Here is a 115,343-nt window from a genome sequence, read left to right as displayed (position 1 = left end):
TGAAAGCCGATCCTAAAGCCACCTACTACATTGGCGGCAGGGAGCGTACAGCCTTCATCCGTACGGATACCGATTTCGGGACGGCAGCCTTCCTTATTGACGATACGGAGGTTCAAAATCGCAATGCGTCTGTGTTCACGGTCAGTTCAGACCTTAAACCGTTTAAGCTGGAAACGATAAAGACCCTGAAGCGGAACCAGCAAAAAATCGAAGCGCTTCTGCCTGCTTCCTGTCTTATTACGGTTACCAATGCTAACGTGAAGCAATACATCCGGTTTGGCCTCAACCAAAATAATGGCTCTCCGCAGACCGATATTTTCGTCGTTGATAAAAATGGTAACGTCGATATGAACGCCCCGATCATCTGGGATTTTTCTCAAATTACCGACATTACGGCGCTTCCTATCGACGAGAAACCACTCACAATCACAGGAGGGCGTTTTACAACCATTGCTAATAAAGCCGAATCGAAGTACACCTATTATAATCGGAACATTGCCGTCAGACGGTCTAATGTGCTGGTTGACGGACTGCAACATGATATTAAGGGCGAAGAAGACCACGGTGCACCCTATGGCGGCTTCATCAACATCGGTGAATGCGCTTATGTGACGGTAAAAAATACCATTCTGACCGGCCACCGGACCTACAGCACGATTGGCGCGGCCGATAAGCCGGTTACCATGGGCACTTACGATCTATCTGTCAACCGGGCGCTGAATGTATCGTTCGTGAATTGCAGTCAGACCAACGACATCAACGATAATACGTACTGGGGTATTCTGGGGTCTAACTTCTGTAAAAACCTTCTTTACGATCAGTGTACTCTTTCTCGGTTTGATGCCCATCAGGGCGTTGCCAATGCCACCATTCGTAACTCGACGCTTGGGCACATGGGGATCAACGCTATTGGCAGCGGCCTTTTGCTGGTTGAGAATTCGACCATTCGTGGCCGAAGCGTTGTCAACCTGCGGCCCGACTATGGTAGTAGCTGGCAGGGAGAACTGGTTATCCGTAACTGTGTTTTCGTTCCAGCCGATGGCAAACCTATCAGTGCTGCGCTGATAAGCGGCTCCTATTCAGGTCAACATGATTTCGGTTACACCTGCTATATGCCCGAACGAATCACCCTTGAGAACCTCCGAATTGACGACTCCCGTCATCCGGAAACATATCAGGGACCGGCCATTTTCGCCAATTTCAATCCGCAACAGACGGACGCTTCTTATCAGGAAAAATTTCCATATGTTAAAACGAAAGAGGTTATCCTGAAAAACGTAACGACCGCCAGTGGCAAGCCATTACGTATCAGCGATAACCCGTTCATGTTTCGGGATGTGAAGGTTAACAGTGGCCAGTGAGCCTGTATAAGCCACGGAGGTTGGTGTTGTATTTTAATCCGGTCAAGAAAATCACCGCTTCACAACTTTACGCGTCAGTATTCGTCCGTCTACTTCGGCGCGGAGTACATAAACGCCCGGCGTCAGGCTGCCCATGCTGATAACCTGCTCATGCTGGCGGGTCATTCGATGAAACGTCAACTCATGAAGTTTACGGCCGTTGTTGTCCGTTAGCTGGAGTGTGGCAGTTGTTGGGTTGCTGGTCTGGATGACCACCTGCAAACGATCATCAACGGGATTTGGAAATGTAACGAGCCGGACGTTTATATCTTCATATTCCGTTGTCGCCGTCACCAGGCCCGTCGGCGATAGCCCTTCGGCTGCTGGTTCGTAAGGTGGAATAGTACCGGGCGTACCGGGAGTATCGTCAACAATTAGCGGTATTTCCTGCGTTGTCTGGCTGATCAGAATGCCGCGTCGGTACTCATTGATAGTTAAGGTTACGCTATAGTACCCCAGTTCAGTAGGGGCATCCCATATAAGTTCGCCCGTTCGGCTGTTGAGTTTGAAGGTGCCCCGGCGCGTTACATCGTTTGGATACTGGTAGGAGGTAACCGACTGAGCAGTACACGAAGCCTGCATAACACTGGTCTGCGCCTTTGACAGCCCATACACCAGACTATCGCCTTCGGGATCGGTAGCCGCCAGTGAAATCACTGCCCGGCGCCCAACGCCAACATGGAAGCCATTTTCGGGGTAACCCGGTGTGGGTGTCTGATTGACCAGGTTGGTCGATAAGACCGAAGTCAGGGTAAACAACTGCGCATCGGCATTTGTAATGTTTTTCACAATCGTCCGGTTGGAGAGTACGAGGGTTAGGGGATAAACGCCCGGCCCTGCATACGTATGAATGAGCGTATAGCTATTGATACTCGTTGTTTTATTCTCAATCAACACCCGGCTGGCGCGAAACGCTTTCACGGTACTGCCATCACCTAAACAGATTTCCAGAACATCGGCCTGATCGGCAGCCGGTTTTCCGCGAACTTCGTCCATATACAGTAGGGCTGAAATTCGGTAGGTTAGGGGTGAGCCTGTAATGGGAGTAGTCTGAATATAACCACCTAGTAAGTGGCTTGCCTGTGCGGTGGCTGAACCAACCAGTATCAGGCAGAGTAGGGTAATGGTTTTCATAACGGATTCAGGAGAAGGAGAACGTAACGAGATAACTTCAACTGGACAACTAACCATATGTCTATACCAGAACATTTCGTAAACGGTATTTTTTTGTACTTTTCGTCCATGCTGTATACGCCCGAACAAACTACTCAACTGCCTGCCGATGGCTTCCGTTACCTGCTCACTTCGGTCGAGAATCACGTGCTGACGATTACGCTGAACCGTCCCGAAAAAAAGAATGCCCTCCATCCACCCATGCTGGCCGAGTTGGCCTTTGTACTGGCTTATGCCAACCATACCGCCGATATTTGGCTCGTTGTGCTGGCCGCTGCGGGCGATACCTTTTGCGCCGGGATGGACCTGAAAAGTTTGTCATCGGGCAATACCGAAGCGGCATCGGTTCCCGCACCTGCGGGGCCGGTTCGGCTGGGGGAGTTGATGGCGGGTTTGCACAAGCCCACTGTTGCCCGTGTACAGGGACCGGTGTATGCCGGTGGTTTTCTGCTCGTGGGTGCCAGTACGTATGTGGTGGCAGTCGAGTCGGCAACGTTTAGTTTGCCGGAAGTGAAACGGGGGTTGTTTCCCTTTCAGGTACTGGCTATTCTGCTGGACATCATGCCCGCCCGCAAAGCACTCGATCTATGCCTTCGGGCAAAAACCCTGTCATCAGCCGAAGCCCTTACTCTTGGTCTGGTGACGGAGGTTATCCCTGTTGATGAGCTGGACAATGCCCTGGCCCGTCTGGTCGGCGAGCTTACTCAACTTTCACCCACGGCCATGCAGTTCGGATTACGAGCCTATCAGCAACTAAAAAACCTGCCGTCGAGTGAACAGCAGGCCTATTTATTCGACCAGTTTCAGCAACTTCAGCAAACGCCGGATGCTAAGGAAGGCATGGCCGCTTTTCTGGAAAAACGCAAGCCAAACTGGGGAGGTGTACCAAACAGCTTCTAGCTGTTCGTATTGCTTAAAAACAGCTGGAAGCTGTTTGGTGACTTATGGCTTTGGCAAATCCGGGCAGTTGTCTTTCCGACGGGTGTCGATAATACCCTGGATTTTCTAGTTGCCGCTGACTTTCACAAGCGTAAAGGCATTGACACCGCAGTGACTTTTCTGATCCTTCAGGTAGAAAACGTACGGTGTCCAGGCGGTGGCCAGCTCGGCATCGATTTTTATCTCCATACCCGACAGCCGCTCATCCAGCGTAAAGGCGGGATACTTAACGACCGAAGCCGCAAACTTGCCAATATCATCGGTTCGAACGGCAACATCCCCTTCTTTATTTTTGGCGATGGTCTGCAAGGAAGCGCCGGGCATAAACGTATTTTTTATCTGGGTTGAGTCCCCTTTTCGCATACCATCGAACATCATTTTAATGGTCGTTCGAACGGCAGCTTCGTCAGTGCTGGTCTGGGCGATGGCTGAAAAGCTGGCTAAAAGTAGAAGTAGTGTCTTCATAAGAAGGATAGGAACGCGGATGAAACGGATAGTAACCGGGCAGAGCGGATTCTTACTGATCCGTTCCGCCCGGTTACTATCCATTAAATATACTGATTAACGATCATTTCATACAGCTCCTGTTTGCCGCTGAGTTGTTTGGGCTCGCCATTGGTCATAGCATACTGGCGCAGGTCTTCCAGCGTTAACTCACCTTTTTCATAACGAGCCCCTTCGCCCGAATCGTAGCTGGCGTAGCGTTCGGCCCGAAGCTTCTTGTACTGCGACTTATCCAAAATAGCTTCGGCCGCGATGGCTGCCCGCGCGAAGGTATCCATACCACCAATGTGGGCGATGAAAATATCGTCCAGATCGGTTGAGTTCCGGCGCGTCTTGGCATCGAAGTTAACCCCGCCAGATTTAAGGCCACCCGCTTCCAGAATGACCAGCATGGCTTCCGTCAGTTCGTATACATCCACCGGAAACTGGTCGGTATCCCAGCCATTCTGGTAATCGCCCCGGTTGGCATCGATGCTGCCAAGCATATTATTATCAGCGGCAATCTGCAATTCGTGGGCAAACGTATGGTTGGCCAAGGTAGCGTGGTTGGTCTCGATATTCAACTCGAAATCATCTTGTAAGCCAAAGCGATTCAGGAAACCGACAACCGTAGCGGCATCGAAATCGTACTGGTGTTTGGTGGGCTCCATTGGTTTGGGCTCGATGTAGAACGAGCCTTTGAAACCCTGCTTACGGGCGTAATCGCGGCTTATTTGCAGAAACTTGCCCAGGTGCTCCTGCTCCCGTTTCATATTGGTGTTCAGCAGCGACATATACCCTTCCCGACCTCCCCAGAAGGTATAACCTGCACCACCAAGTTCGATGGTGGCATCGATGGCGTTTTTCACCTGCCAGCCACCGTGGGCGAGCACATGGAAATCCGGGTTGGTCGACGCTCCGTTCATGTACCGCTCATGCGAGAACAAGTTGGCCGTTCCCCAGAGCAATTTAACCCCACTGGCGGCCTGCTTTTGCTTGGCGTAGTCGACAATAGCCCGGAAATTCTTCTCGAATTCGCTGTTGGAATTGCCTTCGGGGGCCACATCTACATCGTGGAAGCAGTAATACTCCATGCCGATTTTAGTGATAAACTCAAAAGCGGCATCCATCTTATCATGGGCAGCGGCCAACGGGTCGGGGTTGGCATCCCAGGGAAAATGCTTGACACCCGGACCAAAGGGGTCTGCTCCGGTGCCGCAGAAGGTATGCCAGTAGGCCGTAGCAAACCGGAACAAATCCTTCATCGGTTTGCCCAGAATGAGCCGGTTGGCGTCGTAGAACTTGAAGGCTAGCGGATTATCTGATTCACGGCCTTCGTAGGCAATTGGTTTTTCTATAAACGGGAAATAGGTTTTCTCGCCGAGGGTCAATTTAACGTCAGACATATCAATTAGGATTGAGGTATTTAGGTGAAAGAAAAGGACGGCAAAGGCAGTTTCTCCTTATTCGGCTAATAAAGCCTTTGTACCCTGTCGAATATATCTGGAGTACGTGTTGAATTATTTCTATTCAATTGAATAAAAATACTATAAAATTTGATTTTGTTAGGTTCAAGCTTATATCTTTGCTGTTGTTAACTTAGTGCGTTAAGTTGTATGGAAAGAAATCTCCGCTGGTTGATCGTTTCGTTACTCTTTGTGGCTACAGGCCTAAGCTTTCTGGATCGGCAGGTGTTGTCTATTGCCATCATTAAAATTCAGCAGGAGTTTCACATTACAGACGTACAATATGGACTGATCAATACCAGTTTCCTGATCAGTTATGCCATCATGTTCACCCTGGGCGGCTGGCTGATCGATCGGGTAGGGGGTAAAACTGGACTGGCTATCTCGGTAGGAGTATGGTCGGTGGCCAATAGCCTGCACGCGGTAATGACCACTTTCTCGCAATTGCTGGCGTTCCGGTTTCTGCTGGGCATGGGCGAAGGTGGCTGTTTTCCGGGAGCTGCCTGGACAGTTTACCGGTGGTTCGATAAGGAAGAACGCGCCCTGGCGAACGGGATAGCCATTGGTGGTTCGGCCATTGGCGCTGTCATAGCCCCGCCATTAACTATCTGGTTATCCACAAATTATGGCTGGCGGGGTGGGTTCCTAATCCCCGGCCTGATTGGCATCGTCTGGGTGATTGTCTGGCTGCTAACGCCCTGGAAAAAAGAGAATCTGATTGCTGAGCAACCGCTGAGTTCTTCGGCCGGAAAAACGGTTTCCTTTCTGGCCTTGCTCAGGTTACGCCCGACTTGGGTGTTCATTCTGATTCGGTTTCTGCTCGATCCGGTCTTTTACTTCATGATGTTCTGGATTCCGAAATACCTGAGTTCAGCCCGGAATGTGTCGTTTGAAGCGATTGGAAAACTGTTCTGGATACCCTTTTTGGCCCTCGGCATCGCCAATATTCTGGGGGGCTGGTTTTCGGGACAGCTGATTGCTCACCAGTATTCGGTCAACAGAGCGCGTAAGACGGTCATGGGGATTGCAGCTGTATTAACGCTGGCTACCCCCGCCATCTCCTGGGTGTCGTCGGTGGAAGTTGCTGTTGGCCTGATGTCGGTTTTCATGTTTGCGCATGGATTCTGGATTACTAACTACATCACGTCTATCTCGGATATGTTTGGCCGAAAAGCAACGTCTACAGTCGTTGGGCTGTCGGGAACGGCTGGTGCTGTTTCTAGTTTATTGCTTAATCCTTTGATGGGGTTGGTTATTCAGCGGTATTCGTACACACCACTCTGGATTGCTTCAGGGTTGCTTTACCCACTAGCGTTTCTCTTGCTTATTGTGCTGATTCCCAAGATAAAAATGCTGGTTATTGGTGCCGAGAATGAATCTCTTGACTCCCCTTTGTCTGTGCAAACTCAATAAACCAGCGTTGACATGAGCGTTCCTGTGAGTGACTCTGTCAATACGGAAACAAGTAGTCAATCCAACTTAGTGCACTAACTAAACTGCACAAATACATAAACTCTAAATTATGCAGAACTTATCACCAAATGGAGTAGTCCAGCCCACTCAGGCCGTATTTGTCAAACGAAAACCAACGACCGCCCGAATCGGGGTGTTTGGCGTTGGTTACTTCAAATACTGGAGTCAGTTCGACGGTTTGCTGGATGATCTGCTGAAGAAACAGGCCGTTTTTATCGACAAAGTTGAATCGATGGGGGCCGTAGAAGTCGTCGACTTCGGGTTAATTGACGATGTCACGAAAGCTTATGAGCTTGTCCCGAAACTCAACGGGGCCAATCTGGACCTGATTTTCTGCGATATGCTGACCTATGCTACGTCCAGCACGTTCGGCATCATTATCAAAAGCGTCGACATTCCCATTGTGTTGGTGGCTCTTCAGCCCGACAAGGCCATGAATTACAGCCAGGCGTCGACTTATCTTCAGCTATACAATGACGATATCTGTTCGTTGCCGGAGTTTGCCGGGGTAGCGGTTCGAATGGGAAAAAAGGTGCCGCAGATGATTATCGGCACGTTGTACGACGACCCCGCTGCCGATGCCGAGATTGAGGAGTACTGCCGGATTGCTGCCGTACTGCACGATTTAAAGACGGCTAAGATCGGGCATATCGGACACCCCATCGAAGCCATGCTCGATATGCACTCCGACTCGACCATGCTGACGGCTCATTTCGGAGCCCACATCGTTCAGTGCGAAGCGCACGAAATCGTTACGCAGTACCAGCAGGCGACAGAGGCCGAAATCAATGCCGTTAAAGAGCGTATCCTGGCTTTTTTTGATACCCCCGACCCGGTCTCTGACCCGATCTCGGAGAAACTGCGGGACTCTGATCTGCACATTGCGGCTCAGGCGGCTGTAGCGCTCGAACGGTTCATTAAAGCCAAAAAGCTGGACGGGCTGGCCTATTACTACGATGGGCCAGATGGCAGCGACACGCGGGTTGTCATGTCGAACCTGATTGTCGGTAATTCACTGCTTCAGGGCGCGGGCTTTCCCATGTGTGGCGAATCGGATCTGAAAACCTGTATTGCCATGCTCATTATGGAACGGCTGGGTATTGGCGGCAGCTTCGCCGAGTTTCACCCGGTCGATTTCAGGGAGGATTTTGTGCTCGTTGGCCACGATGGGCCGCACAACATTGCCATTGCCGAAGGGCAGCCGGTGCTGCGGAGTCTGAAAAAATACCACGGCAAACCCGGCTTCGGCGCCGGTGTCGAATTCAAGATCAAGGAAGGCCCCATCACCATGCTTAGCATCAGCTCTACCTACGAGGGCAAGATGAAATTTGTCATTGCCGAAGGCGAATCTATTGCCGGGCCTATTCCACCAACGGGTAATACCAATACCCGGGGCTTTTTCAAACCCGACGTCCGGACGTTCCTCAAGCGCTGGATTCAGGAAGGGCCAACCCACCATTTTGCACTCGGCATCGGTCACCATGCCGAGTCGATCCGAAAGATTGCCGACTACCTCAAAATCGAATCCGTCATTATCAAGGATTAACAACTTATCACTTTTAAACTCTACCTCTTTCCCATGAATCACTTTTTATTCCATCGGCTTCGGCTCCTGGTCATTGGGAGTATGTTAAGCGTATTAACCATTGCCCATAGTGTGTCTGCCCAATCAGCTAAAGGGCTGGTGAGTGGTAAAATCACTGCCGATGAAGATGGCGAAGCCCTGGTTGGGGCCACCGTTACCGAGAAAGGAACCACCAATGGCACGACTACAGATGTGAACGGCACGTTCAAACTAAACGTATCGGCCAATGCGACCCTGGTCATCAGCTTTATCGGGTACGCCCCCCAGGAACTGCCCGTCGGTAACGGTAACGGCCAGCCGCGTACTAATTTGACCATCGCGCTGAAAACCGACCAGCAGCAGTTGCAGGACGTGGTTGTAGTGGGTTATGGTACCCAGCGTAAAAAAGACCTGACGGGCTCCATCGTCAACCTGACCAGCAAAGACCTGGTGCCGGTGCCCTCGGCAACGAGCGTCGACCAGATGATGCAGGGCAAAGTGGCGGGCGTACAGATCACCCAAACCTCGGGCGCGCCGGGCGGTAATGTCAACGTGATTATTCGGGGAATCAGCTCCATTACGGGCGGTAACTCACCGCTTTATGTTGTGGATGGATACGCTATTGGTACCGGCGGGGGCGGCTCGGATCTGAGCAGTTTTGGCGCCAACTCCTATACGGCCAGCGGGCTCGCCAGCAGCAGTTCGACCAACCGGATCAATCCGCTCAGCATCATCAACCCCGCCGATATTGAGTCGATTCAGGTGCTGAAGGATGCGTCGGCCACGGCTATTTACGGTTCACGGGGTTCTAACGGGGTTATTATTATAACCACTAAACGGGGCAAGCTCGGTAAACCCACCATTAGTTTCGAGCACTCGACGGGTATGCAGGAACTGGCCCGCAAAATGAAGCTGCTGACGCCCCGCCAGTATGCCGAATTTGTTGCCGAAGGGCGCGACAATGCCTGGGTATTTGGGGGCGGTAAAGCAACCGATCCAAATAGCGTTCGGAGCACAGCTACACAGGTGAAGCCCGAGTTTCGTAACCCCGGTCAGTTTGCCGATGCCGGTTACGGAACCGACTGGCAGGATGTGATCTTCCGGAAAGGGATGGTTCAGAATTACCAGTTGTCGGCCAGCGGTACGAGCCGGGACGTTAGCTATTACGTTTCCGGTGGCTTTTTCAACCAGAAAGGCATCATCATCGGGTCGGATTTCAACAAGTTTACCCTGCGCACCAACATTGATGCCCAACTTACCCCCCGGCTAAAGATCGGCGCGTCGTTTTCGGGTGCTCACTCATACGGTAATTTTGCCAGAGCGGAGGGCCACCTTCAATACCGAGGCCTGATTTCGGCGGCACTCGCCAGCGACCCGACCATCCCGGTCACCAATCCCGACGGCACGCCCTATTCCGAATTTTCCAGTCCAACGGGTATTCCAGTCGAAAATCCGTTGATCATTGCCGCCGAATTTTCGGATAAGCGCAACAACACCAACGTATTCACGAATAACTACCTGCAATTTGAACTGGCACCGGGGCTTGTCCTGAAAACGTCCATCGGGGTGAACTACTCCAATAACGTAACCCGACTGTGGAAGTCGTCGAAAGTAGGGCTGGCGACCAGCCGAACGGGTGCCGCTACTGCCGCATCGACCGAAGTCAAAAGCCTGAACTGGCTGAACGAAAACACCATTAACTACCGGCATAAGTTTGGCGGCAAACACGACATTGATGCGCTGGCAGGCTACACCATCCAGAAAAATTCGGACGAGGTTCTGCAGGCCGGAGCTACCGGCTTCTCGACCGATTATGTGCCTTTCCTGGCCGCAGGGACCGTTTCGACGGGAACGAACTACATTAGCGAATGGGCCATAATGTCGTGGCTGGCCAGGGTAAATTACACCTACAACGGTAAATATCTGCTTACGGCAACCATTCGGAAAGATGGCAGCTCGCGCTTTGGCTCGAAGAACCGGTGGGGAACGTTCCCGTCGATTTCGGCCGCCTACCGCCTGTCGGATGAACCCTTCATGAAGTCGGCCAGCTTCATCAGCGATTTAAAAATCAGGGCCAGTTATGGTATTTCGGGCAACAACCTGATACCCAACTATGCTACCCAGGGCTTGCTGGGCGTGGCCCGAACGGTGGCAAACGGCCAGATCGTATCGGGGATTATCCCGACCAGCTTAGCCAACGACGAACTGACTTGGGAGCAATCGGTACAGAGCAATGTGGGCGTCGATCTGTCGCTATTCCAAAACCGCCTGTCATTTACCGTTGATGCCTACCAGGCTTATAAAAAGAACCTGCTGCTCAACGTGACCCTTCCCTCGGCTTCGGGCTTTGGCAGTTCGGTGCAGAACATCGGTGAAGTAGAAAATAAGGGGATCGAACTAACGGTTAATTCGCAGAACATCGGTAAAGGGCCATTCCAGTGGAATACGGACTTTAACATTAGCTGGAACCGCAACAAAGTGCTGGCGCTCAATTCAAACGCAGCCCGCATCGTTACGTCCGATTACCAGGTGGCGCAGGTTGGCTACCCCATTTCCAGCTTCCGGCTGCTCAACATTCTGGGCGTTTTCCAGACCCAAGAGGAGGTCAACAACAGCCCGAAGCAAAACCCACGCGTGCAGCCGGGTGATTATAAGTACGAGGATGCCGACGGCAATGGCACCATCAACACGTCGGACAGAACCATTGTCGGCAATCCCTGGCCTCGGTTTACCTGGGGGCTGGGCAACCGCTTTACCTACAAAAATTTCGCCCTGAGCGTGAGCCTCAATGGCACCTACGGCAACCAGGTTTATTTTCAGGGGGGCGAGGTCAACCTGAACGGGGCCGGGGTGCAGAACCAACTGGCTGCTATGGCCGACCGCTGGAAGTCGCCGGAGAGTCCGGGTGCTGGCTTGTATTCGCGCGCCATCCGGAACGACTACGCTTTTGGGTTCAGTGCCGGAACGACCAAATACCTGTTCGACGGGTCTTTCACCCGCATTCGGGATGTCAATTTATCGTACACCTTTCCATCAACGGCGGTTAGCAAGCTGAAGCTTCAGGCCCTGTCGATCTATGCGGATGTCACGAACCTGTACACGTTTACGAAGTATCCGGGCTATGACCCGGAGGGGAGTACCGGGGGCGATAATCTGGCCAAAAGTGGCGTTGACTTCTTCTCGTATCCAAACCCACGGACCTACACCGTCGGCCTGCGCGTGACTTTCTAATCAGACCATCGATCAACTCCCATTAACTGTCATGAAAAAGCGAATACTGGCCATTCTAGCGGTAGCAGCCACATTATCATCCTGTCAGGATTTCCTGAACCTTAAACCTGCTTACCAGATCAGCGATCAGGGTTTTTACCAGAATCAAAATGATTTCGAGACGGCGCTGGTTGGTGTGTACAGCACCACGCGCGGCCTTTACAGCAGCAGTACCATCCAATACGTAGGCGACCTGACAACCGACAATGCCGAAATTCAGTGGTCGTCGCCCTCGGCCGATGAGATGCAACTTGACCAGAACGGCGTCACGGCAACGAATGCCTACGTGCGGTCGGTCTGGAACACTTGCCTGTACACCATCTCGCAGTCCAGCAACATTCTGAACCGGATTGATGCCGTCTCCTTCGACCCGACCGTCAAGAATCGGATTAAAGGTGAGGCCCAGTTTCTGCGGGCGTTCAGCTATTTCTATCTCGTGCGGATGTTCGGCAATGTTCCCATCGCCACACAAACGTTCACCAGCCCGGCGCAGGTGGCAGCCGCCGACCTAACGCTGAAGCCCAAAGAGGACGTATACAAACTGATCGTTTCGGACCTGACCAGCGCCGAAGCACTGCTGCCCGCTACGACCGTGACAGACAAAACCAGAGCATCGCAGATGACGGTAAAAACGTTGCTGGGCAAGGTTTATCTAACACAGAAAAGCTACGACCTGGCCGCTACGAAATTGAAGGAAGTCATTGACGCCAAGCAGTATTCGCTGGTCGCCGATTATAAAACGCTGTCGACCAACGGGAATACGAATCTGCCCGAAACGATTCTGGAAGTTGCTTACCTGTCCGGGCAAACGCTGGGCAACAACTACTCGGCGCTGTTTACCCCCGCCATTACGAGCATGGCCATTTTTCCCGGTAATGCACAGGGGGCAGGGCGCATCGTGCCGACGCTGGATCTTCTAAAAGCCTACGAAACGGGTGATGCCCGCAAGCCCGCGTCTGTAAGTGATTCGGTATCGTTGATTGGCGGTAAGAAATCATACAGCCGATACGGGTTAAAGTTTGTCGACTTTAAAGCGGTTGATCCGGGCGATGGCAGTGTCTCGTTTACTGTTCTTCGCTTTGCCGATGCGCTGCTGATGTATGCCGAAGCGCTGAACGAACAGGGTAAAACAGCCGATGCCCTCCCTTCTCTCAATCAGGTACGGCAACGGGCTAAACTGTCTGCTTTGTCGGGCCTCTCGCAGGCCGATTTACGGCTGGCACTGGAACAGGAACGGCGTGTCGAATTTCTGTACGAAGGCCATCGCTGGTTCGATCTGGTTCGAACGGGGCGGGCGCAAACGGTGCTGAATGCGCATTATGCGAGTCAGAAACTAAACTTTTCCGTGCAGGATTTCGAGTTGCTGTTTCCCATACCGCAAGCCGAGATCGACCTGAATCCAACGCTGAAGCAAAATCCGGGATATTGATCGTACCCATGGACCCGGCCAATGGGTACATCTTAACTTTTCATTCCATGCGTACTCAATTCCTGTCCTTTCTCTGCCTGTTAAGTCTGGCTTTGCTGGGCTTTACAACGACCGTCGACACGCCTAATCTGGACAACTCGACGCTGCGGGGTAAATCCTTTAACAATATTACCCTGGAGGCTTCACTCAAGCCGTTCAAGAAAAACGACAAGGCCTATATCCGTCAGGTAGCTACCGAGTTGTTCACACAGTGGTCGGCTCTGCTGAGGCATACAGACACGGTTTCTGTCATGCTCTGGACATCGGATGGGTCGGAGATTCTGGATTATAAGGGGAAGCTGGATCAGCCGCTGGAGTGGGCGCGCTACATTGGCAATCCCAATACGGAGCACGAGGTGGGATCGGGACCGAAAGAACTGTCGCTGCACGAACGCGCGTACCTTTACATGGAAAATCCGCCCGCTTTTACATATGGTGACTTGAAATTCATCATCCAGACGCTGAAGGAAACCGGCAAACGCATAACCGGGAAGCCGGTTCTGATTGGAGCCACATTTGATCCGGGGCCGGAGTTCGCCAAATCGGAGTTTAAGTACAAAAAACACCCTGAAATTCTGGGGGGTAATGCCATGGGCCACAAGACTATGGTTAGTTGTTACTCAACCCTGAACGCCGACGCCGAGGCCTATGCCGGATTTCCCAAAGGCATTCCGGCCAACACGCCTTTTGGTACGTTTCTGGGTCGGCAAAGTCAGCATTTTCTCACCGATCTGGGCTACGATTACATCTGGCTCAGTAATGGTTTCGGCTTTGGCGTGGAGGGCTGGTCATCTACCGGGGCCATCTTTAACGGCAAAGCATTTGCACCGGAAAAACTAGCGAACACCAAAGCCCTGATTGCCGGTTTCTGGAACTTGTTTCGCAAGGAATGCCCGACGTTTCAGATTCAAACCCGAGGTACGAACCTATCAACCGGGGCCGATCTGGCCCGCGATGGCGTTGATCTAAAGCAGATTTACAACGGTAAGTACAACATGCTTCCGCCCCCAAATTCGCCCTGGGCTGCGCTGGATGGGGATTTCGGGCTGGAGATGGTCGGCTATATGTCGCGGATGGCCGAGCTGCCCGACGAACGATACCTGTTCCGGTATTACACGCACGACCCCTGGTGGGTGAACAGCCCGTGGCTGGACCGCTACGGACAGGAACCCCACGATATTTACCTGCCTATGGCGGTGGCGCGTATCAACGCGAAGGGCGAAATTCGGCTGCCTACCCACCTGAATTTCCTGACGGCCGATAACTCGTACGGCGAAATGCCATCGCAGGTACCCGACGAAGTGACGCCCCACATTCTGAAAGCCCGGTACGATGCGCCTACGGCACCGGGGCCGCTGGTCTGGGTATATCCGTTCGATGAATACCACGACTGGGCGTATAAACAGCCCGATCGGCTCCCGGAAATCTACTACGGTGACTGGCTCATTCGACAGGCTATCAACAACGGATTTCCGCTAAACACGATTACCTCGACCGGCTCACTTCAAAAAATAGTAGCAAGCAAACCGGCGTACTTCAACGAGTCGATTCTGGTGTCTATTGTACCGGAAGCGGGTTCATCGCTCGAAAAAACGCTGATCGACTTTGTACAGCGTGGTGGTAAGCTTCTCGTCTACGGCCCCGCCGACCATGCCGGTGCCGCTTTTCTGACGCTGCTGAACCTCCAGAATACCAAATCTCTTGAGGGCGAGTTTCAGGTTAAGTCAAGAATTATGCTCGATGAACTGACAAAAAAATACCCGGACAAGCTGGTTCACAATGCCCTGTTTTCGGGTGGGGGCGTGGCAACACAGGTAAAGAACAGGGCCGATGCGGGTACAAATGTGCTGGCTCAACTTACCCAGGGAACGAGCCAGCGAGATGTGGTCTGGACGCGTGCAAAGCCCGAGTGGAAAGGCGGTAAAGTGGCGTACGTACGCGGCACCAATTCGAGCAAATTTACTGGCGGTAAACTCCTGACGCCCGATGACCCGGAGCAACTTTTTACCGGGCCGCTGCTGATGCGCTATGTGCTCAGCCAGTTTGGTCTCGACTACCGGGTTGACAAGCGTAACCCATCCGTCAAGAATCCCGTGCTCACTATTTCGCGGGGCAGCAACGGCTTTTTCTTTTCCGGCTATTGCCCAAATACTACCATCACCCACCGGTTCAAATTACCGCAGGGTGCACCCATCCTGACCGGCTACGAAACGGAACTGGCCAAAGGGTATTCGGTCTATTCGATGCCCAAAGCCTGGCACCGCGAAAGCCGGGTTTTTATCGACCAGCCCGAGGGTATTGTGTCTTGTCAGGAAATGACCTCGGGCGTAAAACACATGAAGCGGTGCATTCGCCTGACGGGCCTGAAAAACGCCACCGTCCGCATATACCCTAACGATGGGGTAAACGAGCAGAACCTGCATATGTACGCTAACTCAGGCTATCCGTGGAAAAAAGGACAAATCGCGTTTAAGCCCGGCGATCAGTCGTTTGGCAAACATTACGTAGTCGAAAACGTAACCGGCGATCTGGTAGCGTTCTGGTAATTGATTGCGGTTTACTGACAGTTTACATTCATTCACTAAAAACGAAGATGAAAACATACATCTGGCGGCTCTTGCTAATGTGGGCTGGGCTAACCAGTACTCTCGTTTCTTTTACCAGCAGGCCTGTTTTACGGCCGTGGGTACAAGCCAGCAGGGCTGATGAGCCAACTCAAATCCGCAATGTTATTTACGGACATAAATTCGGTACGGCGCTCACAATGGATGTTCTTAAACCGGCTAAACCCAATGGCATCGGTGTTATTTTTACCCTGAGCGGAGGGTGGCACTCGGACATCAGCATGATCGAAAAGCGCCGGAAGCATTTTCATTACTTCACCGACCGGGGCCAAACGGTATTCCTGATCATTCACAGTTCAGCCCCTAAATTTCAGGTGAGCGAAGTTGTTCAGGATGTTCACCGGGCCGTTCGGTTTATCCGGTTTCACGCGCTCGAGTATGGTGTTAATCCGAATCGGCTGGGGGTATCGGGTATGAGTTCCGGTGGGCACCTGTCGTTGTGCCTGGGTACAGGTGTTGGTTTGGATACAACGCAGAAAAGCCCGGCTGCCCGGCTCGATTCGGTCGATTTAGTTTCCAGTCGGGTGCAGGCAGTGGCCTGTTTTTTTCCACCAGCCGATTTGGCTAATTTTGGAAATCCGGGCCGCTTATTTGTAGAATGCGACACCGTTAGGCGGTACTGGCCTCAGTTTGGCATTGAAGGAAAATCGAGAGCAGAAAAATTGAGGTTGATGGCATCCTTATCTCCGTTTATGGCCATTACCCCGGATACCCCGCCCACCCTGATTTTACACGGTACAGCCGACCCAATCGTGCCGTTAGAGCAATCCGAACGGTTTATTGACAAACTTAAACGAACGGGTGTGCCCGCCCAACTGATCGTGCATCAGGGTGGTGGTCATGGCTGGGACGAAACCTGGGAGTCGGACCTGGGCGTGCTAGCCAGTTGGTTTGAAAAATATCTTCGGTAACTTACACAACCCGATGGCGCCCCGATTATGACTAAGTTTTTTTTCTTCTTCAGCTTACTGGCAGGACTCTCCTTCAATTCGAATGCCCAGTCGCCAGCCCTCGCCGATTCGGCCACTTATCTAGCGAACATCAAGCAGGAACTGACCGTACAGTGGCCCAAAAACCGGACTATCAATCTGGTGTTTCATGGGCATTCTGTACCCGCAGGCTTTTGGCATGATCATGAGGTGCATACGCTGGAATCGTACCCAAATCTGGTACTGGCTCAGTTGAAAAAGCAGTACCCATATGCGGTTATCAATGTGATCGTTACGGCCATTGGCGGAGAAAATGCCATAAAAGGACAAACCCGCTTTGAACAGGAGGTACTGGTGCATAAACCGGATGTGCTGTTCATCGACTATGCGTTGAACGACCGGTTTTCAGACATTGGCAAGGTGAAAGAAGCGTGGTCGAAGATGGTGGAAGCCGCCCTGGCCCGCAATGTAAAAGTTATACTGCTAACGCCCTCGCCCGACCAGCGGCTGAACATCCTGGATGCGGCTAATCCGCTGGAGCCGCACGTTCTGCAAATTCACCAACTGGCCAAACAGTACCATGTCGGTCTGGCAGACTCGTACACCCAGTTCAAGCGGGTAGCCAAAAACGGCGAACTGGCTAACTATATGTCGCACGTGAACCACCCGAACCGGGCTGGCCACGACCTGATTACCAGCGAAATTCTGAAGTGGTTTACGAAGTAATCGGGCTGGGGGGGCGGTAGTCGTGTTCCGGGCTGGCAATAACGGCAAACTTGTACTTGTCGCCGTGATAATACGACTGCTCTATTTCCACGACCTTATCGCCGGTGCAGATAACGGCACTGTCGAGCACGAAGACGGGCGTTGGCTTGCTGAGATCAAAATTAGTGGTGTTGGGCTCCAGAATTTTCACACCCAGCGTCTGCTGAACTTCGTCTATTTTCAGGTGATAGTTGCTTTCGTAAACTTTAAAATAGGAAACCTCTGTCGGTATCTTGTTAATTTTAGGACACAGCGTCAGGGAAATGTACTTGACCTCGTCTTTAATGAGCAGTTCATCCGCGTAGCGCAGCTGATGGATTTTCAGGGCAGGGCCTTCAATGATAAAATGGCGGCCGTTTATTTCTGACGAGATTCCATCCTGTAAAATTGTTTTCTCCAGCACAATATTTCTGGGCGTAAACCCCTCGGCAATCAGGCTGTCGTGAAAACCGCGCCGGGTGGCGTAGATAGAGCCAAGAGTACGCAGCAAATGGTGATCCTCCGTCCGGTTTAACACATACGTTCCTTTCCCTTTTATGCGTCGCGCCCAGCCTTTGGATTCAATTTCGAGGAGCGTCTTACGAGCGGTAGTGTTACTGATGTTGAACGTTTTTATAAGCTCATTTTCAGAAGGAATCTGGTCGCCCGGCAGGAGTTCACCCGTCTTTATTTTTTCAATAATGCTCTCGCTCAGCGCAATGAATTTCGCTTTTGGGGGATTGGCTAGAGCAGTTGCCTGTTTCTTTTCCATTCAATTGTGACAATAATGAGCTAGCAACTTCCAGCCAGGGCTGCAAGATGTGTCGCGTCAACAAGTTTCGTAAATATAACAGACTGGCTAATTGATCACTAGCTATGCCCTCGCGCGGCAAACGCTCCGAATAGGTAAGTGCCTCACTTTCTAGAACTGAACAGGCGTAGGGCATTGTAAATTGCCTGGTGGGCAATGGTGGCGTGGTCTTCCTCCGGCAGGTAATCGAAATAGACCCTTAGGGCCTTGTTCCTGCCCTTCTTTATTTTCTCTGCCAGCAAATTTGCGTCTACTTCCATCACACGGGGTATTGCCGTGGGCGTCAACCCCTCCTTGCCAACACCAATGTACACGTCGGTTTGTCGATTGTCCAAACGGGGGGGCGGGCTGGTTTCCAGGCTTAGCAACGAGCCGTTGTCCCACCATAAACTTGGACTGACAATGATATATCGGCTAAAGAGCGCAGGTTTTTTTAACAGTACTTCCGTAGCCAGTAAGCCCCCTAACGATTGGCCGATCAGAGTTGTGGCTGGACTGGTTTTGTAGTTTTTTTCGACATACGGCATTAGTTCGTTTTCCATAAATTGAATGAAGTTACCTGAATGGCCAGTCGTAGGGTATTTTTTTTTATCCGCGTCGATCGTGGTTGGAAACGTAAAATCCCGCCTGCGGTCAACCGTGGCAATGCCAACAATAATCGACTTCGGGGCCATATTGATCCACTCAAACGCCGTAAACTGATACAACCCCACTACGTGAATAAAATCTTCGTCTGCCGAGCCATCCAATAAATAAACGACGGGGTATTTTATCGTGTCTTTCGGGTTGTAGCCTGGTGGCAAATAGATATTTAACGTTCTTTTTTCATTGAGAATGCGGGAGGACACTTCAACGATTTCGCCCAAGATAAACAGCTTCTTATCAAGCGGTTGTCTTGCCTGTGGGACTTGTCCTGGTAAAGACAGACTAATAAGGATAAAATAAAAAAGCAGACTTATTTTATGAACCATGTTGGTACTACTTGGCGGTGTTGGGGTTGATACCTCAGGGAGTATCGTTGAAAACGATACTCCCTGAATGACTGTTAAATTAAAGCCTATTCTGTTAATTGAAGCATGAATTTACCGCCAAGCTAGTATGCGCCGGGGAAGTCGGTCCATTTTTGATCTAAGGTTAACTACAGCCTTGCTTTTTTGCTGGCCGTTGGGGTATAGATAGTTCGCCAAGAAAAGCAACCAGGAAACGACCGACCCATATGTATTCTTCTGTGTTCCGGCTTTGAACTGTCAGGCTCCGGTGGGGCTGGTCATTGAATAGTTCGCGTTAATTTAAGATAAGTTGCCTTTAGGAATTGAAGCGGGAATCTGGCATCAGCAAATATAGGCTACCGGTTAGAAACGTTCAGTTAGTACTCAACTATCCGGCTTATTACCATAACTTTTTTAGCGACAGTAGTATCTCGTCTGATGTAGAATTCAGACGTAGGGGTTTGTAAAATCTGGTGATTATTTGGCTTACCTGAGAGCTTGGAAGAGAGCCGTACTCAATGGATAGTTTCGCCATCGAGACGCCATAAATTAAGCAGCTTTAACCGATAACAGAGAGGAGGGTATATGTATAAAACTATATCAGTAAGAATGTATTGGCAACGTAACTGCCTCAAGCCAGTAGCGCCTGAATGTATAAAAACAGTTTAACCATTGATGATAACTGACTGGCTTAACAATATAGGAGGCAATACTAAATGTATAGGCTTGTTCGATATCTTTTCGGTCTTCAGAATTGCTCAGCACAACAACGGGAAGCTGCCGAAAAATAATGTGATTTTTCAGGGATTCCAGAAGTAAGAAACCATCTTCCCGACGAGGCAGGTACAAATCTGTAAGGATAAGCCTGGGTAATTCTTTTTCCGTCGATATACAGGTATTTAAATGATTAGTTACCTGAGATGTATTGTTCATCCACAAAGGTTCTACTTCCGGAAAGCACTGAGAGAGGGCGGAGCGAATAATGAGCCAATGGTCTGCATTATCTTCTATGACTAAAATAGGAATTCTGGGTACTTTGCGACGTCGTGTGCCAGGTAGCTTAGCCATAGATTATGTACGTATTGTTGAGCCAACTTTTTCAATCAAATATATCCAGAATAAGCCTTATTGTTTACGTTATACAGTCGTTTTATTATACCTTTTCTCATATACTTATCGTACGACAACGTACTTATTTGTAAGTATTCTTCCGAAAGAATTAGTGTGAGTAAGCGTGTGAAAAAGTGAGTACTTATAAATAAGGGAAGCTGACTAATTTTCTGACAGTCTTAAAAACAATTGCGCAGTGATTATCATTATTCTTAAGTATACAGGATTACGGCGATTAGTCAGTGAGCTATATACAAACTATAGGCGCGTAGTTACTAATAATGACGTGCTAATTCATACGGGTAAGGCCCTAATTTTTAAACGGGCTCGTCACCTTTATGTTCTGTTAATTGTAAAAATTGCTTGCCTGGCTTATCGCTGCGGAAGAAATAGTGGCTTTGTTAGTATTTTTTTTGACAATGCATAATATATAATTATTTAAAAGAGATGTTGTTGAGCGCATGTTCATCAGGACAAGGCGCTTTTTTGGGTAATTGATTTTCTGTTTTAAGTTTAAATTTTTCTTAAAATGCATCATAGCAGTTGTATCTAATTTGTTTCAATAGATTAATAGTTTGTTGCGATAGAAAAACGGTGTTTTGGTTCAACTTTACTTAAAAAGTAAGTGTAAGATAAGTCGAAACGTTTATATAGTCAGGCTGTTCGGGCTAATTTCCTGACGCGCATATAGTTACCTGAGACGGATATGACGCGGATACGTAACAGAACAGCAGATAGCATTTTTTACGAGTTGATCAGGGCTGGTTTAGCGAGGCTGGGCAGAGAGGCTGTCTGCAACCAGAAGCGGCAAACACGCTCAATCGTTTGTATGAATGTTAAATGATCATCCTGTAAAGAGATAACGGAGTTTGCCTGTCGTTTGTAGCCGTCGCTCACCAGCGTATCGGTAGGAACGACAAACAAAATGATGGGCAGCCGACACAAATAAGGATCGCCTTTGAGCCGTTGTAATGCCTGTAAGCGCTCCACGGTTGCTGTGCGGGCATCCAGCAAAATTACGGTTGGCAGCTCCTCGACAGAAACTCCGGCCAGATGATCGGGCAGGTGGTTACTATGATCAAACGTATGCAGTTGATACTGAGGCCAGCCCCGGGCAATTATCCTGGCCACGGGAGGTAGGCAGGGAAGATCATCCGTTATCAGCAAAATCGATTTTTGGGAAACGCTTTCTGAAGGGGCGGCTTTTGCCGGACTGGCCACGATGGAGACAACTGAGCTTGCTTTGTTACCGTCGGGTGCCAGACGGTGGTCCAGCGCTTCCGCCACTTCGTTCCAGCGTCGACGGCTGACCGGAAACGTGAGTCCACTCTCAAGCTGAATTTCGCCAGCCATTTTCTGGCGGGGCGGAGCGGTTAGTGTCCGGGCATAAATGGGGTTGATCAGTACACTCTTGTGCGTCCGAATAAAGCTGGGTAACTCATCCTGTAAATAGCTGATCGGTTTTGCTAACAGTTTTTTGTCGCCGTTACGGTAATAAATCCAGCAGTAATTATTCGCTCCTAACAAATGAGTAATAAGGTTTGGGTGCTCAAGGGCCGGTTTTATAACGCTCATGATAGAAGGTGGTGATTTAAGTTAGAGCTAGCAGTTGTCTTTACCAGAAAAGATCGATTTGAAGAGTATACGGTTTGTTCAACTCTACTGTTCTAAGTTCGCTTGAAATTTATCTAGTGAATTGATAGATTAATGAATGCCGGGCCTGCCTCTTCAGAAACAGACCCGGCAAAAGTTATGCGAGCATGCGGCTGTCAGGTCTTATCGGTCGTAATCGGTGGCTTGCGGATTGACGTTTGTCCAACCCGAAACCCAGTTTTCCGTACCAAAAGCTCCCCGATATGTTACCGGCGTAAAGAAAGGATCTGTCAGCTTATTACCCGTTACGGCACCCGTCAGGAGGGGTGAGCCCGTCTGTAATACGAAGGCCGGTGAGCTAAGGGTGAGGTTATTTGAATTAAGCAGCAGCGTGGCTATGTCCGATGTAGCCACAATCTGATTAGAACGTCCTGCTCCTGTGAAGTAGGCCGTGGCCTGCTCGGGGGTGTTCGATCCGGCACCCACTACAGGAGTTAACGAATTAGCAATAACGACACCTTTCAAATCCAGCGTTCCGCTCGTAATATTGGCCTGTGGCCCAACAGCGGCTCCTTCCAGATAAACCCCCACCGGAAAACCATATACCAACGAGTTATAGATTGAAACAGCAGTGTTCCGGCGCAGATAAATTCCCGCATTGTATAACCCGGTGGTAGGGGAGGTGCTGTAAGCGAAACTGCTGAAATTGGCGAAGGTTGGCGCTGTTTGGGTATAGCCGTTGATGGCCGTTACCGCGGTTACATCGCTGGTTTCGGCCGACTGGAAATTGTCGACTTCAAAGCTATTAGAGCCCGATGGGTCGCCCGTGCTCACGTCCCGCAGCGCCACGCCAAATTGTACATTGCCTACATAGCCCCAGTCGGCACTCCAGTCGTCGTCGAACGAGCGATATGCAAACAGGTTTTTCAATTTGGCCGTCCCGCCAAACCAGGCAAACGCGTCGCTGCCACTGTACGATACCTGCACATGGTCGATAACGGTATTGGTACCAACGCCGATTAAGGTCAGTCCACCGAGTCGGCTGGCAGGCGTGGTTGGCTGGGTAGCTCCGGCATACTCGATGCGTACATACTGCAGCGTTCCCGAGTTGTCGAAGGGTTCTCCATACGCTTCGACCGTACCCCGAATGCCGTTCGGGTAAGCTGCTGTGCGCGATTGGTTAACGGGCGATTTACCGATTAAAACAACGCCACCCCAGTCGCCGTAACCACGCTGACCGACCGCTTTTGACGAGGTAAACACGATGGGCTGCGTGGGTGTGCCGATGGCAATTAGCTGTGCCCGGCGCTCAACGATCAGCGCCCCCGGATACTTGGTGCCATTGGGGTCCATTTCGGGACCTGTTCCCTTAATGATCGTCCCCGGCTCAATTGTCAACTTGTAATCGGCCGGGATGTAGACCTGGCCCCTAAGCACGTAAATCGTATCTTTTTTCCAGGTCATATTGGCAAAAGTTGTTCCCCGTACTTCTTTCGTGGGTTTCAGGCCCGGAATGGCAACGGTAAACGTCCCGGCGCTCTGGGCCGTCTGGCCATTGGCCGTTACCGAAACGGGACCGTTAGCGGCTCCCGCTGGCACCACGATAACCAGTTTCGTTGGCGAGGCCGACACCACAGTGGCGGTAACGCCCCCGATGGTAATGGTGTTGCTGGCCGGGTCGGTGCTGAAGTTTGTTCCGGAAATGGCAATGGTGCTGCCTACCGGAGCCGTAGCCGGGTCGATAGAGGTAATGGCCGTAACGGCGGGTTGCGGGTCGGGGTCGACGGGGTCTTTTTTACAGGCCACAAAGGCCAGTGACAGGCTCAGCAGCAGGAGCAGTGCGGACAAAATTTGTTTTACATGTTTCATAACCGGTTATTAGTTGGGTAAGATGATGACTGTTTAGGACCGAAGCGTACATTCTAAAATGCGGTGGCCTTCGATTGCAATGGGTAATTCGCGGATGACCTGAACCCGGCCCGTTTCGATGAAATGTTCGATCTGATAATTGCTGCTCTCATCGATCACGTAGAAGTGCGGCACCACCGACCGGGTGAAGTTCCGGCTTGGGATGATGTCCTGGACCTGATACTTTTCCCGTACCGATTTCAGCACCTTGTGCTCCACGGTAGCGCTCAGGATATTACTTGGCTGCTTGGCCGTATCCCAGTCCAGCAGGTACCGAACCTTCGTTGTTTTGTCGTGGAACCAGATGGGCAGAAAGTAATCGGCAGTTTCGACAAATACGGGGTACTCTTTGTTCAACTGCGACAAGTAGCTCAGCACCCCGCTGGGAAAGACATTCACTTTTCGGTTCTGGTAGAAGATAAATCCCGCCAGCGCGATCATGTACAGGGGCAGAAACTTCACCCGGACCGCAACACGACCCGGCTGTAACGACCGGCGATCCAGAAAAAAGTAAATGGCATACACCAATTGATACACGACCAGTAAATGACTCGGCCATAAGTACCGGCTGATAAACACCGACCTGAAAAACAGAGACACGACTAGAGCGATGCCTACCGGAACCAGGTACAGAAAACCCGCCAGCAGGTAAAACGTAAACGCTCTGTCCGGTACAAGAAACTGAAACCGGGTAGTACGCCAACGCGGCAGGGCGATGTACGCCCATAGCCCCACAACGAGTACAAACCGCAGAATGGGCAAAATCTGAAAGACGGATTTCCGTTCGAGTGAGGCCGAAAGTGACGGAGCCAGTTCGCCCACAATCGTAAAAAATGAGAAAAACGTGGGCACCGGAATCCACGAATGGGGCTTACCTGCTTCGGTTTGAATGGCAAAGCTGGGATACCAGAGCAGGAGCCAGATGACCAGAATTACCACATGGCCCGCCACCACATAGGCATACCGTTTGTTTTTAGACCAGAGGAATAAACCGGCAAAAAAAGCACCCGATGCTGCTGCGTAAAACAGCCCGAAACTGTGGGTGAATACAAGGAATAGCCCCAGTACGAAAAAGGCAACCAGCAACTGCGCCCGGTCGGGGGAGGCAATGAGCTTGTGTAATACCATAAAATAACCGAGGCTGACAAGCAGAAAAAGCGAATAGCCGCGAATCTGGGTCGATAGTGTCAGATTCAGGTAAGTGAACGCAACAATAAAGCTGATGAGCAGGAAGTTTCTGACCGGTGTGCCAATAAGCTCCGTTGTGTAGCGGTAAAATAGGGCAAGTGTACCGGAAAAGAGCAATACCGAAACCGCCCGTAAAAACTGCGGGTTCTGACTGATGGCGTGTCCGATACACCAGTACAGGTTTGGGAAAATGGGCGGATTCTGGTCCATGTTACTCACCAGGGCATCATTCATATGCACGACAGACGGGTCTGAGATCAGGATATAGCTTAGTACTTCATCCATCCACAGCCATTTCTCCTTGAAAAACAACGAGACGATCAGGCTAATCGAGAAGATAAGCAGCAAGGCTATGCTCAATAAAATGATCTGTTTCCTGCGCTGATTCACCTTCGTAACGGGTTTTGACAGTGTTTTTTTGCCTGACCTGACGGGGCTTACCCTTTATAAGCCGGATCAACGCTCAGTTCCTGACGGGGCTTACCACTTATGATGGCGGTTTCCGGTTTTATGCAGTGCTTTTTGTAAAGCGATACGTACTGGTCAGCAACCTCCTCAATGGGGAAGCGCGTTTGCACAACCCGGACCGCATTGGCCGAGCACCGTTTGTAGAGTACCGGATCGGATAGGAGTTTGTCGACGGCCTCCACCAGCTCATCTACCTTCGTGACGTCGACCAGCAAACCACCATCTTCCACCACCCAAGCCACCGCCCCGCTGTCTTTCCCGGCCACAACAGGCACGCCAAAGCTCATGGCTTCAGCCAGTACCATGCCAAACGACTCTTCGAGGGAGGCATGCAGCAGAACGGTACTCTGAGCCACTTTGTCGAGTACGTCTGCGTAACGTGTTGACCCATGCAGCACCACATTAGGAATCTGATGTTCACGGCAGAAAGCGTCGGCATGTTCGCCGGGTTCGAAAGCCGTACCAAAAGCCCACAGGACCGCATCCGGGTGCCGCTGCTGAATACCTTTAAACGCCAGCAGGGCATTCTTGCTGTTTTTTCGGTCATCCCAGCCGTTCACCACCATGCTGATCGTAGGTACGTTCGATGGGGTTGAGCCTCGATTTTTTTTCGGCATCGGTACCGGGTTCGGCACTACGGCTACCGGCTCGGTTATCCATTGCTGTACGGTTCCGGCCATGTAGGGCGATACAGCTGTAAACCAGTGGCCCCGCTGAAACACGTACCGGGCGAGAAGCAAATGAAAAAAGCGATTCAGCGTACGGACATAGCCGAATATTATCCGGGCATTGTCGTGTATAGTGATGAGTGTGTTGGGGCTGTAGGACAGTCCGGCCAGCGCGTACTCATACGTCCAGTGGGCATGTACCACATCGGGTTTGTACTGCTTCAGCACAGCCACCATCTGGTTCCGCTCAAAGCGAAAGAAGTCGGCGGTTCGGCCGGGGCGCTTGCCATTGGGACGGAAGGTATGTTTGCGTTTCGGAACAATAACATACGTCAGTAATTGCTCTGTATACACAAACGGCGGTTCATCGTCCGAGAGCTGATCGTCCATAGTAATAGCCAGCACCTTATACCCCCGTGACAGGTATTCGTTAATAAGATTGCTGATCAAGGGAGCACCCGGCTGTCCTTTCGGGTACGAGCCGAGTTGTTGCCGGGCGGCTTCGGTCAGCAGGTCGTTTGTTGCAATAGAGCCCAGAATGCTGATGTACATTATTGTCGTTGAGTTATTGGTTAACTACTCCTGGTTTATGGCCATCACCATGCTTGCGGCCTGTCCCATCAGGGTGGTGTAGTATTTGCGGATGAGGTGAGAAACTTTTAACTCCCACCGTTGTCGTTGGGCAAACTGAAAGGCATTAAAGCCCATATCAATTCGCTGCTGCTCATTATGATACATCCAGGTAATTGCTTCAGCTAACCCCTGCGCCACTGTTTCTGGGCCTGTAACGGGCACTCGAATGCCCGTCGAATCGTCCACCAGTTCGGCCTGGCCGTGTAAATTCAGCGTTACCACCGGTAATGAGTAGCCCATGGCCTCCATTAACTGTGCGGGACCGGTGTCGCGCAGGCTCGTAAACAGAAAGGCATCGGCCTGGCGGTAGTATTCCTTCACCTGCTCATAGTTTACCTTGCCAACCCACGTAACCCGTTTGTCGAGGTTGTATTTCGCCATGTATTCATAGACATATTGCCCCATTTCGCCATCGCCGACAATGGTTAAGTGGATGGGCAGCCGAGGGTCCACTTTGCTCATGCCGTGCAGGGAAAGCTCAAGTGCTTTACGGGGCATCAGCCGCCCAACCCAAACCAGCTCCAGCGAATCATGAGCCGGGCGGTGGATGGGTTTCGACGGGATAAAGCTGGCTCCAACGCCCCCAAATTCTTTCTCAACACCCTGGGTTCGGCCCATCGAGGCAATCATCCGGCGGGTATCTTCATTCCAGGCCAGCACGTAGTCGGCCCGGCGAACCGACTGGTAACAGCCGGGATTGAAATGGAGCATGAGGTCACTTACCCACGATCGCATTTTCTCTTTCAGCCAATATGATTTGAAATAGTGGCGCATATTGGTGGGGGCTTCCTGACCACCGCCAACCGGTCCGTAGATAAAGGGTAGGCCGAGTTTATAGAGGTAGCTGCCAAGTTGCAGACTGGTATAACTGACATGATGCACCAGATCGAACTTGTGCGTCCGGGTTAGTCTCCGGGCCGATTGTAAAGCTGTCCATTGCCAGTAGAGATAATGAAAATACATACCCAGCAGACCGAACGAGTAAGCTTTGTCGGCCCAGCGGGGCAGCGTGACGAATTCAAAATGCAGGTTAGGGTAGTCGCACTGTCGGAGTTTCTGTTCAATTTCGGCTTTGCCAATGTCTCTGGTCAGGCACCATACCTGATACCCCTGCTGGCTAACCAGCGAGGAGTAGAACCAGCCGTTCCCCTCCTCCGACCCTCGGTCGGGAATGCAGGCATAAGCTGAGATAAGTACTTTTTTCATAACGTTCGTAAGGGAGTAAAGGCACTGTTGAAAAGGTAAAGGGCAACGGCTAGTGGATCATATTGGAGTTAGGGTTTGGTTTTCAGGAAATTGGCTAACTGTAAAGCGTGTGCAACAATGGTGAGGGTCGGGTTGGCGTGTCCACCGGTTGGAAACACCGACGACCCCGCCACATACAGGTTGTCTAAGCCGTATACTTTGGCATCTCTATCGACCACGCCCGTTTGCGGGTCGTCAGACATGCGCGTAGTACCGATGTGGTGCGAAGCTGAATTGAACGTTTGCATCCGTTCGCGCAGGTAGGTCCGCAAACCCGGCTCCGAGTACCGTATTTCGCCCAGTTCTTGCTCAATAAATGCCCTGACAAAAAGGGCATGTGTTTTCACAATCGACTCAATGTCGGCCTCCAGAAAGGCGAGCTGAACTTCGGCCCTCGGTATACCAAATGAGTCTTTCTGGGAGTCAGACAGGCGCACCCGGCTGGTTCGGTTGGGCGACTGTTCCGCCTGAAAATACAGCCCCCAAAATTCGTTTCGCCTGGAAGGGAGCAAATAGGGTAATCGGCGCTTCGCCATGCGTTTCAGCCCGAGCCTGATCAGATCCGGCACGTCCATAAGGCCGTTCCGGGCAATGTTGATAGTATGCTCCCGGAGGTCGGGCATCAACTGTTTAGCCTTGTTCATTGACCGATGAAACGAGCGCTGATTCAGAATAGACAGCACCGATTTGGCAATGAACCGGGAGGAGAACAGAACATCCCGATGACCGTTCTTCTGAATTGGGTGATACAAAAAGAAGATGGTATTCAGCAGTTTGTTTTTAGCCTGAACCGGCTCAGGGAACCACCAGCGCCGTCGGCAGTAAACACCGCCGGTATCCCGCTCGAAGTCGGCCATGAGTTTTTCCTTGTCGTGCAGTTTCAGTTCCGCATAGGTGCCGCTGATGTGTACCATGTAATACCGGCCTACATTATCGTGCTGATTGCCGAGGCCGTTGGGGAAGCGGTCGTTAGTAGAGGCCAGCAACAGACGAGCATTTTCAATTCCGCCCGTTGCCAGAACAAACTTCCGGGCCTGAACAGACAGCATCTTGTCCGTCATAGACACATCGACATGGCTGACACTATCGGTCGTTTCCTGTGTTTGCAGGCTAATGACGTGCGCATCAAGCAATACTTGAATGTTGGGGCTATTTTCCAGCTGTTTCTGGTACGCTTTGCCGAAATGGACGGGCGGACTCCAGCGCTCCAGCGGATAGGAAACCAGCTCATCGGAATCCAGTCCTTTCAGAATTTCCTGTCTGCTGTCTGGAAAGGCCTTTTGAGCATTGAACTCGAAACGGCCAATCTGGCACAGGTCGGCCGCCTGTTCGTAGTATGAATGCAGGTCGGCGTAGGCAAATGGCCATCCGCTATCAGGCACCCAGGACCGGGTCTTGAAATCGACCGGCTCAAAGGGCATACAGCGACCGCCCCAGGCCGACGAGGTGCCGCCAAACTGGCGTCGACGGTTTTCTTCCAGGGGTTCATGGGAGCCCCTTGGCGAAACACTGCCCCGGTATAAATCCTGGTTGGGGATGGTTTCGGACCAGCTGCCGCCCGTGAGCACAATGACCGAAAGCGGAGAGCCGTCGAAACTGAGGGCCATTGAAATAGCCGCCGGACCACTACCGATAATGCAGATATCAGCGTCGAGTGTGTGACCTGGCGGGAACGTATTTTTGGTAACGATCATGACAGGAGTTGGTTTAGTCTCGACAAATGGGGGCGCAGGGGCTCCACGTATCGCAGTGCATTGCTATTGTGCCGGAGGTGCGACGGATCGCTGGTGCCGAACAGGACACTGTCGGCTTTCTTCTCCGCCAGTACCGACGCAATCAAAAACTGGGGCAATGACATATCTGCCAGCCCATCTAACTGACGGATGGCATCGGCGCTTGTTGAAAATGATTCTTTCAGTGACTGGAAAGGGCGCAGTGTTTGGTTGGCAATCACCGGAATCTGGTGCGCCCGGCATAAGGCAAGAATAGACGATGTGCCGTTCTCCTGCCAGCAGGCAGACGTTTGCACCAGTTGCACCTGACCACTACGGATGCCTTCTTCCACCACGCGGTAATCGTTGGTCGACACGCCGGTGTACCGGGCCAGGCCCTGCTGCCGAATCTGCGCCAGCCCGTCCCAACTGTCGGCATCGGCAATGTCGGCCCAATCGGGTTCGTGCAGAAGCAGCGCATCGGCGGCATCGACCCGCAGGCGTTTGTTGCTTTTGCGGACGCTGTCGATCAGGTAGCCTGATGTGTAGTTCTTTTTGGCCCCCACACGCTGGATAATCTTCTTGCCGATCTGGTTCAGGGGCGACAGCCAGCCCGGTGTATGCACACGCGGAAGCCCGGCTTTGGTAACCACAAAAAAGGGAAGTCCCGTTGCGTTTACACTCTGGGCGATGAGCCGCTCGGCATCGCCGGAGCCATAAAAGTCGGCCGTATCAATCAGGTTAATGCCTCGTTCAGACGCAATGCGCAGGAGATCAACAAAATCGTGCGTTGCCAGTCTGCTTCCCAGCGATGCTGCCCTACTGGTTCCAATGCCTAATGGGGATAGTTGATCCAGGGTTATCATGATGAGAAGGGTTTGCGTGTGTAACGTTCTGAAAGGTTGGTGCGGGTAGATGGGCTAGCTTCGTTTGAGAGCCGCAGCGTAGGTAACTGGTTTAGGGAGAACGGACGGGTATATCTCGTCGATAAACACTCTGATCTTGGTTTCCCAGACCTGCGTCTGTGCGAAGGCATACCCCGCCTGTCCCATGGTCAGCCGCTCTGTTGGGTGATGGTACATCCACTCGATGGCGCGGGCCAGCTCAGCAACAACCTGCTCTTCGTCGGTGACTTTCACCCGGATACCTGTCGAATCGTCCACCAGTTCGGCCTGGCCATGCAAATCCAGCGTAACAACGGGCAGCGAATAAGCCATGGCTTCCAGCAACTGATGCGGGCAGGAGTCGCGCAGGCTCGTGAAGAAGAATACATCCGATTGCTCGTAGAATTCCTTTACTTCCTGATAGGACACGTGGCCTACCCAGTTTACCCGGTCGCGTACGTTGTATTGGTCGAGGTAATGCGGCACCTGTTCGGCCATTTCGCCTTTGCCGCCCACAATGGTGAGGGTTACAGGAATGGCCCGATCTACTTTCCCGAGCGCCTGAATTGTTAATTCAAGGGCTTTGCGGGGTAGCATGCGGCCAGTCCAGAGTAACTTCAGTTGATTGCCGGGGTAATGTTCGACTGCTTTGGTCGGCAGGAACGACGGACTAAGGCCGGCGTCCCAAATACGGTCGACGGGCCGGGTGGGGCGTAATTTCCGGGCCAGAGCAAAGGTGTCCATGTTAGTAACAACCAGCCGGTCGGCGGTGGCTACGGATTTGTAAAAACCCGGATTGACGTACTGGAGCATCGTTCCTACCCAGTCGCGCATCCACTCCCGCGACCAGTACTGGCCGAAGTACCGCTTCATGTTTTCGGGTGCCCGTTGTCCGCCACCAACAGGGCCAAAAATGAACGGCTTGCGCAGTTTATACATAAAGCTACCCAACTGAATGCTGCCGTAGGTGACATGATGCACCAGATCGAACTGATGAATCCGGTCCAGCCGCTTAGCCAGCTTCATGGCGCTCCACTGCCAGTAGAGGTAATGAAAATACATGCCGATCAGGTTGGAGTTGCAGAACTTGTCGACCCACTTTGGCAGCAGTACGTAGTGAACCATCAGATTTGGAAAGAACCCGTTGGCCAGTAGTGGGTCGATAGCTGCTCTACCGTCTTTTTTAGTCAGACAGTGAACTTCCAGTTCGTTTAGGCTCAGTGTGGTGGCGTACGTCCAGCCAGTTCCTTCTTCAGAACCTTGATTGGGAATGCAGGCGTAGGCGGATAGAAGCACTTTTTTCATGGCTATAACGGTTTCATCAGTCTTACTTTACGCAGTAAAAAACCAGTACAGATCCGACCAATGTCGAAGAAGAAATAAAGCACTTTCGTCTTGGAGTGGTCGATGGCAAAGTTGTAGCGTATCCGCAGGTTGGTTGGCGACTTGATGGAGGTGAAGCTGTCGATAAATTCCTTCAGCGTTATTTTACGCTCCACCTGAATACCCGTTGCCTTTACGTATTCGTATACCACACTCGGCACGTTGACGATGAGCCGGTAACCCGCCTTCCGCGCCCGCACCGAAAACTCGATGTCGGACATGTAGTGGATGTATTTCTTAGAGTCATACAGCCCGATTTTATCGAAAACTTCCATTGGAACCAGCGTACCCCGGCCGGGCAGCGAGTGCGATTCAACGTAGGCCGTTTTGGCGGCCAGTTCGCGGTAACTATTGTGGTAATCCTCGCACAGATGACGACCACCCGCCGTATACAATTCAAAGGAAGCCCCGGCATATTCGAGCTTTTCGGGGTTGTCGCTGTCCACACTAACCGACCCAATCAGGCAGGGTTTGTACTTTCGGTAGGCGTCCAGCATGGTTTGCAGGTAGTCCGGCGCTACGCGGGTGTCGTCGTTCAGCGTCAGGATGAAGTTTTCGTGGCGCTTATCCTGCGTTTTCTGGGCGTAGCGGATGCCCCAGTTGGTGGCTTCTGTCCACCATAAATTGCCGTCGCCTTTCAGGACAACAACGTCCGGGAACTCCTGGCTGATCATGATGTCGGTACCATCGGTGGAGCCATCATCGACGACAATAATCTGAAAATTGCGGTAGGTTTGCGCCGAAAGGCACGCCAGGCATTGCCGGGTGTACTCAAGGCGGTTGTGGACAGGTATAACTATACTAATCATAGCATTGATTGACTTTGGGTTAACTCAGTGGATTGTGATGAATGGGTAGAGTCGATCTCCTCGAAAGGAGTATAGTCTGTGCGAAATTCGGGGGCGGGTCGTTTGAGGCCGTAGTACATACCCAGCCCGACAAACCCCCAGAAAAAGACTGGTAACTGATACGAAACGGCGTACACAAGGCCGCTGACGATAAAGCCGAAGAGAACCGTCTGCTCCAGCGTAAACACCCGGTTTCGGCGGTACATGACCATCAGCGTACCCAGAATGATGATCAGGTTGATCAACAGCCCCACAAATCCGTAGTTGTAAAGCATGTCGATGTACTGCGAGTGGATAATGGTACCCTTCTCGGGGAAGTCCTCGTTCTCCATGATCTCACCCTTGTCGTAGCCGACGTAACGCCAGCCCAGCATGGGTTTGTCCGGTATTTTGCTCAGATAATACTCCGACTGCTCCAGCCGCCAGCTACCCGTATTGTCATCTTTGGGGTCGAGGATACCGCCGATGTTTTCCAGAAAGCCCGCCACTTTATTGTCGGGCAGCATCCCCGCCAGCGGAGCTACCAGCACCAGCAGCACCGCAAACGTGGCGATGGTACGGCCCATTGGAAAACCGCGGGTAGGCAGTTTACCCATCACTGATAGACCAGCCACTACGCCAATGGCAATAAAAGCCGCCGAGATCACCGAGCGGTGCAGCAGGAAAACGATAAACGCGAAGGTGAACAGCGTGAGCAGCAAATCCCGAACCTGCCGGTCGCGCAGGTAGAGCATCAGGTAATACAGGCACGGGATAACCAGATAAAGGGCTTCGTTGGAGGTTACGGTGCGGCTCTCGGAGGTGAGGTTATAACTGAAAATCTGCCCCAGAAACAACTGGTTGATGATGTAGAAGCCAAAGATCAGGAGCACAATATGCTGAACGCTTACATCGCCCACTTTCCGGGCAATGGCATAGGTGAGCAAGGCCAGCCCGCAATAGGCAAAGCGTTTAATGACGAAATAGGAATAAACGAACTGCCCGTAGTCGTACTTCGATTCGAGCACCAGGCCGATAACGCCCAGCAGGATCATCCAGGCCGCTACTTTGTAAATACCCGGCTGGTCAAAGTAGTATACCACCAGCCCGACGATGCCAATCAGGGCCGTGCCGCTGACGGCTTTGTCGAACAGCGGATTCAGGGCGTTGCCCCCGTAGATCAGGGCACTCATCCCGAACAGCAGGAGAAACAGGACGAACCGATAGACCCAGATCATCATAAGGCAGGTGACAGTTGAGTGACGGCATCGGCGGGAACGCCCGCCGTTTGCCGGTAAAACGAAAGCAGTTTTTCGAGGTTAGCCCGGTGATTGAACGATACGGCGGCATTGGCCCGCTGGGCATCGATCAGTTGCTCCCGCCGGGCAGGTTCCATATAATGAGCGACTTCACTCGCCAGATCGCCCGCCGTTGTACCGCTGAAAAGTCCCGCGTCTTTGGGCAGCATTTCAGGAATTCCACCCACGGGCAACGCCAGAACGGGCGTCTCCACGGCAAAGGCTTCGACAATGGAGTAGGGGCAATTGTCGTTCAGGGCCGTATGAACGTAGAGGTCACTCTGGGCCACCAACTGCCAGGGTGCGGCCTGCCGACCCAGAAAGCGGACATGGTTTTTTAAGTCATACTGTTGAGCCAGTTGCTCATAATCAGCGCGTTTCGGGCCATCGCCAATCAGCCAGACCATGAAGTTATGGATGCCCCGGCTGCGGAGTTCACGCCCGATCTCCAGCAGAAGTTTCTGGTTTTTTCGCTCGTCGATGTAGCCCACGTTGCTGATCATGAACGTGTCGGGGGCTCGTTCGGCCGGGCGGCTCTTGCTCACCGAACCCGTCAGCTTTACGGTGTTGCGGAGAATCTGCTTATTGACATTCGCCGGTAACAGGTGCTTCGACTGGTTGTACGCGTAATTCGAGACAAAAATGTAGTCGCTGATATACGAAAAAAGGTACGCATACCAGCTGGTAAGCTGTTTGGTAAAGCCCGGCTTCAGCGCAAACTGATCGACCAGTTCTTTAACGGGGTCGTCGTTGAAGTGGCAGGTCAGCACGATGGGGGCCTGCCGACCCAGCGCCAGATAAGCCGCCACGCCCGAGCGGGGGTCCTGTGCGTGAATGAGGTCAATGTTGGCACCTCGCAGTTTGCGCGCAGACAAGTAGATACCGGTGAAGTACGCAAACTCGTCGTACAGCACAAAAAACGCACCGCCCAGTGGCCGCATCACCCGCTTCAGGACGCCCAGAAATTTCCGCCAGAGAACCGGCGTATTTGTGGCATCGACGGTATGCACGCCAACACCGGCATCGGCCAGGTCGCCGGCCAGTGCTTTGGTGTAAGTGACAACACCCGAGGGTGAGTTTGGGGCGAGATAGGTGGCAATCAGTACATTCATGACCGAGTCTTATTTATGCATGTAGCGATAAAGCCGAACCGTAAAAATCGTTTCGGGTCGTTTGCGGAAGTTGTTTAGTAGACTGTCGAAAGCCGCTTCGCCGTAGAGCAGGAAGTTGTACAGGCGGTTTTGCCGTTTTTCTTTAGCCTGTTGCAACGTTGCCCGGATGGACCATTGCAGGAAAACGACAATGCCGTATTTGCTGCCGTACATGTTCTGGAAAATGCGCCGTTGATTCCGAACGGCGTAATACTGCTTCCAGGCACCGGGCCAGGGAATGCCGTTTCGGTCGAAGGAGGGTGGGTGGTAAAATACCGATGTCGGCACCGTAACCACCGGAAACCCCATTTTCTGGGCGCGGGTCATGTATTCTACCTCGTCGCCCCAGATGAACAGTTTCTTGTCGGGGATACCAATGGTCCGGATTACCTCTGCGCTGATGAGCGTGCCATTGAACAAAGAAGCCACGCCATATACCAGATCGAACTGGGTCATGTCGGTCACTTTCCGGTAACTCTGGTTGGGCCGATCGACGTAAAAAGCCAGCTCTTCGTGATCTTTGACACTGATGGATACACAGTTCTTGATGGCTGGCCCGATATTGGGCGACAGAAGCAGGTTTTCGAGCGCATCCGGTGCGGCAATGCAATCGTCGTCCATACACCAGATATCGTCGAAACCATCCTGAAACGTCCGTTCGATACCCGTGGCGAAGCCCCCCGCTCCGCCCAGATTAGCCTGCGTCAGCACAATTAACTCCGGCTGAGTTTTCAGCCACTCGTCGGTGCCGTCGGTACTTCCATTATTAACGACATAGATCGCATCGGCCCGGCGGGTCTGCGTGTGCAGGCTCGCCAAACAGATTTTTAGATCGTTTAGTCGGTTATAGGTTACGACAACTGCAGCTATGCGTTTCATGATTTCTGCTTAAACAGGACTGCCAATCGGCTCTTGCTGAATGTTATAGCTTCCTGTAAGTAACTGAGTTTTACTACCTCAATGCCTTTATAGCGGAGGTAGATGTAAAAGGATGTGGTAACAAAGGCCTCGGTAATGACCCACGAACAGGCAACGCCCACGTGTCCGAAACGCTGAATAAACAGGGCGTTGAGCGACAGACTCACAATAGAGCCTACCGCCGAAATCCTGAAGAAGGCTTTGTCCATACGCAGGCTAAGCATGGTATGAACCCCGAATAAATTATTGAGGCCGAGCGTGATGGGCAGCAGGGCCACGATGCGCAATACCAGCACGGCCTCCTCGAACTTCGCCCCGTAAAACATCGAAATGAAGACGGGTGCAATGAGCCAGATGCCCGCCGAAACCATCATCATCAGGAGCGTAACCGGGAAGAAGATGGTCCGTACGATGGTCAGTCCTTTCTCTTCGCTTTGTCCGAAGGCATTGGCTACGATGGGGAAAAACGCCTGATTAAGTGCCAGCGACACAAATGCCTGAGCGATGCCCACAATCCGGGTACCGGCCGAGAAAATACCTACGTTGTACGGCGTGCTGAACATGCCGAGCAGGAAAATATTCGACCCGGCGTAAATCGTAGCCACCACCGAGGTAAAGAACAGCGTGCTGTCGTCGCGGAACCGTTTCGTCATCTGGGCCAGGGTTGGCCAGGAAAAATGGATGTCGAACCGTTTGACCGCCACAAAAAAGGCCACGAAACTAACCATCACCTGCGACAGACTCAGCGACAGGTTCTGGTAAACGTAATCGTCGGGCTGCTGAATAAAGATGAACACCGTAAGCGTAACCAGCACCTTGATGATGGTGTTGAACAGCGCTACCCGCCCCAGATTTTCCATGGCCTGATACAGCCAGACCGGGAAAAATACGATGCCAATGGTGCCAATGTAGGTGCAGATGTGCAGCCAGTAGTGCGCTCGGAAGTCATCGACAAACGAGGAGATAACGGCAAAAATGATCGTCGAGACGATCCACAGTAGCGATTTGCCAAATACCACCTCACTAAACACCCGGTTTTTAACCTCGGCATTGTCGCGATTGGCGGCAATGGCCCGTACCGAAGCCATGTCGAAGCCGTAGTTAATCAGCAGGGTAAAGTAAGCGACGAATGCCTGCGAAAAGTTGAGAAGTCCTAATCGCTCCGGCCCGATGATACGTACCACGTACGGAACCGTAAGCAGGGGCAGCAGCATGTTGGCCACATGCAGACTAAAGAGAGAAGCAACATTGACCGCAAACCGCTTCAGGATGGGTTTCGATAAGATGTCCTGTTTGCGGGAAGCGGGAGCAGGTGCCGTTTCTACCGCGCTGGATGACGGACCCGAATAGACAGCCCGGTCGATTACCCGGATTGAGCTGTCTGCCTGGTTGGTCAACTCACCAGCTGCCATATCCACGGAGCCTACTTCTTTACTAACCATATACTATTTGTTTGTTGATGATTTGTGTAGCTGTGAACTACCACAAGGCAGGGGCCGACCGTCCCAACCCCTACCCGAAAGCAGGGGAGATGGGCTGTCGCTGCCGTGGGGTAAAATCAACTTGTGGCAACCCCGAAATAGACATATTCCAATGGGTCGTCGCCGGTGGCTTCCAGGCGGTGCGGAACACCCGCCGGAATCCGGACAAACACACCGTGATTCAGCGGAATCGTCTGGTTATCGACTACATAAACGCCCTCACCTTTGAGAAAGAAAAAGCACTCTTCCATGGTGGGGTGCGTGTGCAGTTCGCAGTAATCCGCTTTCGTAAAGACACCGTAGGCAACCTGCGTTACGTTGGTTGGTGTGTCGCTGTTTCGAAGAAAAACCTGCTTTGCGCCCTGAGCGTGAGCTGTTAGCTCGCGCTCAAGGTGCAGAAGGGAGGCCGTTATCCGTTCCATCAGGCTTCGACGGGTTCGAGAACTTTCTTCTGGATCTGCTCCGAAATCCAGTCGTAGGTTTGTTCAACGCCTTTACGCAGCGGAGTAGAGGGTGCCCAGCCCAGCTTCTCCTGAATCAGGTGGTTATCCGAGTTGCGGCCCCGTACGCCCAGCGGCCCGGGAATGTTGTTGATCGACAAATTCTTACCCGAAATGTTGATGACCATTCTGGCGAAGTCGTTCAGCGAGATCATCTCTTCCGACCCGATGTTGACCGGCCCCGAGAAGTCAGACAGCATTAACCGGCGGATACCTTCTACGCACTCGTCGACGATCAGGAACGAACGGGTTTGTTTACCGTCGCCCCAGATTTCGATGGAGCCGCCATCTTCGGCCATGGCTACTTTCCGGCAAACGGCAGCAGGTGCTTTTTCACGACCGCCATCCCAGGTGCCCTGCGGCCCGAAAATGTTGTGGAAACGAGCAATGCGGGCTTCGATGCCATGGTTTTTCTGGTAGGCCAGAAACAGACGCTCCGAGAATAGTTTCTCCCAGCCGTACTCGCTGTCGGGGTTGGCCGGATAAGCCGACTCTTCCGAACATTTCGGGTTGTTGGGGTCCATCTGGTTGTGTTCCGGATACATGCAGGCCGACGACGAATAGAAAATCCGTTTCACGCCTTTGTTCTTTGCCGCTTCGAGTACGTTGAGGTTGCAAAGCACCGAGTTGTGCATGATGGCAGCATCGTTGGTGCCTGTGAAGACAAAACCAGCACCCCCCATATCGGCGGCTAACTGATAAATTTCGTCCAGGTCGGACGTAATGACCTCATCCGCAACCGCCGGGTCCCTTAAATCGCCAATGATGAACTCGTCGGCATTCCGGTTTTCGTATTCATTTTCTTTAACATCGACACCACGAACCCAGTATCCTTCTGATTTGAGTCGATTAACGAGGTGGCCGCCAATAAAGCCGCCAGCACCACAGACGAGAGCTTTTTTCATACTTGTTGATTTGCCGAAGCAGTTGATTGTTTAACGGGTGAGATAAGTTCTTTTACGTTGAGCAGGATAAAGAGCGGTACAATTTCTAAGTATCTCTTGTAGAGTCGTTTGGGTTCGGCCATGAGCCGGAATAACCACTCCAGCGACATGCGCTGCATCCAGCTGGGAGCCTGCGCTACGCGATCAGTATGGAAGTCGAAAGCTGCCCCCACGGTTACGATGAAGTTGACGTTGACCCACTGGGCCAACCGCCGGGCAAAACGTTCCTGTTTGGGCGTACTCAGCCCGATCCAGACAATGTTGGCCCCCGAGCGGTTAATGGTTTCGGCCAGTTCCTGAAATTCGCCGTCCGACAATTCGCGGAAGGGTGGGCAGTAGGTACCGCTGATCTGGTAGTTGCCAAACTTGCGACCTACGGCCTTTTTGAGTTCGTCGGCAACCCCTTCCTGACCTCCGCAGAAGAAGTGCTTCACCGATTTGTCAGCGCTGTCCTCCATCACGAATTTGAAGAAATCAGGTCCATAGCACCGGGTCATCTGTTTGGCGCCTTTCATCTTGCCAACCCAAACGCCGGGCATCCCGTCGGGCAGATTCCAGTAAAACGAATCCAGCGTTGCCTTGAATTCGGGTTCTTTAAAGGCCGTCACCAGGCCATGCGCGCCCGTAGCACTGATGCATTTATTTTGTTTCGGCAGCACCGGGTCGCACTGCCGGATAATATCCTGTACCGCGGACGGAAGCCCGGCATCGTACAGTTTAACTTGTAGTACTTGTGTCATCGTACTAGATTTAAATGGGTGATTTGATATGGATACTGAGAATTACCAGGCGTTTTTATTGCCGTTAATAGCCGCCTTAACAGTCCACCAGCAGATTTTGGCGTCTAGCCGGGTCGATTGCCGGTTGATGTACAGATGGTCGTAGCGGACACGTACCTTCATTTTGTACAGCTCACTGGTTTCTCCCCGTGCCCCCCGCGCCTGGGCCAGCCCCGTAATGCCAGGGCGGACGGAGTAGCGTTCCTTGTAGCCCGGCATCGTATGCCAATGCTTGGCATCCAGCGGGATGGGGTGGGGGCGGGGGCCAACAATGCTCATATGCCCAGCCAGCACATTCAGGAACTGGGGCATCTCGTCGAGGTTGGTTCTCCTCAAAAAACGGCCGATGCGGGTGATACGCATGTCGTCGCGGGTGGCCTGCTTAAACTGAGCATTTTGCTCATAAGCCATTGTTCGAAATTTCAGGCAGGGGAACACTTTGCCGTTGCGGCCGGTTCGCGACTGAACAAAGATGGCTGGGCCGGGCGATGTCAGCTTTATCAATAGAGCAAGTAGAGGTATGAGCCAAATAAGAACTGATACCAGGACGATACTCGCTACGAACAGATCGAATCCGCGTTTTTTGAGCCCTTGAAGAATGCGCTTCGTTGTGTAAGGCCTGGCCTCACCATCGTAGCTTAAATACACATGAAATGTTTTTCCGTCGGTAGAAGCCTGCATAAGAGTCTCCAGTTACTGGGGTGGACAGTTGAGTAATCCAGCATCTAAAGTGAAGAGCCAGCTAATGTGGCACCGGGTTTAGCGGTATGAGTAACTATTTTTGTATCGGTTGTTGAAATGGTAACCATCTCCGCTACCTACAGCATTGAGGATGATGCTCATGTTCTGAAAACGGTGTTCGCGATGGAGCATGTCCAGAATCTTGAGGCTTTCCTTGGGCGTTACACCATGACGGACAACAAACAGGGTAGCGTCGGAATAGGGGGCAATTGCCTGCGCATCCGTAACGATACCAATGGGTGGCGCGTCGATGATGACGTAGCGGAACCGCTCGCGCAGTTCGCCAATCAGCTGCTTTAGGTTGGGGCCGCTCAGCAGCTCGGATGGATCGGGCGGCAACGGGCCGCTAGGCACGATAAAGTAATTCGGGTAACCCGGCACCGGCTTTAGAATGTCGGCCAGGGTGGCTTCGTTGTTCAGGTAATTGCTGATGCCAACGGAATTGTCGATATCGAAATGCTGATGCAGGCGGGGCAGGCGCATGTCCATTTCCAGAATGACCGTAGGCTGTTTCAGCAACGCCATGCTGGCACCCAGATTCAGCGATATGAACGACTTGCCTTCGCCACTGATGCTGGACGTAAAGAGCAGAACCTGGCTATCGGCCGATTCGCCCCTGCCGATGTGGAGGTTGGTTCGGATGGTGCGGATCTGTTCGGCAATGACCGAGCGGTTGTTGGGCGCTACAATCAGCACATCGCGGTTGCGCTTGCTCATGATTTCGCCCAGAATGGGTACCTGCGTCACATCTTCTACATCGTTTCGGCGTAGTACTTTTGTGTTCAGCGCCCCTTTACCGGCTACGGCAGCCGTTGGAATCAGCAGCCCCACCAGTGCGAATAAAGCATAGATGACAACCCCCACGGGCTTAACCGGCCCCAGACTGCTTTTGGCGGCATCGATGGTACGGCTGTCGGCAATGGCAGCGGCAAACGTAACGGCCATTTCTTCGCGTTTCTGAAGCAGGTAGGTGTACAGGTTGTTCTTGATGGTCTGCTGCCGGGTGATGTCGAGCAGCGTCCGTTCCTTTTGGGGAACCGTCCGGATAACGCCTTCCAGCCGTGCGTTGGTGGCTATATACTGTTCTTTCGACCGGTTGAGCATCGACTTCATCGTGCGGATGTTCTGCGCGATATTGTTCTGCGTATTCTTTATCTGCTGATCGAGCGATTGAAGCTTTGGGTTCTGATCGCCACTGGTCTGCCGTAACTCATCCCGCTGCAGTTCAAGCTGCGACAGTTTATCAATCTGGTTGAGCAGAACGGGGTCGCCCAGGCCAACCGTGGCGGGCGTACTGCCCCGTTTGTCAGCTTGCGTGGTAACAAACTTATCCAGGTCCTGCAGAGCCGCCAGCTGAATGTTCACCTGGTTAAGCTGTGCATCGTTCTGGGTGGTCGTCTGCATGATCGACTGCGCCTGCGCGCTCAGATCGGTAATGCCCAGCGTCGATTTATAGTTTTCGACATTCTTTTCAACAGCTGCCAGCTCTCCCGACACAATTTGCAGGCGGTTCTGCACGAATTTGAGCGTGTTGTCCGCAACCTTGTTTTTGTCGATGATTGAGGCTTGGTTGTATTCGTTGATAAGGCTGTTCAGCACCGCTTCACCTTTCTTAGGAACGGCGTCTTCGAGCGTCAGCCGAATAACGGTCGACGTCTTGCTGGTTGGTTCGGCCTTCAAGTTGTCCAGATACATACCAACGGCCGCTGCGGTGGGCATGGCCTGTACAATCAGGGGTTCAGTTTTGGGGGTGATCGGCTTGCGGGTCAGGATACGCAACTGGCCGTAAGGGGTTCCAATCCGCCGGTTGAGTGGATAGGTTTTGTCATTGATCTGAACGGAGGTGTTGTTGATAAACGATAGAGTAATTGGCTTTTTGTACAAAGCTTCATCGCCATTCTCAACAAGCACCCAAACCGGCGATTCGTTGTATATTTCCCGCTTGCCAAAAGACGTTTTCCGATAGTAGCGGGTATCGAGGTGGAGGTTGGTGACAACCCGTTCCATCAGGGTAGAGGAGCGCAGCACTTCCAGTTCGTTTTCAACCACTTTTTTGGGCGAGTAAACTTCCAGCTCTTTCAGCGGGTTCGTTTGCCCACTTCCTTTTTTCTCATCCTGGAGCATAAGGCTCGCCTGAATGCGGTAAACCGGCTGTTTGTAGAGCAGGAAAACATAAGCACCAACCAGAGAGAGCACCAGCGATAAAAGAAACCAGGGCCAGTATCGGAGGTAAGGAGCAAGATGACTTCGGATCGGGGAGCCGCCAGGGTCGACTACCTGATAGGAAGCATACGATTGATTGGGTTTTGCATTCATACTCATTAAGTCTACGTTGAGAGGTAAGTGTTGGTCCGGTTAACGCCGGGTCGCGATGATAGCTATGATCGACAGAATGCCCGTCAGGATGGGAGCCAGCTGATAGGCTCGGTCTACGCTGGTTGCTCGGGCTTTACCCGGTTCTACATACACAATATCATTCGGGTGAAGCGTGTAATAAGGTGACCGGAACGCGCTGCGCTGGGTCAGGTCAAGCCGGGTAAAAACTCGTTTGCCTCCTTCTTCCCGAATAACCAGGACGTTGTCGCGCCGACCGTAGACTGTCAAATCACCGGCGAGCCCGAGGGCTTCCGGAAGGGTGATCTGTTCGGTCGGGATGGTAAACAGCGACGGGCGCGACACCTCGCCCAGCACAGAAATCCGGAAGTTCAGGTTGCGCACATTGACAGTTGGTTCTTTAAGGTAGTTTTTGAGTTTGCCGCCAATCAGATCACCCGCTTTGGCATTTGTCAGATTAACAACCGCTACCTGACCGATCAATGGCAGTTTTATCGTTCCATCATCAGCTACCACATAGCCTACTGTTCTGGCCAGTGGATTGGTGCCATTGGCCGTTGCCGCAGCCTCGGCCATGGATACCGGATTGAAATAGGCTGACGCTTCGGCGTTCAGGCTGCTCACCTGAACAGACAGAACATCACCTTTTTTTATAGTAGGAATAAAGGGATCCGATATGGCTATTGTGTCGTCTCTGCTGGTTACTCCCTGAAAATAAACCAGTTTTCTGGCAGATGTACAGCCGCTTAGCGAAGCTATTGAAAGTAGAATGGCTGCCAGGGCTGCCCATGTGTGTACTTTCTTACTCGTTCCTTTACTCATTCTTAAATGTAGGTTGGTCATTTTAATCAATGTTTCGGGGTGCAAAAGGCGCCCTGAAACGCACAGGCAATCGATGTCCTTTCAGATAAGATCTGTCTGCCGGTAAGCAGTAATTGGTTAAAAAGAGAGTTTAATCCCGATGATCGGTGTAAACCAGGCTGGATTTTGCTGGTAGCACTGTCTGTAGGTCGTACGGTAAGAGTACGTTTATGATGGGCGCACGGTGGATTGCAAAGGGATTAAATTAGGTGTTCAACTCCTCGCAGGATTATTTACCGAATGTAAAGCCGGGATTACTGAAGACAAAAAATAGACAGGGGAGAGACGAAATACCGGCGTTAATAAAATGACCTTTTTTGTAGTCCTATATCAATCTATGTTAACAAGTTTGCTTTGATAGCGGCCTGCCGTTAATAATATCGTTGAACAGAAAGTATTTTTTTTTGGATCTTTTATAGTAATACCGAATTAGAAATTAACGTACCCTTTGGATAGTTTAAGGGTAAAGTTATACCACTAAAAGAAATTGTACTAAACTAAGTATTGGACAATACTTACAAAAATTTTAACTATTCAAAAAATACTGAAAACACAATCGTTCCCGGCTGGGTTAAAGCAGTAAAATGCCGCTGCAACAGTCTACAAAATGAGCTGGCCAGAACGCAAGAATCGCCTGTCAGCATCGAACTAACAGACGATTCATCTAAATAGCCAGAAATTAACCCTACAAGCGTACGAAATCAGGGCAGCAAATTACCCGATTCATCGTAATTCATCGACGCTTTAACACTACCGCCCAGTACGGCGTCGTATGGCTTGCCTCCATTGCCCTGAATCAGTTTGTTGTTCATGAGTACGTTATTGGTGGCTTTACTGCCATAAGCCATCAGCGTAGCCTGGTTGCCGGGGCTGGTTTTGTTGGAAATGGTATTGTTCGTAAATGTATTATTCGGTGAATTGTCGCAGATAATTGCTTTGTTGGCCGCACTCTCTATGACGTTTTCATTGAATAAACCGCCTGCTGTAGAATGGGCCAGCTCCAGCATGCCCGTCATAGAGAAATTGTTTTTGGTGAACTGAATCGCCCCCCCATTGAAGAACTGAACTCCACCCGTAACGGTGCCAACGGTTCCGTTGCCGGTAACGACCATTCCCCCAGTAATTGTCCCCCCGTTCTGATCGGGCCCGCTGCCATCATTCGAACCCGTAAGAAATTTGTCGAAAATACCTTCAAACTTGTTGTTCGTAATACTGACATTCTGAGCCGCACCGGCAATCTCGATACCAAACAGGCTACAGTTTTTGATGTAGTTGCTAGAAACGGTGATCTGCTCAAGTGGTCCCGATAAGGAAATACCGAAGCGGCAATTTGAAAAATTGTTGCTGCTGACCGTTATATTCTTGCCCGCGTATACATTGTAATTGTCGTGATTGAAAATCTCGCAGGCCATTCGTTTTGCCTGCACCGTATTGTTACGTACCACAATGTTTGAGCCGGTGCGGTTGGCCTGAATCTTCACGGTGAGCCAGTTGGTACTGTCTTTGGCGGCTGCATCGTTGCCGGTACAGTTCTGTATAGTGAGGTTGGTAATGGAAGGGCCGTCGAGGTAAATGGTGCCGTAAGTCCCCTTTTCCTGCGAGCTTACGATCCACGACAATCCATCGATCAGAATATCAGACAGGGGTATTTTAGGATCGTCCGGGTTAACTAGTGAGATGTACGATTTGGGCAACTTGATGGTGACTTTACCAGGATTGGCCCGGATGGCTATGTTGCTTTTTAAATGAACCGGGGTGGTTTGTGTGTAGGTGCCGTCCGGAATGGTCAAGTCGCTAACGGCCGTTACGGCGGCTTGTAGCTCGGGACCTATATCGGTATCTGCTACATCGACGCCAAACCAGTAAGCATTGGCCGAGCCCGAATAGGTCCGCTTGTAGCGGTGGCCTTTTGTGGTGACCAGTATAGTCCCCATATTATCGGGGCTGCTCATATCGGCCTCATCGAGGGTAAAGATACCTTCCCGACCCGCGTCTGTAACCCGAATTCGACTGGGAATCGGGTTTTCATGAAAGAGTCTCACCTGAGCAATGCTCATGGTATCCTCCCGCTGTACAACGGTTTCCGGGACAGGATCTGCCGGTTTACAATAGGCCAGTATGCTGATAACAGACACGAACAGGCCTATCTGAAGTATTTTCGAATTCTTCATAGTCAATGCATCAATACGTTGGTGGAAATCAGCCCTGTTCGACGAAGCCAGTGGGGCTGCGGGGCCATTAGCGCATACCGGCAATGGTTTTTAATCGGTTAAATATCCGAATGGGAACACTGTACCGACGAAGTGTTTGCTGGTGATAATAATCGGTTGTCTGTACAAGTCTGGGGAAAGTAAACGTGCGTTGTGTACCATCGTCCAAGTCTGTTTTATACCGATTGTAAATGTTGGTATGGGTAGCTTCTTCGCCGAAGCCAATGTTCTGCACTTTTGATTTGGTAGGATAAACCGTTAGCCCGTTGTCTTTGAAGCGGTTGAAGCAGAAACGGATATCCCAGGCATCGGCCCGGCCTTCCATTTGGTCGCGTAACATGCCGAGCAGGTCAGAGCCGCCCTGCATAAATGCTTTTTGCTGTTGCTTATCCTGCATGAACGCCGGGTAAGCCTTCATATCCCAGTCGATGGATGCCCAGCGGTCGGCCCAGGTAGCCCAACCCCACGGACTATGGCGCGGAATCATGTACGCATCTGTCTCGTGCGTACGGGGTTTTTGAAACGGAAACGTATAGCCCGCCACCGAATACACCCGCCGGTTGAGAGCGTACTGCCGTAAGCCCTGGTTCATAAAATCCAGAAAATTGGGGGAGGTAATCAGGTCGTCTTCAACAATGATAGCTGTTGGGTGTCGGGACAGCACATAAGAGATGCCCCGGATAACCGAATCGGCACAACCGATATTGGTTTGGGCGTAGTCGCGGTGAATGGTTCGAAAGCCCGAAATGCTATCCAAAAGCTGCCGGACTTCATTTACTTTAAGCCAGTCTTCTGGCCGCTTTGGTGCATCGGCGAAAATATACAGATCACTCTCCGGGGCTAAGTAGTTTGCCTCCAGGGCTTGTATGGTTGCTTTAAGTTCATGGGGGCGCTTGAAGGCAAATAAAATTACCGGTGCATTCATAATATAGAAACGTTTGAGTAGTAGAATAAGCTAGTGCAGTACACGCCTGAATAAGCCGGAGCAGCAAAAGATTCAGTAAAGGCGCCAGCAGCCATAAGTAGCCTCCGGGCGACTTCTGATTTCCCGTGATTTTGAATGATTACCTACTATAAAGCTAGAGGGGGAGCCTGTGAGAACAAAGAAATAGGAAGGCTTACCGCTAGTAGTCGATTTAACCTATTTCCACTATTTGTGATCATTTACCTTCATCCTGATCCTGTTTGTTTAACAAGGATTTGAGTAGTAAATAAAATCTTGTATTATAGTAATGGTAAATAAGTTTTTTTGCAGTTATACCCGATAAGAAATTAACTTTCTTTCGATACTGCAAGCGGTATAACCTTCGTATACGGTCTTGATTAATCGGCCATTGGATAATCGGAAAGGTCGTCTTGCATGTCTTCCGAAAGCATTTCCTGATTTATTATGAGCGTGAGCTGAGCCGACGTGTAAGGAAGTCGATCGCGGGAAACGGGTATGACCGTATCGTCTAGTAAACGTACCCAGCCAGACCTCCCTTTCTTCTGAACAAATTCACGGGCGTAAGCTGGATTAATGATGGCTGAGCGGTGTATGCGAACAAAATTCAGGTTTTGCTCAAACCAATGAAGCGGTTGAGTGATTGTAGTAATCGTACCGTTCTGGAAATGTACCCGGGTGTAATTTGCATCACCTTCCAGCCATACAATTGAACTTATGAGAACCTGGTGTGAGTAGCCTACTAATTGAATGGTATCCATATAGAGCTTGTTGAGTTGCTTCTATATACGTGTTATATGTAACACTGGTTTTCGTTAAGTGGTAGTAGCCAAGTAAGGTTTTGCCCTGACTAGCTGATTTTGTAAGCATACGGTAGCTACCAAATAGATGCTTATATTTACTTGAAAAGGTACATTAAAAAGGCTGTTACGTCTAAAACAATTTATTATGCGTAACAAATTGCTGGTAAACTTATGGAGATGTCTATTCACCAACCTATTCTACGGATCAACAAATCGACGCTTACATTTACGCAGACAGCTGTCGATAAGCCCTGCTTTTTGCTGCTCACTGTTGCGCAGTTACATGCAGCTTCTCCCGTAACAATCGAGACGGATGCTCCAGATCATTTTTTGTTGGCAACGGACGATCAGCCTACTTATAAACCAAGACTTACCTTTGTACCATCGCCCGAAGGCACGTATGTACACGTACGTTACATTTCGCCAAAGTGGGCATCCAAACAGGCAGTATTAACCGTTCAGGCACCTTATGATACACAGACGGTCACGCTGGAAGGGCGGACGGCAGGCCTGCTCGCGGTCGTGCAAAAGGTGGTGCCAGTCAGAACCTTACCTCAGTTGGCAAGTGGTACCAGGCAGTCTGTTCAGCCTTTTCGGAAGAGCTGGATCGCTCTTGCCGTACTAGCGGTTGCCAGTGGACTGGGCTACACTGGTGTGAAGTACAAATGCCAGCTTTTTCCCAGTTTATGTCAGTCTGCCCCGATCAGCAAATCAGCCGTTGAGCAGACTCCCGCACTTCTGGCTGACTCAGCAACCGCCGACCTGACTGTCGATGCCCCCTCGCTCGAGAAACGTCCATCCGTCGAAGAAATGACTACGCAGCAGTCTGTGAAAGAGGCTGCGGAAAGCAATTCGCTCAAAAAATCGGTTACTCAGTCGAATGCCAATAAAGCCCCCAAACGCCGGAAAGTCGAACCCGCAGAACCTGATCAGGAGAGCGAACTGGAACGGGAACTGAATGGTAAGCCCGGTACCAATTGATGCCAGGTTAGACATAATCACAGACTATACCGAGCATCAGTATAGTCTGTGACTATATGGGTGCGTTATACGGTCTCCGACCACCTACCATGACTGTCCTGCCCACCTGTCATGACCACCGCTAACACGCGCTCGTAGCCTATTTTTCATTTCTTTTTTAAACGGTTTAAATCGCACATAACCAGTAGGTGAGTGGCTAGATTTTCGTATACGACATGCGGAGATCTGACGCATAATGTATACCTTTTTTGAGGGACGGAAATAGACTGTCGGCTTATTGATTTCTTCTCATTTTTTTAATCTACATACCGTTTAATAAACAAATTCTTCGGTTTATATTGCGTTGATGGCTTCCTTTTGAAGGTTGTCGATACAACGCATTACTCTTTTTATCCTCTGCTCTAGTCAATCAAACATGTTGCAAAAACCTATTGGTGAGCACCGTCCGTGTGCCCGTTCACTACTTCTTTTTAATGCTTTCCTACTTCTCTGGGGTACTGTCAGTCAACCGCTACAGGCGCAAACGACTTACTATGTTGCTAACTCGGGGAACGATACCAACAGCGGCAATTCGGAAGGAGCTCCGTTTCAGACACTGGCGAAGGTTAATAGCCTGACTTTACAACCGGGCGACGCTGTTTTGTTTCGGCGGGGCGATAGCTTTCGCGGTAGTCTGGTTATCCGGCAGTCCGGTGCGCCGGGCAGGCCCCTTGTAATCGATGCCTATGGCTCGGGAAGTAAACCGATTCTGGTGGGGTCTGTGCCACTGACTGGCTGGACCAACATCGGCAATAACATCTGGCAGGCCGATTGTCCATCCTGCGGAAGCCGGGTAACGGGCGTGTATCAAAATACTGAGGCTTTGCCGCTGGGCCGCTATCCTAACCCCGGTGAGGCCAGTAAAGGCTACCTGACCATTCAGTCGCACAGTGGCAAAACGCAGTTTACCAGCCAGCAGGGGCTAACGGCCAACTGGACGGGGGGCGAAGCGGTTGTACGGCCCAATCAATGGATTCTGGACCGGGCGGCCATTACCCAGCAGAACGGGAATACCCTGACCCTGGCCAATACAAGTAGCTACAATCTGGCCGATGAGTGGGGCTATTTTATCCAAAATCACCCCGCCACGCTGGATCAGGTCGGTGAGTGGTATTATAACCCGGCCAACAAAACGATTCAACTGTTCAATGATCAGCGCAACCCCAATAGCCAGCTCATTACGGCCACGGCCTTCAATGAAGGCATAAAGCTGACGAACGTGTCGTACGTAACAGTGCGCAATGTTGAAATTACAGAAACGCTCAGCAGCGGCATCGCCGTTACGGGCGGGTCAAATTTCACCTTCTCCGGCAACGATATCACCAACTCTGGCGAAGACGGCGTCACGATTATTGGTTCGGGGAATACCGTAGTGGCCGAAAATAATCTGATCGAAGACGCCAACAGCAGCGGCTTTTATATTGGCCCTTACCAGAACTTTACGTTTCAGGGCAACACGCTTCGGCGGATAGGAACGCTGCCCGGCCGGGGAAAAAGCGGTGACGGTACCTATTCAGCCCTGCAATCGCTATGTACGGGCAACACCCTGATTGAAAATAACGTGGTAGACTATGTCGGCTACAACGGCATTGCCGTCGTGACCAATGCCACGGTGCGGTATAATCAGGTGTCGAACTTCTGCCTGACTAAAAGCGACGGGGGCGGCATTTACACCTGGAACGGTAGCGGTGGTAATGTAGGCGATTTGCACATTGTGTCAAATATCGTGTTCAACGGAGCCGGGGCACCGGAGGGAACACCGGGCGGAGCTTATTCCGGTGCCAATGGCATTTTTCTGGACGACTGTTCGAAAAATGTAGAGGTGCTAAACAACACATCCTTTGGGTCGAAAGGAATGGGTATCTTCCTGCGGGGTGTGTCCAGCATCACCGTCAGAGGAAATACGAGTTTCAACAATACGGAAGAGCAGCTCAAACTGGCGTATAATGGTGCCTGTGCCCTGCGAAATAACATTGTCGAGAATAACATTCTGTTTAGTCGGCTGGCTAGTCAGGTGGTAGCCGCTTATGAGTCGAACGCAAACGACCTGACCAGCTACGGCCAGTTCGATTACAACTATTACGTTCGCCCATTTGAAGATTTGTTTAAGATCCGGGCCGTTTATAATCCGGGGTCCGGGCTGACCGGGGCCGATCTGCCCTTAAAAGCGTGGCAGGCGCAGTTTGGTAAAGACGCCAACTCGTTCAACAGCCCGATCACGTATAAAAGCCAGATTGTTAGCAAGACGGGGGCCAGCCTGCTGACGAGTTCGTTTTCCGGCGATGCCGGGGGATGGAGTGTCTGGTCACCAACGGGCAACGGCCGGGCCGACTGGGACAATACCAGTCGGCTCGATGGGGGCTCGCTTCGGCTGTCCTTCAGCAACAACCAGCCGGATTCGTACCTGCTGGCTACGGTAAAAATCGGTACCGTTACCAAAGGGAAATCGTACCAGCTACTGTTCGATGGGGTGGCTTCTGCCGAGGGTAAGAAAGTGGAAGTATACCCCCGCCAATTGTCGGGCAGTTACAAAGACCTGTCGCCCCGCACGCTGTTACTGATGGGCACCGGCCGCCAGACCTACGAAGCTGTATTCACGGCTACGGCCGATGAGGCCAATGCAATTCTGGTAGTGCAGGTAACCGGCGATGGCCAAACGGCCTGGATTGACAATGTTCGACTGGCAGAAGCAACACTTACCACCGTAAACCCCGACGACTACATCAGGTTAGTCTATAATCCGACCAGCCAGGATAAGACTGTGGGGCTGAATGGCACGTACCGAGATGCGAAAAATACGGCTTATACCAATCAGCTAACGCTGTCTCCTTTTTCATCGGCGGTGCTGATGAAGGAAATTAATCCGGAGCCAACGCCCGTCGTGGACTTGCGGGAGCCGGAAAATCCGGCGAATGCCGTTGCGGGACTTGACTACCAGTATTTCGAAGGGTACTGGAACCGTCTGCCTGACATGGCCAGTCTCACACCCACAAAATCGGGCACCGCTGCCCGTGTCGACCTCTCGGTGCGTAACCGAACAGAACAGTACGCCCTGCGCTATAAAGGATATGTTGACATACCGGCCAATGGCAGCTACACCTTTTACACGGCTTCGGATGATGGCAGTAAACTCCTGATTGGCGCAACGGAGGTAGTTAACAACGATGGCATACATGGCCTTGTCGAAAAATCCGGCGTTATTGGCTTGAAAGCAGGTCGACACGCTATCACCCTTCTTTATTTCCAGGGCGGTGGCGGTCAGTCGATGACCGTCAGCTACGAAGGCCCTGGCCTCAGCAAACGGGACATTCCGACGTCGGCTTTCTACCGGGTAGCGGCCGACGTTAGTGGCATCTACCTGTCTGACCTGACTTGGGCGTCAGCCAGCAGCGGCTACGGTCCCGTGGAGAAAGACCGCAGCAATGGTGAGGCCAACGCGGGCGACGGCCGGACCATAACCCTCAACGGCGTTACGTACAACAAGGGGCTGGGTGTTCATGCGTCTTCGGATATAACGTATAGTCTGAACGGTCAGTACACGCGTTTTTTGTCTGATATTGGAATTGACGACGAAATTCCCAACGGAAGTTGCGGTTCGGTCACGTTTGAAGTGTATTTAGACAATGTGCTGACTTATAGCAGTGTTCGGATGAATCCCGCAATGGCTACCAAGACAATTGATCTGGACGTATCTGGTAAGCAGACGCTGCGGCTGGTAGTGACGAACGCGGGCGATGACGCTAACTGCGATCATGCCGACTGGGCCGGGGCCAGGTTAACCGGCTCGGGCAGCGGACGCATCGCCGATCGTAGCACGGACGAGTTTACGGCAGAACTGGCCGTTCAGGTATATCCCATACCTGCCCGCGACGAAGTTCAGGTGCATTACCGTACGGCTTTGTCCGGTATAGTAAGTCTGCAACTGCTCAACACAACCGGTACGCCGGTTATTCAGACGCGCCAGTCGGTGTCGGTTGGGGAGAACTTGATTCGACTATCTGTTGGTGAACTTACGCGTGGCTTTTACGTGCTGACGGTCGTTCAGGATGGAAAACGGTCCTCCCGGAAAGTAATCTTGGCGGAATAACTATTAGGTATCGTCTATGACTATGTCCTGTCGGGTAAACGGTGGGTGTAGTCATAGACTACGCCGGGCATTGGGAAACTTCACCACCTATATTATTGTTGATTATATAGGCATGGAACCCTTGTAAATCTGGTCAGAAAAGCGTTAATTTTACCCTGGTATTTAGTCAGGGTATTCGCCAGATAACCTGATTACCGTCAGTCAACCACCGTCTTTCTACTAAACAATCAATGATCATGGCAATGGGGGCCTATGTCGATCAGAAAAGCCCCGTAAACGAAGTAAATAGTTATCAAAAAACCTATACGGTAGAACAGGCCGAAGCGGCTAATGAAGCCTTCGATCGGTCGGTCAAACAGTTTCTGCGCGACTGGATCGAGCAGGGAACGGTTTCGACCAGGAACCCGGATGGTATCGGCGATACCGAAGAATTTATTGAACATGGCGCCCTGCGTAGTTTTTTTAAACACCGGGAGGATGCCTTCGAACGCCTGCTTGAGCAGGAATCTATAGCCCGGCATTTACTTCGACCTATCGATGAAGTGTATTTTCAGGGTGATGCCTACGAGCCTTTACTGGCCAAATTTGAGAAGCGTATTTACAATATAGCCGCGCATCGGGAAAACCTCGAAGTGCCGTTTCGATATAGCCCCCTCAGCCGTCAGGGTGATCACGGCGATACGCTTCAGTTGATCGATGCCAATGGCAATCAATCGCACGAGGATATTGGGGTCTATTTTGGAACTCGCCGTACCGATAGTACCGCGCTGGCTATTCTGGCTCATCAGTTGCGCTGGGAAGCCCTGTCGCCCTCCGAAGTGCCCATCCATGTAGTTACGGAAGGCTATATGATTGACTCTCTGCAACGGGTAAAGGCCATTGCCGAACAACTCGGCGAACAGGGTGTAACCGAACCGCACTGCTTCGTGATCCAGCGTCGCCACGCAGTCGACGACCGGCATCTGGGCACGGCTCTGCTGATTATGAACCCGCAGCTACCGGCCGTACCTCAGCGTATTATTTTCTGCGATACACTCAGCACGGGTGTACGACCGCCTTGGTGGGATAAGTTCAGACACAAAGTTGACCTTGTTTTTCCCCAGCCAGACGGTTACGAACCCGCTTCTGCCCGGCTGGAAGATGGTGGCGTAAAACTACAGCGGCTGCACGACGGCGTACCGGTCCGGCATCAGGACATCGACTGTGCGTTCTATACCTCCTCCATGTGCCGGGCGCTGATTCAACTGGTAAAGTCCAGCCCTGATCTTATTCTGAACGGCTCCATTGAAGCCATTGTCGATCAGATGACGGAACGGATGCCCGAGTATTACGAACAACCTAATCAGCCCAAGGAGCCTGCGATTGTTCGGGAAGTCAATGTGATACGCCGGTGGAATACCGGTTGGCAGGCCCTGAAAAACATGATGCAAAACCACCTGACCGACTTCGTTGCTCAACTATCAGTTAATGAGGTGGTTAGTCAATGAGTTGGTAAGTGGCCGAAGCAAGCATATATCGCTTCGGCCACTTACCAACTCATTGACTATATATCTATACCAGCTTTTTTTCCCGGCTCCAGAAGCGGTGCTGCTCAATGGCGTCGATAAATTTCTGGGGAACCTCACTGCCCGTATCAGAACTGGTAATGACTCCTTCGCTGCTCAGCAGGGCTTCAGCACCACCGTTAGCAGCTGCGTGCAGCAAATCAACACCTTCGCCAGTAGCAGCCAGCGCTTTGCAGTGCATAAACGCTTCGTGAATAAAACGAATGGCATCCGCTTCCTGAAGCAGCGATTTTACACTGCTTTGTCCGCCCGGTACATACACCGCGTCGAACAGGACCGACGCTGTTGTTTGCAGGCTGGCATCAATCTTTATTGTTTCGCCATCCGATGTTTTCAGCATGCCCACCCGTGGGGCAACAATGCCGATGATCGCTTTCTCGGCTGACAGAGCGTTCATCATGGCTTTTAACTGCGTAGCATCAACGCCATCGGCGGCCAGAATCGCTACCTGCCGCGTTTTAATGCCTTTCTTGGGTGGATGCGCCATGCTCAGTGCCGCCGAGCTACCCACGGTAGATTTGGCGGGTTCCGACTGATAGTCGGCGGGGTTGGCATCTGCCGGAACGCTTTTGTTCAATTGAACGCCTTCGGCCGATGGAACCTCAAGCCCCAACCCTTCGCCAACAAGCGTTGCCAGAGTCATATCAATCTGCGACAGGTGGATAAGCATTCGCTTCCGGATATCTTCAACAACCACTTTGCCTAACTCAAAACGCAGGGCTTTAACGATGTGTGTCTTCTCCGTTGGCGACTGACTGTTCCAGAACAGCTTGGCCTGGTTGTAGTGGTCCATGAAGCTTTTGCTACGGGCGCGGACCTTGTTTGCATCAATTCGTTCGGCATGGCTTACAAAGCCGCCTTCTGCTTCAGTGGCCTGCGCGGGCGAATCGCCGTTGATGGCATTAGGGCCATAACTTGTGCGTCCAACGTTAATCGTCTGGCGCATGTGGCCATCCCGCTGGCCGTTATGTACCGGAGCAATAGGCCGGTTAATGGGAATCTCGTGGAAGTTTGGCCCACCCAGCCGCTTCAACTGCGTGTCAGTATAGGAAAACAGGCGTCCCTGCAACAACGGGTCGTTGGAGAAGTCGATACCGGGAACAACGTGCCCCAGGTGAAAAGCCACCTGCTCGGTTTCGGCAAAATAGTTGTCCGGGTTTCGGTTGAGTGTCATCTTGCCAAGCCGGACAATGGGGACCAGTTCTTCGGGAATGAGTTTTGTCGAGTCGAGCAGGTCGAAATCAAATTTGTGCTCATCTGCTTCCTCCACGACCTGAACGCCCAATTCCCATTCCGGGTAAGCGCCCCCTTCGATGGCATCCCACAGATCGCGACGGTGAAAGTCGGGGTCGCGACCAGAGATAAGCTGCGCTTCGTCCCAAACAACGGAGTGAACGCCTAATAGTGGTTTCCAATGAAACTTGACGAAACGCGACTTGCCGTTGGCGTTAATGAGCCGGAACGTATGCACGCCGAAACCTTCCATCATGCGGTAGCTGCGGGGAATAGCTCGGTCCGACATGACCCACATCACCATGTGCATGGATTCGGGCGTGAGCGAGATAAAGTCCCAGAAGGTATCGTGCGCCGATGCGGCCTGTGGAATTTCGTTATTAGGCTCCGGCTTCACAGCATGAATCAAATCCGGGAATTTGATAGCATCCTGAATAAAGAACACGGGTATGTTATTCCCAACCAAATCGAAGTTCCCTTCTTCGGTGTAGAATTTTACGGCAAATCCACGTACATCGCGGGCAAGGTCGGTAGACCCACGCGAACCGGCTACGGTAGAGAAACGGACAAAAACGGGTGTTTTAACGGAGGGGTCGAGCAGGAACTTCGCTTTTGTAAGTTCGGGCTGGGGTTCATAGGCCTGAAAGTACCCGTGAGCAGCTGCACCACGTGCGTGGACGATGCGTTCCGGAATCCGTTCGTGGTCGAAATGGGTAATCTTTTCGCGAAGAATAAAGTCTTCCAGTAAAGTGGCTCCACGTGGGCCTGCTTTTAGCGAGTTCTGGTCGTCGTTGACGCGTAAGCCCTGATTGGTGGTCAGAAACTGGCCCGTGCTGTCTTCCCGGTTCACGTCCAGCTCTTCTAATTTTGCATTCGTGTTGGTTTTGTTTTGCTCCGTACTCATATTGACGTTGAGTTAATGTATATTTCCTATAGGATTACTTATAGTACATGTAATGGGGGCCTTTGTTTAGAAAAACACGAACTATTTCACCTACGGATTAGCCGGGCTGGCCGCCCAAATCTGTTCAAGGTCTCGTGTACGCGTACCACCTTAATTCTAACCTCGGAGTCATCTACGGTGCCGCTCATAGATTGAACAACACCCCTACATGGACAACGATTACACCAAGTGCCTGAGGCTGCTGCTATTCTGACCTAAAGGATAGCCAGAGGAGCCATCGGGGTATACGAAAGAACGCCCGGCCATGCATGGCCGGGCGTTCTTTCGTATGCATAAACGGTTGCAAAATGTATATGCAGATGTGGGTGCCTGATTAGGCAAAACCAATAGTAAACAACCCGAAACAGGTTACCTACTCAGGCTGAGACTCGAAAATAGCCATGGCTTTGTCGATGGTTTCGTCATCTACACCGTCCACGGTTAATTCGTTATCGTTCTCTACATTACTGACAACAACAACAGAATCCATATTCAGCTCTGGATCGGCCAAAAAAAGTGCAGCGCGGAAACGCTCCTCAATTCGCCGGTTCAGGGCATCATTAATGTCATGCGTTAGCGCACTGGCCAACTGAGTTTCTTCTTGATTATTAAGCATGCGTAAAGGGAAGTTTTGAGAACATTGAGAGTATAAAGGTAACAAAACTAAAACTGAGGGCAAGCACATTAGCCTATAGTTTCGGCGTAAATTATCCTCTTTAACCTGGCCATTCTCAAAAAGATTTATACACGATAGTCTTTCCTGCTCGCACTCAGTATACCCGAATAAGCCAGCTCGTAAGTCGACGTCTTTCGAACGGAACGATTCTGGTTTAAGTCGTTGAGTACCGCCTTTGCGAATGCGATCTTATCGGATTTTCGATAGTCGTCGAGGTGTGTTGCGCCCGAAGGGGGATTAAAATCATGGCTGGTGCGCTGGCAGGCTGCCCATAATTCGGGGTGCAGTTTGATCTTATACTGGCGAATGGGTGTGTCTGCACCGAACCAGAGATTTTTGATGTTTTCTACAGTAGACTTCATGTCAATAAACGCTAGTATGTAGCCAAACCGCATCCTGTAGGCATTGTTTTAGAATGCTCTGATTGTTAATGAAAACTTAATCAGATACTTAGCCTGCGGATTCTGGGCTATGGCTTACTTGTTACTTCGTGGTATGAACATTACGAACGGCTGTTCGGAAGAATGATTGTGTGTGTTAGGCAAAACCTTCGCTGATCAGCCTGTTCTGCCGCGTTGCCACTCAGCCCTATAAGGGTGCATTTGTCCGTTTAAACTAGCTTTTTTATCAATTTTATATTTTACTTGCAATATACTATGGGACGTATATTATAAAGCGAGCGTACAACCAGATCAGCTCTGGGAAACGTTACTCATACCGAACTATCCCACAAAAACGAGCCGCACACCAGTTGACCTTATTATGGAACAGGAACGACTTGACGAGTTTGACAAAGCAATCTTTAGCCCCCCGTCCGACCGGGCCGTAAAAGTCTGGCGCTACATGAGTTACACATCGTTCATGGCTCTGCTCAACAGTGGGAGTCTACATCTGACAAGATGCGATCAGTTCGATGACCATTTCGAGGGAATCGTACCTGAAGAGGACTCCCGGCTGCAACAGGATCAGTACAAAGATGCGTTGGTGAATAAAAGCCGACTGACGCCCGGTCAACTGGCTGAGGTACTCGAAAAGGTGTGGAGGAAGTACCAAAGACAGTATGTATTCATCAACTGCTGGCACATCAGCAGTCATGAGTCGGCGGCTTTGTGGAAATTGTATGGTGCAACAAAGGAAGCCATCGTTATCCAAACGACATACGACCGGTTGAGAGAGGTGTTACCGGCCAGTTATCAGATCGGTGAGGTCAGGTACGTCGATCATGAAACATACATGAACAAAGAAAAGGATGGTTTCTTTTCAATTATGTTCAAGCGAAAATCCTTTCAATACGAACGGGAGTTGCGGGTGTGTTACGTAGATGCTTACGAATTTCAACAGGATGTGAAAAACCCCGCCGAGTTTTTCTGCCGGACAAACGCCCGGCTGGTCGAGACCGTTCCCGTTGATCTGAATGCCCTGGTTGAGTCGGTACGAATTGGTCCACAAACGCCGGACTGGTTTGTGAAGCTGGTAAAAGATTCGGTACTCCGTTTGGGCTATGACCTGCCCGTCGGCCAGTCTGGTTTAGCTGATTACCCGTTTGAGTAGGGTAGTCTGATACGGACGCTGAGGGGAATCAGGCGGTATTCAGGTGAAGTGGCCTGTTCGAGTTCTCTGGAACGTCTTCGTGACGCAATGCAGCCTGAGGCTGTCTAAACAGGTAGTTGAATTAATTTGACGATATGTATAAGCCCGACTGCCTTGATGCGGCCGGGCTTTTTTTGATGGCTCTGGGTGTTTCGTAATGTTTATTTTACCTCTACAGATTGGCCCGCACTCGAAACGGCTTTGCCCCGGTCGAAGGTGAGGTCGATTCGGCCGAGGTTGATGCCGGCAAACCCAACCTGATTGATCCAGACGGGTTGGCCATCGAGGTTATTGACTGCCACCGGCGCGTCCAGAAAGGTGTGGGTGTGCCCGCCAATAATGAGGTCGATCTGTTTGGTTTTGGCCGCCAGCACATTGTCCGACACGGTTGCATCGTTGTATTTATAGCCCAGGTGAGAGAGGCAAATGACGTAGTCGCACTTCTTGTCGCTGCGAAGTTTAGCGCCCATGTCGTTCCCGATTTCTATGGGGTCGAGGTACTTTGTCTCTTTGTAGGCATCGCGCGGAATGAGGCCTTCCGGTTTGATGCCCAGGCCAAAGACGCCTACCCGAACGCCGTCTTTCTCAAAAATTTTAAACGGCATTGTCCGGCCATCCAGTACGGTATTTTTAAAGTCATAGTTGGCAATCAGCAGCGGAAAACGGGCCTTGCCAAACTGCGTTACCATGTTGTCAATTCCCCCGTCGAAATCATGGTTACCGATGGTACCGGCATCGTAGCCGAGCTGGTTCATCGCCAGAATTTCGGGCTCCCCTTTGTAGATATTGAAGTAGGGCGTTCCCTGAAAAATATCACCGGCATCGAAAAGCAACACATGGCGGGGTTGGCCGTTCACCTGTTCCTGCCGAATTTTCTGGATAAGGGTTGCCCGGCGTGCCACGCCACCCTTGCCCGCATTCCGGCTGCCATCCATAGGGAAGGGGTCCAGCCGACTGTGGACGTCGTTGGTATGCAGAATGGTCAGCGACGTAGCTCTGGATTTACCCGAATACGCCAGCACATCCGGCGCTACTGAGCCAATAACGGCGGCTGTACCGAATACTTTCAGGAACTGGCGTCTATTCGATGCTAATGCGTCCATCAGAAACAGGGTTAATGGGTTGACCGGTTTTGCCCAACTGCCGGAAATAATCGATCAGGGCATCGCGCATGAGGTAATTGATATTTTCACTTTTGATGGGATTCTTCAGAAATCCCGCTTCGTCGCCCCCATTCGCTACGTAGTCGCTCATGACCACGGTATAGGTTTCGTTGGGCTGGAGCGTCCGGCCGTTGGTAAACGTAGCCGATTGAAGCTGCCCATTGTGCAGCTTGGCCCGCAAACCGCCAATGACCAACTTATCGCCTTTGGCAAAATGATTCAGCATTTGGCGGAGCATATCGCCGGTCATGGTCAGTACGATCAACTGATTATCGAAAGGCATAACCTCGAAAATAGAGCCGGTCGTAATGTTCCCTTCGGGCAGGTTATTCCGAATGCCGCCGTAGTTCAGGTGCGAACAGTCGATGGGTTTGCCATAACGCTCAGTAGCCTGTTTAAGTAGGGCGTCGGTGAGCAGATCATTGAGCGGTCCTTCGGGCTGTCCTTTCTCGATGCGTGCCGTTGAGCGGGCCAGTACCTCGTTCATGGTCTTGTTGAGACCCTGCCGGTAAGGCGTCAGAAAATTAGCAACGCTGCTGTCGGTTGCGGCCGAAAGGGAGTCCACGCCGATGCGGCTGGCCGTTCGGTTCGTAAGGTGGTAACCCGGATGGCAGGCCGATAAAGCTGCCAGAGCGAATAACAGAAAGTGTTTTTTCATACTGAATGGCAAGTTCGGAAACTCTGCTGAATCGTGCGTTACTAAATTGTTGACAAGGTGGTCAAAGAGCCTAATTCAGCATACTGCCAGGCAAGGGAATGAGGGTATGATCGGGTTTATAAACGACCCGGCGAATCCGGCTGAATCCGCCCAGACTAAGTTGCAGGTTAAGTAACCCGCCCGAGAACGTATCCTTCGCCAGCAGCGGGCTGTAGGAAAGTTTTGTCCGTACAAACCAGAAGCTGTCTTCCGAACGGTCGGGTTTGTGTGTGTTGTCGCCCAGCTTAATGTCAACGATCAGCCCAACGGTAGGGGCATGGTTATAAAGCGACAATCCTTTGTATCGTTCGTCGTTCCCATCGCGGGGCGACAGGTCGAGCAGTCGGTAGCCAATGTACGGAATAAGTCGGCTGCGGGGTAAATCGGCTATAATCCGACCCAGTCCGACTTCAAATAAACTCGACGTAACGGACATGTCTTTCTCCCAGATCTGTTTATTATGGGAGAAACCAGCCCGAAGGGTGCCATTATAGAGTGTCGGATGCAGGAGAAGTACCGTTTTCTGAAAAGCAATGTCGAGGCCAACGACTACGCCGGCGGCCGGGCTGAATGTTTGCGTGAGCGAGCCCGTTGGCAGCATACCCCCTCCGCCAACGAACATACCGTATCCTATTTTCGACGAACGAAACGTTGTTCGTAGATCGGGGGTATCGTACAGGCGCTGGGCTACCTGCAACTGCCAGCGTTTGAGCGCGGGCAGATCGTCGCCCCCACCGGTTTCTGCCCGAAACCGGTTCACTTCGGCCCCTAGCTCGGCATTGGTCAGGTACTCGATTCGGGTGGCCTGCTGCTTGAAATGCCGGTCGGTGTGCAGCGCAACGAGCTTGGCTTTCATCAATCGGGTATATACCTCCACCAGGTCGAACAGCACCTGATTGTAAGCAAGAGTGCGTTCGTTGCGGGCCGTTTCGGATACCCACGACAGGTTGCGGAACATCAGGCAAAAGGCGTCGATAGCGGGCTGGCTCCAGACGGATGTAGGGCGAACTTCGTAGCCAATCTGGTAATGAAATTCGGAACCGCCCAAACCCGATTGAATGGGTGCGTGAAAATCGCTGAGGAGAAGACGCCGGGTTGTGCTCCAGTGCAGCGTGTCAATTGTCGCCTGCGCCGAACCTAGCAGGGGAGACAATAACAGCACAAAGAGCAGACGGTTCATAGTAAATCAGCTTTCCTTGGGTCAATACTAACAAATTTAACGCAAAAAAGCGCGGCCCCGTCTCCGAAGCCGCGCTTGATGATGTATGATATAGGATGTATGATGTAACCCACTGGGGAATACATCATACATCCTATATCATACATCATACATACTTTAATACCGATACATTTCGGATTTGAACGGACCCTGAACCGGTACACCAATATAATCAGCCTGATCCTGCGCCAGCGGCTCAAGTTTTGCCCCTACGTGAGCCAGGTGTAAAGCGGCTACTTTCTCGTCCAGAATCTTGGGCAGTACATATACTTTGTTTTCGTATTTGTCCGAATTAGCCCACAACTCAAGTTGTGCCAGTGTTTGGTTCGAGAACGAACATGACATCACGAAAGAGGGGTGGCCCATAGCACAGCCAAGGTTTACCAGACGGCCTTCGGCCAGTACGATAACTTCTTTGCCGTTTACCTCGTACATGTCTACCTGTGGCTTGATCTGGCTCTTCGTGTGACCGTAGTTTTCGTTGAGCCACGCCATGTCAATTTCATTATCGAAGTGACCAATGTTGCAGACAATCGCTTTGTCGCGCATGGCTTCGAAATGGCGTCCTTTAATGATACCAACGTTGCCGGTTGCGGTCACAAAAATCTGAGCGCGGGGAACGGCCTCGTCCATCGGGATGACTTCAAAGCCATCCATTGCGGCCTGAAGGGCACAGATTGGGTCGATTTCCGTTACCAATACGCGGCAACCGGCACCCCGGAGCGACTCCGCAGAGCCTTTACCTACGTCGCCGTAACCAGCCACGACAGCTACTTTACCGGCCAGCATCAGGTCGGTTGCCCGGCGGATAGCATCGACCAGCGACTCGCGGCAGCCGTACTTGTTATCGAACTTCGACTTCGTTACCGAGTCGTTAACGTTGATAGCGGGCAGGTGCAGCGTACCGTTTTTCATGCGCTCGTATAGGCGGTGAACACCGGTCGTCGTTTCTTCTGACAGCCCTTTGATACCTTCAATCAGTTCGGGGTACACGTCAAAGACCATGTTGGTCAGGTCACCACCGTCGTCGAGGATCATGTTCAACGGCTGACGATCTTCGCCGAAGAACAGCGTTTGCTCAATGCACCAGTTGAATTCTTCTTCGTTCATCCCTTTCCAGGCATAGACGGGAATGCCAGCCGCAGCAATGGCAGCCGCAGCGTGGTCCTGCGTCGAGAAAATGTTGCACGACGACCAGGTTACTTCGGCACCCAGCTCAACGAGTGTTTCGATTAGCACCGCCGTTTGAATAGTCATGTGCAGACACCCGGCAACGCGTGCTCCTTTCAGAGGTTGCGAAGGGCCATATTCAGCACGGAGGGCCATCAGACCCGGCATTTCGGCTTCGGCAAGTTTGATTTCCTTGCGGCCCCACTCGGCCAGCGCAATATCCTTAACCTTATAGGGAACGTAGGTTGACGTTTGCATGATTAGTTTGTGAAAAACAAAGGAGCGTTTGATCAGTCATAAAAACGGATTCCTTCGTATGTTGCGATTCTTAGCAAAATACAAAATTAAAGATTGATCGCCAGAATCCCTACTGAACAACAACTACTTTAGTCACTGACAGAACGTTCCATGCCAAACTATTTATGAGAACCGGCTTGACAATTACCCCGAAGAGTTATAACTATGTAAGGTCTTACGTAATTGCTTACATAGTATGGATTTTATGGCCGAAATGGCTGAGTTGGCCCTTGCCAGCCGACTCAGGCGATTAAGTGATATTTACTGGCAGGCGGTTACGGCCATTTACAGGCAGTCGGGGGTGGATTTCGACGTTCGCTGGGCTACCATTTTTGTGCTTATTGCCCGGCAGGGGCCTGTTGCCGTAATGGAAATTGCTGAACGGCTGGGTATTACGCACCCGGCTGTTATTCAGGTTATCAATGAGCTGGAAAAGAACGACCTCATTGTGTCGGCTAAGTCGGAGACTGACGGGCGTAAGCGGCTGCTAACCCTGAGCGAGCGAGGACAAGCCATGTTGCCAAGGCTTCAACCTATTTGGGATGCCTTTATCGCGGTCAATAGCAGTATGCTAGCGCAGCAGACGCATAACCTCCTGCAATCGCTTCAGGAGATGGAAGTGCAGCTCAGCGAAAAAAACTTTTACGACCGGGTTCAGGACGAATTAAAAAAGACAACCACCAAATCATAACACTATGAACGACGTATCCATCATTCCTTATTCACTCCAATATCAGGATGATTTCAAACGGCTCAATATTGAGTGGATTTCCCATTATTTTGCCGTTGAACCCCATGACCTGGAGCAACTGGATCACCCTGAGATTTATGTGATGCCCCGCAATGGTCAAATCTTTTTTGCTAAAATAGGTGAGGAGGTTGTTGGCTGTGTGGCGATGGTGAACACCAGCACTTCGGAGCAGGGCGTAGCTGAATTTGAACTGGCTAAAATGGCCGTTTCGCCCACGGCGCAGGGCAAAGGTATCGGTAAGAAACTATGCCTGGCTGCTATTGATTATGCCCGTCAACTGGATGTTAAAAAGGTCTGGCTGGAGTCGAATCGGATTCTTACGCCCGCTCTTACCATGTACGAGAGTGTCGGGTTTCGGGAAGTTCTCAGCATCCCAACGCCCTACGCACGCGCCGATATTCGGATGGAGATGATGTTATAAAGAAGTGAATTTTAGGATTTTCTGGCCGCAAAGGGCTTTATTTGGCCGCTATCGATATAGTTAATTTCCCGCCCTCCACATTATGAGGTTTATATACTATACAGGCTTCACCACGATAATACTGATTGCTAATCATCGTATCAACCTTGCCTCTAATTTCCAGTGTAAGTATTCCATAGGTATCCTTAGGATCTAGTCGGCACTGATAAACTTTGATGTAAGCTACCCCGTTTTTAAGCTCTCCTTTCACTTTTAACCGCAAACTATGATAGTTGCCGTTAGGCCATTTTCTTTTGTAGGAGTATGTTGACCTTTTAGTCGGGTCTGATACGTCGAAACTTTCATAGCCCCACCTCAATTTGTAAATAATAAGTGAAGCCACTACCAGGGCAATAATAATATTAAAACGCTTCGTAAACATAAGTATGCATTATTGGCAATTGATCCTCCTTTTAGTCTTTAGCCACGTGAGCGTTGCGCAAACAGATAGTGCTGGTCTGAATGATGATCCGGTTTTCACCACTGTTTTAATCCGTCGGCTAAAGTATCCTCGCGGAGCCGAGTGGGCGAGTGTATACGGGCGGGTTTTTGCTGGCTTTACTGTTTCGGAAAAAGGGCGCGTTGAGGATATTTCGATCCTTAATCACAGTACCAAAGGGATGTATTATGGTTTTGAGCCAACCATTATAGCCGCGCTGAAAAAGCTCCCCTCGCTCAAGCTTCAGTATAGCGGCCGTTATATTCTGCCCGTTGCGTTCATTTATGTGGATTACCGCGATAAGACTAATCCGCATGTGCCTTCGGATGTACTATATATCGACGATTTAGCAGGGCGAACTATGTTGAAGGAGATTGAAATTTTCGGCAGCAGCGTTAATAGCAAAGAACGCATTAGCTCCGGAGAGCGAAACGAGTTTTACTGATAGCTCAATAAAACTCGTTTCGACTTTTTGTCAGTGCTTACTTCTTAGCCGTTTCTTTCGGCCATACGTACTGGAATGTGTTGTTGATCGGGGCACCGAAGTAGTTGACGTTCAGGAAGTCGAGCCGTTTTTTGTGCACTTCCAGCCGTTGCTTGAAATCGTCGATGTTTCGGGCGTCCTGGGGTGTCCAGCCGGTTTCGGCTACGGCGATAAGACGCGGGTAAGCCATGTATTCCACGGAGTGCGTGGTGGGCATGTACTCCGACCAGACGTTGGCCTGTACGCCCAGCACGTGTTTGGATTGCTCGGCCGTCAGGCTGTCCGTTACCGAAGGGTTGAAACTGTACACTTTCTCGATGGGGAGCAGGCCGCCGATGGTCACGGGTTGCGTTTTGGGATCGGCCTGATAATAGTCGAGGTAGCAGTAGGTAGTTGGCGTCATGATCACGTCGTGGTTCTGTCGGGCGGCAGCAATCCCCCCGTTGATGCCGCGCCAGCTCATAACGGTTGCGTTGGGAGAGAGGCCCCCTTCCAGTATTTCGTCCCAGCCAATGATCCGGCGACCTTTGGAGGTAACGAACTTGTCGATACGCTGGATGAAATAGCTTTGCAGTTCGTGCTCGTCTTTCAGGCCTTTTTCCTTCATCAGAGCCTGACAAAACTTACTTTGTTTCCACTGGGTTTTCGGGCATTCGTCGCCACCGATGTGGATGTACTGGCTCGGAAAGAGGGCCATCACTTCGGTCAGAACGTTTTCCAGAAAGGTGAAGGTCTCTTCACGCGGAAACAGCACATCATCATGGACGCCCCAGTTTGGCGAGGGCGTAAGAATCTTATCCGGGTTGCTCCCCAGCTCAGGATAAGCCGCCAGAACGGCCACCGAGTGGCCCGGCATTTCGATTTCGGGAATGACCGTCACGAAACGTTCCTGCGCGTATTTGACTACATCGCGCACTTCGTCCTGGGTATAAAAGCCACCGTATGGTTTATTGTCGTAGACGTGATCCCGGTAATGACCCACCATCGTTTTGGGCCGTATTGAACTGATCTCGGTTAGTTTCGGGTACTTCTTGATTTCGATCCGCCAGCCCTGGTCTTCGGTCAGGTGCCAGTGAAACGTATTCATTTTATGCACGGCCAGCAGGTCGATGTATTTCTTGATGAAGGCTACGGGGTAGAAATACCGCCCTACGTCCAGCATCGACCCCCGATACCCATACCTAGGCTGGTCTTCGATAGTGCAGGCCGGTACTGTCCAGGCTACGCCACTTACTTTTGTCGGACTGAACACAGCCGCAGGCATCAACTGCATCAGCGATTGGACGCCGTAAAAAAAGCCTTTGGGTTGCTCGGCCGTAATGACAATCTGCTTCGGCGAAACGGCCAGCGTGTATCCTTCTGCGCCAAGCTTCGGCCCTTTGGCACTGACGAACAAGATGCCGCCGGAGGTTTTGCCTGTGGTCACAACCGGTGTCGATCCGGTTGCTTTGGCCAGCTGGTCGGCCAGCATCCGGGCAATCCGGCGTATTTCAGGATCGGCGGCCTGAACGGCAATCGTTGGTTTGGCGGGTAATGTATAACTGCCGCTACGCGCTTCCAGGTGAGTGGGTTTGGGTAGCAGCGCGTACGTATTGGTTTGGGCATGGGTGGCCAGGGCCGTTACGCACAAAGCGATTAGAAGGAGAAACGACTTTTTCATCTAGGGAAAGGGTTGTTGACAGGATTTGCGGGGTGTTGTGCTGGCCCGTGCGGCTAATGCCCGCGCCAGCACAACACCGCCGTTTATTTATTTTAAATAAGGACTCAGTACACGACCCCAGCGCTCGTAACCAGCCGGTAGCATATGCAGACTATCCGGCTTGAACAGAGTAGGCTCAGGTTGCCCATTTTTACCAAGCATAACCGGCCGAATATCCACGAATTGGGTATTTGCCTTCGTGGCCAGATAGTCTTTGATAAGCTGGTTGGCGGTGTCGTTCTCCGCGAAATACTGTCGACGCGACGGGCTGGACTTTATGGAAATAAACGTAAACGTAGCCTCGGGTAACGCTTGCCGGACGTGCGTGAATAAAGCAACCAGCCGGTCGAAGGTTTGCCGACCGGTTTGTTTACCCGTGGCAATGTCGTTCTCGCCCGCATAGATGACAACTTGTTTGGGGTGGTAGGGGGTAATGATCCGATCAGCATAGAGCAGCACCTGGCTCAACTCCGAACCGCCAAACCCACGCTGAAGTATTGGCTTGCCGGGGAAGTACGTCGACAGGTTTTCCCAGAGCCGGATGGACGAGCTTCCTGTAAAAACGATGGCATTCTGGGGGGGCGGAGACTGCTGATCCATCGTCTCAAACGCCCGGATTTCTGCCTCAAACGGGGTGTCTGTTGCGAAAAAGTAGACTTTTTTCGTTGCCCAGGTGCCAATAAAAAGCAGGCAAATAATTAAACTGATCTTCATAGTACTGGAAATGTTGAGCTTTTGCATTTGCCGGATTGGCTGATCAGAAACATCTGATTCATATAAAAGGCACAACCGACTCTAAACTCATGCCCCGCGACCCTTTTATTAAAATATGGGTATCTGTCATAGGGTTATCTATGACCCAGTTATGCAGCGAAAATTTATCCGGGAAGTAATACGCTTTCGGCAGATAAGCCAGAGCGAAACGCATGTCTTTTCCCGCCAGAATGACCAGATCGAAGTTGCTTTCAGCAATCAGTTTGCCCAGTGCTGCGTGCTCGGCTTCACTTTCGTCGCCCAGTTCGTACATATCGCCCAGAATAACGGCTTTGCGTTTGGCGGGCGTAGCGGCAAACTGCTGAATGGCCGCAGCCATGGAACTGGGGTTGGCGTTATACGCATCCAGCAGCACCGTATTGGTACCTTTCGCAACATGCTGGGAGCGGTTGTTGGTTGGGTTGTAATCCGCAATGGCGCGGTTGGCCTCTTCGGGCGATACCCCGAAATAATCGCCGATGGCCAGAGCCGCCAGCATATTGTCGAAGTTGTACCGGCCGGGCAAATGCGTGGCGATTTCGTTACCGACTGCGTCTTTGTAAACAACCACCGGCGATTCACTGATTAAGGTAATCGGGTCTTCGTCCGGGTTGGCAGCCGGATAAAAAATAGCTTCGGCGAAGGTCGTTTCGGAGCGTATGCTCTTCAGTCGTTCGCGGTACATGGCCGTCAGGGTTTTGTCGCGCGAGTTGATGAAGACCGTTTTGGCGTTCTGTGCCAGGTAGTCATACAGTTCGCCCTTGCCTATCCGGACGCCCTCGATGCCGCCGAAACCTTCCAGATGGGCTTTGCCGATGTTCGTGATCAGGCCATGCGTGGGCAGGGCAATGGAACACAGAAACTCAATCTCTTTCTGGTGGTTAGCCCCCATTTCAATAATCGCCAGCTCGTGCTGCTCATTTAACGACAGCAGCGTAAGCGGTACGCCAATGTGGTTGTTCAGGTTCCCGGCTGTGGCGTAGAGGTTGTATTTTTTCGATAGTACGCCCGCAATCAGTTCTTTGGTCGTCGTTTTCCCGTTGGAACCCGTCAGGCCGATAACGGGGAAGGTAAAGGTTTGCCGATGATGGCGGGCCAGGTCTTGGAGTGCCGTGAGGCCATCAGCCACGAGCAGGCAGCGGTTGGAACCACTGGCCCGGTCGCGCTCGGCCACGGCGGCATCGTCTACCAGTGCGTAGCGCGCCCCCGATGCCAGAGCCTGTTCGGCAAACTGGTTGCCATCGAAAGTGTCGCCCTTCAGGGCTACAAACAAACAGTCGGGCGTAATTCGGCGGGTGTCCGTCGAAACTCCGGTGCATTCCTGAAATTTATGGTAGAGTTGTTCGGTTGATAGCATACCGATAGACATAAATGGTTCCTCCTGTCGTTCTTTGAGTGAAGTGCCGGTTGTGATTGATAAAGGTCAAAATTAGATGAAAAAGCTGTTTACGCTTTGTTTTTTAGCAATTCCATTTCTCACTCACGCGCAGTCGGGTGGGAAGATCGCGTTTCGATACGACCAGAGTCCAACTGTTAGCGTCAACAACCGCCCGCTGCTCAATCCGTGGGTGGGTGGCCTGAATACGACGCAGTATTCAACCATTCGCCTGAATAGCGACACCCGCGACGATCTGGCCGTTTACGACCGGACAACCGGTAAGGTCAGCACGTTCATCGCCGTCGACAATCCCATCGGCAGCGGCACGGTCTGGCAGTACGCGCCCGAGTACGAACTGGCTTTTCCGGCGGTTATGTACAGCTGGATGCTGCTGGTCGATTATGACTTCGACGGCCGGAAAGATATATTCACCAACAGTTCAAAGGGCATTAGTGTATGGCATAACGAATCGCAGAACGGGACGGTGTCGTTCAAATTGGCAGTCGACCCGCTCCGAACGCTTGGCTTCAGTGGCTTTCAGATACCCCTTTATGTCAATGCGTCCGATCTGCCCGCCATTACGGACTATGACGACGATGGCGACATCGACATCATCACCTTCGATGCTGATGGTAACATTATTGCCTACCAGCAAAACATGAGTATGGAACGAACCGGCACTAGAGGGCTCGACTTTGCCCGTGCCGGTAATCAGTGCTGGGGGCATTTTCAAAAAGAGTTTTGTAACGACTTTAGATTTGGGATCAATTGCGACGATGGCTCCGGCACCGGTGGTCGTCTGGCCGCTCCATCTGTTACAGGAAAAGTTGGCCCGGCTAGTCCCAGCGGGGCAAGACCGCTTCATTCGGGCAACACCCTTACGGTGATCGATACTGATGGCGATGGCAAGAAAGACTTGCTGTTCGGCTTTGTGAGTTGTGAAAACATTGCCCGCCTGCGAAACACCGGGCCAAATAGTGTAAGTGCCAACTTCACGAGTTACGATAGCCTGTTTCCGGCCCGGAACCCCATTCTGTTTCCGGCCTTTCCGGCCACTTTTTTTGAGGATGTCGACGGCGACGGGCAGAAAGATTTGCTGGCATCGCCCAATGTGAACTTCAACGACGGCAATGTCTACGATTTTCGGGCGTCGGGCTGGTTTTACAGGAACACAGGGACAACGCAGAAGCCCAATTTCGAGCTTGTTCAGAAAGATTTCCTGCAGAGTGATATGCTGGACCTGGGCGAACGCACGGCCCCCGCGCTGGCCGATCTGGATGGCGACGGCGATATGGATTTACTGGTCGGGTACGGCGGGATAGGGGTTGGCTCTGGCTACCGGGGGGGCATCTGGCAGTTCGAGAATAAAGGGACGACGCAAAACCCGGCCTTTGTGCTCGTCACAACCGATTACCTGGGTATTCAGTCGCTGGGGCTGACAAACGTGGTGCCTTCTTTTGCCGATGTGGATGCCAATGGCAGTATGGACCTGATCGTCACCGCCACAGGAAAACAGGCCGTAGAAATTCGTGCGCTGATCAATACCGCTTCCAAAGGGGCTCCCGTACAATACAGCCTTGCCAGTGCCAACCGTTGGCCCACGCCCGACCTGATGTACCCGCTCGATCTGCTGACGGTTACGGATGTCGATAAAGACAACAAACCGGACTTATTGATTAGCCGATACAACGTGGGTACAATCCTGTATTACCGCAATGCCGGTACGGCCACGGCACCCGTTTTTCAGTTGCAGAACCAGACATTCGGTGGGATCACGACGGACGATTACATCTACGCCCGCGCCCGGTCGCTGGTGGTGGCCGACCTGAACGGCGATCAGAAAAATGAACTTATTGCCGCAGCCGATAACGGCTCGGTTAAAGTCTATCAATTCCCGGAAACGCCGACTCAGGCATTTACGCTGATCGATTCGCTGCCGGGAATCGGCTTACCCGGCAAAGGACTCATTGCCGCAGCCGCCGACCTGGACGGCGACCAGCTTCCCGACCTGATACTCGGCGGAACGGGGGGCGGCCTGCGCTACCTCAAAAATACTTCCCAAAAGGTGGTTGTGACAGGCGTAACTGAAGAATCGACCAGCCCCTGGGTATTTCCCAATCCAACAAACCGGTATGTTACGGTTCGTCCGCACTACGACGGACGCGTAGAACTGGTGTCCTTAACGGGTCAGACCGTGGTGCCTGCCCAACTGGTTAAAGCCAGCGCAGAGACACTCCTTGATCTGGGAAATCTGGCCGATGGTACGTATCTGATACGACTCCAGAGCGATAACCGCCCGGTGCAGATTCAGAAAGTGGTGGTTTGGAAATAACCGAAAACTCTTTTAAACGTTCGGAGTTAGGGAGTAATACCGGTGAGCCGAAAAGGTACGCAGACCTCCGGCCAGCATCATCGGTAACTAGATCATTATGGAAAATACAAACAACTCCGATCAACAGCGCGTCGATGAAAATTCGGGCGGTCCACTGGAAGGTATGTCGCCACGTCATAACAACATGCCCGAAAACGATATAGAAGACGACGCTGTCGTTTACGCCGGGCTTGGTGTGAACAACGACCCAGACATCATGAATCCGGGCGATGAAGAGGCTTCCGATACGCTTTTATATACCGATACAGCCACCGCCCGCCACGCTACAGACGAACTGTCGAACGACGCCGAACCCGACGAGTTCATCGATGATGAAACCGATGCCGATATGTCGGATGACGACATCGACGAGCAGATCATCGAACTCGCCGAAGAGGAAGACGAGGGAAACGAGCGGTATTAGCTGGTTGTAGTGCCGACCGTCGATGCGGCACTACATTTCTCTTTTTGCGTTCTGTTGCTGTATATTGCACATGAAGCCGGGAGGTAACTTCCAGTTTTCTGTCAATAACATCATCGACGGAATCTAAACAGCAAAAAGGTGAAAATTGAGTTCTCAGTTGATGTACTGGTCGGGCTGTTCATCATCAACGTAGGGTTCTTTGCTGCGGGACTGCTTTGGTTTTCAGCCTACAATCGGCAGGCAAATCGATTTCTGGCCTGTTTGATGGTTGCCCTTTCCTGCTGGCTGATTGATGGCTTTTTTCGGGTAGCCGGTATTTATCAGCAAAATGCCAATCTGTATTTCCTGCCCATCTTCTATTCGTTTGCCTTTGGGCCGCTGATTTACATCTACGTAAATAGCCTCACAAATAGTGCTTTTCAGTTTAAACGAAGTTACTGGTGGCATTTTCTGCCAGTGGCTGTTCAGGCAGGTCTTTATCTGTTCCTGACGTTACAGTCCTATGAGTTCAGAAACTGGTTCTGGAACAACATCCATTACCCATACACGTACAGTATTGAGTTCGACGGTACGTGGATCTCGCTGCTTATCTACCTGCTGCTATCCCTGCGGTTGTTGCGTAACTACAGCCGCTATGTGCAGGAAAACTTCTCCGAAACGAGCCAGCTTACTCTGCGGTGGCTTCGCATCTTACTGGTCATCATTGCGCTGGTTTGTGGTCAGTGGGCTATCGAACTGATTTTACGCCATCGGTTCAATTTGTACTTCCAGTATGACTACTCGTACTGGCTGCTCGGCCTGCTGCTCATTATGCTCGGTACGGCCGGCCTGCAACAGACCAACCTGGCCAATGTGCAGTTCAGGGATGAAGCCATACCAGACAGTCTGCCACTGCTGCCCAAAAGTGAGGTTCAGATTAGCCCTGAACAGGTTGACCAGGTTCGCCGGGCCATGGATACCGATAAACTCTACCTTAATCCAACCCTGACGCTCACCGAACTGGCTCGCCACCTGGGGCTTAATCCCAAAGTCGTTTCGCTCATTATCAATGCCGGTATTGGCCAGTCGTTCAATAATTTTGTCAATTCCTATCGCATCAGCGAAGTGAAGCAGCGGCTCCGTACCGACGACCTGACCCGCTTCACCCTGCTGGGCATCGCCTTCGAATCGGGCTTTAATTCTAAAACGACCTTCAACCGAATCTTCAAGGAGCATACGGGGCAGTCGCCCAGTGAGTATGCCGGTCAAACGTAGTCCCAATTCGTCCGTTGGGACGTCCCAATCCTGAATTGGGGCGATGGGGGCCGGTTGCCACCCCACCTTTGTATCGTTCAACGACTTAACCCCGTCACAACGATGCGAACATTCCTGCTCCTTACCCTCTGCCTGACTGGCCTGATTGCCCGGTCTCAGCCACAGCCCTACGGCTGGTCGAACAAGTCCCGTTTATTACCCGACAAGCTGCGTTTGCTGCCCGTTGGCCTGACGCTCTGGCATACCAACAATCCCTGCGTACCGGTACTGGAAGGCGACATGTATTACTGGAAACACTCCACAATGGTCCGCGCCGAAGTGAGCGATCTGGAACTGGTTGAAGCCGGTAGTTTTATCTGGTACGACTCAACTGGCTGGCATCCCAATATGCGGTACAATCCTGACGAGTTTGCCGACACGTTTGTCTGCCCTCAGGGAAAACTCCAGCGTGGCCAGACGTATACATATCCCAAAAACTGGCGGTATGGCAAGCAGGCTTACGGGGGCGATGCGCTCTGGTACGTCATTGCCAAAGACCGTTCCGGCAAACTCTATAAAGGCTACGGGCTGATCGAAACGGAAGGAAAACCCAACGCTAACTAATCATCAACTCCATCAACTTTAAATCAGGATCTATCATGAAAACGCTTCTCATTAGTTTCTTTTTCACATTTGCTCTTGTTTCATCAGCTGTAGCGCAGTCTCAGTTTACCGTCGATGCCAGCGCCAGCCAGCTCAACTGGACGGGTTACGCGGAGCTTGGCTCCTGGGCCCCCTCAGGTACGATTCAGGTGAGTAAGGGGCAGTTTGCTGTTGCAGGCAAACAAATAACCAGTGGCCGACTTAGTATAGATATGAGCACCCTTCGGCATGAAGATGCCAAACTCCAGGCGCATTTGCGCGGTGAAGATTTCTTCGATATTACCCGCTATCCAACCGCAACGTTTCTGCTGACCAGCTTATCAGGTCAGGTCGTAACCGGCCAGTTAATGATTCGGGGTGTTACCCGGCCGGTTACGTTTCCGGTTGTCATCAGCACAGAAGGTGACGGACTACGCATTAAAGGCAAAGCCGTTATTGACCGAACGCAGTTTGCCATTCGGTACAACTCAACCAGTTTCTTCTCAGGCCTGGGCGATTATGCGATCAAAAATGAGTTTTCGCTGGCGTTCAACATCGTGGTGAAACCCGCCGGTAAGCCGGGCATTGCGGGAAGACTGGCTGAAAGCTCGCGTCGGTAACCGGTGGGCGTTTGCCGGTAATAGCGTTTGAACAGTTTATTCAGGTGGCATACGTCCGTAAATCCAAATTCGTCTGCTATCTGCGAAACGGTTAGTGTACTCAGCCTGAGCCTTGTCTCGACCAGTTGAAGCCTATACCGGATAATGTACTGCTGAATGGATTCGCCGGTCTGCTGTTTAAACAGCGCGCCCAGATGCCGCTGCGAATAATTAAAGACATCGGCCATCTTTTCCAGACGCAGGTAGTCCGGTTCTGTAATGTACCGGTGTACATAGGTGCCAATCCGCTGTCGAAGTGACGAAGCTGTACAGGATAAAGCGCCTGCACCCGTCTGGTAATGCGATAGTTGGCGGTCTACGATGCTCAGGATCGTTTTCATCAGCGACTCAACAACGGGATTGGCTAATGGAGACTGATGCGCGTAATGTTCGGCCAGAATAATGCGGAACAACGCCTGTAAATTTTGTTGTTCCAGACTATCCGTAACCAGGCTGCCCACCAGAGGCTGGTGTTTAATCAGACCATGTTCACGAATCTGCGGCCAGGAATTCGTGCCCAACGACGACAGGTTCGCCAGGTACAGATCAGTGAAGGACAGAAAGCAGAAGCAGGTTTTTTTATTGATCACAAATGAGTGATAGTCCAGAGGGCCTAAAAAGAATGCATCACCAGCCTGGTAGGCGAATCGATTGCCATTGATAAGGTGATGACCACTGCCACTGCGAATCAGAATCAACTCGTAATGATTGTGGGTATGAACGGGATAAGACCAGTGACTTGTTTCAACTTGTTGAAGCGATAAGGGGTCGTGCTGAATATTGCGTTTCATCAGAAGAAGTGTTTAGTGGCCATCCACTCAGCCAATGCAAACGATTCTGCCAATCAAGTGCCAAGTCTTTAAAATGAGTTGAAAAGCGTATGGGTTAGGTATAAACTATTGGCTTTCAGTATATTTAACATATATTGCAATAGCTGAATAATCCTCTATTATTTTGGACCTCCAATATATTGGAGAGATGAATTGGAGTGCGTATTACCTTGTACCTTTACTATTCATTAACTCAACGAATCGAATGGTACTGCCCAGCGAGTTTATCCCGTTACCCAAATTACTCATTGTGGAGGATGAGTTTTTGATCGCGAATGACCTCAGCCGGATGCTACAAAAGGCAGGATATCAGGTTGTTGGTACGGCGGCATCGGTAGCGGAAGCAAAGGCTATGGTGACTCAGCAAACACCAGACATTGTTTTGCTGGATATTTTTCTGAACGACGACCAAACCGGGATTGATTTGGCCAACTGGCTCAATGGGCAAACAGTGCCTATTCCGTTTGTCTTTCTATCGGCTAACCTTACCGACAGCATTCTGGAAGTGGCCAAAGTAACCCAGCCGTTTGGCTTTCTGAACAAGCCCTTCCGGGAGAAAGACGTGCTGACAACGCTGGAAATTGCCCGTTACCGTCATGCACACAGCGAAGAGGCTCGACTAAGGCAGCAGCAAGCTGTACAGATGGCCGTCAACAATGCCATTGTTACCATTCAGGACCGCGACCAGCTTTGTCGGGCTATCGCCGATCAGATCAATAAGTTAGTCCCCTTTTCCTTTCTGAATCTGCGGATCGGCCTGCCCGACGAAGTGTCGTTTTACTGGCTGATGCTGGCGAAAACCGACGTAAATACGTTTGAACGGGTAAATCTGGCCATGCTGCTTCGGGGTGAAGTAGAAGAGGGATTGATTCAGAAACTGGACCGCGAAGCGCCGGATCGGCTGGGGGAGGAGCAGGGCGTTTTCACGGGCGACGCCTTCGATCAACTGTGTGAACGGTATATAACCGCCCGCTCCTGCCGGGATAATTTCGGGGTTCGTTCACTGGTGCTTTTTCCGATCCAGTTGAAGCGAAAGTCCTTTACAACCATCATTCTGTCCAGTATCCGGGCCGATGGGTTTACGCAGAAAGATTACCAGGCCGTTAGCCTGATCGCCCCGCAAATTGCCCTGGCGCTGGATAATTTACTGGCCTACGAAGAAATTGAAGCCCGCCGACAAACCAAAACGACGGAACTAGCCATTGTTAATGCGTTTCAGAACGGCAAAGACAGCAACGCGATTATTCCGCAGGTAGCGGCTGTCATCAATGAGTTGATGCCATTCGACCTGCTGGCTGTTTACCGGATTGGGCGACTGCTGGAATCCGCTACCATCGATATGGCCGTGCAAAAACAGGGTGGTGTTTTTGTCGCCATCACAGAAAAAGACGTTGTTCCTCAACCCCTTGCTGACCAGGCAAGCTGGAAACAGGGCTTGGCCGATATGGAAACTTGGCTCGTTGAACCCGCCATCAACGTAGGTCAGCAATTTGCTGATATACAGCAACGTAGTGCGGTGAGCCGGTTTTATGCCGAAGCGCTGGGCTTAAAGTCGTCGATGTATGTGCCGATCTTTAGCAAAGGGAAGCCAATAGCCGCCTTGATTCTGGCCAGTAAAGCCGCGTATGCCTTTACGCCCAAGGACTTGTGTACGCTACAGGACATTAGCATCGAACTTGCCTTGGCGTTGGAAAACCTGTCGGCCTACGAACAAATAAAGGTATTGAGCGAGCACCTTGAGCAGGAAAAAACGTACCTGACCGAAGAAATTAAAACCAGCCATAATTTTGAAGAGATCATTGGCACGAGTTCGTCCCTGCAAACCGTGTTTAACGCCATCGGGCAGGTAGCCCCTACTGATTATACCGTCCTGATCATGGGCGAAACCGGAACGGGTAAGGAACTCATTGCCCGTGCGGTGCATAGTCTGTCGGCTCGTCGTGACCGGCCCGTCGTGAAAATAAACTGTGCAGCTTTACCCGCCCAACTTATCGAGTCTGAACTGTTTGGTCATGAACGGGGCAGCTTTACGGGCGCTACCGAAAAACGAATTGGTAAGTTTGAACTGGCCAACGGGGGAACGCTCTTTCTGGACGAGATCGGTGAACTGCCTCTCGAATTACAGGCCAAACTGCTACGGGCTATTCAGGAGAAGGAGATTGAACGGGTGGGTGGTAAAGGTGTTATCCTGATCAATACCCGCATCATTGCGGCTACCAACCGAAACTTACAGCAGGAAGTAGCCGCCGGTCGGTTCCGCTCCGATTTGTATTACCGGCTCAACGTGTTCCCCATTGTGGTGCCGCCCCTGCGCGAGCGGCAGGAAGATATTTTGCCGCTGACAATGCACTTTTTGCAGAAGATCAGTAAAAAGTTGGGCAAGCCCATCATCAACATAGCCAACGCGTCGCTTCAGCAACTTCTCCAGTATTCCTGGCCAGGCAATATCCGGGAGTTGGAGCACGTGCTGGAGCGGTCGGCTATTCTCTCGCAAAGCGCCACCCTGACGCTGGCTGAGCCTTTGCGGGCGGCCACTACTAGTTTTCCATCATTTGTGGTACAGTCTTCCGAAGAGGTAAAATCCATTGACGATGCCATGCGGCTGGCTATACTGGCAGCTCTGGCAAAATCGGGAAATCGTATTCGGGGTAACGGCGGAGCCGCCGAACTGCTTAATATCAAGCCTACCACGTTAGAGGCCCGGATGAAGAAATTGAATATTAGTGCCTACCAGCAGCCGGGTTCCTGATCGGGGCGGTCGACTACGTTGATGACCATACCGTTCGTGCTGCTTTTTTGATAGTGCCGAATTGTAGACGGATTTGAACGCCGTGGTGCCCGTCAATGCGTAGCTGCCCACCAATCTGCCGGCTAAGTCCTTTGATCATGGTTAGCCCCAATGTGTTGCTTTTGTTCACGTCAAAATCTGAGGGGAAGCCAATGCCGTCGTCGCTGATGGTCAGCAGGCAAGACAGCTGATCTACGGGTGTAAGGCTAATGGTCAGGGTTCCGGGGCTATGGGGAGGGTAGGCGCCGGCTGGAAAGGCATACTTCAATGAGTTGGTAACGGCCTCGTTGATGATCAATCCGAGGGGGGTGGCCAGCGTTACGTCCAGAGGAACCACCGAAACCGCCACATTTCCCCGGATGGAATGCTGCCGGTCGAAGGAGTCGATGAGGTAGTCGACAATATCACGAATATAGTCGGCCATATCGACCTGAGCCATATTTTTGGACTGGTATAACTTCTGATGGATCAGAGCCATGGCATGCACCCGGTTCTGACTCTCCCGAATGGCTGCCAGCGCCGTTGAATTGTGCAAAAAGTCGGACTGTGCGTTCAGCAGGCTGCTGATAACCTGTAGGTTATTTTTGACCCGGTGGTGAATCTCCTTAAGCATCCACTCTTTCTCCGCCAGCAGTTCTTCTTTTTCGCCCAGTACCTGTTCCAGCGACTGGTTTTTCTGGTTGATCTCAATCTGTTTGGCTTCGAGTAGTTGGTTGCTTCGCTGTTTGAGCCGGTACCGGTTATAGCTTACCCCCAGTAAACCCGCCAGCAGAATAGCCCCGGCAATAATACCGTTGCGGGTTGTCTGGGCATGTTCGAGTTCACTCTGCTGTAACCGGCTCTGCTTGGTGAGCAAGGTAATATTCTGTTCTTTCTTCTGGGTATCGTACTGGATTTGAAGACTGGAGATCTGCTTACTTTTGGTTTCGTTGAACAGGGAGTCATTTAATGCTTTGTGCAAACGATAATGTGTTATCGCCGACAGGTAATTTCCCTGTGCCGAATCAACCTTAAAGAGCATTAAATGCACATCCCTGACTGTTGACAGCGCATTTTTCTGAGGAAGAAAACTTAAGGCTTTGTGTAAGTGATAATCCGCTTTTTTGAATTGTTTTCGGTTGAAATAGAATATCCCAATATCCTGATGAGCCTGTTGAGAGGCTTCGAAAATCTTGTTCTTTGCATACCAGCCCAGCGTCTCTTCATAATACCGCTCGGCCAGCGGATAGTTCTTTAACGCATCGTAGCAATAGGCTAAATTTCGGGCAACGCAGGCTTTCTGAATGATGGTGTTGGTCGGAATTTCCTTGACGAGCTGTTGAATAAGTCGAAGGGCATCCTGCGGTTTTTTCTGGTCGATAAGATCTTTGGCCAGCACACCCGCTGCATAGTACATGGCAAAGTTAGGGAGCCGTTCTTGCCGCCAGGCTGCCAATGACTTTTTGTACCACTCGATTCCTTTTTGATGGTTGCCGATCTCGACATAAATCCGGGCCAAATCACCGTAAAAAGCCGCTGCCGACGTTGTATCCGCCGTTTTGTTCATACTTTCCAGGCACAGCATGCCATACAGCAGTCCTTTGTTAAAGTCGCCTTTTAACCGGCCAATGGTGGAGAGTAAGTTGTAGGTGTAGTGTAGCTTGGGGTAATGAATGGCTTTGTAGCGGTTCAGTACGTTCAGCAGTTCCGTTTCGGCAATGGCTAGGTCGCCCTGATACAAATGCGTGACGGCAATTTCTTTGAGGGACGTAATTTCCTGCTCCGACTTGTGTACGGCCTTGTAAATTGCAGCGGCCTGACGGAAGTTGGCAAATACATTAGTATAATCAGGGTCAACGTTTCTGAGCCAGATCCCTAGCCTGAACCGGGCAATTGCTTCTCCTTCTTTGTCGCCCGTACGCTGGCAATCGCTTATCAGCGCCGAAAACTGAGAACGTCCAGATTCTGGATTGCCCCCTTCCATATTGGCAATCACCAGCATACTTTCGACTTCATGCTGCCATGTCAATAAATTGAGTGAATCACTTAGCTTTTTAGCTTCCTTCAGGTAGGTTCGTCCACTGTCCAGGTCGATTTTAGATTCTCCCGGTTTGTAAATGTGGAACTTGCCCAGTTCGAGCAGGAGAGGCAGTCTGGTGGCGTCTGGTTTGCTTTTCTGTAACTGAACCAGTAGTCGGTTGACCAGTTGTCGGTTTATGTTTTGCCCGGTAGTTGCCGTCGTTTGGAGGGCTATCAGGCAAACCAGGACAACCCGTTTACAGCTACAAAATACCCGCTTTCCCAACGGTCGTTTTCCGGTAAAATTCATCTGAGCTAGCCGCATAACCCACCCTTCCGTTTTACCCGAAAGTTAGTTAATGGTTAATGGTTATTGGTCATTAAGTTGCTCGTTAGTGAGTATATAAACCAGAGATGGCCTGTTTTTTTTCATCAACCATCAACCATCAACCATCAACCATCAACCATCAACCATCAACCATCAACCATCAACCATCAACCATCAACCATCAACCATCAGCTACTTAAGGTGTGCCCGTAGCATCCAGGCTGTTTTTTCGTGTTTTTCCATCAGGCCGGTAACAAAATCGCTTGTACCGGCATCCTTATGGGCATCGGCGAACTCATCAATCGTACCCCGGATAAACTCAATGATGCTTTCGTGGTCGGCCAGGAGCTTTCTGATCAGGCTCCGGCTGTCGTTGCCATCTTCATCCTGCTCGGTCAGGTGGGTAAGTTGGAGGAAGTTTTTTAGCGTAGCCGGGGCGTAGTGACCCAACTGACGGATGCGCTCGGCAATGTCATCGACAAGCTCGGCCGACTGGTTGTACAGGTCCTCAAAATAAAGGTGTACGGAGTGAAAGTCGATGCCTTCCAGATTCCAGTGGGCGTTGAGGGTTTTGGTGTAGAGAACAAATTCATCGGCCAGTAAGGTGGCCAGCTGATGGGCGACGACTTCCCGATTTTCGGGTGAGATACCAATGTTCGTTTTCATAAATGCCGTAAACGTATAGTGAATGAGGAAATGGAGGTTGGCCGTGCTGGTTTGCGAAGACTAGTGTAGCACGGGTAAGGATTTTTCAATTTTGTCTCTGGATACCTGGTATTGTTTGGGAAGCTGGAGACCCGTGCCCAGTTCGGCCAGCGGCTCATCGACCGTAAAGCCGGGGTTGTCGGTGGCAATCTCAAACAGAACGCCACCCGGTTCGCGGAAGTAAAGCGAAAAGAAATAATCGCGGTCTATTTTCGGAGTTATCTGTAAGCCATTGCTCAGAATCTTCTCCCGGAATTCCATCTGAATGGTATCATTTGCCACCCTAAACGCTACGTGGTGATTGGTTCCGGCGGCATTGTGTCCGCGGGTTCCTGTCGGCTCTTCCAGCAAGTCGACAATGGATGCGGTGGGGGTCGAATCGGTTACGAACCGGTAGCGATTGCCCTCCTGCCCCTGCGCACTGTAACCAAAAATATCGGTCAGCACCCTGGCGGTAGCGTCAATGGATTTCAGGGTGAGCGTAACGCTGTGAAAGCCTCTGGTGGCGATGTCCTCTTTCAGATCGGCGGTTTCCCAGACCGGCCGGTCGTCGGGGTGCTGGATGAGGGCAATAGCCAGTCCGTCGGGGTCGGTGAAAGGAAGATACGTTTCGCCGAACCGCTCCGCCTGTTCGCCCATCGACACGCCCATTTCCCGGAACCGGCCCGCCCAGTTGTCCAGGCTTCCGGCCGGTACTGAATAACCAATTTCGGTGGCCATGCCCACGCCGGTTCTGCCTTGCCCGATGCCTTCCCAGGGAAAAAAGGTGAGGATGGTGCCGGGTGTTCCCGTTTCATTACCGTAATAAAAATGATAGGTGCTGGGGTCGTCGAAGTTAACGGTCTTTTTTACCATCCGAAGTCCCAGCACGTGGGTATAAAAATCGTAATTGCGCTGGGCGTTATTGGCGATGGCGGTAATGTGGTGCAGGCCTAAGATGCGGTTTTCCATAGCTGTTTGGGAGTTGATTAGTTACGAACGGGTGTTGCCCCGATCTGAAGTTTATAGAGATGTACAGGATAAACGACGGCCGATTTTCCCTGCTGGAAAGTGGCCGTCCGGTTAAGTTGCCCCGCCGGAAGCCACAGAAATCCAGCCTGATCGATCCACATCGATCCTACCCAGACGAGCCGGGAGTCCGCAACGAGCGTTGAGGTTTTCCCGGCGGGCGTAATCTTTAGAATCCGCAACTGATTGATATCCGACAGGTAGATGTTGCCGTCGGCATCGATCGTGGTCCCGCCCGTTCCCGGAGTGTCGACAAAGAGTTGCACCTGTTTCGCTACCTCGCCGGGAGACAAAGTGGTATCGTTCAGGAAAAAGGTGTCAATACGGCTCATCAGCCCCGATGCCGGTTGAAAATAAAGGTATTTTCCGTCAGGCGACACTTCCAATTGGTCGGCATGAATGCACACTTCCTCGCCATTCGGGTAACGCATTATCTGCCCTTCAGCCAGAATAGGCCGCATGTCCGTTACCGAATCGTCGTTCTCCAGAATCCGGCGTCCCCGACCCGATTGCCGGTCGAGCACGACCAGCGCGGGTGCTCCGGCATCGGTCAGGTAAATATGCGACGGAGTAATACGAACATCGTCGACCAAGCTGTTGACGTTTACCACATCATCCAGTGGAATAATCCGTATCACCTGATTCGTTTCGACCTCAATAACGATCACTTTGGCACCCCTGGTCACTGGCTCAGGCCCCGCTTGCGGATAACCCGTGTCCACAACCCATAAATTATGGTCGGGGCCAATCCGCAGGGAGCGGACCCGGACAAACGTTGGGCGGATCGTTCGGTCGGTAGGAAGGGTATTCCAGCCCTCATCGGGGTAGGGAACAACCTTGCCATCGGCTCTGATTTCGCCGACTCGCAGACCTGCTTCTCCTGCCTGGCGTGGAAAACAAACGAAAACGCGTCCATGGTCGGTTATGGTGACGCCATTCCAGATCATATTCGATTGATAGGCCGATATTAACTGGACATCTGACATCTGTCTGCCAGACTGACCGTTGCCGTTTACCATACTGCTGAAATCAAGAAAAAGCCTGGTTATCAGGGTACTGGTTTCTGAAGGCAGCCACCTTGCGGGCAGCCTCAGGGGTAACTTCCGCAGAGTCCTGGTAAGCGTTAGTTTGATAAATTAGAGCGCTAACTCTTACTTGGTTTACTGGTACAAACCTAAGCCTGGGCAGGTCGATGAGAGCGGTACAAATCGACGATTCTTCGGTAAAAGAAGCGGATTATAACCGGAGAGGCAGTAAAACGTCGTTTGGCCGATGGGCGTTGCTCAACCGGGGAGGTATACGCTAAAGGTTGCTCCCCGACCGGGTTGACTGCTGGCCCGGATAGCACCCCCATGATTGGTCACTACTTTTTCGCAGATGGCCAGGCCAATACCCGTTCCGGCATACTCGTTCATGCCGTGTAGCCGCTGAAAAACCTGAAAAATGCGGTCGGCATACTTTTGCTCAAAGCCAATGCCGTTGTCGATTACGTCAATCTGATGATAAAGAGGAGCCGAACGATTGGATACCACCAAAGTGGGGACGTCCCGAGCCAGCAGCGTTCGCGCATCAACGCGAATTACGGGCACTGGCGGCTTGGATCCGTTGGTCGCGCCGGGCCGCGCCATGCGGCTAAACTTGAGGGCATTAGTCAGTAGGTTTTGGAAGAGCTGGCCCAACTGTAATGGATCGCCCAGCACTTCCGGCAGTTCCCCGAGGGTAACCTCGGCCCCCGTTTCCGCAATCACCAGCTCCAGGTCGGTGAGCACGGTCTGGACAACGGTGGAAAGGGAAACCAGCTGCCGCCGGTCCTGTTGGACCGAAATCCTCGAATAGCTCAGCAAATCCCGGATCAGGGTGGACATACGGCTGGCTGCGGATTGCATCCGTTCCAGATAGGCACCTCCCTCCCCAAGCTGATCGGCGTATTGATTTTGCAGCAGGTTGCCGAACGACTGAATTTTGCGCAACGGCTCCTGCAAATCGTGCGAAGCCACGTAAGCAAACTGCTGGAGGTTGTCGTTGGACCGATTCAGCTGCCGGTTGGCTTCTTCCAGCTCCTCATTGATCACAACATATTCCTCATTCTTCGACGCCAGAATCTGGTTTGTCGACTCCAGTGCTTCAATGGCGGCTGCCAATTCTTCCGTGCGCTGCTGAACCAACTGCTCCAGGGCAAGCTGCTGCTGCCGTTCTTCAGTAATATCCCGCATGGTACCCACCAGCTTGGCCGGTTGCTGATAGTCATCAAAATACATACGTGCCTGCACCCGGACAATCCGGTGTCGACCTGTTCGACTGGTCACGATGGTGTATTCCTGATCCAGTAAGCCTCCTGAACCGAATGTGAAAACCTGCGTCAGGGCAAGCTGAATCCGGCCCTGATCGGATTCATGGATGACCTCATTCATCAGGACGGCGGGCAGACTATCTTCGGTAAATTCAAAGAGCTGTTTAAGGTTTTCGGAGTACGTGATCAGGTTCGTGGGTACGTCTAATTCCCAGGTTCCGATGTCGGCCAGTTCCATAGCGCCCCGTAAGGCTTCTTCGGCCTGCTGTAATTTCTGACGGCCTTTAATTTCTTCGGTGACGTCAATGGCGATGTCTAAAATAGCAAACACCTGCCCCTGCTCATCCCGTAGGGGAGTATAGGTGATGTTATAGTAGTTATGGGTCATCACCCCATTCTGTACAATATCTACCCGCGATCCGTAGCTCTGGAACATCTGCCCCGTGGTGTATACATCATCCAGAATTTGCAGAAACGGCTGATTTTCGGTGAGTAGTTCGGGCATCACTTCCCGCAGAGGCTTCCCGGTAATGTCGGGACCTTTGCCGACGATGTCGATGAAGGTCTGATTGGGTAGTTCCACGATCAGATCCCGGCCTACGAATAAACCCATACCGGCGGGTGCCGTGGCAATGACCGAGCGCAGCCGGGCTTCGCTGGCCACCAGTTGCTGCTGGGCGATTACCTGCTGGGTTACGTCCACGGCCATGTCCATGATGGCATAAACGACACCGGCAGCATCCCGTAGGGGTTTATAGGTAAAGTCGAAATAGTAGGTGCCCAGTACACCATCTACCAGCAGTTCGGCTCGGGAGTTTTTGGCCGTATAGGTCTGCCCCGTGGTAAAGACCTCATCCAGAATAATCAGAAAGGGTTGCCCGTTTAGCTCGGGCACGGCTTCTGCCAGGGGTTTGCCCAGCACCGATTTATCTTTCCCCCAAAAGGTAAGCATCATTTCATTGGCCACCGCAACGCGCATCTCGCGCCCTACAAACAGGCAGGTCGCCACGGGAGCCTCCTCAATGAGGGTTCTGAAGCGGTTCTCACTTTCTTTGATCTCTTGCCGACTCAACACCTGCTGGGTTACATCCGTGGCAACTACCAGAATAGCCGGAATTATGTTGTTGGCTTCCTGGTGCGGCTGGTAGGTCAGGTCTACGTAAATGGTCTCCAACTGGTTGTTCCGAACAATGTCAACAGCCACTTCTCTGGCAACATAAGGCATACCGGTCATGATGACCTGTTCCAGCAGGTTGTCAAACCCTTGCCCAGCCAGTTCGGGCAGAGCCACCAGTAAGGGTTTACCAATGAGCTGATCGGGCGTACGGCCTACCAGATACCCATAAAACGGATTGGCCATCTGAAAAGTCAGATTCTGTGCGCTGATCATTGCAATACCAACCGAAGACTGTTCAAAAAAAGCGATCATTTGTTGCCGGGTTTCTTCGGACTGTTGGCGCGCCAGAACAGCTTTGGTTGTTTCCGAACAGGTTACCAGTACACCGTTGACAGCACCGGTATCATCAATAAGTGGGCTGAAGCTGTATGTCCAGTAGGCGAAATCCATCCGGCCGTCCCGGTAAAGGGGTAGTTTCTGGTCTTCAAACCAGACGGCTTCTCCGCCCGCCATAATGCTATAGATCATGGGGCCGATAACCGGCCAGGACTCGGACCAGCTTTGCTCTCCGTTTTGCCCCAGGGATGAAGGATGCTTACCGGAAAATCCCAGACTTGGCCGAAACGCATCGTTATAAAAAGTGATCAGATCCGGCCCCCAGAAGATGAGCATCGGAAAGCGGGAACTGAGCATCATATTGACTAGGGTATGCAGGCTTTTGGGCCACTGATCGGGTGTTCCCAGGGAGGTCTTCGACCAATCGTAGTTGCGGGTGAGTTCACCCATTTCACCACCTCCCTGTAAAAAACGATAGTTATTATTAGTAGAAAATGTTTCCAAGATGAGTCGAATGAGATCGCTTTGTAGCTTGAAGGGAGTACGAAGCGAATGGAATAAGTAGCCCTTTTTTCACAACCTATTGATCGTCATCATTACGAACTAATTGGTTGGGAGGGTAATATTGATCAAATGTAAAACCGGTACGCCAACCTGCAATACGTTAACTGGGCAATTATTTCTAAATGTGACTACCTTGTTTCGCAAGTTTACTAGTACCCGGCGGCACGCCTTTCATCCTGCTTTTTCAAGCTTTACCTCTTCCGGTCTTAATTCTGATGTTGACACGATAGTAACCTCAGGTATTCTGGCTGTAATACGCCGGGCTGCAGACTATGCTCAACGGATTTTGTTCTTGCCTGCCTAAAAGAAATGGGAGACAGGCTAGGTTAAAGAAAAGGAGAAAGTGCCTTTTGGGATTATTCTACGATAGAAATGGACCATCATGGAAACAGGCATGCGTACGTTTATCTTGTTGTTGCTGCTGCCTTTCTCTTACGCGATTGGCCAAAGCCGAATCCGAACGCACGATGTCGTTAGCACAGACCTGATTTTTGAAAAGTACAGCAGCCGCAACGGCCTCCCCGACGATCGAAGTCGGGCGCTTTTTCAGGATAGTAAAGGGTTTCTGTGGGTAGGAACCATGAATGGACTCGCCCGGTTTGACGGCTATTCATTTACCCCTTACGTACATAAAGACGGCGTCAATAGCCTGGTTGGTAACTGGATAAAAGTTATTTGCGAAGCGGCCGATCACGCCATCTGGGTTGGTACAAAGGAAGGTCTCAGCCGGTTCGATCCACGCCTGAATACCTTTACAAACTACCAGAACGACCCCGGCAAAACAAACTCCCTGCTCTGTAATCAAATCAACAGTCTGGTATTTGACAGCCGGGGTAAACTATGGATTGGTACACCCAACGGACTGACCGTTTTTGACCCGGTTACCCAGACGTTCAAACGCTTCGCCACCCACCCCTTAAACACCCGCATCACCAAACTGCTCCGCGCCGAAGGGGACTTTATGTGGATGGCCACCCAGGAAGGACCTGTGAAATACAATGTTCGGACGAACACATTCAAACGCTTTCTTTTGGCGGTGCGGGCCAATCCATTCGGCGACCGTTTTTCTTCCATGCTTGAGGTAAATCATGATCTGTACATCGGCACTTTCATGGATGGGCTTTTCCGACTGCCATTCCGGGCCAAAACCGGCGATTATGGTCCCATCGAACCCATGAAATCGTTCGTGGCCGGTATTAAGGAACACCAGGATAATCAGATTTACGACCTCTGTCAGTCGGATAGCGGCACAATCTGGCTAGCCACGAACAACGGCGTTGCCCGGCTTGAGCACATGGAGTCCGGGCGTCCGCAGCTCCACTATTTTCGGCACAACCTCACGAATGGCCAAAGTCTGAGTAATAACACAGTCTATAAAATTCTGATCGATAAGACCAATGTACTCTGGTGCGGTACGGAAGACGGGCTCAATAAAACCGACCTGGAGCTACTACCCTTTACGTACTATACATTTTACAATCAACATGCTCAGGATCAGGTCAGAAGTATTTATTCGGCTACTGGCAAAACGCTTTGGTTTGGTACGGTCAAATCAGGGTTATATACGTACGATACGCAAACGAACAGTACATATCACATCAAATTTGGCTCAACCGAATCTTTTTTAAATGCGCATCGGGTGCTTTACCCAGCTGCCGATGGAGGCTTGTGGGTGGGTACGCTGGGGGGAGCCATACAGTTGCCGACAAACAACCTCACTCGCCCCCTAGCACCTGTCAGCGGGCTGGCCACCTACGCCTTCCTGACCGACAATCGGAAGAATATATGGATTGGCACCTACGACGGGTTGTATCGCATTAGTCCGGATGGTAAAGCCAGCCGGATGTTGACTCAGCCGAAAGGCAGCGATTTTATTCGCGCCCTGTATCAGGATCATACCGGCAAAATCTGGGTTGGGTACGAAAGCAGCGGGCTGTATTGCTTCGATCCACAAACCGGCTTATCTCAGCGGGTAATCCACTACGGACGGGGGCAAGCACTGCTTGGCAATACGATTTTTACGATGCTGGAATACCCGAAAAATGTGCTTTGGGTCGGTACCGAAGGCGGCCTTAACCGAATTGCCCTAGGCCCGAATCAGGCGTATACCATCAAGTCCTACGAAGAGAATGACGGACTACCAGCACTGGCGGTCAACAGTTTACTAGCCGACAAACAGGGGAATTTATGGGTTGGCACCAGCAAAGGGCTGGCCCGTTTCGATACGCAGCACGAGCAGTTCCAGATCTACCTCCGTGGCAGTAGTTTCAGCTATAACGGCTGTAGTCAGTTGACCAACGATAAGCTGCTTTTCGGCACTTCCGACGGGTTTGTTATCTTCGATCCAAAGGCTATTCACCCGGTGTCGAGCCTGCCCGCCGTAGCGTTGACGGAGTTGAAAATCCTGAACAAGCCGGTGTTGATCGGGCAGGTCGTCAACAAAGACACCCTGCTGAGGCAGGGTATTCAGCATACATCGTCCATTACGCTAAATCACTTGAACAACGTTTTTTCGGTTGGTTTCAGCGCCCTGCACTTTTCCAATCCGGCCGCCAATACCTATGCGTTTAAGCTGGAAGGGTTCGACAAAGACTGGATACATGCCGATGCCCAGAACCGGACGGCTACGTACACCAATCTGGACCCCGGCTCATACCGGCTTCTGGTTAAGTCTGCCAATTATCTAGGGCAGTGGAACCCAAAACCTGTTGTGCTGGCCATCAGCGTTTTACCGGCACCCTGGAAAAGCAGACCGGCAGTAGCGGGCTATCTCTTCTTCACGGGTCTCCTGCTGGTGAGTGTTATTCGTCATCTGTTAGCCCAATCCCGCCAGCGGCAGCAACTGATGTTCGCGCAGCGGGAAAAGGAACAGCAGGACCGTTTACACAAGCTGAAACTGCAATTCTTTACTGATATATCGCATGAGTTGCGAACGCCCCTTTCCCTGATCAGCGGCCCCGTTGAAGAGTTGATACTGGCAAAAGAGGTGCAGGGGGGCGTTCGGCAAAAGATCGAATACGTACAGCGTAACACCCGGAAGCTGTTACAGTTGATCGATGAATTGATGACGTTTCAAAAAATGGAGCAGGGAAAGCTTCGCCTGCAACTGGAGCGAATCGACCTGAGCAGCTTCGTCCGGGACATCGCCGACAACTTCACCGGGCTGGCCGAACAAAAGGGTATAGACTTTCGGCTGGAGATGGAACCGCTGCCGCTTTATGTACCTATTGATGCCAATAAGCTGGATAAAGTGTTGAGTAATCTGCTCATCAATGCCTTCAAGTTCACCCCTTCGGGCGGCTCTGTGCAGTTGACCCTAGCTTTATGTCAGAACGGGGAAGCTACCGACGACTGGATATGCATCAAGGTGGAGGACAACGGGAAAGGCATTTCCAGAGAAGAACAGGCCCACTTATTCGAACGTTTTTTTCAGTCCGAAACCATCAAGGGAGGAACGGGCGTCGGGCTGTCGCTGGCTAAAAGTCTCGTTGAGCTGCACAGAGGACAGATTTCGGTGCAGAGCGAACCCGGCGAATTTACCCGTTTTACAGTGTTGCTGCCCGTGCTGCCCGCAACAGACACAGCGGCCATCCGTAGTGAACTGGTTTCACTACCAGCGTTGCCAATTCATGAACACGCTCCCATAAAATCCTTCTCGACAACCGATGGGGCCGCAAAGGCCAGCCTGCTGCTGGTCGATGATAATGTTGAGGTACTAAATTATCTCGAACTGACTTTTCAGACGCAGTACACCATCCGAAAAGCGGAGAATGGGCAAGAAGCCCTTCGGCTGATTCAGCGACACGAGCCGGACGTGATCATTTGCGACGTTGCCATGCCCGTTATGGATGGGGTAACGTTCTGCCGACGGCTTAAAACGGATGTGATTACCAGCCATATTCCTCTAGTGCTGCTTACCGCCCGGACGGCAGTCGAAAGCACACTGATCGGGCTCAACGCTGGTGCCGATGATTACATTGCCAAACCTTTTCACCCTCAGCTGCTGGCCGTACGCATCGAAAAACTAATCGAAAACCGGCGATTACTGATTCAGAAATACCAGGCCAGCGGGGCTATTATTCCCGAAAACATTACCAGCAACCCACTGGACCAGGCCCTTCTGCAACGGATCATCGACACCATTATGGTTAACCTGGACAACGATGAATTCGGGGTAGAGGAGCTGGGCGAACACGTCAACATGAGCCGCAGCAACCTGTTTCGCAAGGTGAAGGCACTTACGGGGCAAACGCCCATCGAATTCATTTATGATCTTCGCCTGAAACGCGCTCTGTCACTACTCCTTGAGCGTAAGCTGAACATCTCCGAAATTACCAGCGCCGTTGGGTTCAAAACCCGCTCTTCCTTCACCAAGTCGTTTCGCAAGCAGTTTGGTAAAGCCCCCACCGACTACCTGAACGATGTGCTGGCCCGCCAGCGGCAGGTCTAGAGTCGATTTAGGTAGCTCCTGCAACATCTCACCCCCTTTTTGGCACCCGCGGCCCCCCGTTCTCCCGGGGAATAGTCTTCTTTTGCTTTTAGAATTTACCTGCATTATTCCAGGATAAAATTTACTGAAACTGAAGTTGCCTGATTGATTGCTATGTTGATTGTAAGACTATTGCTCGGCCTGTCGATGCTGATCGGGAGCCTACGCTGGTGGCGTTTACCCGACACACCCGTGCCCAACCGGCAGATGATGTACCGCGACACCTCCCGTCTGGGACGACCCTTTGCCAAAGACCCCCACGTAATTGCTTTCGGGAACAGGTACCTGATGTACTATTCCATTCCGGCAGGGCCATCGGCCACGGGTTGGGGCATCGGAATTGCCGAAAGCAAAAACCTCATCGACTGGCAAAAGGTGGGCGAGGTTACGCCAGATGCCTCCGCGCCGTATGAGAAAAACGGCCTGTGTGCACCCTGCGCTCTGGTGAAAGATGGGCGCGTGCATCTGTTTTACCAGACCTATGGTAACCGCGAAAAAGATGCCATTTGTCATGCTGTTTCGGCCAACGGGATAACGTTTACGCGGGATGAAACCAACCCCATTTTCCGGCCCAACGGGGCATGGACCTGTGGCCGCGCAATCGATGCCGAAGTGATTCAGTACAAAAACCAGTACCTGCTTTACTTCGCCACTCGAAACCCGGCTTACACGGTACAGATGCAGGGTGTTGCCGCAGCGTCCCTCAACACAACTTTTGCCCGTAACGACTGGAAGCTCCTGGCCGATTCGTCCATTTTACGACCCGTGCTGCCCTGGGAAAAGAAATGTGTGGAAGGAGCATCTTGCCTTCCGGTGGGGAAGTCGCTGTACATGTTCTACGCGGGTGGCTACAACAACGAACCCCAGCAGATCGGCGTGGCCGTCAGTACGGATGCCGTTCGCTGGCAACGGCTGAGTGATGAGCCCTTGCTCAAAAACGGAGAACCTGGCAGCTGGAACGCCAGTGAGTCGGGCCACCCGCACGTGTTCAAAGACCGCAAGGGTGGTGTCCATCTGTTTTTTCAGGGTAACAGCGATAATGGAAAAACGTGGTACATCTCGCAGCGAACGATTCATCTGGCCAATGGTCGGTGGGTAGTTGATTAAGGGCGTCAGTCACCACCACCGGTTGCTCCGGCCCATACACATTCATGTGAACTCAATTTGAATTGCCTATAACCATCTATAAACCAATAAAGTATGCGTGAGTATATACGTAGCGGTCTCCGACTGACCGTTTGGCTGACGTTCATGGCGAACGCAGTAGCGCCCATACAGGCACAGCAACTGGCTTCTGCTCTGACCAGGCAGAAGCCGTTGGCGGCAATGGCCGTCAGCACGAGCGCGTCGGTTCAGCTAGTAACAGGCCGAGTAACTGACGAAACCGGCACAGGCTTGCCGGGGGCCAACGTGACCGTGAAAGGCACCACAACTGGAACCGCCACCGACGAGAAAGGCCAGTACCGAATCAGTGTACCCACGCCCAACGCGGTGCTGGTCTTCAGCTCGGTTGGCTACCTGAAGCAGGAGGTCAGCGTAGGGAACCGAACAACAGTAGATATTCAGATGCGCGTTGATAACCAGAGTTTGAGCGAGGTTGTCGTGATCGGGTATGGTGAGCAGTCGCGGAAAACGCTCTCGACGGCCATCGCCAAAGTAGAAGGGAAAAATATTGGCATACAGCCCGTCAGTACACCCGGTGAAGCGCTGGCTGCGCTGGCGGCTGGTGTACAGGTACAGTCTGACCGGGGGAGCACGCCGGGGGCACCACCCACTATCCGTATTCGGGGAGTTGGTTCGCTGAGTACGGGCAGCACACCACTGTATGTCGTTGACGGTTATCCGCTACAGGACCCCGCCCAGTTTGCGCTCATCAACCCAACGGACATCGAGTCGATGGAGATTCTGAAAGACGCGGCTTCGGCGGCTATTTATGGGTCACGGGCGGCCAACGGTGTTGTTATTGTAACGACCAAGCGGGGCAAAGCAGGTAAAACCAGCTTCAACGTATCCATCTATACGGGCATTCAGCAACTGGCCAAGAAAGTACAGCTTCTGAATCGGGATCAGTACATCGAGAACGCCATTTATGCCTCCAGGCTCAAGAATATACCTTACCCAAAAGTATTTGAAACCAAACCCGACAGTTTGCCCGATACCGATTGGCAGGATGCGATTTTCCGGCAGGCGACCATCAGTAACTACCAGCTTTCGGCCACGGGCGGCACCGATAAGGTTCGCTTTGCCATCTCGGGTGGGTATTTCAAGCAGGATGGTATCCTGAAAGGTTCAGCTTACGAACGGTATAACCTGCGCTTTAACCTGGATGCCGACTTGAGTCCTAAACTCAAATTAGGCGTGTCGATGGCCCCTTCCTACAGCAGTCAGTTTCAGCAGCAGGCGGCCGGGCAGTTCAACGGATCGAACGGTACTGAAACCAGCGGTACCCGGTCGTTGCCCAGCGCCATTATTTCGGCCATCGACATGCCGCCGACCATTCCGGTTTATACCCCCAATGGCGATTACGCGCAGACCTTCAACGGCAATACGAACCCGAATGGCACCAATTTTTACCAGACTAATCTCTACAACCCGCTGGCCGTTCTGGAGCTTAGCCGCAACAACCTAAAAGGCTATCGGCTGTTTGGCAATGGCTTTCTGGAATGGCAGCCGATTGCGAACCTGCGGCTGAAAACAACGCTGGGGTCAACGCTGAGTATTTTCGATCAGTCGGCCTACATCCCAGCCAATCTGGCCAACGAATCGGCTCCCCGCGCCAACTCAACGAACCCGGTGTTAGGTCAGATTTTCGCCCGCGAGTCGCAGACTGTCACGCTGGACTGGCTCTGGGAGAATACAGCTACCTACAACAAGGCGTTTGGTAACCATAACTTCTCGCTGCTGGCCCTGTACTCGCTTCAGAAACTACAGGCTAAAAACACGGCTACGTCGGGCCGGTCGGGTAGTTACACGACTAGTCTGCTGGATAACCCGCTGGCCTCCCCCGACCGGATTGGTGAGCTAAACTACGATCAGAACGCTTTTTTGTCATTGGGCGGACGTATTACCTACGATTTCAAGAGTAAATACATTTTTTCGGCCGCCATTCGGCGGGATGCATCGTCGCGTTTTGGTCCAAACAACCGATTTGCTACGTTCCCGTCCATCTCGGGAGCCTGGCGGATCAGCGAAGAGAAGTTCTGGTCGGGCCTGAAAAACAGCATCAGCGAACTCAAGATCAGAGCCAGCTACGGCGAAACGGGGAATGCCAACATCGGTAGTTTCAACTGGACCAACAGCGTACAGGGCCGGAACTACAGCTTCAATCAGGCGCGGACCTTCGGCTATGCCCAGACCGGATTTGCCAACTACGACCTGACTTGGGAGAAAAACGTGCAGACCGACCTGGGCCTCGAAATGGGCTTCCTGAACGACCGCTTCACCTTGGGTATCGACTATTACAATCGACTGACAACCGGCATGTTGTTCCAGAAAGACTTGCCGGGCATTGTGGGCTACGCTACCAATTTCCGAACCAACATCGGCAGCCTGCGCAACCGGGGCCTTGAACTCTCCGCCCGGGCTAACCTCAATGTAGGTGCTGTTCGCTGGACGATAGACGGGAATATTTCGGGCAACCGCAGCAAGGTGATGGACCTCGGTGGCCCTGCGTCGCTGCCAACGGTAGCGGCTATTTTTGGCTGGAACAACGTTTATCAGGTTCGCGTGGGCGACCCGCTGGGCAACATGTATGGCTTTCAGGTGACGGGTATCTTCAAGAATGCCGATGACCTTAGCAAGAACGCCCAGTTCACAACGGGCGATAAAGTGGGGAACTGGATGATCCGGGACCAAAATGGCGACAACAAAATCGACGAGAACGACCGGGTGTATATTGGCAAAGGCGTACCCAGCTATATCTGGGGGATGACCCACAACTTCCAGTACAAAAACTTCGACCTGAGCGTCATTCTTCAGGGTGTACAGGGCGTCAACGTCATCAATGGAAACCTGCGGCACATCTGGGCAAACCAGGTATTCAACACCATTCCGCTTTACTTCCGGAACCAGTTCGACCCGGCCAACCCCACACAAAACACCGACTTCCCGGCGGCAGGGGCGGGGGGCATTCACCCCGGCAACAACCTCACCGACCGGCTGCTTTTCGATGGTTCGTTTGTCCGAATCCGCAACCTCACCTTCGGCTACTCGGTACCAACGGTATGGCTGAACAAGATCAAGCTACAGTCGGCCCGCATCTATGTAACGGGACAGAACCTGTTCACCTTCACCAGCTATCCCTGGTATAATCCGGAGACCAACACCGTGCCGGATTCGCCCGTGCAGATTGGCGTCGATCAGGGTACCTACCCACTGGCACGTACCTACACCATTGGCCTCAATATCGGCTTCTAACCTGTTGATGCCTCAAGAATTGTCGATCGTTAACTCCTGAAAAGCGTATGAAACCGTACACGAAAGCAATAAAATTACTCGTACTCACCGGCCTTATCAGCCTGACGACGGGTTGCGGAGAAAAATTCGTTGACCTGATTCCGCAGGACGTCATTCCCGTTGGCAGCTTTTATAAAAGCGAAGCCGACATCCGGTCGGCCCTGACCGGGGCCTATGGTAACCTGCGGGGTATCTACAACTCGTATTTTCTGTATACCGAGGTGCCATCGGACAACACCCGGACCTTCGGTGAGAACGAAGTCGGGCAGGGTGAACTGGATAAACTTACCTACCAGCCGTCCAGTACCAACATGTCGGCAGCCTGGAACGACGCTTACCGGACCATCTCGAACTGTAACGTCATCCTCGACAAAATAGGGCCGGTAACCTTTGCCAGCACAACGACCAAGGACCAATATACCGGTGAGGCCAAGTTTTTGCGGGCACTCATGTATTTCAACCTGGTACGCTATTTCGGCGATGTGCCGCTGGTGCTGAAAGAAATAACGACCGAAGCAGACGCCTACACCTATAAACGAAGCCCGGCAGCTACGGTATATGGCCAGATTGAAAAGGACTTGCTGGAGGCCGAAAAAGTGCTGCCTGCCAAATACACGGGCGCCAATATTGGGCGAGCTACCACGGGTGCGGCCAAATCGCTGCTGGGTAAAGTGTATCTGCAACAGAAAAAATGGCCCGAGGCAGAAGCCAAACTAGCCGAGGTCATTGCCGCCGGAACCTACCGGATTCTGCCCAATATTACTGATGTGTTTGGTGTCGGGCGCGATAACAACGACGAAATCGTGTTTGCCGTCCAGTACGTGAGTGGGGGCTTTGGCGAAGGGAATTCCTACTCGGCAAACTTTGCGCCCCAGCCATCCGGTACGTCGATCATCGGCGTGACGGGCAATAGTTTTAACACCGGAACGCAGGACCTGTTCGACGCTTACGAAAAAGGCGACGTACGCCGGGATGCGTTTATGGGCATCTACGGAACGGCTCCCAACGTTTATTACTGGGCCAAGAAATTCATTTACTATGTCACGCTCCAGAACGAAGGGGAAAACGACTGGCCAGTACTGCGCTATGCCGATGTGCTGCTGATGTATGCCGAAGCGGCTAACAACAATGGAAAAACAGACCTGGCCCTGACGCAGGTAAACAGTATACGAAAGCGGGCCGGGCTGGTTGAAAAAACGGGCCTGTCGAAGACAGATACGCAATTGGCTATCGAACAGGAGCGCCGGGTGGAGCTGGCTTTCGAGGGGCATCGGTGGTACGATCTCATCCGGTGGGATAAAGAGGTCGCGACCATGCAGGCTTTCAAAGCAAAGTACACGGCTACTGACCCTGCGAACGCCAACATGAGTCCGGCACCCACCCGGCGATTGTATCCAATTCCGTTCCGGGAAATGACGCTGAACCCGAATTTGACCCAGAACCCGGGTTATTAAGGTAGTTATCCATCAGTAAGTATCGTTTGGAAACAAGTGAATTACAAGGTTGGTCAAGAAACGGGTGAGACATTGTCTCACCCATTTTTTTGGTGAGTATGGGCCAACACAAGGACTTTAATTGTGCCAACAAGCTGGACCAATCAGCAGTATCTTTGGGCTATCCCGGCGGCTTAGATCCAGATTGATACTAACATGAAACAGAACGACGGGTACTAACCAGATTAAACGTATGCGTTGGTTGCTGTTAATAAGCTTTCTGGGAGTCGGGGTCGTTGCCCCGGCTCAGGGAGTAACCCTTGCTGTAGACCCCACATTGGAGAAAAAACCCATTTCACCCTACCTCTACGGCGGCAACGGTATGCTGCCCGGTCAGAGCAGTACCACCGGCTCAACGGCCGCGCAGTGGGTGCGGCTTCGCGAGTCGGGGATGCGGTTTCTGCGCCAGGGCGGGGGCAACAATTCAACTAAATACAACTGGCGCAAACGGCTGTCGAGCCACCCCGATTGGTATAATAACGTTTATACGAACGATTGGGATAAAGCTGTTCGGTTGCTTCAGGACAGTTTAGCCTCGTCTGTAACGGGCATGTGGTCGTTCCAGCTAATTGGGAAAGTAGCCGCAACGTCAACCGCCAACTTCGACGACTGGGGCTATAACCGCTCGCAGTGGTGGACAGGCGTAAATCAGAATCTGGCCGGGGGCGGAACGCTGAACCCTGCCGGGGGCAATCAGGCATTGACAAACGGCAACCCCGACCGCTACCTGCAAGACTGGCCCGCCGACTCGACGGTGGGCCTTTTGGACCACTGGCGAAACCGGCTTTCCATTCCCGATGGGCGGCTAACCTACTGGAATATGGACAATGAGCCCGAAATCTGGAACGGTACGCACGACGATGTGGTCAATAACTCTCTCTCTGCCGAAGCGTTTATGCAGCGCTATTTCGCCGTTGCTAAACAGGCACGGGCACGCTTCCCCGGCATAAAGCTGGTAGGCCCCGCCACGGCCAATGAGTGGCATTGGTACCACTGGATGAACCGCACCACCCTGTCTGATGGGCAGTATTTGTCCTGGCTGGCGTATTTCATTAAGCGATGCGCCGAGGAGCAAAAAGCGTCGGGCGTTCGCCTGCTCGATGTGCTGGATCTTCATTTTTACCCCGGCGAAAGCAGCCCGGAGCAGATCGTGCAACTACACCGCGTTTTTTTCGACCAGACGTATGACTATCCTGGTGCAAACGGCGTAAAAGACCTGACGGGAAACTGGAATAGCAGCCTTACCAAAGAATATATTTTTGGGCGGGTCAACGACTGGCTGACCCAATACATGGGGCCGAACCACGGCGTTAAGCTGGGAATAACTGAAATAGACGTAAAAAGCAGCGACCCTTCCGTTACGGCGGTTTGGTATGCCTCCATGCTGGGTGAATTTATGCAGAAAGACGTAGCCATTTTTACCCCCTGGTCGTGGAAGGTCGGCATGTGGGAAACGCTGCACCTGTTTGCCCGGTACAACCAGATCACCGCAGTGAAGGGTACATCGAGCAACGAAACGCTGGTGTCGGCCTATCCGTCAGTCAACAGGGGAGGAGACACCCTGACGGTGGTGTTGGTAAACCGCTCAACGACAGCTGGCCAGATAGCCACCCTCAATATTGCTAATTTCAAGACCCCAACGGCCCCGGTACAGGCGTTACGGCTGGCGGCCCTGCCCGCTGAGGAAACCTTCGTGTCGCACAGTAAAAATGCGCTGCAACCCGTTCCTGTCTATTTCGCCGGAAATGCCGCCACGCTGACCCTGCCTCCGCTTTCGATCACCACCATGACCCTGACCGAATCGCTGTTGACGGCAACCGAACCCCTGCAAAAAGCGGTTTCGGTTTTCCCTAACCCCGGCACGGGTATTGTAACGGTCGACACCGACCAGCCTTTCGAAACGCTTACCGTTGTGGATGCGCAGGGACGCCGGCTCTATCAGTTTAAACAACCTACAGGGAAACAGTACGACCTGTCGGCACTGCCGCACGGCGTTTATACGCTGCTGCTGGAATCGGCAAAGGGCGTACAGACCACCCGTTTTATCAAACGTTGATATTCACCTTCTTTTTTATTATTCCGTATGACCGCTACCGGTTTTCGACTACTCGTCTGTTTGCTTTTTGTCCTGGGCACGGCAAACGCCCAGAATAAACCTGCCCACCCTCAGTTTAGCGGCATTTACCCGCATCTGGCTTATTACAATAATGAGGGGGAATGTGGCACCGGGGCCGTGGTGCCTTGGGCTAATCGCCTGTGGGTGGTTACCTACGGGCCTCACCTGCCGTTTGGCTCATCGGATAAACTGTATGAAATCACCGCTGATCTTTCTGTAACGACCCGCCCGGAAAGTACCGGAGGGACGCCCGCCAATCGCATGATTCATCGGGAGAGCAATCAGTTATTTATTGGCCCCTATGCCATAGATGCCGATCGGCAGGTACGAACCATTCCCTATTCAGTAGCACCGGGCCGCTATACGGGGCTGGCGCGGGACCTAACCGATCCCAAACAGAATCTGTTACTTGCCACAATGGAAGAGGGCTTTTATCGGGTGAATGCCCAAAGTCTGAAAACGATGCTGCTCTACCCCGATGGCAATGTAAAGCAACCGAAGAAAGATGATATGTCCAATAACCATATGGGTACGCTGCTGCCCGGTGCCCACGGGAAAGGCGTGTACTCGGGGCAGGGGGTGATGGTATATTCCAACAATGGGGAACCCGGTCCCCTGGCGCTCAAACAGTTCGATATTGAAGCGGGAGTCCTCGCCGAATGGAACGGGAAAGACTGGACTGTCGTACGCCGGAATCAGTTTGTGGAAGTGACTGGCCCCGGCGGCATCTATGGCAATGCAAATCCGGCCATCGACCCGATCTGGGCCACCGGTTGGGACCATAAATCGGTGTTGCTGGGCGTGCGGGGGAATGGCAAGTGGTCATTTTTCCGGCTTCCCAAAGCCAGCCACACCTACGACGGAGCCCACGGCTGGAATACCGAATGGCCCCGGATTCGGGATGTAGGGCTGGGGGGTAAACCGGATTATCTGATGACAATGCACGGCCTGTTCTGGCGGTTTCCGGCTACGTTTTCAGTATCGAACACGGTCGGAATCCGGCCCCGATCGGCTTACCTGAAAGTGATTGGCGATTTTACCCGCTGGAATGACCGGCTGGTGTTTGGCTGCGACGATTCCGCGCAGAAAGAGTTTTTGAACAAGCGAAAGGAGAAAGGAGGCATCGAAGGGCCGGGGCAGTCGAACTCCAACCTGTGGTTTACGCCCCTGACCCTGCCCGATCAGCTTGGCCCCAACACCGCCGAGGGTGCCGTTTGGCTGAATGAGGCCGTAGCGGCTGGCGGTTATTCCGAACCGTTCCTGTTTGCGGGCTGGGCCAACCGCTCGGCCTGGGTGCAGAACCACAGTGAGGGAACCGTTACGCTTACGTTTGAGGTCGACAAAAACGGCACGGGCAACTGGACAACCCTGCAAACGAGTTCGATGGCGGGCCAACAGGCCACCCGAGTTACATTTGCTGCCAATATGCCCGGCGAATGGATTCGGGTTCGGACGGATAAAGCCGCCCGGCTAACGACCCAGTTTACCTACTCGGCCAACGACAACCGGCCCACAGCCGCCAATCTGATGTTTGCTGGGCTCAGCCCGGTAATAGCACCCACCACCACGGGTGGACTGCTCTATGGCCTGGGGGATAACCGACGGGCGCTTGGCCTGCTGGCCCAGGAATACACTAATGGAAAGCCCAAAACCGTCGGCTATTACGAACTGGATGCGGCTATGAAGCTGGTGCGGAAGCAGGACGATACAACCCAGGCGTTTATTCAGGCCAAATTTGCCATTCCCAAAGAGGTTATTTCCGTCGAGGCTTCGTCGGTACTGGTTGTGGACGAAAAAGGTCGGCGCTGGCGTTTCCCGCTGGGAGACGAGCGGTTTACGCAACTTACCAACGAAGGCAGCCTGCGTATTTGTCGGGAAGTTGCCACTGAGCGCGACCTGTTCAACTGCCATGGTACCTTCTACGAACTCCCGGCCGAAAACGCGGATGGCTACGCCAAAGTCAGGCCCATTGCCTCGCACCAGCTTCGTATCAACGATTATGCCTCGTACCGCGGCTTGCTGGTGATGACGGGAATTGATCTGGCATCGGCAGCTGGGAAAGAGCATATCATCGTGTCGGACGACCGGAAGGCGGCTATTTGGGCAGGTGCTATCGACGACCTCTGGAAACTGGGCAAACCAACGGGGCGCGGTGGACCGTGGAAAGACGCGACCGTGGCCGCGAACATCCCATCTGATCCTTATCTGATTGGTTTTTACGACAAGCGTACGCTGACCCTGTCGCATAAAGCCGCTTCACCAGTTACCTTTACGGTGGAGGCAGACCCCGTTGGCACGGGCCAATGGATGGCGTACAAGACCTTTACCGTAGCCCCTGGCCAACCCGTGACCCATACATTTCCCTCAGATTTTCAAGCCCGATGGATACGTTTTCGGGTTGATAAAGCCTGTACTGCAACTACCTCGCTGGACTATAAATGAACGATTGGGTTAAGCCGGTAGTGCCGATAGCTACCGGCTTAACCCCATCAAATTTAAGTCATTCCGGGCAAACTGACGATGTGGGTGGTATCGATAGGTAAGTATGCGAGGCCCTATTTTTTGGCGGGCTGTATGCGCCAGCACGAAGGCATTGAGCTGGTTATGGACGTCACGAACCAGCAAAAGGTAATTGACAGTCTGGCTAAAAATGAGGTTGACTTTGCCCTGGTGTCTATTTTGCTGCAGAAGCTGAACGTGAATTACCTGGAACTCATGCCTAACAAACTATATGTAGTGGGGCGTCGATTGGACGAACCGGCCTCGTTGAACAATTATCTCCGGCTACTGGAGAAACTCCCGCTTATTTATCGGGAAGCCGGGTCGAGTACCCGATCGATGATGGAACCGTTTATTATGGATCATCAACTGGTAGTGCGCAAACGGTTGGAATTGACCTCAAACAAAGCGATTAAGCAGGCGTTGCTGGCTGGGCCTAGCTATTCCATATACCCGACGATGTTGATGCTCACTACGGCGGTCATGAGTAATTTGGCCAGTCTGATCGGGTGTGGCTGAGCAGTTGAAGGGGCTGAAAAGCTGTAGGGTATGAATAGATGATAAACGAAAAAACCTCCTGAATAGCTTCAGAAGGTTTTTGAAAGGATTCGTACAGTATTCACTGTGTATCGGCTGAGCCTCCTATAGGACTTGAACCTACGACCCCTTCATTACGAATGAAGTGCTCTACCAACTGAGCTAAGGAGGCTTGTAATCGCTTTTGCGAGTGCAAATATAACAGAGTGGAATTTAAGAACGCAAGTATCCGTTTTATTTTTGGTAAATTTGCATCCATGATTTCCATTACGAACCTATCGTATTACCTCGGTAGCCGGGCACTTTATGATAATGCCTCGCTACACATAAAGCCTAATCAGAAAATCGGCCTCATTGGTCTCAATGGTACTGGTAAGTCCACACTGCTCCGTATCATCAATGGCGAATACCAGTCAGATGGGGGAACGATCTCCAAAGCAGGGGATGTGACAATTGGCTTCCTTAACCAGGATTTGCTGTCTTACCAGACCGACGATTCCATATTGTCGGTGGCTATGCAGGCGTTTGCAAGGCAAAATGAGTTGCAAATAAAAATTGACGAGCTACTCCATCAAATGGAGGTCAATTATACCGATGATCTGGTCGATAAGCTCGGAAAAGCGCAGGAAGAATTCGATGCGCTCGACGGCTACACCATCCAGTCCAGAGCCGAAGAAATTCTGGAAGGTCTGGGTTTCTCGACCGACGATCTGCACCGGCCGCTGAGGCTCTTTTCCGGAGGCTGGCGCATGCGCGTTATGCTCGCTAAACTGCTGCTGGAAAAACCATCGCTGCTCATGCTCGATGAGCCGACCAACCACTTGGACTTACCCTCCATTCAGTGGGTTGAAAAGTACGTTCAGAACTACGAAGGCTCCGTTATTGTGGTTTCCCACGACCGCGAGTTCATCGATAATGTGGTTGATACCATTGTGGAGGTATCGGGCGCAAAACTGAATTATTACGCCGGTAACTATTCCTACTATATGGAAGAGAAAGCCCTGCGTAACGAAATTCAGAAAGGTGCTTTTGAAAACCAGCAGGCTAAAATCCGGCAGACAGAACGGTTCATTGAGCGCTTTAAAGCTAAAGCCTCGAAGGCGAAGCAGGCGCAAAGCCGGGTCAAACAACTCGAACGAATGGAGCTTGTCGACGATGTGATCGATAGCAATGCGCGGGTGAATTTCAAGTTCAACTTCTCGCAGCAGCCTGGTCGGCATATTCTGCATCTGGACGATATTTCGAAGGCCTATGGCGAAAAACGCATCCTGACACACTCTACCGCCCGGCTCGAACGGGGCGATAAAGTTGCCCTTATTGGTGCCAACGGACGCGGTAAGTCGACATTGCTTCGGATCATTTCGGGTTCTGAACCCATCGATGGTGAGCGCGTGCTGGGTTATAATGTTTCCTTCAGCTTCTACGCCCAGCACCAGCTTGAGTCGCTTCGGGTGGAGGATTCCATGCTGGAGGAATTGAAGCAGGCAAACCCGACCAAATCGGATGGCGAACTCCGGGGTGTACTCGGCTGCTTCCTGTTCTCGGGCGATGATGTGTTCAAAAAAATCAAGGTGCTATCCGGGGGCGAAAAATCGCGCGTGGCACTCGCTAAAGTACTACTCTCACAGGCGAACTTTCTGCTGCTGGACGAACCGACCAACCACCTCGACATGCAGTCGGTGAATATCCTGATTCAGGCCTTGCAGCAGTATGAAGGAACCTACGTGGTTGTATCCCACGATCGCTACTTCGTGTCGCAGATTGCCAACAAAATCTGGTACATCGAAGACGAGCAGATTAAAGAATATCCGGGTACCTACGATGAGTACGAGTGGTGGCAGGAAGAACGCAAAGCGCAGGGTCTGGGTCCATCCAGTCAACCCGTTGACAATTCGAAAATGCAGCCTGCTCCGGCTACCAACGGCCATTCGTCGAATGGCAAAGCTACCAACGGCCGGGCATCGGATGAAGAACGCAAAGAATGGCAGAAAACCCTTAAGAACCTGACTCGTCAGGTAGAAGAGTCGGAAACCAAGATTGCGCAGCTGGAAGAACGCAAGAAACGCCTTGAAATCGAACTCGCCGACCCCGCAACGTATGGCGAGGATAAGCTGATGCAGGCCAAAAACGACGAATACCGCCACGTAATGGCCCAAATCAGTAAGCTTCAGGACGAGTGGGAAACCGCTATGCTCGAAGCAGAAGAGTGGGAGAAGAAATTAAGTTAGTCGGTAAATTAGTAAGCAGCTACGCCTAAGTTTCTGATACAAGTAAAATATATTTATGTTTTATTTGTATCAGTATGGGCGATTACAAGAAAGGGCGGGGAGCGCAGTTTAATTCAGCTAATTCATTCTCGGTACATCGGTATGAACCCGACGAGCCGCAGGAGGTTATAGATGAAGACTTTCCGAAGCCAACAATAAAAACGCAGTTCTTCGAAGAAACACCGAAGCAGATCATCAGCCGTCCCAGTAGTCCGGATATTGGCTTTTCGGCATCCATAAATCCTTATCAAGGCTGCGAACACGGCTGCATCTATTGCTACGCCCGGCCCACGCACGAATACTGGGGTTTCTCGGCTGGTCTTGATTTCGAGAGTAAAATAATGGTGAAGAAAAACGCACCGGCCTTACTCGAAAAGCAGTTTCAGTCGCGCTCCTACAAACCGGGTATTATTCATTTCTCGGGAAATACCGATTGCTACCAACCCGCCGAACGTACCTACCAGCTCACCCGGCAGATGCTGGCTCTATGCCTACAATACCGGAATCCGGTGTCGATCATTACCAAGAATGCGCTCATTCTGCGCGATCTGGATATTTTAGCACCACTGGCAGCGCTTAATCTGGTGAGTGTCGCCATTTCGATTACCACCGGCAACGAGTCCCTTCGGTTGGTTATGGAGCCGCGCACCGTTACAGCCGGGCAACGCTTTAAAACGATGGGCGCGTTACATCGGGCAGGCGTACCCGTGGGGATTATGACAGCGCCTATCATTCCCAGTCTGAACGACCACGAAATTCCCAGATTAATTGAGCAGGCCGCCGACCAGGGTGCCTGCTGGGCTGCTTACACTGTTGTCCGGCTAAATGGTGCGGTTGCGCCCCTGTTTACCGACTGGCTTCTGCAAACCTTTCCCGACCGGGCCGACCGCGTGCTTACTCAAATTGCCGATTGTCATGGCGGCCAGCTGAACGATTCGCGGTTTAAGACCCGGATGACAGGGGAGGGGCAGTATGCACACCAGATCGCTCAGTTGCACCGGATTTCCTGTCAGAAATACCTGGCCGGACGTAAGCCGACCGAGTTGACAACGCGCTTGTTCAGACCTGCCGGGCAGCTTGGCTTGTTTGAGTGAGTTTTCCTGATGGTCTATTTTTCGTACGAAAAACCTTTGGGCGTTTCACTGAGCTGGTCTGTTTGAAGGAGCATTTCGGTATGGTCGAACGACTGGGTCACGGTTTTATGAATGCCCTTGCAGATGGTATCCAGCGGCAGGTCGTTGTCGTCCGTACCAAACGGGTTTTCGATTTCTTCGGCTATAACTTCCAGGCTGGCCAGCACGTAAAAAACGAATACGACCAGCGGTACAACCAGGTAATGGAGGTTGGAGACGTAACCCAACGGCAGCGAAATGCAGTAAACGAAAATGAATTTCTTGATAAACGAGCTATAGGAAAACGGAATGGGCGTGTTTTTTATTCGCTCGCAGGCTCCGCAGATGTCCATCAGGGATTGAATTTCCGGGTTGAGTACCAGCAGATGCTCGGGTAGTAAAGTGCCCTGACGTTGCAGGGTATTGACTTTGCCAAAAATAGCCAGTGCAATTTGCTGGGGCACATGCTCACTCAACCGGAGGTTATGCACGCCAAACGAGGCACTTTCGGCAAACTCCTGTTCTACGCCTTGCTGCCGTAAATGGTTCTTGAGCGCAAAGGCGAAGTTCGGAATCATGGTCCGGAAAAACTGGCGGGCTTCGATCTGGGTTGGTTCCAGCAACTGGTCCAGCTTAAGCGCCATATTTCGGCTGTTGTTGACAAGGCCTCCCCATAGTTTCCGGCCTTCCCACCAGCGGTCGTAAGCAGTGTTCGTTCGGAAAACCAGCAGCATCGATATAACAAAACTCAGCAGTGTGTGCATGAGCGAGAAGTTCTTCAGATGCGGGTTGTCACTCAAATCGGCCATCTCGATCAGGTGGACGATGATAAACGAGTAGACACCGATGGATACCAGCGCTGGTAGCAGCTTACGCACCGTGTCGGCCCGGTTGAAGGTGATAATAAATCGAAACCAGTCTTTGGGGTTATAATTGACCATATATAAATTTACCTGAGTAGACGATAATCATAAAGGTATTAACTACTGAATTGGACGAATGTTGATACCGCTGTATAATCAGGACCTGCTGTATCGTTCCTATACAAGCAGACTGACGGATGTCTGTTTACCAATCGCCGATTAAAACCACTGTACATGATTGTTTACCTAAGGCTCTTTGCCATTGCGTTATTCTGGCTAGTTTCGTTTCCCACAGCTGCCCAGCAACTTCAGACGATCGACCGTGTTTATGACCCTAAAATAGCTTCCGTGCTGTTGTTCCCACAAGTGGGTACCAACCTGATCGACCCGGCACTGACGCTGAATCCGCCCGTTATTTCGCTGGATGAACAGGTGGTGCTCCAACTGGAGTTCGACGATCTGACGGCCGATTACCGTGCCTTCCGGGCCCGGCTGGTGCATTGCAACGCCGACTGGCAACGATCCATCCTGAACGACATCGAGTTTACGTACGAATACAACGACAATCCCATCACAGAGTACCAGAACTCAATCAACACCAAAATTCCGTACTATCATTACCGATTTACCCTGCCACGGGTGAAATTGCCGGGCAATTACCTGCTGGTCGTTTATGATGAGCGCAACCGGAATAATATCCTCTTCACGCGCCGGTTCAGTACCTATCAGAACCGGGTAACGGTAGCGGCTGGTGTGCGCTTTTCGTCAGATCCTGCTCGCCAGTTCAGCGATCAGCAAATCGATATGAGCGTTAACTACAGAGGCTATCAGGTGATATCGCCCCAAGACGATTTTAAAGTTGTCATTCGGCAAAACTACCGCGATGACCGCGAAATACGGGGGCTACGCCCAACCAATGTGCAGGCTTTTGACCAGACGCTGGAGTACCGGCTTGTTGATTTAAGCAATACTATGCCCGGCGGGAATGAATTCCGGTTCTTCGATACGCGTACGGTGTTGTCCCGCGCTAACTACATCGACCGCATCGACCGCCCTGCCGACCGAAACATTGCTTACGTACAGGTAGACCAGCCGCGTAGCCGCGGTGTGTACATACAAAGCGATGACTTTAACGGGCAGTTTGTTATCGACCATCGCGAAACGGGCAACGGCCCTACCAACGCCGATTATATCGAAACTGTTTTCACTCTCAAAACCCCCGAAATTCCGGGGGTTGATGTGTATGTGAATGGGGCTTTTAACTTCTGGCAGCTGACCGACCGAAACCGTATGGAGTTCGACCCGACCCTGGGCGCTTATCGGGCCAGCGTCCTGCTGAAACAGGGTGTTTACAATTACGATTACATCGTTGGCTCAACCGGTCCAAAACCAAAAGTGGATGAGAACTTCATAGAGGGAAGTTTCTCATCCACCGAAAACGATTACGAAATATTTATCTATCACCGTCCGCCAGCCTCCCGCGCCGACCAACTGATCGCTTACAAACGGATAGGCGTGAATAAACGGAAGTAAGGGTTAGTGGAGTGAGTGAAATTGGTGAAGCGAGGATAAACCGACTCTAGTCACTTCAACCACTTCACCTATTTTATCTACTCCACTAACTCAACCAAACTCCTACTAGGCGCTGTGCAGAAATTCCATTATATCGCCGTCTTGTACGACGTATTCTTTACCTTCTACGGCTAGCTTTCCGGCTTCGCGGACACCCGCTTCGGTTTTAAATTGGGTAAAATCGGGGAGTTTCATGACTTGCGCCCGAATGAACTTCCGTTCAAAATCGGAGTGGATCACGCCGGCGGCCTGTGGGGCTTTCCAACCCCGGTGGATGGTCCAGGCACGAACTTCTTTAACGCCCGCCGTAAAGTAGGTAATCAGGCCCAGCAGCCGGTACGATGCCTTGATGAGCTGGCTCAAACCCGATTCGGTCAGGCCATATTCGCTAAGGAACAGCTCGCGCTCTTCGGGGTCTTCCATTTCGGCAATCTGCGATTCGATACCGGCACTGATGATGATCACTTCAGCCCCTTCATCTTTCACCGCTTCTTTGAGTTTATCAGAATAGGCGTTTCCGTTGGGCAGTGACCCTTCGTCGACGTTAGCCACATAAATAACGGGCTTCACCGTTAGCAGGGCAATATCGCCGATGGCGGCTTCCTTCTCTTCCGGAGACACCTGAACGGTGCGGGCACTCTTGCCTGCTTCGAGGGTTGATTTGTATTCTTTCAGGATGGCTAACTCAGCTTTGGCCTTCGCATCGCCAACCTGAGCCGCTTTTGCTATTTTCTGAATTTTCTTATCTACGGCCTCTAAATCTTTCAGCTGCAACTCAGCGTCGATGATTTCCTTATCCGATATCGGATCGACCTTGCCTTCAACGTGAACGATGTTGTCGTCCTCAAAGCAACGGATCACGTGTACAATAGCATCCACTTCACGAATGTTGGCCAGGAATTTATTACCCAGACCGGCGCCCTGGCTGGCTCCCTTTACCAGACCCGCAATGTCGACAAACTCGATAATGGTTGGTACCACCCGCTGGGGTTTCACCAGACTTTCGAGGGTATCCAGACGTTCGTCGGGTACGGTTACTACGCCTACATTAGGCTCTATTGTGCAGAAGGGGTAGTTGGCCGCTTCGGCCTTTCCGCTTGATATTGCGTTAAACAGCGTTGATTTGCCCACATTCGGCAAACCCACGATTCCACATTGAAGTCCCATGAAATAAGTCAGTAAGTTAACAAGTCGATAAGTCGGTAAGTCAGTAAGTCAGTAAGCAGCTGACGTGGGTGTTTTCCTGATGCGTCAGCCACTTACTGACTTACTGACTTACCGACTTACTGACTTATTTCTGCAAAAATACAACTGCGACGGCGGACCACAAAAAAAGCCTTCAACCGGAGCGGCTGAAGGCTAACTATATATAGCGGTTGGAGCAGTCAACCGAGAGAATGTGTAAAGTTTATGCCATTCGTAAAAAGTAGGTTCATTTATTCCCATTTCAACTCACTGGCGAAGTCATCCTGTTCATCCCGCTCGCGTTGTACGAACTGCGTGAAGTCTACTTCGGGCATGAGTTCGGTTTTTATATGACTCACGGTTTCCTGCAACGCTTCAATAAACTTGTCGAAGTCTTCTTTGTAGAGAAACATTTTGTGCTTTTCATACACGAACCCTTCCCCTTGCGGGTGTCGACGGCTTTCAGTGATGGTCAGGTAATAATCATTCGTGCGGGTCGACTTAACGTCAAAAAAATAGGTTCGTTTACCCGCCCGAACTCGCTTTGAGTAAATTTTTTCTCGGTCTCTATCGTCCACAGTTAAAAAGGTTTAGTCAATTCTCAAACGCTAAAGTACATTCTATCAGGATAGAACAAAAAGAATACAGTTAAATATATTTTGGGCGTAATTGATGCCAAAAGTAAACGGTAATGTAGAGCTAATTCCACACTTTTTTCGCTAATAGCTTGGTTATAAAGGGCGTGTATATTATCTTTGTTTTTAAGGAATTGCACTTTTTTGGGGCGGCTGGTATGTGGAAGTAATGTAAACATACCCCCCGCCTATTTTTTTCACGTAACTAGGAGCTGTATGAGTTTGATCATGTCCATTATGTTGTTTTTTAGCAACATAAACCCGGCGGAGGCTCTTCCGAGCCTCATACAGAAAGGCAAAGCGTCTTTTTATTCCAAGAAGTTCAATGGTCGCAGGACCGCTTACGGGGAGCGCGTTAGCGCAGCAGCCCTCGAAGGAGCCCACCGTAACTTACCTTTAAACACGTTGGTTGAAGTAACAAACCTCGACAATCAGCGCTCAGTAATTGTACGAATCAATGATCGGGGGCCTTTTGCCAAAGGGCGCGTTATTGATTTAACTATGGCAGCCGCTCATGCACTTGGCATGGTTTCCAAAGGGATTGCCAATGTATCACTTCGGGTTGTTGGCAAAGGCTATGCAGTCGCTATGACGCCTTCGCCGTTTACAACCCCAGTTGAGTTTCAGCCCCTGCTGGAACCCGTTATGTAAGCAGCTAACAGCTGCGTTTGCGAACCGTTCGATATTTCCCTGTGCAATTCCTGCCGGAGATGTCGAACGGTTCGCTTTTTGCGTTAAATTCAAAAAGCGAAAGAGCTTATGAAACAACCCCTTAATCTTAGCCAGGTACGTTCGTTTGGAAACGTCGAATTTCTGGCCCGTCAACTGGTCGAAGGCTTTATTACAGGGCTGCACAAATCACCCTTCCATGGGTTTTCAGTCGAGTTTGCGGAACACCGACTCTACAATACCGGCGAAACGACCCGGCATATCGACTGGAAAGTGTTTGGCAAGACAGAAAAACTATTTGTCAAGCGCTACGAAGAAGAAACAAATTTACGCTGTCACCTGCTGATCGATACGTCGTCATCGATGTATTACCCTGAAGCTACGTATGGGAAGATGACTTTCAGCGTGATGGCAGCCGCGTGTCTGGCCTATATGCTGCAGCGCCAGAAAGATGCCGTGAGCCTGACCACCTTCGCGGATCAGATCGACCTGCAAACGCCTACAAAATCGACGCCGTCGCACGTTCATAAACTGTTTACGCAACTCGATCTGTTGATGCAGCAGCCTAAACCGCTACGAAAAACCTCGGCGGCTGATGTCATTCATCTGGTAGCCGAAAAAATCAATAAACGGTCGCTGGTGGTTATTTTCAGCGATATGTTCGATAACAGCGAAAAAGCCGATGCGCTGTTTTCAGCCCTGCAACACTTACGCCATAACTTACACGAAGTGCTGCTATTTCACGTAACGGACAAAAAAACGGAGGAGGAGTTCGCCTTCGACGAACGGCCTTACGAATTTATCGACCTAGAAACCGGAGAAAAGGTGAAGCTTCAGCCCGGACAGGTACGGGAAACGTATCAGCAGGCGGTAAAGTCGTATTTCCAGGAACTGAAAATGCGTTGCGGCCAATACAAAATCGACTTCATCGAAGCCGATATCGCCCAGGGCTTCGACCAGATTCTCCAAGCCTATTTGGTGAAGCGGACGAAGATGAGGTAATTTTTTTAGAAGTAGGAGTTAGTAGATAAAAGTGAGGAGTTGCTGGCGCGAGAATATTACTGGCGTCAGCAACTCCTCACTTTTATCTACTAACTCCTGCTATTCACTTCTTCGCCGACACCGATGCTGTCCGTTTTGCGGCTTCCTGTCGCTTATTGAACAGGATAAAGTCCTCAATTTGCTCGGTAGGGAGCTTGCGGGCAATGATTCGTTTGTTCTTATCCAGCACGTAGACCGTTGGTGTTGTCCAGACATCATATTGCCGCCGGAAATCGGTTCGGGAGCTGTAATCATAGCCGTTAATGGCCTTCCCCAGCTTAAACTCCTTAATGAACTTCTTCCACTCTTCGGGGCTTTGATCAATGGCGATGGCTACGACTTCTATGCCTTTCCCCTTGTAGTCGTCCACCAGTTTCTTGATTTTTGGCGCGCTTTCCCGGCAATGACCGCAGGTTGGCGAATAGAAAAACACAATGGTATAATCTGATTTCAGGTTCTGGAAAGCAATTGGCCGACGTAGGGTATCGCTAATGACGGGAGCCACGAATGATTTACCGACTAGATTGGGCTTCATGGTAGCCACCCGCTCGCCGATGCTTTTGAGGGTCGATGAATCGGAAACCGTCATAACGCCCGTTTTATAATACTTTTCGAACATGTGTACAAACAAGCCGTCTGTTCCCATCACTTTGGGTTGCTCGTACTGGCTCGTGATGTAATAGATGGTGTAGTATTTTACTTCGGCGCTTTTGCCTGCAATAGCCTTGTTAACCACCAGATCGGCTTCTTTAATAAGGGAATCTGGCACCTGAACGGTTAGCTCTTTGATGTAACGTTCTACTTTTTGCTGCAACAGAGGTGACCGGACAAAACGCTCATCGGAGAAGTCGAAATCATCCCAGAAGTGTGCCTTAAAATAATTGAAAACCCAAACGGAATCCGGGCGTCCATTCGCGGCCTTTGGAGCAGGCGGCACGTCGGGTTCGGCAGAAGCTTTGAACAGCTTAGCGGCAAAGGAACTTGCGTTGTCTTTCAGGAACTGGCTGCGGTAGTCTGTGGCCTGTTTCTGCAAATCGCTCAGCTGTTTGTTCATCGTGGCTGCCGAAACGGCATCATTTCGCATCTTTTTCTGCACATTCAGCGCTTGCGCCTGGTCCGATAATTTACTGAGTTGCTGCTGATAGGTATAAAATAACTCATTTTCTTTGGAGCCTGATACCTTCATGCTGGCGATGATGTTGGTTGTATCGGTATCGAACGAGAACTGCTGATCGTCGGTAACCAGCAATTGCAGATACCCTTTTTGGGGCATAACGACAATAAATAGGCCCTCGGGTAGCTTCTTGGTTCCTTCAAAAACCATGTTTCCGGCACCATCTACACGGGCCGTATCTTTGGGTATGTATTGAGTGGAGCCGAAAAAGTGAGCCAGTACGCAGGTCGTATCTTTTAGCCCTTTAACATGGCCTATAATTTTAAAACCACTATCAATTGGTTTGGTCGCTGACTGGGCCCAGATGGCGGGAAGTAAATACAAGCTAAACAGCGCCGTTAAAAGGTGTTTTTTCATACAGAGTGGTATGTATCTTCGCAACAGAATAGGATCAAATTTACGGTATTTTGCTGGTAGGTTCTTGCTATCAAAACGCTTGCCACCTTACAAATAGTCTATGTTTTATTTCTTTTCCAAAACCATTACTTACCTCCTTACACCCGCTGGCTGGCTGGTAGTGGCTTTGATAGGGGCTTTATTGGTAAAAACAGCCCGATTGCGACGCCAACTTATCGGACTTGCACTGGGCGTTTTCTGGCTATTAGGAAATTCGTTTCTTGTTAACGAACTGGCTTTGTGGTGGGAGTACCCAATCAAGCCCGACATGCATGTGCCCGGAGATTCCGTAAGACGGGTGGCTATTGTATTGACCGGAGGCATCATAAACGGCGAACGGGAAGCACCCGGTACCCCCCTGAACCGAACACATCTGGCCCGGTTTCTACTAGGACGGGAAGCCGACCGGATAGGACAGGCATTGTACTTGTACAAAACGGGAGCTGTTCAGAAAGTGTTAATCAGTGGTGGTCTGGGCAGTTGGCCCTTTCATCCGATAAGCCTGAACGACGAAGGGCATTTGGCCGGTGAGTTATTGATCATTGCCGGGGTTCGGCCGGAAGACATCATACTGGAAGGTAAATCGCGGAATACGCACGAAAACGCCCGTTTTTCAGCCCCGATTCTCCGCAAGCATTTCGACAAGTCTCACTACGAGTATGTCCTGATTACATCGGCCTGGCACATGAAACGGGCAGTAGCCTGCTTTCAGAAACAAGGTGTTCAGACAATTCCGTTTCCGAGTAACTTTTTGGGAAACCGACGGTTGTTTGGCCCTTCCGAGTGGTTGTTGCCCGACGAAGAAGCCTTTTTTGAATCGTACTATCTGATTCGCGAATTTGTTGGCTACGTCACCTATAAGGCTGTGGGCTATGTGTAGACCTATAAGGTTTTAACAACCTTATAGGTCTGGACGAATACTATGATTACACAGATAAAATCTTTACCATCCTGAGCAAATCCTCGCTAATTGGCTTCGGCAGGCGAATGGTATCACGGAACGGGGTGTAGACCAGCTCATTATTGATGATCCCGGCCATTACGTTCTGTTCGCCATTCATCAGGCCTTCCAGAGCGCCAAGGCCCAGGCGGCTGGCCAGAATCCGGTCGTAAGCCGTAGGAATGCCACCGCGCTGAATGTGCCCCAGGGTTGTTACCCGCATATCGATGGTGGATTGAACCTGAAGGCGTATTTTTTCGGCAATCTCGGTCGCATTACCGGCTTCTTCCCCTTCGGCAATGACAACGATGGACGATGATTTCTGGCGGCTCCAGCCCGATTTAAGCGTTTCGACAACTTCAGAAATTGGCGTCAGTACTTCCGGTACCATTACCATTTCGGCACCACCGGCAATACCCGACTGAATCGCAATATAACCGGAGTCGCGGCCCATCACTTCAATGAAGAAAATACGGTCGTGAGAGTCGGCCGTATCGCGAATTTTATCAATGGCTTCCAGAGCCGTATTCACGGCGGTGTCGAAGCCAATCGTATGGTCAGTTCCGTAAAGGTCGTTATCGATCGTGCCGGGTGCGCCAACGGTTGGAATACCGTATTCGTCGAAGAAAAGCGTAGCACCCGTAAAGGTACCGTTACCGCCAATGGCAACCAGACCTTCAATATCGAATTTCTTGAGTTGTTCGTAGGCTTTTGCGCGCCCTTCAGGCGTCATAAACTCTTTGCTGCGGGCCGATTTCAGGATAGTGCCTCCACGCTGTACGATGTTACTCACCGAGTGTGAAGACATCTGAAAGATATCGCCATTTATCATTCCGCTGTACCCCCGGCGGATACCGAACACTTCAATGCCGTGATAGACCGCCCCCCGAACTACAGCCCGGATACAGGCGTTCATACCCGGTGCGTCGCCACCCGAGGTAAAAACAGCTACTCGTTTCATAGGTTAAATCAATTTTTTAGGAGAATTTCACAAAAAGGCTACGCGGGTAACAGAATAAATCCTGCAAATTTATCCGCATTTACCAATCAAAAGGCATACAACTGGGA

Annotated in this window: 85 protein-coding genes and 1 tRNA gene (1 of these 86 running past the window's edge); 35 read left to right on the top strand and 51 right to left on the bottom strand. The window is 51.5% G+C overall.

Annotated features, from left to right (window positions below):
• Window positions 1-1,361, top strand: the 3' portion of a protein-coding gene (locus NT073_RS32975; protein ID WP_297382673.1) for a hypothetical protein. 292 nt of this gene lie to the left of the window's left edge; only the last 1,361 of its 1,653 coding nucleotides appear in the window; its start codon lies off the left edge, out of view; it ends in the stop codon at window positions 1,359-1,361.
• A gap of 51 nt (window positions 1,362-1,412) precedes the next feature.
• On the opposite strand, the gene NT073_RS32970 is transcribed toward NT073_RS32975, so the two are convergent.
• Window positions 1,413-2,534: a T9SS type A sorting domain-containing protein gene (locus tag NT073_RS32970; protein WP_297382570.1), complete on the bottom strand. Its 1,122-nt coding sequence runs from the start codon at window positions 2,532-2,534 to the stop codon at window positions 1,413-1,415.
• 108 nt (window positions 2,535-2,642) lie between these two features.
• Here NT073_RS32970 and NT073_RS32965 point away from each other — a divergent pair, with 108 nt between their 5' ends.
• Entirely contained in the window at window positions 2,643-3,473 is an 831-nt protein-coding gene (locus NT073_RS32965; RefSeq protein WP_297382671.1) for an enoyl-CoA hydratase-related protein, read from the top strand.
• A gap of 105 nt (window positions 3,474-3,578) precedes the next feature.
• Here the strand turns inward: NT073_RS32965 and NT073_RS32960 are convergent, their stop codons facing one another.
• Complete coding sequence (locus tag NT073_RS32960) at window positions 3,579-3,977, bottom strand: hypothetical protein (RefSeq protein ID WP_297382568.1); 399 nt, start codon at window positions 3,975-3,977, stop codon at window positions 3,579-3,581.
• Between the two features lie 83 nt (window positions 3,978-4,060).
• A complete protein-coding gene (gene xylA, locus NT073_RS32955) occupies window positions 4,061-5,401 on the bottom strand; it encodes a xylose isomerase (RefSeq protein ID WP_297382566.1) in 1,341 nt (446 codons plus the stop codon).
• 210 nt (window positions 5,402-5,611) lie between these two features.
• Here xylA and NT073_RS32950 point away from each other — a divergent pair, with 210 nt between their 5' ends.
• The 7 genes from NT073_RS32950 (at window position 5,612) to NT073_RS32920 (ending at window position 17,515) form a co-directional block, all read left to right on the top strand.
• Window positions 5,612-6,874 carry an MFS transporter gene (locus NT073_RS32950; RefSeq protein WP_297382564.1) on the top strand — a complete coding sequence of 421 codons (1,263 nt, stop codon included), beginning with the start codon at window positions 5,612-5,614 and terminating at the stop codon, window positions 6,872-6,874.
• A 109-nt stretch (window positions 6,875-6,983) separates the two neighbouring features.
• On the top strand, window positions 6,984-8,480 hold the full coding sequence (locus NT073_RS32945) for an L-fucose/L-arabinose isomerase family protein (protein WP_297382561.1): 1,497 nt from the start codon (window positions 6,984-6,986) through the stop codon (window positions 8,478-8,480).
• A 33-nt stretch (window positions 8,481-8,513) separates the two neighbouring features.
• A complete protein-coding gene (locus NT073_RS32940) occupies window positions 8,514-11,729 on the top strand; it encodes a TonB-dependent receptor (RefSeq protein WP_297382560.1) in 3,216 nt (1,071 codons plus the stop codon).
• Between the two features lie 31 nt (window positions 11,730-11,760).
• Window positions 11,761-13,197 (top strand): RagB/SusD family nutrient uptake outer membrane protein, encoded by a 1,437-nt coding sequence (locus NT073_RS32935; protein WP_297382559.1) that lies wholly within the window; start codon window positions 11,761-11,763, stop codon window positions 13,195-13,197.
• Window positions 13,198-13,244: 47 nt separating this feature from the next.
• A complete protein-coding gene (locus tag NT073_RS32930) occupies window positions 13,245-15,782 on the top strand; it encodes a hypothetical protein (protein WP_297382558.1) in 2,538 nt (845 codons plus the stop codon).
• Window positions 15,783-15,829: 47 nt separating this feature from the next.
• Window positions 15,830-16,771, top strand: a complete 942-nt coding sequence (locus NT073_RS32925) for an alpha/beta hydrolase (RefSeq protein WP_297382556.1) — start codon at window positions 15,830-15,832, stop codon at window positions 16,769-16,771.
• Between the two features lie 27 nt (window positions 16,772-16,798).
• On the top strand, window positions 16,799-17,515 hold the full coding sequence (locus NT073_RS32920; protein ID WP_297382555.1) for a GDSL-type esterase/lipase family protein: 717 nt from the start codon (window positions 16,799-16,801) through the stop codon (window positions 17,513-17,515).
• Here NT073_RS32920 and NT073_RS32915 read toward each other — a convergent pair.
• The 25 genes from NT073_RS32915 to NT073_RS32795 all read right to left on the bottom strand — a co-directional run bounded on the left by NT073_RS32915 (window position 17,505) and on the right by NT073_RS32795 (window position 47,873).
• A complete protein-coding gene (locus NT073_RS32915) occupies window positions 17,505-18,305 on the bottom strand; it encodes a GntR family transcriptional regulator (protein ID WP_297382554.1) in 801 nt (266 codons plus the stop codon). The two genes, NT073_RS32920 and NT073_RS32915, sit on opposite strands and share 11 nt — an antisense overlap.
• Window positions 18,306-18,448: 143 nt before the next feature.
• Window positions 18,449-19,315: an alpha/beta hydrolase-fold protein gene (locus NT073_RS32910; protein ID WP_297382551.1), complete on the bottom strand. Its 867-nt coding sequence runs from the start codon at window positions 19,313-19,315 to the stop codon at window positions 18,449-18,451.
• A gap of 618 nt (window positions 19,316-19,933) precedes the next feature.
• Window positions 19,934-20,401: a response regulator gene (locus NT073_RS32905; RefSeq protein WP_297382550.1), complete on the bottom strand. Its 468-nt coding sequence runs from the start codon at window positions 20,399-20,401 to the stop codon at window positions 19,934-19,936.
• A gap of 786 nt (window positions 20,402-21,187) precedes the next feature.
• Window positions 21,188-22,018: a LytTR family transcriptional regulator DNA-binding domain-containing protein gene (locus NT073_RS32900; protein ID WP_297382548.1), complete on the bottom strand. Its 831-nt coding sequence runs from the start codon at window positions 22,016-22,018 to the stop codon at window positions 21,188-21,190.
• 201 nt (window positions 22,019-22,219) lie between these two features.
• Window positions 22,220-23,905 carry an IPT/TIG domain-containing protein gene (locus NT073_RS32895; protein ID WP_297382547.1) on the bottom strand — a complete coding sequence of 562 codons (1,686 nt, stop codon included), beginning with the start codon at window positions 23,903-23,905 and terminating at the stop codon, window positions 22,220-22,222.
• 33 nt (window positions 23,906-23,938) lie between these two features.
• A complete protein-coding gene (locus NT073_RS32890; RefSeq protein WP_297382545.1) occupies window positions 23,939-25,522 on the bottom strand; it encodes a hypothetical protein in 1,584 nt (527 codons plus the stop codon).
• 47 nt (window positions 25,523-25,569) lie between these two features.
• Window positions 25,570-26,820, bottom strand: coding sequence for a glycosyltransferase family 4 protein (locus NT073_RS32885; RefSeq protein ID WP_297382543.1), 1,251 nt, complete (start codon window positions 26,818-26,820; stop codon window positions 25,570-25,572).
• 24 nt (window positions 26,821-26,844) lie between these two features.
• Window positions 26,845-28,107, bottom strand: a complete 1,263-nt coding sequence (locus NT073_RS32880) for a glycosyltransferase family 4 protein (RefSeq protein WP_297382540.1) — start codon at window positions 28,105-28,107, stop codon at window positions 26,845-26,847.
• A 68-nt stretch (window positions 28,108-28,175) separates the two neighbouring features.
• Window positions 28,176-29,840 (bottom strand): GMC family oxidoreductase, encoded by a 1,665-nt coding sequence (locus NT073_RS32875; protein WP_297382538.1) that lies wholly within the window; start codon window positions 29,838-29,840, stop codon window positions 28,176-28,178.
• Window positions 29,837-30,724: an aldo/keto reductase gene (locus tag NT073_RS32870; protein ID WP_297382537.1), complete on the bottom strand. Its 888-nt coding sequence runs from the start codon at window positions 30,722-30,724 to the stop codon at window positions 29,837-29,839. Before NT073_RS32870 ends, NT073_RS32875 begins: the two co-directional genes overlap by 4 nt.
• A 54-nt stretch (window positions 30,725-30,778) precedes the next feature.
• A complete protein-coding gene (locus tag NT073_RS32865; protein WP_297382535.1) occupies window positions 30,779-32,047 on the bottom strand; it encodes a glycosyltransferase family 4 protein in 1,269 nt (422 codons plus the stop codon).
• Between the two features lie 2 nt (window positions 32,048-32,049).
• Window positions 32,050-32,934 (bottom strand): glycosyltransferase family 2 protein, encoded by an 885-nt coding sequence (locus tag NT073_RS32860; RefSeq protein WP_297382533.1) that lies wholly within the window; start codon window positions 32,932-32,934, stop codon window positions 32,050-32,052.
• The gene (locus NT073_RS32855; protein ID WP_297382531.1) at window positions 32,931-34,193 is read right to left on the bottom strand and encodes an O-antigen ligase family protein; all 1,263 of its coding nucleotides are present in this window, start codon (window positions 34,191-34,193) and stop codon (window positions 32,931-32,933) included. Before NT073_RS32855 ends, NT073_RS32860 begins: the two co-directional genes overlap by 4 nt.
• Window positions 34,190-35,362, bottom strand: coding sequence for a glycosyltransferase family 4 protein (locus NT073_RS32850; RefSeq protein WP_297382530.1), 1,173 nt, complete (start codon window positions 35,360-35,362; stop codon window positions 34,190-34,192). The genes NT073_RS32855 and NT073_RS32850 overlap by 4 nt, the downstream gene beginning before the upstream one ends.
• Before the next feature lie 9 nt (window positions 35,363-35,371).
• Window positions 35,372-36,280 carry a glycosyltransferase family 2 protein gene (locus NT073_RS32845; RefSeq protein ID WP_297382528.1) on the bottom strand — a complete coding sequence of 303 codons (909 nt, stop codon included), beginning with the start codon at window positions 36,278-36,280 and terminating at the stop codon, window positions 35,372-35,374.
• Window positions 36,277-37,761, bottom strand: a complete 1,485-nt coding sequence (locus NT073_RS32840) for a flippase (RefSeq protein WP_297382526.1) — start codon at window positions 37,759-37,761, stop codon at window positions 36,277-36,279. Before NT073_RS32840 ends, NT073_RS32845 begins: the two co-directional genes overlap by 4 nt.
• A gap of 116 nt (window positions 37,762-37,877) precedes the next feature.
• A complete protein-coding gene (locus NT073_RS32835) occupies window positions 37,878-38,222 on the bottom strand; it encodes a cupin domain-containing protein (RefSeq protein WP_297382524.1) in 345 nt (114 codons plus the stop codon).
• Window positions 38,222-39,205, bottom strand: coding sequence for an NAD-dependent epimerase/dehydratase family protein (locus NT073_RS32830; protein ID WP_297382523.1), 984 nt, complete (start codon window positions 39,203-39,205; stop codon window positions 38,222-38,224). Before NT073_RS32830 ends, NT073_RS32835 begins: the two co-directional genes overlap by 1 nt.
• Window positions 39,202-39,984, bottom strand: a complete 783-nt coding sequence (locus NT073_RS32825) for a WecB/TagA/CpsF family glycosyltransferase (protein WP_297382521.1) — start codon at window positions 39,982-39,984, stop codon at window positions 39,202-39,204. The genes NT073_RS32830 and NT073_RS32825 overlap by 4 nt, the downstream gene beginning before the upstream one ends.
• Before the next feature lie 42 nt (window positions 39,985-40,026).
• On the bottom strand, window positions 40,027-40,704 hold the full coding sequence (locus NT073_RS32820) for a sugar transferase (RefSeq protein ID WP_297382519.1): 678 nt from the start codon (window positions 40,702-40,704) through the stop codon (window positions 40,027-40,029).
• A gap of 78 nt (window positions 40,705-40,782) precedes the next feature.
• Window positions 40,783-43,080 (bottom strand): tyrosine-protein kinase, encoded by a 2,298-nt coding sequence (locus tag NT073_RS32815; RefSeq protein WP_297382517.1) that lies wholly within the window; start codon window positions 43,078-43,080, stop codon window positions 40,783-40,785.
• Between the two features lie 39 nt (window positions 43,081-43,119).
• Complete coding sequence (locus NT073_RS32810; RefSeq protein ID WP_297382515.1) at window positions 43,120-43,920, bottom strand: polysaccharide biosynthesis/export family protein; 801 nt, start codon at window positions 43,918-43,920, stop codon at window positions 43,120-43,122.
• Between the two features lie 740 nt (window positions 43,921-44,660).
• Window positions 44,661-46,130: a right-handed parallel beta-helix repeat-containing protein gene (locus tag NT073_RS32805; RefSeq protein ID WP_297382513.1), complete on the bottom strand. Its 1,470-nt coding sequence runs from the start codon at window positions 46,128-46,130 to the stop codon at window positions 44,661-44,663.
• Between the two features lie 67 nt (window positions 46,131-46,197).
• Window positions 46,198-47,094, bottom strand: coding sequence for a glycosyltransferase (locus NT073_RS32800; RefSeq protein ID WP_297382512.1), 897 nt, complete (start codon window positions 47,092-47,094; stop codon window positions 46,198-46,200).
• Window positions 47,095-47,492: 398 nt separating this feature from the next.
• Window positions 47,493-47,873 carry a LytTR family DNA-binding domain-containing protein gene (locus NT073_RS32795; RefSeq protein WP_297382511.1) on the bottom strand — a complete coding sequence of 127 codons (381 nt, stop codon included), beginning with the start codon at window positions 47,871-47,873 and terminating at the stop codon, window positions 47,493-47,495.
• A 219-nt stretch (window positions 47,874-48,092) separates the two neighbouring features.
• Between NT073_RS32795 and NT073_RS32790 the strand changes: the two genes are divergently transcribed.
• The 3 genes from NT073_RS32790 (at window position 48,093) to NT073_RS32780 (ending at window position 54,509) form a co-directional block, all read left to right on the top strand.
• Window positions 48,093-48,896, top strand: coding sequence for a hypothetical protein (locus NT073_RS32790; protein WP_297382510.1), 804 nt, complete (start codon window positions 48,093-48,095; stop codon window positions 48,894-48,896).
• Between the two features lie 415 nt (window positions 48,897-49,311).
• Entirely contained in the window at window positions 49,312-53,022 is a 3,711-nt protein-coding gene (locus NT073_RS32785; RefSeq protein ID WP_297382508.1) for an NPCBM/NEW2 domain-containing protein, read from the top strand.
• A 236-nt stretch (window positions 53,023-53,258) separates the two neighbouring features.
• Window positions 53,259-54,509 (top strand): hypothetical protein, encoded by a 1,251-nt coding sequence (locus NT073_RS32780; RefSeq protein WP_297382507.1) that lies wholly within the window; start codon window positions 53,259-53,261, stop codon window positions 54,507-54,509.
• Between the two features lie 64 nt (window positions 54,510-54,573).
• On the opposite strand, the gene katE is transcribed toward NT073_RS32780, so the two are convergent.
• The 3 genes from katE to NT073_RS32765 all read right to left on the bottom strand — a co-directional run bounded on the left by katE (window position 54,574) and on the right by NT073_RS32765 (window position 57,801).
• Window positions 54,574-56,724, bottom strand: coding sequence for a catalase HPII (katE, locus tag NT073_RS32775; RefSeq protein WP_297382505.1), 2,151 nt, complete (start codon window positions 56,722-56,724; stop codon window positions 54,574-54,576).
• 412 nt (window positions 56,725-57,136) lie between these two features.
• Window positions 57,137-57,379, bottom strand: a complete 243-nt coding sequence (locus NT073_RS32770) for a hypothetical protein (protein WP_297382503.1) — start codon at window positions 57,377-57,379, stop codon at window positions 57,137-57,139.
• Between the two features lie 125 nt (window positions 57,380-57,504).
• Window positions 57,505-57,801 (bottom strand): hypothetical protein, encoded by a 297-nt coding sequence (locus tag NT073_RS32765; protein WP_297382501.1) that lies wholly within the window; start codon window positions 57,799-57,801, stop codon window positions 57,505-57,507.
• 400 nt (window positions 57,802-58,201) lie between these two features.
• Here NT073_RS32765 and NT073_RS32760 point away from each other — a divergent pair, with 400 nt between their 5' ends.
• Window positions 58,202-58,990, top strand: coding sequence for a hypothetical protein (locus tag NT073_RS32760; RefSeq protein ID WP_297382499.1), 789 nt, complete (start codon window positions 58,202-58,204; stop codon window positions 58,988-58,990).
• Between the two features lie 200 nt (window positions 58,991-59,190).
• Here the strand turns inward: NT073_RS32760 and NT073_RS32755 are convergent, their stop codons facing one another.
• From NT073_RS32755 to ahcY, 4 genes are all read right to left on the bottom strand, one after another.
• The gene (locus NT073_RS32755) at window positions 59,191-60,132 is read right to left on the bottom strand and encodes a metallophosphatase (protein ID WP_297382497.1); all 942 of its coding nucleotides are present in this window, start codon (window positions 60,130-60,132) and stop codon (window positions 59,191-59,193) included.
• The gene (locus tag NT073_RS32750) at window positions 60,110-60,850 is read right to left on the bottom strand and encodes a 5'-nucleotidase (RefSeq protein ID WP_297382495.1); all 741 of its coding nucleotides are present in this window, start codon (window positions 60,848-60,850) and stop codon (window positions 60,110-60,112) included. The genes NT073_RS32755 and NT073_RS32750 overlap by 23 nt, the downstream gene beginning before the upstream one ends.
• 70 nt (window positions 60,851-60,920) lie before the next feature.
• Window positions 60,921-62,069 carry a hypothetical protein gene (locus NT073_RS32745; RefSeq protein ID WP_297382493.1) on the bottom strand — a complete coding sequence of 383 codons (1,149 nt, stop codon included), beginning with the start codon at window positions 62,067-62,069 and terminating at the stop codon, window positions 60,921-60,923.
• Window positions 62,070-62,225: 156 nt separating this feature from the next.
• Window positions 62,226-63,536 carry an adenosylhomocysteinase gene (gene ahcY / locus NT073_RS32740; protein ID WP_297382492.1) on the bottom strand — a complete coding sequence of 437 codons (1,311 nt, stop codon included), beginning with the start codon at window positions 63,534-63,536 and terminating at the stop codon, window positions 62,226-62,228.
• Window positions 63,537-63,771: 235 nt separating this feature from the next.
• Here ahcY and NT073_RS32735 point away from each other — a divergent pair, with 235 nt between their 5' ends.
• Both NT073_RS32735 and NT073_RS32730 read left to right on the top strand, forming a co-directional pair.
• On the top strand, window positions 63,772-64,266 hold the full coding sequence (locus tag NT073_RS32735) for a MarR family transcriptional regulator (protein WP_297382490.1): 495 nt from the start codon (window positions 63,772-63,774) through the stop codon (window positions 64,264-64,266).
• A 4-nt stretch (window positions 64,267-64,270) separates the two neighbouring features.
• On the top strand, window positions 64,271-64,747 hold the full coding sequence (locus tag NT073_RS32730) for a GNAT family N-acetyltransferase (RefSeq protein ID WP_297382488.1): 477 nt from the start codon (window positions 64,271-64,273) through the stop codon (window positions 64,745-64,747).
• A gap of 37 nt (window positions 64,748-64,784) precedes the next feature.
• On the opposite strand, the gene NT073_RS32725 is transcribed toward NT073_RS32730, so the two are convergent.
• Entirely contained in the window at window positions 64,785-65,168 is a 384-nt protein-coding gene (locus tag NT073_RS32725; RefSeq protein ID WP_297382485.1) for a hypothetical protein, read from the bottom strand.
• 4 nt (window positions 65,169-65,172) lie between these two features.
• Between NT073_RS32725 and NT073_RS32720 the strand changes: the two genes are divergently transcribed.
• Window positions 65,173-65,670, top strand: a complete 498-nt coding sequence (locus tag NT073_RS32720; RefSeq protein ID WP_297382484.1) for a hypothetical protein — start codon at window positions 65,173-65,175, stop codon at window positions 65,668-65,670.
• Window positions 65,671-65,707: 37 nt separating this feature from the next.
• On the opposite strand, the gene NT073_RS32715 is transcribed toward NT073_RS32720, so the two are convergent.
• From NT073_RS32715 to murF, 3 genes are all read right to left on the bottom strand, one after another.
• Entirely contained in the window at window positions 65,708-67,369 is a 1,662-nt protein-coding gene (locus tag NT073_RS32715; protein WP_297382481.1) for a beta-N-acetylhexosaminidase, read from the bottom strand.
• Between the two features lie 87 nt (window positions 67,370-67,456).
• A complete protein-coding gene (locus tag NT073_RS32710) occupies window positions 67,457-68,122 on the bottom strand; it encodes a GDSL-type esterase/lipase family protein (protein WP_297382480.1) in 666 nt (221 codons plus the stop codon).
• A gap of 58 nt (window positions 68,123-68,180) precedes the next feature.
• On the bottom strand, window positions 68,181-69,518 hold the full coding sequence (murF, locus tag NT073_RS32705; protein ID WP_297382478.1) for a UDP-N-acetylmuramoyl-tripeptide--D-alanyl-D-alanine ligase: 1,338 nt from the start codon (window positions 69,516-69,518) through the stop codon (window positions 68,181-68,183).
• A 76-nt stretch (window positions 69,519-69,594) separates the two neighbouring features.
• Between murF and NT073_RS32700 the strand changes: the two genes are divergently transcribed.
• The 5 genes from NT073_RS32700 to NT073_RS32680 all read left to right on the top strand — a co-directional run bounded on the left by NT073_RS32700 (window position 69,595) and on the right by NT073_RS32680 (window position 74,829).
• A complete protein-coding gene (locus NT073_RS32700) occupies window positions 69,595-71,871 on the top strand; it encodes an FG-GAP-like repeat-containing protein (RefSeq protein ID WP_297382476.1) in 2,277 nt (758 codons plus the stop codon).
• 97 nt (window positions 71,872-71,968) lie between these two features.
• Window positions 71,969-72,334, top strand: coding sequence for a hypothetical protein (locus NT073_RS32695; protein ID WP_297382474.1), 366 nt, complete (start codon window positions 71,969-71,971; stop codon window positions 72,332-72,334).
• A gap of 138 nt (window positions 72,335-72,472) precedes the next feature.
• Complete coding sequence (locus tag NT073_RS32690; RefSeq protein ID WP_297382472.1) at window positions 72,473-73,588, top strand: helix-turn-helix transcriptional regulator; 1,116 nt, start codon at window positions 72,473-72,475, stop codon at window positions 73,586-73,588.
• 102 nt (window positions 73,589-73,690) lie between these two features.
• Window positions 73,691-74,191 (top strand): hypothetical protein, encoded by a 501-nt coding sequence (locus NT073_RS32685; RefSeq protein ID WP_297382470.1) that lies wholly within the window; start codon window positions 73,691-73,693, stop codon window positions 74,189-74,191.
• A gap of 35 nt (window positions 74,192-74,226) precedes the next feature.
• Window positions 74,227-74,829 carry a YceI family protein gene (locus NT073_RS32680; RefSeq protein WP_297382468.1) on the top strand — a complete coding sequence of 201 codons (603 nt, stop codon included), beginning with the start codon at window positions 74,227-74,229 and terminating at the stop codon, window positions 74,827-74,829.
• Here NT073_RS32680 and NT073_RS32675 read toward each other — a convergent pair.
• On the bottom strand, window positions 74,727-75,659 hold the full coding sequence (locus NT073_RS32675) for an AraC family transcriptional regulator (RefSeq protein WP_297382466.1): 933 nt from the start codon (window positions 75,657-75,659) through the stop codon (window positions 74,727-74,729). The genes NT073_RS32680 and NT073_RS32675 overlap by 103 nt on opposite strands.
• A 244-nt stretch (window positions 75,660-75,903) precedes the next feature.
• On the opposite strand from NT073_RS32675, the gene NT073_RS32670 reads away from it, so the two are divergent.
• Window positions 75,904-78,447 (top strand): sigma 54-interacting transcriptional regulator, encoded by a 2,544-nt coding sequence (locus tag NT073_RS32670; protein ID WP_297382464.1) that lies wholly within the window; start codon window positions 75,904-75,906, stop codon window positions 78,445-78,447.
• A 13-nt stretch (window positions 78,448-78,460) separates the two neighbouring features.
• Here NT073_RS32670 and NT073_RS32665 read toward each other — a convergent pair whose 3' ends face one another.
• The 5 genes from NT073_RS32665 to NT073_RS32645 form a co-directional block, all read right to left on the bottom strand.
• Window positions 78,461-80,794, bottom strand: coding sequence for a histidine kinase dimerization/phosphoacceptor domain -containing protein (locus NT073_RS32665; protein WP_297382462.1), 2,334 nt, complete (start codon window positions 80,792-80,794; stop codon window positions 78,461-78,463).
• Between the two features lie 210 nt (window positions 80,795-81,004).
• Window positions 81,005-81,478, bottom strand: coding sequence for a DNA starvation/stationary phase protection protein (locus tag NT073_RS32660; RefSeq protein WP_297382460.1), 474 nt, complete (start codon window positions 81,476-81,478; stop codon window positions 81,005-81,007).
• A gap of 60 nt (window positions 81,479-81,538) precedes the next feature.
• Entirely contained in the window at window positions 81,539-82,468 is a 930-nt protein-coding gene (locus NT073_RS32655; RefSeq protein ID WP_297382458.1) for a ring-cleaving dioxygenase, read from the bottom strand.
• 17 nt (window positions 82,469-82,485) lie between these two features.
• A complete protein-coding gene (locus NT073_RS32650; protein WP_297382456.1) occupies window positions 82,486-83,544 on the bottom strand; it encodes an L-dopachrome tautomerase-related protein in 1,059 nt (352 codons plus the stop codon).
• Between the two features lie 264 nt (window positions 83,545-83,808).
• The gene (locus NT073_RS32645; RefSeq protein WP_297382454.1) at window positions 83,809-86,772 is read right to left on the bottom strand and encodes a PAS domain-containing protein; all 2,964 of its coding nucleotides are present in this window, start codon (window positions 86,770-86,772) and stop codon (window positions 83,809-83,811) included.
• Between the two features lie 454 nt (window positions 86,773-87,226).
• On the opposite strand from NT073_RS32645, the gene NT073_RS32640 reads away from it, so the two are divergent.
• From NT073_RS32640 to NT073_RS32610, 7 genes are all read left to right on the top strand, one after another.
• Complete coding sequence (locus NT073_RS32640; protein ID WP_297382453.1) at window positions 87,227-91,282, top strand: hybrid sensor histidine kinase/response regulator transcription factor; 4,056 nt, start codon at window positions 87,227-87,229, stop codon at window positions 91,280-91,282.
• Between the two features lie 153 nt (window positions 91,283-91,435).
• Window positions 91,436-92,428, top strand: a complete 993-nt coding sequence (locus NT073_RS32635; protein ID WP_297382452.1) for a family 43 glycosylhydrolase — start codon at window positions 91,436-91,438, stop codon at window positions 92,426-92,428.
• 93 nt (window positions 92,429-92,521) lie between these two features.
• A complete protein-coding gene (locus NT073_RS32630) occupies window positions 92,522-95,737 on the top strand; it encodes a TonB-dependent receptor (RefSeq protein ID WP_297382450.1) in 3,216 nt (1,071 codons plus the stop codon).
• 47 nt (window positions 95,738-95,784) lie between these two features.
• Window positions 95,785-97,230, top strand: coding sequence for a RagB/SusD family nutrient uptake outer membrane protein (locus NT073_RS32625; RefSeq protein WP_297382449.1), 1,446 nt, complete (start codon window positions 95,785-95,787; stop codon window positions 97,228-97,230).
• Between the two features lie 232 nt (window positions 97,231-97,462).
• Complete coding sequence (locus NT073_RS32620; protein ID WP_297382448.1) at window positions 97,463-99,325, top strand: glycoside hydrolase family 44 protein; 1,863 nt, start codon at window positions 97,463-97,465, stop codon at window positions 99,323-99,325.
• A 27-nt stretch (window positions 99,326-99,352) separates the two neighbouring features.
• Window positions 99,353-101,827: a hypothetical protein gene (locus NT073_RS32615; RefSeq protein ID WP_297382447.1), complete on the top strand. Its 2,475-nt coding sequence runs from the start codon at window positions 99,353-99,355 to the stop codon at window positions 101,825-101,827.
• Between the two features lie 78 nt (window positions 101,828-101,905).
• Window positions 101,906-102,403, top strand: coding sequence for a LysR substrate-binding domain-containing protein (locus NT073_RS32610; protein ID WP_297382445.1), 498 nt, complete (start codon window positions 101,906-101,908; stop codon window positions 102,401-102,403).
• 117 nt (window positions 102,404-102,520) lie between these two features.
• Here the strand turns inward: NT073_RS32610 and NT073_RS32605 are convergent.
• A tRNA-Thr gene (locus tag NT073_RS32605) sits at window positions 102,521-102,593 on the bottom strand.
• A gap of 85 nt (window positions 102,594-102,678) precedes the next feature.
• On the opposite strand from NT073_RS32605, the gene NT073_RS32600 reads away from it, so the two are divergent.
• Both NT073_RS32600 and NT073_RS32595 read left to right on the top strand, forming a co-directional pair.
• The gene (locus NT073_RS32600; RefSeq protein WP_297382443.1) at window positions 102,679-104,649 is read left to right on the top strand and encodes an ABC-F family ATP-binding cassette domain-containing protein; all 1,971 of its coding nucleotides are present in this window, start codon (window positions 102,679-102,681) and stop codon (window positions 104,647-104,649) included.
• Window positions 104,650-104,723: 74 nt separating this feature from the next.
• Window positions 104,724-105,782 carry a PA0069 family radical SAM protein gene (locus NT073_RS32595; RefSeq protein WP_297382441.1) on the top strand — a complete coding sequence of 353 codons (1,059 nt, stop codon included), beginning with the start codon at window positions 104,724-104,726 and terminating at the stop codon, window positions 105,780-105,782.
• 14 nt (window positions 105,783-105,796) lie between these two features.
• Here NT073_RS32595 and NT073_RS32590 read toward each other — a convergent pair whose 3' ends face one another.
• Window positions 105,797-106,741 carry a bestrophin family ion channel gene (locus NT073_RS32590; protein WP_297382439.1) on the bottom strand — a complete coding sequence of 315 codons (945 nt, stop codon included), beginning with the start codon at window positions 106,739-106,741 and terminating at the stop codon, window positions 105,797-105,799.
• 156 nt (window positions 106,742-106,897) lie between these two features.
• On the opposite strand from NT073_RS32590, the gene NT073_RS32585 reads away from it, so the two are divergent.
• Complete coding sequence (locus tag NT073_RS32585; protein ID WP_297382437.1) at window positions 106,898-108,196, top strand: DUF5103 domain-containing protein; 1,299 nt, start codon at window positions 106,898-106,900, stop codon at window positions 108,194-108,196.
• 105 nt (window positions 108,197-108,301) lie between these two features.
• Here NT073_RS32585 and ychF read toward each other — a convergent pair whose 3' ends face one another.
• The gene (gene ychF / locus NT073_RS32580) at window positions 108,302-109,402 is read right to left on the bottom strand and encodes a redox-regulated ATPase YchF (RefSeq protein WP_297382435.1); all 1,101 of its coding nucleotides are present in this window, start codon (window positions 109,400-109,402) and stop codon (window positions 108,302-108,304) included.
• Between the two features lie 269 nt (window positions 109,403-109,671).
• Window positions 109,672-109,998, bottom strand: coding sequence for a DUF3276 family protein (locus NT073_RS32575; protein WP_012928772.1), 327 nt, complete (start codon window positions 109,996-109,998; stop codon window positions 109,672-109,674).
• Between the two features lie 273 nt (window positions 109,999-110,271).
• Between NT073_RS32575 and NT073_RS32570 the strand changes: the two genes are divergently transcribed.
• Both NT073_RS32570 and NT073_RS32565 read left to right on the top strand, forming a co-directional pair.
• The gene (locus NT073_RS32570; RefSeq protein WP_297382431.1) at window positions 110,272-110,706 is read left to right on the top strand and encodes a septal ring lytic transglycosylase RlpA family protein; all 435 of its coding nucleotides are present in this window, start codon (window positions 110,272-110,274) and stop codon (window positions 110,704-110,706) included.
• Between the two features lie 108 nt (window positions 110,707-110,814).
• On the top strand, window positions 110,815-111,726 hold the full coding sequence (locus NT073_RS32565; protein WP_297382430.1) for a DUF58 domain-containing protein: 912 nt from the start codon (window positions 110,815-110,817) through the stop codon (window positions 111,724-111,726).
• 103 nt (window positions 111,727-111,829) lie between these two features.
• Here NT073_RS32565 and NT073_RS32560 read toward each other — a convergent pair whose 3' ends face one another.
• On the bottom strand, window positions 111,830-113,296 hold the full coding sequence (locus NT073_RS32560) for a TlpA family protein disulfide reductase (protein WP_297382427.1): 1,467 nt from the start codon (window positions 113,294-113,296) through the stop codon (window positions 111,830-111,832).
• Window positions 113,297-113,396: 100 nt separating this feature from the next.
• Between NT073_RS32560 and NT073_RS32555 the strand changes: the two genes are divergently transcribed.
• A complete protein-coding gene (locus tag NT073_RS32555) occupies window positions 113,397-114,215 on the top strand; it encodes a YdcF family protein (protein ID WP_297382425.1) in 819 nt (272 codons plus the stop codon).
• A gap of 46 nt (window positions 114,216-114,261) precedes the next feature.
• Here the strand turns inward: NT073_RS32555 and pfkA are convergent, their stop codons facing one another.
• Complete coding sequence (pfkA, locus tag NT073_RS32550; RefSeq protein ID WP_297382423.1) at window positions 114,262-115,236, bottom strand: 6-phosphofructokinase; 975 nt, start codon at window positions 115,234-115,236, stop codon at window positions 114,262-114,264.
• Window positions 115,237-115,343 lie beyond the last annotated feature (107 nt).

Origin of the sequence: Spirosoma sp. (genome assembly GCF_026391055.1) — a bacterium.
Lineage (GTDB): Bacteria > Bacteroidota > Bacteroidia > Cytophagales > Spirosomataceae > Spirosoma.
This window is presented reverse-complemented; position numbering and strand designations above follow the sequence as displayed.

Bases quoted from the DNA above. Each gene is read 5' to 3' on its own strand.
- NT073_RS32970 (WP_297382570.1), bottom strand. From the start codon at position 2,534: ATGAAAACCATTACCCTACTCTGCCTGATACTGGTTGGTTCAGCCACC.
- NT073_RS32965 (WP_297382671.1), top strand. From the start codon at position 2,643: ATGCTGTATACGCCCGAACAAACTACTCAACTGCCTGCCGATGGCTTC.
- NT073_RS32960 (WP_297382568.1), bottom strand. From the start codon at position 3,977: ATGAAGACACTACTTCTACTTTTAGCCAGCTTTTCAGCCATCGCCCAG.
- xylA (WP_297382566.1), bottom strand. From the start codon at position 5,401: ATGTCTGACGTTAAATTGACCCTCGGCGAGAAAACCTATTTCCCGTTT.
- NT073_RS32950 (WP_297382564.1), top strand. From the start codon at position 5,612: ATGGAAAGAAATCTCCGCTGGTTGATCGTTTCGTTACTCTTTGTGGCT.
- NT073_RS32945 (WP_297382561.1), top strand. From the start codon at position 6,984: ATGCAGAACTTATCACCAAATGGAGTAGTCCAGCCCACTCAGGCCGTA.
- NT073_RS32940 (WP_297382560.1), top strand. From the start codon at position 8,514: ATGAATCACTTTTTATTCCATCGGCTTCGGCTCCTGGTCATTGGGAGT.
- NT073_RS32935 (WP_297382559.1), top strand. From the start codon at position 11,761: ATGAAAAAGCGAATACTGGCCATTCTAGCGGTAGCAGCCACATTATCA.
- NT073_RS32930 (WP_297382558.1), top strand. From the start codon at position 13,245: ATGCGTACTCAATTCCTGTCCTTTCTCTGCCTGTTAAGTCTGGCTTTG.
- NT073_RS32925 (WP_297382556.1), top strand. From the start codon at position 15,830: ATGAAAACATACATCTGGCGGCTCTTGCTAATGTGGGCTGGGCTAACC.
- NT073_RS32920 (WP_297382555.1), top strand. From the start codon at position 16,799: ATGACTAAGTTTTTTTTCTTCTTCAGCTTACTGGCAGGACTCTCCTTC.
- NT073_RS32915 (WP_297382554.1), bottom strand. From the start codon at position 18,305: ATGGAAAAGAAACAGGCAACTGCTCTAGCCAATCCCCCAAAAGCGAAA.
- NT073_RS32910 (WP_297382551.1), bottom strand. From the start codon at position 19,315: ATGGTTCATAAAATAAGTCTGCTTTTTTATTTTATCCTTATTAGTCTG.
- NT073_RS32905 (WP_297382550.1), bottom strand. From the start codon at position 20,401: ATGGCTAAGCTACCTGGCACACGACGTCGCAAAGTACCCAGAATTCCT.
- NT073_RS32900 (WP_297382548.1), bottom strand. From the start codon at position 22,018: ATGAGCGTTATAAAACCGGCCCTTGAGCACCCAAACCTTATTACTCAT.
- NT073_RS32895 (WP_297382547.1), bottom strand. From the start codon at position 23,905: ATGAAACATGTAAAACAAATTTTGTCCGCACTGCTCCTGCTGCTGAGC.
- NT073_RS32885 (WP_297382543.1), bottom strand. From the start codon at position 26,820: ATGTACATCAGCATTCTGGGCTCTATTGCAACAAACGACCTGCTGACC.
- NT073_RS32880 (WP_297382540.1), bottom strand. From the start codon at position 28,107: ATGAAAAAAGTACTTATCTCAGCTTATGCCTGCATTCCCGACCGAGGG.
- NT073_RS32875 (WP_297382538.1), bottom strand. From the start codon at position 29,840: ATGATCGTTACCAAAAATACGTTCCCGCCAGGTCACACACTCGACGCT.
- NT073_RS32870 (WP_297382537.1), bottom strand. From the start codon at position 30,724: ATGATAACCCTGGATCAACTATCCCCATTAGGCATTGGAACCAGTAGG.
- NT073_RS32865 (WP_297382535.1), bottom strand. From the start codon at position 32,047: ATGAAAAAAGTGCTTCTATCCGCCTACGCCTGCATTCCCAATCAAGGT.
- NT073_RS32860 (WP_297382533.1), bottom strand. From the start codon at position 32,934: ATGATTAGTATAGTTATACCTGTCCACAACCGCCTTGAGTACACCCGG.
- NT073_RS32855 (WP_297382531.1), bottom strand. From the start codon at position 34,193: ATGATGATCTGGGTCTATCGGTTCGTCCTGTTTCTCCTGCTGTTCGGG.
- NT073_RS32850 (WP_297382530.1), bottom strand. From the start codon at position 35,362: ATGAATGTACTGATTGCCACCTATCTCGCCCCAAACTCACCCTCGGGT.
- NT073_RS32845 (WP_297382528.1), bottom strand. From the start codon at position 36,280: ATGAAACGCATAGCTGCAGTTGTCGTAACCTATAACCGACTAAACGAT.
- NT073_RS32840 (WP_297382526.1), bottom strand. From the start codon at position 37,761: ATGGTTAGTAAAGAAGTAGGCTCCGTGGATATGGCAGCTGGTGAGTTG.
- NT073_RS32835 (WP_297382524.1), bottom strand. From the start codon at position 38,222: ATGGAACGGATAACGGCCTCCCTTCTGCACCTTGAGCGCGAGCTAACA.
- NT073_RS32830 (WP_297382523.1), bottom strand. From the start codon at position 39,205: ATGAAAAAAGCTCTCGTCTGTGGTGCTGGCGGCTTTATTGGCGGCCAC.
- NT073_RS32825 (WP_297382521.1), bottom strand. From the start codon at position 39,984: ATGACACAAGTACTACAAGTTAAACTGTACGATGCCGGGCTTCCGTCC.
- NT073_RS32820 (WP_297382519.1), bottom strand. From the start codon at position 40,704: ATGCAGGCTTCTACCGACGGAAAAACATTTCATGTGTATTTAAGCTAC.
- NT073_RS32815 (WP_297382517.1), bottom strand. From the start codon at position 43,080: ATGAATGCAAAACCCAATCAATCGTATGCTTCCTATCAGGTAGTCGAC.
- NT073_RS32810 (WP_297382515.1), bottom strand. From the start codon at position 43,920: ATGAGTAAAGGAACGAGTAAGAAAGTACACACATGGGCAGCCCTGGCA.
- NT073_RS32805 (WP_297382513.1), bottom strand. From the start codon at position 46,130: ATGAAGAATTCGAAAATACTTCAGATAGGCCTGTTCGTGTCTGTTATC.
- NT073_RS32800 (WP_297382512.1), bottom strand. From the start codon at position 47,094: ATGAATGCACCGGTAATTTTATTTGCCTTCAAGCGCCCCCATGAACTT.
- NT073_RS32795 (WP_297382511.1), bottom strand. From the start codon at position 47,873: ATGGATACCATTCAATTAGTAGGCTACTCACACCAGGTTCTCATAAGT.
- NT073_RS32790 (WP_297382510.1), top strand. From the start codon at position 48,093: ATGTCTATTCACCAACCTATTCTACGGATCAACAAATCGACGCTTACA.
- NT073_RS32785 (WP_297382508.1), top strand. From the start codon at position 49,312: ATGTTGCAAAAACCTATTGGTGAGCACCGTCCGTGTGCCCGTTCACTA.
- NT073_RS32780 (WP_297382507.1), top strand. From the start codon at position 53,259: ATGGCAATGGGGGCCTATGTCGATCAGAAAAGCCCCGTAAACGAAGTA.
- katE (WP_297382505.1), bottom strand. From the start codon at position 56,724: ATGAGTACGGAGCAAAACAAAACCAACACGAATGCAAAATTAGAAGAG.
- NT073_RS32770 (WP_297382503.1), bottom strand. From the start codon at position 57,379: ATGCTTAATAATCAAGAAGAAACTCAGTTGGCCAGTGCGCTAACGCAT.
- NT073_RS32765 (WP_297382501.1), bottom strand. From the start codon at position 57,801: ATGAAGTCTACTGTAGAAAACATCAAAAATCTCTGGTTCGGTGCAGAC.
- NT073_RS32760 (WP_297382499.1), top strand. From the start codon at position 58,202: ATGGAACAGGAACGACTTGACGAGTTTGACAAAGCAATCTTTAGCCCC.
- NT073_RS32755 (WP_297382497.1), bottom strand. From the start codon at position 60,132: ATGGACGCATTAGCATCGAATAGACGCCAGTTCCTGAAAGTATTCGGT.
- NT073_RS32750 (WP_297382495.1), bottom strand. From the start codon at position 60,850: ATGAAAAAACACTTTCTGTTATTCGCTCTGGCAGCTTTATCGGCCTGC.
- NT073_RS32745 (WP_297382493.1), bottom strand. From the start codon at position 62,069: ATGAACCGTCTGCTCTTTGTGCTGTTATTGTCTCCCCTGCTAGGTTCG.
- ahcY (WP_297382492.1), bottom strand. From the start codon at position 63,536: ATGCAAACGTCAACCTACGTTCCCTATAAGGTTAAGGATATTGCGCTG.
- NT073_RS32735 (WP_297382490.1), top strand. From the start codon at position 63,772: ATGGATTTTATGGCCGAAATGGCTGAGTTGGCCCTTGCCAGCCGACTC.
- NT073_RS32730 (WP_297382488.1), top strand. From the start codon at position 64,271: ATGAACGACGTATCCATCATTCCTTATTCACTCCAATATCAGGATGAT.
- NT073_RS32725 (WP_297382485.1), bottom strand. From the start codon at position 65,168: ATGTTTACGAAGCGTTTTAATATTATTATTGCCCTGGTAGTGGCTTCA.
- NT073_RS32720 (WP_297382484.1), top strand. From the start codon at position 65,173: ATGCATTATTGGCAATTGATCCTCCTTTTAGTCTTTAGCCACGTGAGC.
- NT073_RS32715 (WP_297382481.1), bottom strand. From the start codon at position 67,369: ATGAAAAAGTCGTTTCTCCTTCTAATCGCTTTGTGCGTAACGGCCCTG.
- NT073_RS32710 (WP_297382480.1), bottom strand. From the start codon at position 68,122: ATGAAGATCAGTTTAATTATTTGCCTGCTTTTTATTGGCACCTGGGCA.
- murF (WP_297382478.1), bottom strand. From the start codon at position 69,518: ATGCTATCAACCGAACAACTCTACCATAAATTTCAGGAATGCACCGGA.
- NT073_RS32700 (WP_297382476.1), top strand. From the start codon at position 69,595: ATGAAAAAGCTGTTTACGCTTTGTTTTTTAGCAATTCCATTTCTCACT.
- NT073_RS32695 (WP_297382474.1), top strand. From the start codon at position 71,969: ATGGAAAATACAAACAACTCCGATCAACAGCGCGTCGATGAAAATTCG.
- NT073_RS32685 (WP_297382470.1), top strand. From the start codon at position 73,691: ATGCGAACATTCCTGCTCCTTACCCTCTGCCTGACTGGCCTGATTGCC.
- NT073_RS32680 (WP_297382468.1), top strand. From the start codon at position 74,227: ATGAAAACGCTTCTCATTAGTTTCTTTTTCACATTTGCTCTTGTTTCA.
- NT073_RS32675 (WP_297382466.1), bottom strand. From the start codon at position 75,659: ATGAAACGCAATATTCAGCACGACCCCTTATCGCTTCAACAAGTTGAA.
- NT073_RS32670 (WP_297382464.1), top strand. From the start codon at position 75,904: ATGGTACTGCCCAGCGAGTTTATCCCGTTACCCAAATTACTCATTGTG.
- NT073_RS32665 (WP_297382462.1), bottom strand. From the start codon at position 80,794: ATGAATTTTACCGGAAAACGACCGTTGGGAAAGCGGGTATTTTGTAGC.
- NT073_RS32660 (WP_297382460.1), bottom strand. From the start codon at position 81,478: ATGAAAACGAACATTGGTATCTCACCCGAAAATCGGGAAGTCGTCGCC.
- NT073_RS32655 (WP_297382458.1), bottom strand. From the start codon at position 82,468: ATGGAAAACCGCATCTTAGGCCTGCACCACATTACCGCCATCGCCAAT.
- NT073_RS32650 (WP_297382456.1), bottom strand. From the start codon at position 83,544: ATGGTAAACGGCAACGGTCAGTCTGGCAGACAGATGTCAGATGTCCAG.
- NT073_RS32640 (WP_297382453.1), top strand. From the start codon at position 87,227: ATGCGTACGTTTATCTTGTTGTTGCTGCTGCCTTTCTCTTACGCGATT.
- NT073_RS32635 (WP_297382452.1), top strand. From the start codon at position 91,436: ATGTTGATTGTAAGACTATTGCTCGGCCTGTCGATGCTGATCGGGAGC.
- NT073_RS32630 (WP_297382450.1), top strand. From the start codon at position 92,522: ATGCGTGAGTATATACGTAGCGGTCTCCGACTGACCGTTTGGCTGACG.
- NT073_RS32625 (WP_297382449.1), top strand. From the start codon at position 95,785: ATGAAACCGTACACGAAAGCAATAAAATTACTCGTACTCACCGGCCTT.
- NT073_RS32620 (WP_297382448.1), top strand. From the start codon at position 97,463: ATGCGTTGGTTGCTGTTAATAAGCTTTCTGGGAGTCGGGGTCGTTGCC.
- NT073_RS32615 (WP_297382447.1), top strand. From the start codon at position 99,353: ATGACCGCTACCGGTTTTCGACTACTCGTCTGTTTGCTTTTTGTCCTG.
- NT073_RS32610 (WP_297382445.1), top strand. From the start codon at position 101,906: ATGTGGGTGGTATCGATAGGTAAGTATGCGAGGCCCTATTTTTTGGCG.
- NT073_RS32600 (WP_297382443.1), top strand. From the start codon at position 102,679: ATGATTTCCATTACGAACCTATCGTATTACCTCGGTAGCCGGGCACTT.
- NT073_RS32595 (WP_297382441.1), top strand. From the start codon at position 104,724: ATGGGCGATTACAAGAAAGGGCGGGGAGCGCAGTTTAATTCAGCTAAT.
- NT073_RS32590 (WP_297382439.1), bottom strand. From the start codon at position 106,741: ATGGTCAATTATAACCCCAAAGACTGGTTTCGATTTATTATCACCTTC.
- NT073_RS32585 (WP_297382437.1), top strand. From the start codon at position 106,898: ATGATTGTTTACCTAAGGCTCTTTGCCATTGCGTTATTCTGGCTAGTT.
- ychF (WP_297382435.1), bottom strand. From the start codon at position 109,402: ATGGGACTTCAATGTGGAATCGTGGGTTTGCCGAATGTGGGCAAATCA.
- NT073_RS32570 (WP_297382431.1), top strand. From the start codon at position 110,272: ATGAGTTTGATCATGTCCATTATGTTGTTTTTTAGCAACATAAACCCG.
- NT073_RS32565 (WP_297382430.1), top strand. From the start codon at position 110,815: ATGAAACAACCCCTTAATCTTAGCCAGGTACGTTCGTTTGGAAACGTC.
- NT073_RS32560 (WP_297382427.1), bottom strand. From the start codon at position 113,296: ATGAAAAAACACCTTTTAACGGCGCTGTTTAGCTTGTATTTACTTCCC.
- NT073_RS32555 (WP_297382425.1), top strand. From the start codon at position 113,397: ATGTTTTATTTCTTTTCCAAAACCATTACTTACCTCCTTACACCCGCT.
- pfkA (WP_297382423.1), bottom strand. From the start codon at position 115,236: ATGAAACGAGTAGCTGTTTTTACCTCGGGTGGCGACGCACCGGGTATG.